Origin of the sequence: Campylobacter upsaliensis, assembly GCF_900637395.1 — a bacterium.
Taxonomy (GTDB): Bacteria; Campylobacterota; Campylobacteria; order Campylobacterales; family Campylobacteraceae; genus Campylobacter_D; species Campylobacter_D upsaliensis.
The window spans coordinates 461,374-576,716 of record NZ_LR134372.1; the positions used below are offsets into that span (position 1 = coordinate 461,374).

At 34.3% G+C, this 115,343-nt stretch carries 109 protein-coding genes and 2 pseudogenes (2 of these 111 only partly in view); 53 read left to right on the plus strand and 58 right to left on the minus strand.

The genetic code is table 11. The features are described from left to right. The 13 genes and pseudogenes from EL158_RS02335 to ruvB all read right to left on the minus strand — a co-directional run. Positions 1 to 1,002 carry the 5' portion of a proline--tRNA ligase gene (locus EL158_RS02335; RefSeq protein ID WP_027304068.1) on the minus strand. 705 nt of this gene lie to the left of the window's left edge, so only the first 1,002 of its 1,707 coding nucleotides appear in the window; its start codon is at positions 1,000 to 1,002; the stop codon falls past the left edge of the window. Continuing rightward, entirely contained in the window at positions 992 to 2,239 is a 1,248-nt protein-coding gene (gene hemA / locus EL158_RS02340) for a glutamyl-tRNA reductase (RefSeq protein ID WP_027304069.1), read from the minus strand. Before hemA ends, EL158_RS02335 begins: the two co-directional genes overlap by 11 nt. Further along, on the minus strand, positions 2,239 to 3,132 hold the full coding sequence (locus EL158_RS02345; RefSeq protein ID WP_027304070.1) for a polyprenyl synthetase family protein: 894 nt from the start codon (positions 3,130 to 3,132) through the stop codon (positions 2,239 to 2,241). The genes hemA and EL158_RS02345 overlap by 1 nt, the downstream gene beginning before the upstream one ends. Position 3,133: 1 nt before the next feature. Then, a complete protein-coding gene (locus EL158_RS02350; protein ID WP_027304071.1) occupies positions 3,134 to 3,640 on the minus strand; it encodes a hypothetical protein in 507 nt (168 codons plus the stop codon). Then, on the minus strand, positions 3,641 to 3,904 hold the full coding sequence (locus EL158_RS02355; RefSeq protein ID WP_004274923.1) for a DUF2018 family protein: 264 nt from the start codon (positions 3,902 to 3,904) through the stop codon (positions 3,641 to 3,643). Positions 3,905 to 3,965: 61 nt separating this feature from the next. Then, on the minus strand, positions 3,966 to 5,399 hold the full coding sequence (locus EL158_RS02360; protein ID WP_027304072.1) for a Mur ligase family protein: 1,434 nt from the start codon (positions 5,397 to 5,399) through the stop codon (positions 3,966 to 3,968). Continuing rightward, positions 5,389 to 6,126, minus strand: coding sequence for an EstV family lipase (gene estV / locus EL158_RS02365; protein WP_027304073.1), 738 nt, complete (start codon positions 6,124 to 6,126; stop codon positions 5,389 to 5,391). Before estV ends, EL158_RS02360 begins: the two co-directional genes overlap by 11 nt. Position 6,127: 1 nt before the next feature. After that, complete coding sequence (locus EL158_RS02370) at positions 6,128 to 6,343, minus strand: type II toxin-antitoxin system Phd/YefM family antitoxin (RefSeq protein ID WP_027304074.1); 216 nt, start codon at positions 6,341 to 6,343, stop codon at positions 6,128 to 6,130. Then, complete coding sequence (locus tag EL158_RS02375; protein ID WP_027304075.1) at positions 6,340 to 7,380, minus strand: D-alanine--D-alanine ligase; 1,041 nt, start codon at positions 7,378 to 7,380, stop codon at positions 6,340 to 6,342. Before EL158_RS02375 ends, EL158_RS02370 begins: the two co-directional genes overlap by 4 nt. A 10-nt stretch (positions 7,381 to 7,390) precedes the next feature. After that, complete coding sequence (gene ruvA, locus EL158_RS02380) at positions 7,391 to 7,942, minus strand: Holliday junction branch migration protein RuvA (RefSeq protein WP_027304076.1); 552 nt, start codon at positions 7,940 to 7,942, stop codon at positions 7,391 to 7,393. Further along, positions 7,918 to 9,778 (minus strand): annotated as a pseudogene (locus EL158_RS02385) (flagellar assembly protein A). Before EL158_RS02385 ends, ruvA begins: the two are co-directional and overlap by 25 nt. 41 nt (positions 9,779 to 9,819) lie before the next feature. Further along, positions 9,820 to 10,863 (minus strand): AI-2E family transporter, encoded by a 1,044-nt coding sequence (locus EL158_RS02390; RefSeq protein WP_027304078.1) that lies wholly within the window; start codon positions 10,861 to 10,863, stop codon positions 9,820 to 9,822. Positions 10,864 to 10,865: 2 nt separating this feature from the next. Beyond that, complete coding sequence (gene ruvB / locus EL158_RS02395; RefSeq protein WP_027304079.1) at positions 10,866 to 11,873, minus strand: Holliday junction branch migration DNA helicase RuvB; 1,008 nt, start codon at positions 11,871 to 11,873, stop codon at positions 10,866 to 10,868. 132 nt (positions 11,874 to 12,005) lie between these two features. Here ruvB and EL158_RS02400 point away from each other — a divergent pair, with 132 nt between their 5' ends. Genes EL158_RS02400 through EL158_RS02460 form a run of 13 tightly spaced genes read left to right on the plus strand, consistent with a single transcriptional unit; the run spans position 12,006 to position 24,872 of the window. Continuing rightward, on the plus strand, positions 12,006 to 13,301 hold the full coding sequence (locus tag EL158_RS02400) for a sigma-54-dependent transcriptional regulator (protein ID WP_027304080.1): 1,296 nt from the start codon (positions 12,006 to 12,008) through the stop codon (positions 13,299 to 13,301). 5 nt (positions 13,302 to 13,306) lie between these two features. Beyond that, complete coding sequence (locus EL158_RS02405; protein WP_027304081.1) at positions 13,307 to 14,335, plus strand: aspartate-semialdehyde dehydrogenase; 1,029 nt, start codon at positions 13,307 to 13,309, stop codon at positions 14,333 to 14,335. Continuing rightward, on the plus strand, positions 14,335 to 14,841 hold the full coding sequence (locus EL158_RS02410) for a YqhA family protein (RefSeq protein WP_027304082.1): 507 nt from the start codon (positions 14,335 to 14,337) through the stop codon (positions 14,839 to 14,841). The genes EL158_RS02405 and EL158_RS02410 overlap by 1 nt, the downstream gene beginning before the upstream one ends. A gap of 53 nt (positions 14,842 to 14,894) precedes the next feature. Next, a complete protein-coding gene (locus EL158_RS02415; protein ID WP_027304083.1) occupies positions 14,895 to 15,092 on the plus strand; it encodes a mini-MOMP protein in 198 nt (65 codons plus the stop codon). A gap of 11 nt (positions 15,093 to 15,103) precedes the next feature. Then, positions 15,104 to 15,523, plus strand: coding sequence for a c-type cytochrome (locus tag EL158_RS02420; RefSeq protein WP_027304084.1), 420 nt, complete (start codon positions 15,104 to 15,106; stop codon positions 15,521 to 15,523). Between the two features lie 22 nt (positions 15,524 to 15,545). Further along, positions 15,546 to 16,661, plus strand: coding sequence for an ABC transporter substrate-binding protein (locus EL158_RS02425; protein ID WP_027304085.1), 1,116 nt, complete (start codon positions 15,546 to 15,548; stop codon positions 16,659 to 16,661). Positions 16,662 to 16,671: 10 nt separating this feature from the next. Next, entirely contained in the window at positions 16,672 to 17,781 is a 1,110-nt protein-coding gene (locus EL158_RS02430; RefSeq protein ID WP_027304086.1) for an ABC transporter substrate-binding protein, read from the plus strand. A gap of 16 nt (positions 17,782 to 17,797) precedes the next feature. Continuing rightward, positions 17,798 to 18,694, plus strand: coding sequence for a branched-chain amino acid ABC transporter permease (locus tag EL158_RS02435; RefSeq protein WP_027304087.1), 897 nt, complete (start codon positions 17,798 to 17,800; stop codon positions 18,692 to 18,694). Continuing rightward, positions 18,694 to 19,746 carry a branched-chain amino acid ABC transporter permease gene (locus tag EL158_RS02440; RefSeq protein ID WP_027304088.1) on the plus strand — a complete coding sequence of 351 codons (1,053 nt, stop codon included), beginning with the start codon at positions 18,694 to 18,696 and terminating at the stop codon, positions 19,744 to 19,746. Before EL158_RS02435 ends, EL158_RS02440 begins: the two co-directional genes overlap by 1 nt. Then, on the plus strand, positions 19,743 to 20,513 hold the full coding sequence (locus tag EL158_RS02445; RefSeq protein ID WP_027304089.1) for an ABC transporter ATP-binding protein: 771 nt from the start codon (positions 19,743 to 19,745) through the stop codon (positions 20,511 to 20,513). Before EL158_RS02440 ends, EL158_RS02445 begins: the two co-directional genes overlap by 4 nt. Continuing rightward, complete coding sequence (locus EL158_RS02450) at positions 20,500 to 21,195, plus strand: ABC transporter ATP-binding protein (protein ID WP_004274904.1); 696 nt, start codon at positions 20,500 to 20,502, stop codon at positions 21,193 to 21,195. The genes EL158_RS02445 and EL158_RS02450 overlap by 14 nt, the downstream gene beginning before the upstream one ends. Continuing rightward, the gene (locus EL158_RS02455; RefSeq protein ID WP_027304090.1) at positions 21,196 to 24,426 is read left to right on the plus strand and encodes a cytochrome c biogenesis protein; all 3,231 of its coding nucleotides are present in this window, start codon (positions 21,196 to 21,198) and stop codon (positions 24,424 to 24,426) included. It abuts the gene before it with no gap. Continuing rightward, complete coding sequence (locus EL158_RS02460; RefSeq protein WP_027304091.1) at positions 24,426 to 24,872, plus strand: hypothetical protein; 447 nt, start codon at positions 24,426 to 24,428, stop codon at positions 24,870 to 24,872. The genes EL158_RS02455 and EL158_RS02460 overlap by 1 nt, the downstream gene beginning before the upstream one ends. Here the strand turns inward: EL158_RS02460 and murG are convergent. Then, positions 24,859 to 25,875 (minus strand): undecaprenyldiphospho-muramoylpentapeptide beta-N-acetylglucosaminyltransferase, encoded by a 1,017-nt coding sequence (murG, locus tag EL158_RS02465; RefSeq protein ID WP_027304092.1) that lies wholly within the window; start codon positions 25,873 to 25,875, stop codon positions 24,859 to 24,861. The genes EL158_RS02460 and murG overlap by 14 nt on opposite strands. Then, positions 25,869 to 27,032, minus strand: coding sequence for a putative lipid II flippase FtsW (ftsW, locus tag EL158_RS02470; RefSeq protein ID WP_027304093.1), 1,164 nt, complete (start codon positions 27,030 to 27,032; stop codon positions 25,869 to 25,871). Before ftsW ends, murG begins: the two co-directional genes overlap by 7 nt. A gap of 90 nt (positions 27,033 to 27,122) precedes the next feature. Here ftsW and EL158_RS02475 point away from each other — a divergent pair, with 90 nt between their 5' ends. From EL158_RS02475 to EL158_RS02490, 4 genes are read left to right on the plus strand one after another with little or no spacing between them, the layout of a single operon-like run. Beyond that, positions 27,123 to 28,568 (plus strand): acetyl-CoA carboxylase subunit A, encoded by a 1,446-nt coding sequence (locus EL158_RS02475; protein ID WP_027304094.1) that lies wholly within the window; start codon positions 27,123 to 27,125, stop codon positions 28,566 to 28,568. Next, positions 28,568 to 28,795 carry a hypothetical protein gene (locus EL158_RS02480; protein ID WP_027304095.1) on the plus strand — a complete coding sequence of 76 codons (228 nt, stop codon included), beginning with the start codon at positions 28,568 to 28,570 and terminating at the stop codon, positions 28,793 to 28,795. Before EL158_RS02475 ends, EL158_RS02480 begins: the two co-directional genes overlap by 1 nt. Next, positions 28,795 to 29,547 (plus strand): arginyltransferase, encoded by a 753-nt coding sequence (locus EL158_RS02485; protein ID WP_027304096.1) that lies wholly within the window; start codon positions 28,795 to 28,797, stop codon positions 29,545 to 29,547. The genes EL158_RS02480 and EL158_RS02485 overlap by 1 nt, the downstream gene beginning before the upstream one ends. Continuing rightward, positions 29,516 to 30,319 (plus strand): adenylosuccinate lyase, encoded by an 804-nt coding sequence (locus EL158_RS02490; RefSeq protein WP_027304097.1) that lies wholly within the window; start codon positions 29,516 to 29,518, stop codon positions 30,317 to 30,319. The genes EL158_RS02485 and EL158_RS02490 overlap by 32 nt, the downstream gene beginning before the upstream one ends. Positions 30,320 to 30,342: 23 nt before the next feature. Here EL158_RS02490 and ftsZ read toward each other — a convergent pair whose 3' ends face one another. The 20 genes from ftsZ to EL158_RS02595 all read right to left on the minus strand — a co-directional run bounded on the left by ftsZ (position 30,343) and on the right by EL158_RS02595 (position 47,574). Next, complete coding sequence (gene ftsZ / locus EL158_RS02495; RefSeq protein ID WP_027304098.1) at positions 30,343 to 31,452, minus strand: cell division protein FtsZ; 1,110 nt, start codon at positions 31,450 to 31,452, stop codon at positions 30,343 to 30,345. 164 nt (positions 31,453 to 31,616) lie between these two features. After that, entirely contained in the window at positions 31,617 to 32,336 is a 720-nt protein-coding gene (gene kdsB, locus EL158_RS02505) for a 3-deoxy-manno-octulosonate cytidylyltransferase (RefSeq protein WP_027304099.1), read from the minus strand. After that, positions 32,333 to 33,727 carry a threonine synthase gene (thrC, locus tag EL158_RS02510; RefSeq protein ID WP_027304100.1) on the minus strand — a complete coding sequence of 465 codons (1,395 nt, stop codon included), beginning with the start codon at positions 33,725 to 33,727 and terminating at the stop codon, positions 32,333 to 32,335. The genes kdsB and thrC overlap by 4 nt, the downstream gene beginning before the upstream one ends. Continuing rightward, positions 33,714 to 34,625, minus strand: a complete 912-nt coding sequence (locus tag EL158_RS02515) for a tetraacyldisaccharide 4'-kinase (RefSeq protein WP_027304101.1) — start codon at positions 34,623 to 34,625, stop codon at positions 33,714 to 33,716. The genes thrC and EL158_RS02515 overlap by 14 nt, the downstream gene beginning before the upstream one ends. Then, positions 34,625 to 35,374: an NAD+ synthase gene (locus EL158_RS02520; protein WP_027304102.1), complete on the minus strand. Its 750-nt coding sequence runs from the start codon at positions 35,372 to 35,374 to the stop codon at positions 34,625 to 34,627. The genes EL158_RS02515 and EL158_RS02520 overlap by 1 nt, the downstream gene beginning before the upstream one ends. A gap of 1 nt (position 35,375) precedes the next feature. Continuing rightward, a complete protein-coding gene (locus tag EL158_RS02525; protein WP_027304103.1) occupies positions 35,376 to 36,305 on the minus strand; it encodes a ribose-phosphate pyrophosphokinase in 930 nt (309 codons plus the stop codon). 76 nt (positions 36,306 to 36,381) lie between these two features. After that, entirely contained in the window at positions 36,382 to 37,041 is a 660-nt protein-coding gene (locus EL158_RS02530) for an amino acid ABC transporter permease (RefSeq protein ID WP_004274889.1), read from the minus strand. Between the two features lie 2 nt (positions 37,042 to 37,043). Continuing rightward, positions 37,044 to 37,796 (minus strand): amino acid ABC transporter permease, encoded by a 753-nt coding sequence (locus tag EL158_RS02535; RefSeq protein ID WP_004276970.1) that lies wholly within the window; start codon positions 37,794 to 37,796, stop codon positions 37,044 to 37,046. A 1-nt stretch (position 37,797) separates the two neighbouring features. After that, positions 37,798 to 38,571 (minus strand): transporter substrate-binding domain-containing protein, encoded by a 774-nt coding sequence (locus tag EL158_RS02540; protein ID WP_027304104.1) that lies wholly within the window; start codon positions 38,569 to 38,571, stop codon positions 37,798 to 37,800. Positions 38,572 to 38,593: 22 nt separating this feature from the next. Continuing rightward, the gene (locus EL158_RS02545) at positions 38,594 to 39,322 is read right to left on the minus strand and encodes an amino acid ABC transporter ATP-binding protein (RefSeq protein ID WP_027304105.1); all 729 of its coding nucleotides are present in this window, start codon (positions 39,320 to 39,322) and stop codon (positions 38,594 to 38,596) included. Positions 39,323 to 39,436: 114 nt separating this feature from the next. Then, positions 39,437 to 40,234 (minus strand): CheR family methyltransferase, encoded by a 798-nt coding sequence (locus EL158_RS02550; protein WP_027304106.1) that lies wholly within the window; start codon positions 40,232 to 40,234, stop codon positions 39,437 to 39,439. Beyond that, on the minus strand, positions 40,234 to 40,788 hold the full coding sequence (locus EL158_RS02555; RefSeq protein WP_027304107.1) for a CheB methylesterase domain-containing protein: 555 nt from the start codon (positions 40,786 to 40,788) through the stop codon (positions 40,234 to 40,236). The genes EL158_RS02550 and EL158_RS02555 overlap by 1 nt, the downstream gene beginning before the upstream one ends. A gap of 88 nt (positions 40,789 to 40,876) precedes the next feature. Next, a complete protein-coding gene (gene dnaK / locus EL158_RS02560; RefSeq protein ID WP_004276975.1) occupies positions 40,877 to 42,739 on the minus strand; it encodes a molecular chaperone DnaK in 1,863 nt (620 codons plus the stop codon). Positions 42,740 to 42,758: 19 nt separating this feature from the next. Continuing rightward, positions 42,759 to 43,256, minus strand: a complete 498-nt coding sequence (gene grpE, locus EL158_RS02565; protein WP_027304108.1) for a nucleotide exchange factor GrpE — start codon at positions 43,254 to 43,256, stop codon at positions 42,759 to 42,761. Next, positions 43,253 to 44,038: an HrcA family transcriptional regulator gene (locus tag EL158_RS02570; RefSeq protein WP_027304109.1), complete on the minus strand. Its 786-nt coding sequence runs from the start codon at positions 44,036 to 44,038 to the stop codon at positions 43,253 to 43,255. Before EL158_RS02570 ends, grpE begins: the two co-directional genes overlap by 4 nt. A 160-nt stretch (positions 44,039 to 44,198) precedes the next feature. Beyond that, a complete protein-coding gene (gene aat / locus EL158_RS02575) occupies positions 44,199 to 44,831 on the minus strand; it encodes a leucyl/phenylalanyl-tRNA--protein transferase (protein WP_027304110.1) in 633 nt (210 codons plus the stop codon). Between the two features lie 9 nt (positions 44,832 to 44,840). Continuing rightward, a complete protein-coding gene (locus tag EL158_RS02580; protein ID WP_034955958.1) occupies positions 44,841 to 46,679 on the minus strand; it encodes a primosomal protein N' in 1,839 nt (612 codons plus the stop codon). Continuing rightward, a complete protein-coding gene (locus EL158_RS02585) occupies positions 46,676 to 47,104 on the minus strand; it encodes a type II secretion system protein (protein WP_027304112.1) in 429 nt (142 codons plus the stop codon). Before EL158_RS02585 ends, EL158_RS02580 begins: the two co-directional genes overlap by 4 nt. After that, positions 47,082 to 47,354 (minus strand): hypothetical protein, encoded by a 273-nt coding sequence (locus tag EL158_RS02590; protein WP_004276981.1) that lies wholly within the window; start codon positions 47,352 to 47,354, stop codon positions 47,082 to 47,084. Before EL158_RS02590 ends, EL158_RS02585 begins: the two co-directional genes overlap by 23 nt. Further along, positions 47,344 to 47,574 (minus strand): hypothetical protein, encoded by a 231-nt coding sequence (locus EL158_RS02595; RefSeq protein ID WP_027304113.1) that lies wholly within the window; start codon positions 47,572 to 47,574, stop codon positions 47,344 to 47,346. Before EL158_RS02595 ends, EL158_RS02590 begins: the two co-directional genes overlap by 11 nt. A 117-nt stretch (positions 47,575 to 47,691) precedes the next feature. Between EL158_RS02595 and uvrB the strand changes: the two genes are divergently transcribed. Genes uvrB through EL158_RS02615 form a run of 4 tightly spaced genes read left to right on the plus strand, consistent with a single transcriptional unit; the run spans position 47,692 to position 53,492 of the window. Next, positions 47,692 to 49,662: an excinuclease ABC subunit UvrB gene (gene uvrB / locus EL158_RS02600; protein WP_027304114.1), complete on the plus strand. Its 1,971-nt coding sequence runs from the start codon at positions 47,692 to 47,694 to the stop codon at positions 49,660 to 49,662. A 50-nt stretch (positions 49,663 to 49,712) separates the two neighbouring features. Beyond that, on the plus strand, positions 49,713 to 51,659 hold the full coding sequence (locus EL158_RS02605; protein WP_126361468.1) for an LTA synthase family protein: 1,947 nt from the start codon (positions 49,713 to 49,715) through the stop codon (positions 51,657 to 51,659). A 48-nt stretch (positions 51,660 to 51,707) separates the two neighbouring features. Next, the gene (locus EL158_RS02610) at positions 51,708 to 53,135 is read left to right on the plus strand and encodes an anaerobic C4-dicarboxylate transporter (RefSeq protein WP_034955960.1); all 1,428 of its coding nucleotides are present in this window, start codon (positions 51,708 to 51,710) and stop codon (positions 53,133 to 53,135) included. 9 nt (positions 53,136 to 53,144) lie between these two features. Then, complete coding sequence (locus EL158_RS02615) at positions 53,145 to 53,492, plus strand: histidine triad nucleotide-binding protein (protein ID WP_027304118.1); 348 nt, start codon at positions 53,145 to 53,147, stop codon at positions 53,490 to 53,492. Here EL158_RS02615 and argH read toward each other — a convergent pair. The 7 genes from argH to EL158_RS02650 all read right to left on the minus strand — a co-directional run bounded on the left by argH (position 53,489) and on the right by EL158_RS02650 (position 61,589). Beyond that, the gene (argH, locus tag EL158_RS02620; RefSeq protein ID WP_027304119.1) at positions 53,489 to 54,877 is read right to left on the minus strand and encodes an argininosuccinate lyase; all 1,389 of its coding nucleotides are present in this window, start codon (positions 54,875 to 54,877) and stop codon (positions 53,489 to 53,491) included. The two genes, EL158_RS02615 and argH, sit on opposite strands and share 4 nt — an antisense overlap. Then, positions 54,874 to 56,451, minus strand: a complete 1,578-nt coding sequence (gene pckA, locus EL158_RS02625; RefSeq protein WP_027304120.1) for a phosphoenolpyruvate carboxykinase (ATP) — start codon at positions 56,449 to 56,451, stop codon at positions 54,874 to 54,876. The genes argH and pckA overlap by 4 nt, the downstream gene beginning before the upstream one ends. A 10-nt stretch (positions 56,452 to 56,461) precedes the next feature. Next, a complete protein-coding gene (locus EL158_RS02630; RefSeq protein ID WP_027304121.1) occupies positions 56,462 to 58,228 on the minus strand; it encodes a biotin/lipoyl-containing protein in 1,767 nt (588 codons plus the stop codon). A 77-nt stretch (positions 58,229 to 58,305) separates the two neighbouring features. Next, entirely contained in the window at positions 58,306 to 59,637 is a 1,332-nt protein-coding gene (locus tag EL158_RS02635) for a sodium-dependent transporter (protein WP_027304122.1), read from the minus strand. A gap of 87 nt (positions 59,638 to 59,724) precedes the next feature. Beyond that, on the minus strand, positions 59,725 to 60,378 hold the full coding sequence (locus EL158_RS02640; RefSeq protein WP_027304123.1) for a tRNA threonylcarbamoyladenosine dehydratase: 654 nt from the start codon (positions 60,376 to 60,378) through the stop codon (positions 59,725 to 59,727). 1 nt (position 60,379) lies between these two features. Then, complete coding sequence (gene surE / locus EL158_RS02645) at positions 60,380 to 61,150, minus strand: 5'/3'-nucleotidase SurE (RefSeq protein ID WP_027304124.1); 771 nt, start codon at positions 61,148 to 61,150, stop codon at positions 60,380 to 60,382. Positions 61,151 to 61,259: 109 nt separating this feature from the next. Beyond that, positions 61,260 to 61,589 (minus strand): hypothetical protein, encoded by a 330-nt coding sequence (locus tag EL158_RS02650; protein ID WP_027304125.1) that lies wholly within the window; start codon positions 61,587 to 61,589, stop codon positions 61,260 to 61,262. 385 nt (positions 61,590 to 61,974) lie between these two features. Between EL158_RS02650 and EL158_RS02660 the strand changes: the two genes are divergently transcribed. From EL158_RS02660 to lysA, 16 genes are read left to right on the plus strand one after another with little or no spacing between them, the layout of a single operon-like run. After that, a complete protein-coding gene (locus EL158_RS02660; protein ID WP_027304126.1) occupies positions 61,975 to 64,575 on the plus strand; it encodes a site-specific DNA-methyltransferase in 2,601 nt (866 codons plus the stop codon). Continuing rightward, positions 64,575 to 66,341, plus strand: a complete 1,767-nt coding sequence (locus tag EL158_RS02665) for an ATP-binding protein (RefSeq protein ID WP_027304127.1) — start codon at positions 64,575 to 64,577, stop codon at positions 66,339 to 66,341. The genes EL158_RS02660 and EL158_RS02665 overlap by 1 nt, the downstream gene beginning before the upstream one ends. An 8-nt stretch (positions 66,342 to 66,349) precedes the next feature. Next, entirely contained in the window at positions 66,350 to 67,351 is a 1,002-nt protein-coding gene (locus EL158_RS02670) for a virulence RhuM family protein (RefSeq protein ID WP_027304128.1), read from the plus strand. Beyond that, entirely contained in the window at positions 67,348 to 70,149 is a 2,802-nt protein-coding gene (locus EL158_RS02675) for a DEAD/DEAH box helicase family protein (RefSeq protein WP_027304129.1), read from the plus strand. The genes EL158_RS02670 and EL158_RS02675 overlap by 4 nt, the downstream gene beginning before the upstream one ends. Beyond that, the gene (lpxB, locus tag EL158_RS02680; protein ID WP_027304130.1) at positions 70,146 to 71,255 is read left to right on the plus strand and encodes a lipid-A-disaccharide synthase; all 1,110 of its coding nucleotides are present in this window, start codon (positions 70,146 to 70,148) and stop codon (positions 71,253 to 71,255) included. The genes EL158_RS02675 and lpxB overlap by 4 nt, the downstream gene beginning before the upstream one ends. Before the next feature lie 11 nt (positions 71,256 to 71,266). After that, a complete protein-coding gene (gene greA, locus EL158_RS02685) occupies positions 71,267 to 71,752 on the plus strand; it encodes a transcription elongation factor GreA (protein WP_027304131.1) in 486 nt (161 codons plus the stop codon). Further along, the gene (locus EL158_RS02690) at positions 71,752 to 72,471 is read left to right on the plus strand and encodes a UDP-2,3-diacylglucosamine diphosphatase (RefSeq protein WP_034955962.1); all 720 of its coding nucleotides are present in this window, start codon (positions 71,752 to 71,754) and stop codon (positions 72,469 to 72,471) included. The genes greA and EL158_RS02690 overlap by 1 nt, the downstream gene beginning before the upstream one ends. A 13-nt stretch (positions 72,472 to 72,484) precedes the next feature. Then, the gene (locus EL158_RS02695) at positions 72,485 to 73,435 is read left to right on the plus strand and encodes a chemotaxis protein (protein WP_027304133.1); all 951 of its coding nucleotides are present in this window, start codon (positions 72,485 to 72,487) and stop codon (positions 73,433 to 73,435) included. 3 nt (positions 73,436 to 73,438) lie between these two features. Continuing rightward, positions 73,439 to 75,733, plus strand: a complete 2,295-nt coding sequence (locus EL158_RS02700; protein WP_027304134.1) for a hybrid sensor histidine kinase/response regulator — start codon at positions 73,439 to 73,441, stop codon at positions 75,731 to 75,733. Positions 75,734 to 75,736: 3 nt separating this feature from the next. Then, positions 75,737 to 76,258, plus strand: coding sequence for a chemotaxis protein CheW (locus EL158_RS02705; RefSeq protein WP_004277002.1), 522 nt, complete (start codon positions 75,737 to 75,739; stop codon positions 76,256 to 76,258). Further along, entirely contained in the window at positions 76,258 to 76,881 is a 624-nt protein-coding gene (gene serB / locus EL158_RS02710; protein ID WP_004277003.1) for a phosphoserine phosphatase SerB, read from the plus strand. Before EL158_RS02705 ends, serB begins: the two co-directional genes overlap by 1 nt. Next, positions 76,881 to 77,852 (plus strand): transaldolase, encoded by a 972-nt coding sequence (locus EL158_RS02715; RefSeq protein WP_027304135.1) that lies wholly within the window; start codon positions 76,881 to 76,883, stop codon positions 77,850 to 77,852. Before serB ends, EL158_RS02715 begins: the two co-directional genes overlap by 1 nt. A gap of 57 nt (positions 77,853 to 77,909) precedes the next feature. Beyond that, positions 77,910 to 78,446, plus strand: coding sequence for a 50S ribosomal protein L25/general stress protein Ctc (locus EL158_RS02720; RefSeq protein WP_004274849.1), 537 nt, complete (start codon positions 77,910 to 77,912; stop codon positions 78,444 to 78,446). After that, positions 78,443 to 78,988 carry an aminoacyl-tRNA hydrolase gene (pth, locus tag EL158_RS02725; protein ID WP_027304136.1) on the plus strand — a complete coding sequence of 182 codons (546 nt, stop codon included), beginning with the start codon at positions 78,443 to 78,445 and terminating at the stop codon, positions 78,986 to 78,988. The genes EL158_RS02720 and pth overlap by 4 nt, the downstream gene beginning before the upstream one ends. A gap of 2 nt (positions 78,989 to 78,990) precedes the next feature. Continuing rightward, positions 78,991 to 80,043 (plus strand): LptF/LptG family permease, encoded by a 1,053-nt coding sequence (locus EL158_RS02730; RefSeq protein WP_027304137.1) that lies wholly within the window; start codon positions 78,991 to 78,993, stop codon positions 80,041 to 80,043. Between the two features lie 11 nt (positions 80,044 to 80,054). Further along, complete coding sequence (gene lysA, locus EL158_RS02735; protein ID WP_027304138.1) at positions 80,055 to 81,263, plus strand: diaminopimelate decarboxylase; 1,209 nt, start codon at positions 80,055 to 80,057, stop codon at positions 81,261 to 81,263. Positions 81,264 to 81,290: 27 nt separating this feature from the next. Here the strand turns inward: lysA and ftsA are convergent, their stop codons facing one another. Both ftsA and EL158_RS02745 read right to left on the minus strand, forming a co-directional pair. Continuing rightward, positions 81,291 to 82,670 carry a cell division protein FtsA gene (gene ftsA / locus EL158_RS02740; protein ID WP_027304139.1) on the minus strand — a complete coding sequence of 460 codons (1,380 nt, stop codon included), beginning with the start codon at positions 82,668 to 82,670 and terminating at the stop codon, positions 81,291 to 81,293. A gap of 10 nt (positions 82,671 to 82,680) precedes the next feature. Beyond that, positions 82,681 to 84,186: a peptidylprolyl isomerase gene (locus EL158_RS02745; RefSeq protein WP_027304140.1), complete on the minus strand. Its 1,506-nt coding sequence runs from the start codon at positions 84,184 to 84,186 to the stop codon at positions 82,681 to 82,683. A gap of 244 nt (positions 84,187 to 84,430) precedes the next feature. Between EL158_RS02745 and rsmH the strand changes: the two genes are divergently transcribed. Both rsmH and EL158_RS02755 read left to right on the plus strand, forming a co-directional pair. After that, a complete protein-coding gene (rsmH, locus tag EL158_RS02750; RefSeq protein ID WP_027304141.1) occupies positions 84,431 to 85,345 on the plus strand; it encodes a 16S rRNA (cytosine(1402)-N(4))-methyltransferase RsmH in 915 nt (304 codons plus the stop codon). Between the two features lie 6 nt (positions 85,346 to 85,351). Beyond that, positions 85,352 to 86,239, plus strand: coding sequence for a hypothetical protein (locus tag EL158_RS02755; RefSeq protein ID WP_027304142.1), 888 nt, complete (start codon positions 85,352 to 85,354; stop codon positions 86,237 to 86,239). Here the strand turns inward: EL158_RS02755 and EL158_RS02760 are convergent. Further along, positions 86,227 to 86,724 carry a hypothetical protein gene (locus EL158_RS02760; protein WP_004277012.1) on the minus strand — a complete coding sequence of 166 codons (498 nt, stop codon included), beginning with the start codon at positions 86,722 to 86,724 and terminating at the stop codon, positions 86,227 to 86,229. The two genes, EL158_RS02755 and EL158_RS02760, sit on opposite strands and share 13 nt — an antisense overlap. Positions 86,725 to 86,800: 76 nt before the next feature. On the opposite strand from EL158_RS02760, the gene EL158_RS02765 reads away from it, so the two are divergent. Continuing rightward, entirely contained in the window at positions 86,801 to 87,664 is an 864-nt protein-coding gene (locus tag EL158_RS02765) for a D-amino-acid transaminase (protein ID WP_027304143.1), read from the plus strand. Here the strand turns inward: EL158_RS02765 and EL158_RS02770 are convergent. Next, positions 87,639 to 88,976 carry an SH3 domain-containing C40 family peptidase gene (locus tag EL158_RS02770; protein WP_027304144.1) on the minus strand — a complete coding sequence of 446 codons (1,338 nt, stop codon included), beginning with the start codon at positions 88,974 to 88,976 and terminating at the stop codon, positions 87,639 to 87,641. The genes EL158_RS02765 and EL158_RS02770 overlap by 26 nt on opposite strands. 49 nt (positions 88,977 to 89,025) lie before the next feature. On the opposite strand from EL158_RS02770, the gene EL158_RS02775 reads away from it, so the two are divergent. Together EL158_RS02775 and EL158_RS02780 are read left to right on the plus strand one after the other, a co-directional pair. Beyond that, a complete protein-coding gene (locus tag EL158_RS02775; RefSeq protein WP_027304145.1) occupies positions 89,026 to 90,348 on the plus strand; it encodes an ATP-dependent DNA helicase in 1,323 nt (440 codons plus the stop codon). A gap of 12 nt (positions 90,349 to 90,360) precedes the next feature. Then, positions 90,361 to 91,047 carry a hypothetical protein gene (locus tag EL158_RS02780; RefSeq protein WP_027304146.1) on the plus strand — a complete coding sequence of 229 codons (687 nt, stop codon included), beginning with the start codon at positions 90,361 to 90,363 and terminating at the stop codon, positions 91,045 to 91,047. Here EL158_RS02780 and lolA read toward each other — a convergent pair. Further along, the gene (gene lolA, locus EL158_RS02785) at positions 91,044 to 91,550 is read right to left on the minus strand and encodes a LolA-like outer membrane lipoprotein chaperone (RefSeq protein ID WP_034955963.1); all 507 of its coding nucleotides are present in this window, start codon (positions 91,548 to 91,550) and stop codon (positions 91,044 to 91,046) included. The genes EL158_RS02780 and lolA overlap by 4 nt on opposite strands. Positions 91,551 to 91,710: 160 nt before the next feature. Here lolA and secA point away from each other — a divergent pair, with 160 nt between their 5' ends. Genes secA through EL158_RS02815 form a run of 6 tightly spaced genes read left to right on the plus strand, consistent with a single transcriptional unit; the run spans position 91,711 to position 100,295 of the window. Further along, the gene (gene secA / locus EL158_RS02790; protein ID WP_027304148.1) at positions 91,711 to 94,308 is read left to right on the plus strand and encodes a preprotein translocase subunit SecA; all 2,598 of its coding nucleotides are present in this window, start codon (positions 91,711 to 91,713) and stop codon (positions 94,306 to 94,308) included. 31 nt (positions 94,309 to 94,339) lie between these two features. Continuing rightward, positions 94,340 to 96,253 (plus strand): HsdM family class I SAM-dependent methyltransferase, encoded by a 1,914-nt coding sequence (locus tag EL158_RS02795; RefSeq protein WP_027304149.1) that lies wholly within the window; start codon positions 94,340 to 94,342, stop codon positions 96,251 to 96,253. Next, positions 96,240 to 97,184, plus strand: coding sequence for a restriction endonuclease subunit S (locus EL158_RS02800; RefSeq protein WP_027304150.1), 945 nt, complete (start codon positions 96,240 to 96,242; stop codon positions 97,182 to 97,184). Before EL158_RS02795 ends, EL158_RS02800 begins: the two co-directional genes overlap by 14 nt. After that, the gene (locus EL158_RS02805) at positions 97,181 to 98,368 is read left to right on the plus strand and encodes an ABC transporter permease (RefSeq protein ID WP_027304151.1); all 1,188 of its coding nucleotides are present in this window, start codon (positions 97,181 to 97,183) and stop codon (positions 98,366 to 98,368) included. The genes EL158_RS02800 and EL158_RS02805 overlap by 4 nt, the downstream gene beginning before the upstream one ends. Before the next feature lie 17 nt (positions 98,369 to 98,385). After that, positions 98,386 to 99,408 (plus strand): uroporphyrinogen decarboxylase, encoded by a 1,023-nt coding sequence (gene hemE, locus EL158_RS02810; protein ID WP_027304152.1) that lies wholly within the window; start codon positions 98,386 to 98,388, stop codon positions 99,406 to 99,408. Continuing rightward, complete coding sequence (locus tag EL158_RS02815; protein ID WP_027304153.1) at positions 99,405 to 100,295, plus strand: radical SAM protein; 891 nt, start codon at positions 99,405 to 99,407, stop codon at positions 100,293 to 100,295. Before hemE ends, EL158_RS02815 begins: the two co-directional genes overlap by 4 nt. On the opposite strand, the gene EL158_RS02820 is transcribed toward EL158_RS02815, so the two are convergent. From EL158_RS02820 to EL158_RS02865, 11 genes and pseudogenes are all read right to left on the minus strand, one after another. After that, complete coding sequence (locus tag EL158_RS02820) at positions 100,261 to 100,905, minus strand: uroporphyrinogen-III synthase (protein ID WP_027304154.1); 645 nt, start codon at positions 100,903 to 100,905, stop codon at positions 100,261 to 100,263. The two genes, EL158_RS02815 and EL158_RS02820, sit on opposite strands and share 35 nt — an antisense overlap. Next, positions 100,883 to 101,506, minus strand: coding sequence for a thiamine phosphate synthase (gene thiE, locus EL158_RS02825; protein WP_027304155.1), 624 nt, complete (start codon positions 101,504 to 101,506; stop codon positions 100,883 to 100,885). Before thiE ends, EL158_RS02820 begins: the two co-directional genes overlap by 23 nt. Then, entirely contained in the window at positions 101,499 to 102,305 is an 807-nt protein-coding gene (thiD, locus tag EL158_RS02830) for a bifunctional hydroxymethylpyrimidine kinase/phosphomethylpyrimidine kinase (protein WP_027304156.1), read from the minus strand. The genes thiE and thiD overlap by 8 nt, the downstream gene beginning before the upstream one ends. Positions 102,306 to 102,315: 10 nt before the next feature. Further along, complete coding sequence (locus EL158_RS02835; RefSeq protein WP_027304157.1) at positions 102,316 to 103,908, minus strand: AAA family ATPase; 1,593 nt, start codon at positions 103,906 to 103,908, stop codon at positions 102,316 to 102,318. Continuing rightward, positions 103,908 to 105,149, minus strand: a complete 1,242-nt coding sequence (gene mtaB, locus EL158_RS02840; RefSeq protein WP_027304158.1) for a tRNA (N(6)-L-threonylcarbamoyladenosine(37)-C(2))-methylthiotransferase MtaB — start codon at positions 105,147 to 105,149, stop codon at positions 103,908 to 103,910. Before mtaB ends, EL158_RS02835 begins: the two co-directional genes overlap by 1 nt. After that, on the minus strand, positions 105,142 to 106,698 hold the full coding sequence (locus EL158_RS02845; RefSeq protein WP_027304159.1) for a mechanosensitive ion channel domain-containing protein: 1,557 nt from the start codon (positions 106,696 to 106,698) through the stop codon (positions 105,142 to 105,144). Before EL158_RS02845 ends, mtaB begins: the two co-directional genes overlap by 8 nt. Further along, positions 106,695 to 107,747: a 3-dehydroquinate synthase gene (gene aroB / locus EL158_RS02850; RefSeq protein WP_027304160.1), complete on the minus strand. Its 1,053-nt coding sequence runs from the start codon at positions 107,745 to 107,747 to the stop codon at positions 106,695 to 106,697. Before aroB ends, EL158_RS02845 begins: the two co-directional genes overlap by 4 nt. A gap of 36 nt (positions 107,748 to 107,783) precedes the next feature. Further along, a complete protein-coding gene (locus EL158_RS02855) occupies positions 107,784 to 108,656 on the minus strand; it encodes a DMT family transporter (protein WP_027304161.1) in 873 nt (290 codons plus the stop codon). A gap of 37 nt (positions 108,657 to 108,693) precedes the next feature. Then, complete coding sequence (locus EL158_RS02860; protein WP_126361474.1) at positions 108,694 to 110,013, minus strand: DUF2972 domain-containing protein; 1,320 nt, start codon at positions 110,011 to 110,013, stop codon at positions 108,694 to 108,696. 150 nt (positions 110,014 to 110,163) lie between these two features. Further along, positions 110,164 to 110,373, minus strand: a pseudogene (locus EL158_RS09000) (DUF8374 domain-containing protein); the annotation flags it as partial. Further along, a complete protein-coding gene (locus EL158_RS02865; protein WP_232008202.1) occupies positions 110,330 to 110,452 on the minus strand; it encodes a sugar transferase in 123 nt (40 codons plus the stop codon). The gene EL158_RS02865 and the pseudogene EL158_RS09000, both read right to left, overlap by 44 nt. 294 nt (positions 110,453 to 110,746) lie before the next feature. Between EL158_RS02865 and EL158_RS02870 the strand changes: the two genes are divergently transcribed. The 5 genes in view from EL158_RS02870 to EL158_RS02890 are tightly spaced (at most 23 nt apart) and all read left to right on the plus strand, a layout consistent with a single transcriptional unit that may run on beyond the window. Then, positions 110,747 to 111,247 (plus strand): ferritin, encoded by a 501-nt coding sequence (locus EL158_RS02870; RefSeq protein WP_027304776.1) that lies wholly within the window; start codon positions 110,747 to 110,749, stop codon positions 111,245 to 111,247. 23 nt (positions 111,248 to 111,270) lie between these two features. Next, the gene (locus EL158_RS02875) at positions 111,271 to 112,644 is read left to right on the plus strand and encodes an MBOAT family O-acyltransferase (protein ID WP_027304775.1); all 1,374 of its coding nucleotides are present in this window, start codon (positions 111,271 to 111,273) and stop codon (positions 112,642 to 112,644) included. Beyond that, positions 112,644 to 113,615, plus strand: a complete 972-nt coding sequence (locus EL158_RS02880) for an SGNH/GDSL hydrolase family protein (protein ID WP_027304774.1) — start codon at positions 112,644 to 112,646, stop codon at positions 113,613 to 113,615. The genes EL158_RS02875 and EL158_RS02880 overlap by 1 nt, the downstream gene beginning before the upstream one ends. After that, entirely contained in the window at positions 113,596 to 114,759 is a 1,164-nt protein-coding gene (locus EL158_RS02885) for a GDSL-type esterase/lipase family protein (protein WP_027304773.1), read from the plus strand. Before EL158_RS02880 ends, EL158_RS02885 begins: the two co-directional genes overlap by 20 nt. Before the next feature lie 23 nt (positions 114,760 to 114,782). Beyond that, a protein-coding gene (locus EL158_RS02890) for a M48 family metallopeptidase (protein WP_027304772.1) crosses the window boundary here: on the plus strand, positions 114,783 to 115,343 show its beginning. It continues 627 nt past the right edge of the window; 561 of the gene's 1,188 nt are visible here — the first part of the coding sequence; its start codon is at positions 114,783 to 114,785; its stop codon lies off the right edge, out of view.

Here is a 115,343-nt window from a genome sequence, read left to right on the forward strand (position 1 = left end):
GGGCTTAAGTCCAGCTTCTTTAAGCTCTTCTTCGTCTGCATCGACTAGCTCTAAAGCCTTGCAGGCATTTTGTGCCTTTGTTTCTTGCAAATCATCACAGCCTCTTACAAAAAAGGCGACAAGCCTAGTCTCATCTTCATAAAGAGCTTTTTTAATCACCGCCTTAATGGTATAAAAGGAGTCAATTTTAAAAAATTCTGCCAAGCCCTTAATGGTCTTAACATCTGGCGTATGAAATTTACTTGTAAAATTTGCCTCGGGGCGTTCTTTCTCGCAAGTTTTTTTCGCTCTTTTTGCCGCTTCTATATTTGCAGCGTAATCGCAATGAGAACAGAGCAAAATATCATCTTCGCCATTTTGTGCTAGCACCATAAATTCCTTACTGCCACTTCCTCCTATGGCTCCACTATCTGCCTCAACGACTCTAAAATCAAGCTCAAGTCTTTTTAAAATTTTGCTATAAGTTCCTTGCATATTTTCAAATTCACGCGTTAAGTCCTCTTCGTCTTTATGGAAACTATAAGCATCTTTCATAACAAATTCGCGGCATCTTAAAAGTCCAAATCTAGGTCTAGCTTCATCACGAAATTTAAGCCCTACTTGATACAAATTAAGCGGAAGTTGCTTGTAGCTTGTGATTTTATTTTTAACGACATTAAGCATAGCTTCTTCGTGCGTAGGTCCTAAGATAAAATCATTTTCTTTTCTATCTTTAAAGCGTAAAAGCTCTTTTCCAAAGACATTGTAACGCCCACTTTCTCGCCAAAAAGAAGCTGGTGTAGTGAAGCTAAGACTTGTTTCTAACGCTCCTGCTTTATCCATCTCTTCCTTGATAATGCTTTCTATCTTATTATAAACCATTTTACCAAGCGGTAAGAAATTATAAAGCCCACTGCCATTTTGCTCGATAAAACCTGCCCTTGTTAAAAAAATATGACTAGGTAAAGTCGCATCTTTTGGAGCTTCCTTAAAGGTCGGGGCATAAAATTGACTAAATTTCATTGTGTTCTCCTAAATTGAAAAGATAGTTTAAAGACTGGATAAGAACTTCACTTTTTTTACCTTGCAAATGCCTTAAATTTAGCGTTGGCTCGTGCAAAAAGGCTTTGAAAACTTGGTGGATTAATTTTCTTGCTTCTTCTTCATCTGATTTTTTTAAATAGCCTTTTGAAAGGGCGATTTGAAGTTGTTGATTGGCACAAGCTTTAGCTTTTAATCTTAAGGCTTTTATGGTGGGCGTTAGTGCCAAATCACTTAGAATTTTAAAAAATTCACTCGTCATCGCTCCTATAATGCCATAAGCTATGCTAGCTTCACACTCTCTTAAGGCTAAATTTTTTCGCACCACTTCCTCTAAGTCATCGACTGCAAAAACTTTGATTTTATCATTTTCGTTTAATTCAATATCTCTTGGCACGGCAATGTCGAAAAAATAGCGTTTAAATTCCACGCTTTTAAGCATATTATTTGTAATAAGAGCGTTTTTAGCATTGGTCGCGGAGAAAAAAAGTGAATAAGCGTTAAGATAATTTTCTAAATTTTCAAGTCTATCAAATTCGCAACCTAATTCTTCGCTTAATTTTTGAGCTTTGCTTAAATCGCGATTTAAGATGATGATCTTTGCTCCTGTTTGCAGAAGGTGCTTACAAGTAAGTTGTGCCATTTCTCCAGCACCGATGACAACGGCTTTTGCTTGACTTAAATCAAGTAATTCTTTAGCCTTAGCCACAGCAACTGAGGCGATTGAAATGGGATTTTTAGAAATTTGAGTTTGATTTCTTACCTTAGCGGCACATTTAAAAGCGTGATGTAGGGCAAATTCTAAATGTTCTGCGCAAAAATTCAAATTTTTAGCAAAATGAAAAGCTTCTTTAATTTGTCCTGTGATTTGCGTTTCGCCTATGACAAGGCTATCAAGTGAGCTAGCGACTGAAAAAAGATGATGAATTGCCCCACTATCTTCGAAAAAATCTGCCCTTTTTTCCAAATCATTTTTATCCACTTCGCAAAGTAGGGCAAGGCTTGTGATGATGTGTTTGCCCACTTCTTTTAAGTCCTTCACAAAGGCTAGAATTTCAACGCGGTTGCAAGTGCTTATCACAAGGCTTTCTACAATATCTTCTTTAGAAAGAACGAGTTTTAAGAATTCCTTTTTTTTCTTTTCATCATTAAGTGAAAGTTTTTCCCTTAAGCTTAAGTCCGTGTTTTTATGCGTAAAACTAATGCAAAAATAGTGCATTAAAAATCCCTATCTATCAAGGTTTTAATGATAGCTTCTAGCTTTTCATTTTTGTCATTTTCTATGGCTTTAAGACTTAAATTTCCATATTCTTTAGCCTTTTTAATGCTTTGCTCTATGATGTTTTTTTCTTTAAATTTTTGCTTTAGCCATAATCTTTCTTCTTTATTTAAATCTTTTTTAAACAAATTTTTTAATATTTTTTTATCATTTTCATTTAAGCTTTCATATAAATATATATAAGCTAGTGTCGTTTTACCTTCTTTAAAGTCGCTTAGTGCCGGCTTTCCAAGTGTGGCTTCATCACCTGTGATGTCAAGGATATCATCAACGATTTGAAAGGCAAGTCCTAAATTTTTACCATACTTGGCAAAGGCATTTTCATCAAGTTTTGCAAGTAAAGCCCCACATCTTGCACTTGCTTCGATTAAAACAGCCGTTTTATGATAAATCATCGTTAGATACGCTTCCTTGTCTGGATTAAATTTCTTGCTTAAATTGACATCCATAAGCTCACCTATGGCAAGTTTGCAAACGGCATTTGAGAGAATTTGGGAGATTTTTGTTTCTTGTTTGGAAAGCTCATAAAAGGCTTTAGAATATAAAATGTCGCCAAGCATTAGGGCATTTTTAGCCCCAAATTCGGCATTGATAGACCTTGCTCCACGCCTTAATTCGCTCTCATCGATAATATCATCGTGAAGAAGACTAGCTAAGTGGATAAGCTCTATAATGGCACATAAAATATAAGCTTTTTGACTCTCTCCTGCTATGCTTAAAAGAAGTTTTGAGCGAAGTTTCTTGCCCGTGTTTGTTTTGGCAAGCATTGTTAAAATAGGCTCGTAAGCAAGTTCTAAAAGATAGTTTTGTATGATTTTGTCTATTTCTTGCACTTTAGTTCCTTGTTAGTGGCGTAGTTTGCGGTTGATTTAGGTCTATCATTGGCACGATTTGATTATTTTGCGGCGGGTTTTTTAGAGACATTTTTCGCGGGTCTAAAAACTCTACCATAAGCCTAGAGTCCTTATCCTCAATGTAAATCGTAAAGGTGGCAATACCCTTTTTATAATCGCTAAATTCTAAAATAAGCCTTGCCCTGTCAATGTGAGGATTTTGATAATCGGGGATTAAGGTTTGCGAAGCCCAGTCTAAATTCCTACGCAAAGAAAGCACAAATTGACGCGGAAATTTTCTAAATTTAGAATGCACGATAATGTTGGTATTATCAAAAAGAGTCCAGTAAAAATCGAAATTTTGCACCTTATCTTCATAGCCTAGTTCTTTAATTTGCACACTAGCTCTTTCATCTTTTTTAAGCTCAAATTTATAAATATGCTCAAAAATAGGTGCCGAAGCAAAGGTGCTTATTGTTAAAAAAACTAGCGTAAAAAAAACCTTCATTTAGCCCTCGTGTCCTAAAATTTTTGCTCCAAGCTCTATGAAGATATCATTTTGCCTTTGCTCTATTAATTCGTTATTTTCCAAGATGAAATTTTTAAGGTCGTTTTCATTTAAGCCCTGTTTTTCTAAAAGCTCAATCATAGCAATGTATTCTGCAAAAAAATTTTCAAAGGTTTTTTCTAAGGCGCCTAAATTTCCATTTTGAATAATTTCTAGGAATTTTTCTTTAGGGCTTTTATTTAACATAGCATCGAGTAAATCCATTTTTTCCCTTTAATTTTAAATTTTTGATTATAGAATTTTAAGTGTTAAAAAGAGTTTAAGGTTATAAATAACTCGGCGCATCATTTGAAAAGAGGATTAAGTCCCCATTTTTAGTATGTTTGGCTAGAATTTCCACAAGCTTTGCTTTTTCTTTTAAAATGATTTTGTTGATTTTGAGCTCTTTTTCAAAAAGTGCGGCATTAATGTGAGCGGAGATGATGACTAAATCGAAGCTTTCGTTAATGATTTTAGCAAGTTTTTTGTTATCTTCTTCGCTTCCCTCGATAATGCCTGGAGTTACTAAAACCCTGCGTCCTTGATAGCTTTTTGCTAAATGATAGCTTTCACTCATACCCTTAAAATTTCCATTAAAACCATCATCAATGATGAATTTTGGCTCTTTTGATATGATTTGTAAGCGATGTTCTACGGCTTTTAAATTGGCAATTTGCTTTTTAATTGTTTCCAGCTTTACGCCTAAATAATTCGCACAGCACACACAAGCACATAAATTTTCTGCATTAAAAGCACCCAAAATGGAGCTTTGAAAAAACTCTTCTTTGTCATTTAAACGCAGCGAAAAATCAATTCCATTAAGATTTGCATTAAAATTAAGAAGTAAGTTATCATAAATTATCATATTACTTTCATCTTTTTTAAGAGTGCTTGAGTGTAAAAAGGCTTGTTTGAGGCGTTTTGATTGCAGGGCTTCAAGCTTTGTTTCCCTTGTATTTTCTATATTTTTAAAATATTCCAAATGCGCCCCGCCTATCTCGCCTATAATGCAAATTTGTGGCTCTAAAAATGAGCTTAATTCTAAAATGTCCCCCTTAAGCCTAGCTCCCGCTTCAGCAATGTAAATTTGAGTATTTTCTTGTAGATTTTCATTAATATCTTTAACAATTCCCATTAGGGTATTAACACTTCTTGGGCTTTTATGCGTGATAAAATCGTCTTTTAAAAGCTCGTAAAGAAAATTTTTAATGCTAGTTTTTCCAAAACTTGCTGTGATGAGTATGATGGTCAAATGATTATTTTTTAAGATTTTATGTTTAGCTTTTTTGAGAAAATAGCGTGCTTGTAAAAGGTCTAAAATTTTAAGAGAGATTAAAGCGCAAGGTAGGCTTAAAAGATTAAAAAGAAAAGAAAAACGCAAGGAAAGTATGGAAAAAAGCACATTAAAGGCAAAAACAAAGCAAAAGAACCATTTTACTTTAGTGGTAAAAACGAGCTTTTTGTCAATGCCTTTATGCCAAAAATATAAAAGAGGCGTGTGGATTAGCGTAAAATACGCTAAAGAAAACCACGAAAAGCCTAAAGATGTGATAAAAATAACATAAGGTAGGGCTAGAAAATAAAGATGTAATAAGGGCTTATGATAATGAAAAACAAGGCGTTTAAGCTTATAAGAATACCACTGAAGTGCCAAAATAAGATAAAAAGCGACACAAAAATTAAATAAAAGAGTATTTAAAAAATAGATACTATGAAGCATTTTTAGCCTTTTTTATGGTGTCAGCGATGAATTTAGCATTTTGTAAAAAGAAAAAATGATCACCTTTTAAGGGGTAAAATGTGCTTTTTTTTATTAGAGTATTAATAAGCTCTCCGCTTTTAAGCGGTGTGGCTTGATCCTCTTCCCCCCAAAAAATAAGACTTTGATTTTCAAGGCTTTTAAAAATTGCACTAAAATCTTCATCAACTACTTTTTTGAAGGTTTCATACATTAAAGGGCTTAAATTTGCTCCGTCCTTACTTGCAAAAAAGCGGTAAAAAGAGCCAAAACCAAGCTTTTTGAGGAATTTAAAAAGAGCGATTTTAAAACGCACTTTAAAAGATTTGGGGGCGATAATGCCTGCACTTGAAAGTAAAATTAAGAAAGCGTTTGGAGTTTTTCTAGCAAGAAGGGCGCAAATTTTCCCTCCAAAAGAATGCCCCATAAAATAGGCGATTTCCCAGCCCTTCATCTTTAAAAATTCCCCCACAATCAAAGCATAATCCTCACTTTCAAGCACCTCTTCTACACTTGAGCGACCAAAGCCCGGTAAATCTACATAAATTTGACAAAAGTCTTTTAAGTGATGTGAAAAGGTATTTATCATTAATTCTTTATTTGCTCCCCAGCCGTGTAAGATGAGAATTTTTTCTTCTTTTTCAAGACCTATGACTTCATAGCTAAGGGCGTAATTTTGATGTTTATAAACGACTATACTTTGTGCCATTTTAGCCCTTTTGATTTTTATAGATATTTTCTAAAAGTTTCACCGCTTCTTCCAAACGCTCATATTCTTTAACGCTTAACATTACAGCCTCAAATTTGTTATTTTTAAGAATAACGATTTTACCGGAAGGATCTGCTTTAAGCTTTTCTAAAATGGGGCTAAAATTTCTAACCACTTCAGTCGCTGTGTAAATTTCATCTTGCTTGCAAAGCATTATAATTTACCCTTTTGTCCATTGATGCTATGTAAAAAACTATAATTGATCTTAATTTTAGGCTCGTTTTTGACGCTATTGGCAAGATTTTTCAGCGTAGAATTGAAATCTTTAAAGAGATAATTTGCCAAAGAGCCAGGATTTGGGTTAATTTCATTTAAATACACTTCATTATCAAGGATGAAAAAATCACATCTTATCAAAGCACCCTTAAAAAGAGGATTGTAAATTTTACTAAAGGATTCTTTTAATTTTTCTTTTAATTCTTCGCTTAAATCCGCTTCTATCAATTCACTATGCCCTGAAAAGCTAAGGTATTTTTGCTCAAAGTCCAAAAATTCCTTTTTCTTAGGCTCTTCTATGATGGAGAAAATGAGCTCATCTTTTATCATACAGCCTGCTAGATTATATTCTTTAATATCTTTTTTAAAATCTTCTACGAGCAAAGTGTCGTCAAATTCAAAACCAACATCTTTACCATAGTTTAACTCTTCTTCATTGTTAGCTATGCTAATGCCTATACTGCTTCCTAAACGCACAGGTTTTAAAATGCAAGGAAAATTCGGCTTAAAGCTAGTTTGAAGCCCTTTTTTAAGCGTGAAGTAATCAAGAGTTTTCACGCCTACGCTTTTAGCATAAAGCTTGGTAAGTTCTTTATTAAAAGACAGCACACTAGCTTCTAAACGCGGACCAATGAAATTGATATTAAAAAATTCAAATAAGGCGGCGATTTTCCCATCCTCGCCATCTCTTCCGTGGATAAGATTAATCACACATTTGATTTCAAGCTTTTTCTCTCCCAAAAAGCCCTCAAGATAAAAGCCTCCTTGTTTTAAAATAAGCTTTTTCTCTTTTTTGTAGGCTTTTGAGCTAAAGGTTTTTGCATTTAAATTAGAAGCTTTAATGAGATAAAACTCCCTTTCTTCATCACAAAATATAAAATAAGGCTCTTCATCAAGCACCTTTTTAAGCACCACAGCACTCACTATGCTAATCTCGTGTTCATAAGAATTTCCACCAAAAAGTATAGCCAAATTCATCATTGTCCTTTTATGCAAGTTTTTTTAAAGCTTCTTTGATAAGCTCATTCGTATCCTTAGCCTCGCAAGTGGCTAAAACGCTTAGAATTTTATCTTGTTTAAAGCCCAAAGAAAGTAGGGCGGCTAGAGCCTGAGCTTTATCATCGCTGACATTATTAAACGCCATTTTAGAATCGCTTAATTCAACAATAATGCGTTTGGCACTTTTTGCACCAATTCCTGGCACCTTTTTAAAGACGCTTTCATCATTTAAGCTTAAGGCTTTATAAAAGGCGTTACTATCGAGGCTTGAGCATATAGCCATAGCCGTTGTTGCACCTATGCCATTGACCTTTAAAAGCATTTCAAAAATTTTTTGCTCATCTTTTTCCAAAAAGCCATAAAGCTTATGAGAGTCTTCCTTGATGATTTGCGTGATTAAAAGCTCACACTTGGTGTGAAGTTCTAATTTTGCCGCACAAAAAAGCGAGATATAAATTCCATAACTTACGCCATTTTGCGTTTTTAGCACGGCAAAAGTAGGTTCTTTTTTAGTGATTATTCCTTCGATGGCGACAACCATTGCGTATCCTTTTCATCATAATCGATTCTTTTTTCTATCTCTATTATTTCTTGGTTATTTTGTATATTTTTTTTAAGTCCTATATGTCTTGCGACCTCATTAATATTTGAGGCGAAAAAAAGCTCACTTTTAGGAGAGAGAAGAAAAAATCTCACCTCGTTCATATCGCTCCATTTTCCACCCCTATTGATGAAAGTAGTTTTTAAAAGTGCGTCTTGTAACTTTAATAATTCTTCATTTAAATGAGCCTTTTTATCTAAAAGCTCTTTTTGAATTTTGAGTGATTTTTGCAATTCTTCATTGAGTTTTGCATAGTCTTGAAGCATTTTTGTGAATTTATCTGGGATTTTTTGCCCACTTTCTTTTAATTTTTGAATTTGTGCCTCTAGTGTATCTATGGCAGTTTTTCCTGCGGATAGGCTTTGTTTGAGAGTGTGAATTTTATTATGTAAGGCAAAAAGCTCATCATCTATATTTTTAAATTCTTCATCGTAATTTTTATCTAGGGTTTTAACTTTGGCAAAAAATTTGTTATTATCACCCTCAAAACGCTCTACTATAATATTTTCAAAAAAAGTGCAAGTATTATTTGTCACAAGAGCTTCTATGTAAATTTTATCAGCTTCAATAATCCCTCCCAAGCTTTTTTTAACTCGCACTTCCTTAGCCTTAATGCTTCCTCCCTCAAGTAAATCTACGCTAATGTTCTCTCCACTTACCACACCTCTGTGCGTTTTAATATAGCCATTTTTAGCATAAATTTTTGCCTTGCTGTGTGTTGCACCTTCTATTTTAAGTCTAGTGGCTTTAAGATTTGTATTTCCCGCTACACTGCCGATGATATTAAGCTCTTCGCACTCTATCCCTACGCCAGAATTTACAGCATCTTGCATATCAGATGCAAATTTGATGTTAATCTTGACATTTTTATCTAAGCTTGCATTGATATTACCAATGCTTTTAAAATCAACCGCTCCAAATTCAAGCTCATTTGCGATGTCATAATTATTAGCATTTTCTACAACAAAGCCTTTTTTAAGAGCGATATACTCGACTATATTTTCCTTTTCTTCGCTTTTAAAGGCATTAGAGCAAGAAAAATTAATCTTATTTTCTTTAGGTTCTAAAACTTCTAAATTGTGCAAATTTAAATCTTTGCCCTCTGCACCGACTTTAGCCTTTATGTGCTTTAACACGATTTCATTTTCATCGACCACGATGATATTAGCCCTTTGCTCGTCTAAGGTGTAGTTTTTAGCCTTTTCTTTATAGCATAAAATTAACTCTTCATCTTGACTAGGGGTCGGCTCTACGCCTTTTGCTATGGTAATGGAAACGACTTGTTTTATAGCTGAGGCTTTATGTTTGGCTAAAAGATTTAATAAATCTTTTTTAAAGTCAAAAATGCGAATTCCTATGAGAAATTTGAGTTTTAACATTTTTTTATAGATATTTTGCAGAATTTTAATGGCGATTTTATCTTCATAAGCTAGAGCTTTAAGGTCGATTTGTGCGATGATTTTGGTAAGATTTTTATTTGCGACTAATTTAATGGCATTTGCATAAATATCATTTTCTATATTTTGGTAAATTTCGATTTTATATTCTTGCTTAATTTGTAAATCTTTTTTCAAAAAAATTTGATCATCATCAAATTTAACGAGATCTTTTTTCGGCGATTTTTTCCCATTGCCCCTCCCCAAAGCGAAATTGAGTCGAAAAGGCTAAAAGTTTAAAGTCGAGTTCTTGCACACTAAGACCCGTCCTTGAGGCAACACTTAGCATTTCTTTGTAAGGATTCTCTGTATAGGTAACGACATTATCAAAATTCGCCAAAACAAACTCCTTAATTAAAAATATAATTGTAACGCATAACCTTAAATCAAATTCTTATCTTTTAAAATATTATAAAGCCTTAGTGTGGAAATGAAAAAGGTTAAAATGGCAGGTCCTAAAATAATCCCCCAAAAGCCAAAGCTTGAAATTCCAGCTATCATCGCAAGAAAGATAAGAAGCTCATTGATATTTGTCGGGGTTTTAACGAGCTTTTCATTAATCCACTTTATAATAAGTGGTTTAATGAGTGTATCAGCAACAAAAGAAATCATTATAAAAGAATAAACAAGTATCACAATCGCACTACTTAAATTCCCAGAAGCAAAGGTATAAAGGCTCACAGGCACATAAACCAAAGCCCCACCCACAGCAGGGATTAAAGAGCTAACCGCAAAAATCACACCCATTAAAAGTCCATCATAGCCATAAAAAAACATTATGATTCCAAAAAGTGCGCCTTGGAAAATCGCCACGATAATCATAGAGTAAAGCACCACAGCCATAACATTACCCACTTCGCCTAAAATTTCATCAAGCTCGGTTTTGTTAATGGGAACTATGGACTTTAAGTAGATGACAAGTTCTGTGCCGTAAAGATTTGCAAAGAAATAAAACACGCAAATTAAAGCCATATCCATAAGAAATTTGGCTCCTGATTTTGTAAAGCTTGAAGCGTAAGTAAGAGCTTGTCTATAAAGCGAATTTAAATCAAGTTCAGCGATAAATTCTTTAATCTTAGGCTCTAAAAACTCCAAAGAAGAGGGCAGAGAAAATTCGTAATGTTTAATGTAATCAAGAGTTTGGGTGATGAGGTTAATATCGAAATTTTTCAAAGCCTTTGCAAGCTCTATGCTTGTATAGATAAAAGGTGCGAAAAAAAGTAAAATCATAAAGGAGGTTGTAAGTGTGGAGGCTAAAAGCTTTCTTTGCTTAGTAAGGCTTAAGAATTTAGCGTGTAAATTTGAAGTCGCCACAGCCATAAGAGCTGCTATTGCCATCACAAGCAAAAAGCTTTTAAAAAGATAAAACAAAAGACTTAAAATAACCAAAATAAAACAAATTAAAAATATTTTCCCACTTTTCAAATTTAGTCCTCAAATAAAGTTTTTTCATAATTTAGCTTAAGCGTAGCATAGCTTTTTGCACTAGCGATGCGTCCCTTAGCGGTGCGTTCGATGTAGCCATTTGCAAGTAAATAAGGCTCAATCACATCTTCAACCGTATTTTCATCTTCGCTTAAAGCCGCTGCAATGCTTGCAAGCCCCATAGCTTTACCTTTAGCGGAGGTTAAAAGCTCTAAATATCTTAAATCCATACTATCAAAGCCCAGCTCATTAACCCCTAGTGAATTTAAGGCTTCATAGGCTCTTACGAGGCTAATATTTTCTTCATCATTGACATCGGCAAAATCACGCACTCTCTTTAAAAGTCTTAGGGCGATTCTAGGAGTGGAACGCGAACGCTTGGCGATTTCTAAAGCGGCTTTTTCTTCGCAATTTTTATTAAGCTTAAGGGCGGCTTTTTGCAAGATGAGAGCAAGTTCTTCATTTTTGTAAAATTCAAGGCGAAATTGCATACCAAAGCGGTCTCTTAGAGGATTGCTAAGCATTCCAGCTCTTGTGGTCGCACCGATGAGTGTGAATTTGGGAAGGTCGATTTTAATCGTTTGAGCCGCAGGTCCGCTTCCTATGATAATATCAAGCCTAAAATCCTCCATAGCAGGATAAAGCACTTCTTCAATCGCAGGGCTAAGACGATGAATCTCATCGATAAAAAGCACATCACCTTCGCTTAAATTTGTCAAAATGGCTGCTAAATCTCCGCTTTTTTCTATCATTGGAGCGGCTGTGGTTTTGATATTTGCTCCCATTTCTGTGGCGATAATGTTGGCTAAGGTCGTTTTGCCAAGTCCAGCAGGTCCGCTAAAAAGGATATGATCTAGGCATTCACCCCGTTTTTTGGCTGCGTTGATGAAAATATGAAGATTTTTTTTAATATTATCTTGTCCTATATAACCATCGAAATTTGAAGGTCGCAAAGAACTTTCATAAGTTTCATCTGGGGAGAATTTTTCAATTTCTACTATCCTATCCATAATCGCTTTCTTTAAAATGTGATAAAAATTGCGAATTCTAGCAAAAGGCTTTTTAAAAAAAGATGAAATGAGCTTAATTTGTTTAAAAGCTTGTTTTTGCTAAAGTATGGGCTTTAAATTTAAAGGGAAATGATGAATTTGGTTATAGTTGAAGATGATATTAATATGCGAAAATCTTTAGAAATCGCTCTAGGCGAATATGAGGAATTTAAAATCAAGTCTTATAAATCTGCCACTGAAGCTTTAAAAAAACTTAGCGATGATACGGATTTAATTATTACAGATATTAATATGCCCGGACTTGACGGACTTGAATTTGTAAAAGCCTGTGAGAATAAGTATGATTTTATCATCATCACGGGCAATGCCACGCTTAACCGTGCCATTGAAGCAGTGCGTTTAGGTGTAAAAGACTTTTTAACCAAGCCTTTTGATGTGAATACCTTAGTTCAGGCGATTAAAAGAGCGAAAATCATACGCGAAAAAACAAGCGATAAAAAGGGCGTTAAAAAGGATCATTTAACACAAAATGACTTTTTTGCAACTTCAGCCAAATTAGAAGCGACTTTAAAATTGAGCGAAAAGGCGGCAAAAACAGATGCTGCGGTGATGTTTTTTGGTGAAAGTGGGGTGGGAAAGGAGCTTTTTTCAAGGCATATCCACAAAAATAGCAAAAGAGCCTCAAAACCTTTCGTGGCTATCAATATGGCGGCAATTCCTACAAACCTAATAGAAAGTGAGCTTTTTGGCTTTGAAAAAGGAGCTTTTACAGATGCAAATGCGACAAAAATAGGACTTTTTGAAATGGCAAATGAGGGCACACTTTTCTTAGATGAAATTGGCGAAATGCCCTATGAAATTCAAGCAAAATTATTAAGAGCCTTGCAGGAGAAAGAAATCACGCGTCTTGGAAGCACAAAAGCCATCAAAATCGATGTAAGAATCATCAGTGCGACAAATGCAAATTTAGAGCAAAAGATTAAAAATGGAGAATTTAGAGCCGATCTTTACTACCGCTTAAATACTCTACCTATACAAATTCCTCCTTTAAGGGAGCGTAGGGAAGAAATTTTAGACATTGCTAAAAAAGTTTTAGAGAACACTTGCAAAGAATATGAACTTGAGAGTAAAGAGCTAGGCAAAGAAGCACAAAATGCCCTGCTAGATTATGAATTCCCGGGCAATATAAGAGAGCTTATCTCCATAGTGCAAAGAGCTTGCATTTTAAGTGAGCAAGATGTAATTTCTAAAGAAGATTTATTTTTAGAAGCAAGAAGCACAAAAAAAGAGCTAAAAAATTTAGAAAAAGAGCTTTTAGAAGAAGGTCTTAAAAATATGAACTATGATGTAGAGAAAACGGCGGAATTTTTAGGTATGGAACTTAAAATTTTAAAAGAAAAAATGAAAAAATATCACATCAAAGGATAAAGAAAATGAAAAAACAAAAAATAGCCATAGTGGGAGCGACAGGAGCTGTTGGTGAGGAGCTTTTAAATGTCTTAGATGAGCTTGATTTTCCTGTTGAAAGCATTTTGCCTTTAGCAAGTGCGAAGAGTGCAGGAAGCGAAGTGGAATTTAGGGGGAAATTTTATAAGGTCAAGGAGCTAACTGAAGAGGTTTTTAAGCAAAATCCTGTCGATATAGCCTTTTTTAGCGCGGGAGGAAGTATCTCTGCAAAATATGCTAAATTTGCTGTGGAGGCTGGTGCTGTCGTGATTGATAATACAAGTCATTTTAGAATGAATCAAGATGTGCCTTTAGTTGTCCCTGAGTGTAATGCTGAAGATATAAAGCTTTGGGAAAAAACAGGTATCATTGCAAATCCTAATTGCTCAACCATACAAATGGTGCATATTTTAAAGCCTTTAGATGAAGTTTTTAAGCTTAAAAGAGTCGATGTGGCGACTTATCAGGCGGCAAGTGGGGCTGGCAAAGAGGGTATGGCGGAGCTTGTGGAAGGACTTCAAAGCTTTTTTGCCTTTAAGCTTGATGAATTTAAGGCTAATACCTTTCCTTACACTTTAGCGCTTAATTTAATCCCGCAAATCGATGAATTTAGCGATAATGGCTACACAAAAGAAGAGCTTAAAATGGTCAATGAAACGCAAAAAATTTTACACAAAAACCTAGAAATTTCGGCTACTTGTGTGCGTGTGGGAGTGCTTAGAAGTCATAGTGAGGCTTTGAGTTTGCATTTTGAAAAAGAAGTTGATGTGAAAAAGGCTAGAGAAATTCTTAAAAAAGCTCCAAGTGTCGTAGTTATTGATGATGTGGCTAATAAAAAATATCCTATGCCACTTTTTACTAGTGATACAAATGAAACCTATGTGGGGAGAATTCGTAAAGATATTAGTCGTGATAATGTTTTACACTTATGGTGTGTGGCGGATCAAATTCGCGTAGGAGCAGCGACAAATGCTGTAAGAATCGCACAAAAATGGCTTGAGTTAAGGGGAAAATGATGTTGGAAAAGATGTTTGAAGGCTTGTTGGTAAAAAGTCGCTTTGTTACAATTTTACCTGTTATTTTTGGACTTGTGGGAGCTTTTGTTCTATTTTTTATCGCAAGTTATGATGTTTTGAAAGTGATTTTTTTCACTTATCAATATTTCTTTACTTCTGGTGTTGAGATTGATTTACACGAAGATGTTGTAGGGCTGATTATCGGGGCTGTGGATTTATATTTGATGGCTTTGGTTTTATTTATTTTTTCTTTTGGAGTATATGAGCTTTTTATCAGCGAGATAGAGGAATTTAAGCAAACTAAGCAAAGTAAAGTCTTGGAGGTGCATAGCTTAGACCAGCTTAAGGACAAGCTTGCAAAAGTGATTATTATGGTTTTGGTGGTGAATTTTTTTCAGCGTGTTTTACAGATGAAATTTGCGACTCCTGTAGATATGGCTTATTTGGCTGGGTCCATTTTGGCACTTTGTGTAGGACTTTATTTTTTACATAAGGGTGGGCATTGAGTTTAACTTTTTTTGCTATAATTCTTCATTTTATAAAAATTTAAGGAGAAACAATGAGGAAATTTGCTATTATTTGTGTATTTTTAAGCTCAAATATTTTAGTTTCTAGTGCAGCTCCTCTTGATGAAGTCTTTAAAGATATGGAAGTTTCAGGCACGGTGCGTTATAGATATGAAAGCTCAAGCGCAAAGCTAAAGAGTAAAAATTCAAAGTCTAGCACCAAAACACGCACAGATATTACGATCCAATAAGGTTTTTTTATATGGTGAAATTTGTATTTTTAGTTTCTATTTTTATTGTCGGTCTTTTTGGGGTTAATTTAAAATCTTTTTTTACCTATACCTTTGATGCGGGTAAAACTTATGATATGCAAAAAGCTAAAGATTTATATTTTCAAAAGAAATGTCAAACTTGCCACGGTGATGCTGGTGAAAGAAAAATTTCAGGGAAGGCTTTAAAAGATATGAAGCCAGAGGATATTAAATCTTCTTTAATTAACTTCACCTTAGAGGGAGGAAATTCTGTCAATATGGCTGTGCATTCTAGAAATCTAAGCCATGCTGAAATTGATGAAATTATTGCTTATATCAAAGGCGAAGATTTTGCGGTGGAGTTGCAAGTGAAAGATTTACTCGAGGAAGAGCCGCCTCAAAAAACTAAGCACGGAATTTTTATTAAGTAAATTTATTTTAAAAGGAGAAAAAATGAAAAAAAGTATTGTAGCTTTGACGAGTTTAGCTCTAACGAGCTTTTTGTATGCAAAAGATGTTAATGTTGGGGTTGTTTTACCTTTAACAGGCACAATTGCAGCTTATGGTCAGGATGTTTTTGCTGGAGTAGAATTGGCAAATAAATTAAATCCAACTCTTTCAAATGGCGATAAAGTAAATCTTATTGTGATTGATAATAAGGGCGATAAGCTAGAAACTTCAAGTGGGGTTAATCGTCTCATTTCTCAAAATGGTGTTTTGGGGATTATAGGAGCGGCTACAACGCCTAATACAATTCAAGCTATCTCCATAGCAGAAGATAAAAAAGTCCCACTTATTGCACCTGTAGCGTCTGCAGATAGACTTTTAGATAGGAAAAAATATGCTAGTAGGGTTTGCTTTAAAGATAGTTTTCAAGGCGATAAATTTGCCAATTATGTAGCGAAAGATTTAAAGCTTTCAAATGCTGTTCTTATCGTGGATCAAGGTAATGTTTATTCTTTAGGTCTTGCTAAGGCTTTTGAAAAGAGTTTTGCGGCAAATGGTGGTAAAGTGCTTAAAAAATTGATGATAAATTCTGGCGATAAGGACTTTAGAGCGGTTATTTCTCAAGTTAAGGCTTTAAATGCGGATTTTGTCTATATGCCAATCTATCATCCAGAAGCTGCCCTTATAGCAAGACAAGCTAGACAAATGGGCTTTGATAAGCTTTTAGCAGCAGGAGATGGGGTAAATAATCAAGCCTTTATCGAGCTTGGCGGTAATGCTGTAGAGGGTGTGATTTTCACAGATAGTTTTGATTCTAATAATCCTAGCACAAAATTGGGTAAAGACTTCATTGTTAGTTACGAAAAGGCTAAGGGCGTAAAGGAGCTTCCAGCTTTTTCTGCTATGGGTGCAGACGCATATTATGTAATGCTTAATGCAATGAATGCTTGCGTTAATAATCTAAATGCTGAATGTGTCAATGATAAAATTCATCAAACGACTAATTTTGAGGGCGTTGGAGGATTAATTACCATAGATGCTAGTGGCAATACTACGCGTTCTGTGGTAATAAAAGAAATTAAAAACCAAAAACAAGTTTATAAAACAGTAATTAATCCATAGGGGTAAAGTGATGAAGAAAAGTTTAGTTTTAATAACTTGCTTAGTAGCTGCTTTAAGTGCTAAGGAAATTCGAATAGGTGTTGTTTTGCCATTAACGGGCGCAACGGCAGCTTATGGGCAAAGTGCTTTAGAGGGGATTAGATTGGCTAATTCTTTACAAACAACCTTACAAAATGGCGATAAGGTTAATCTTGTTGTAGTTGATACTAAGGGCGATAAATTAGAATCTTCAAGTGCAACCAATCGTCTTGTTTCGCAAGATAAAGTTTTTGGTTTAATAGGCGAAATGACAACGGCAAATACCTTGCAAGTGATGCGTGTAGCCGAGGATAACAAAATTCCTCTCATTGCTCCAGCAGCCACAGGAGATAGACTTTTGGATAAAAAAAGTTATTCTTCTAGAGTATGTTTTATGGATAGTTTTCAAGGTGCTTCTTTGGCAAAATATGCTTTTGAAAATTTAAATTATAAAAATGCCGTGTTAGTTTTAGATCAAAGCACAGATTATTCTTTGGGTTTGGCTAGGGCTTTTGAAAAAGAATTTAGTGCTAAGGGCGGTAAGATTTTAAAAAGCTTGAGAGTTAATTCGGGCGATAAGGATTTTAAAGCTATCATTGCACAAATAAAAGGCTTAAAGCCAGAATTTATCTTTTTGCCACTTTATTATAGTGAAGCGTCTTTATTTGTGCGTCAAGCAAGAAATGCCGGTTTATCAACACCTATGGCTTCGGCTGATGGAGTGGCTGATCAAAGCTTTATAGAATTGGCAGGTGGTGCAAGTGAGGGTTATATCTTTACTGATAGTTTTGACTCTCATAATCCTACAACAAAGCTTAGCAAAGATTTCATTGCCAATTATGAAAAAATAAAAGGCACTAAAGAAGTGTCGAATTTCACGGCTATGGGTGCAGATGCTTATTTTGTGATGTTTAATGCCCTTAATGCTTGCGTGGATAATCTAACTCCAATTTGCGTTAATGAAAAAATTCATCAAACGACCAATTTTGAAGGAGTTTCTGGAATAATTAGTATTGATGAAACAGGAAATGCTACGCGTTCGGTTGTGCTTAAAGAGATTAAAAATCAAAAGCAAGTTTTTAAAGATATTATTAACCCTTAAGGGAAATTTGTAATTTATGGATTCAACTTTATTTTTACAGCAGCTTGTTAATGGCTTTAGTCTCGGCAGTATGTATGCGCTCATTGCTGTGGGTTATACTATGGTCTATGGAGTTTTAAGACTGATTAATTTTGCCCATGGAGACATTATGATGGTGAGTGCGTATGCTGCACTTTTTTGCATTACTAGTCTTAATGTGCCTTTTTTGGGCGCACTTTCTTTGGCTATGATTTTCGCTATGGTTGTGGGGATAGCTACGGATAAGATAGCTTATAAACCTTTGCGAAAAGCTCCTAGAATTTCTTTGCTTATTACAGCTATAGGCATTAGCTTTTTCTTGCAAAATCTTTTCAATATGCTTTTTACCTCCACTCCAAAGGCTTTTTTACCACCGGCTTATTTTGAAGAATTGATTAATATGGGTGGAGTAAGCGTTATTTTTGGTAGTTTGCTTGTGCCTTTGATTACTTTTATTATCGTTGTGATTGTGCTTTTGATTTTATATAAAAGCAAATATGGTATCGCAATTCGTGCTTTAGCTTTTGATGTGCAAACTGTGAATGTAATGGGAATTGACGCAAATCGTATCATTGCTATGGTTTTTGCATTAGGTTCTGCTTTGGCGGCTGTGGGAGGAGTGTTTTGGGCGAGTATGTATTATTCTATTACCCCGACTATGGGCACACTCATAGGACTTAAAGCCTTTGCTGCTGCGGTTTTAGGAGGTATAGGCTCTGTGGTGGGAGCTGTGATAGGAGGATTGATTATAGGATTAACAGAAGTTATTGCCGTGGCATTTTTCCCTGAGCTTTCTGGTTTTAAAGATGCTTTTGCTTTTATATTTTTAGTTTTTATTTTATTATTTAAGCCTACTGGAATTTTAGGCATTAATTTTGAAAAAAGTAGGTTTTGATGATGAGTAGAGCAAAAATTTCACATTTGACATTTTTATTTTTAGCACTTGCTTTCATCTTTATTTCGCCTAGAATTTTTAGTGATTATGGTATGAGCATAGTTAATCAAATCGCCATTTTTATCATCTTAGCTGTAAGTTATAATTTAATTAATGGCGTTACGGGACAATTTTCTTTAGAGCCAAATGGCTTTGTGGCTGTGGGTGCTTATGTCGCAGCTTTGGTGCTTTTAAGCACGGAGGCGAAGGAGGAGCAATTTTTTTATGATGGGATCAATCCTTTCATTTTAGCCCTACACTCTCCAAGCTTTATTGTAGCTTTACTTGCGGCTGGTTTGTGTGCTTGTTTGCTTTCTTTTATCCTTTCTTTTGCGGTTTTTCGTGTGAGAGGAGATTATTTAGCTATTGTAACGCTAGGATTTGGCATTATTATCAAGCTTTTAGCCCTTAGTTTTCCTACTTTTACAAATGGCTCAAGAGGAATTAATGAAATTCCAGCTTATTCTAATATTTATTGGACAGGTGGCATAGCCATTATCGCTGTTATGTTAATTTTAAACATAGTCTATTCCAAATATGGACGCGCGATGAAAGCCATAAGGGATGATGAGGACGCGGCAAGTGCTATGGGGATTAATACCTTTTGGATTAAGACTCTTGCTTTTGGCACTTCAGCATTTTTAGAGGGCGTTGGAGGAGGGCTTTTGGCTTGTCTTTTAACGACAGTTTCGCCAGAGCAATTTGACTTTTTATTAACCTTTCAGCTTCTCATCATTATTGTTTTGGGAGGACTTGGTTCGACTACTGGGGCGATTTTAGGCTCTGTTTTGATTATAGGCGGAGCAGAATGGCTAAGATTTTTAGATGAATTTAAAATTCAAATGAATCTTTTTGGAGCAGAAATTCAAACCGGACATGGACTTAGAATGGTCGTTTTTTCTCTTATACTTATACTTGTTATGCTTTTTGCTAGAAGGGGCATTATGGGCGATAAAGAATTGGTAGAAATTTTCAAAGCCTTTCAAAAGCGTTTTAGAGGGAGTGAAAAATGATTTTGGAATTAAAAAAAATTTCTAAAAGTTTTGGCGGAGTAAAGGCGATTAATGAAACCTCTTTTAGTGTGAGTGAGGGTGAAATTTTCGCTCTCATTGGTCCAAATGGTGCGGGTAAGACGACGCTTTTTAATATTATTACAGGAAATTATAAGCCAACAAGCGGAGAGGTTTTATTTAAAGGGCAAAGAATCGATACGCTTAAGCCTCATAAAATTGTGCATTGTGGTATAGCTAGAACTTTTCAAAACATTAGACTTTTTTCTAGTATGAATGTGCTTGAAAATGTATTGATAGGTTTTAATAATCAAATGAAATATAGCATTTTAGAAGCCTTTTTACATTTAGGGCGTTTTTCTAGAGTGGAGAGCGAATTTAAAGATAGAGCCTATACGCTTTTAAAAGAGCTTGAGCTTGACAATGTGGCTTATCATAAGGCGACAAGTTTGAGTTATGGACAGCAAAGAAAGGTCGAGATTGCAAGAGCTATGGCGACAAATCCTAGCCTTCTTTTGCTCGATGAGCCAGCTGCTGGAATGAATGGTGCAGAAAGTGGGGCTTTAGCAGATCTTATTTTCAAATTAAGAAAAGATTATAAAATGGGTATTTTGCTGATAGAGCACGATATGAAATTTGTCAATAAGCTTTGTGATAGGGTTTTGGTTTTAGATTATGGAAAAACGATATTTGAAGGTAAATTAAGCGATGCGATTAATCATAAAGAGGTTATAGCGGCTTATTTGGGGGATTTTGATGCTGATTGTTAAAAATTTACATGTTTATTATGGTTTGATTGAGGCTTTAAAGGGGATTAGTTTTGAAGTTAAGACAGGGCAAATTGTCTCACTCATAGGTTCAAATGGAGCGGGTAAAACTTCGACTCTAAATGCCTTATTAAATTCTGTCAAAAGAACAGGAGAAATTAATTTTTTAGGTTATGAAACAAAGAGACATTTAACGCATACTTTAGTGCAAAAAGGCATAGCTTTAGTTCCTGAGGGGCGTAGAGTTTTTATCAATTTAACCGTTGAAGAAAATCTAAAAATAGGTGCTTATAATAATAGTGAAAATTACGAGCATTTAAGAGAGCAAATGTATAAACTCTTCCCACGCCTTGTAAGTAAAAAGCACACTTTGGCTGGGAATTTAAGCGGAGGCGAGGCACAGATGTTAGCCATTTCTAGAGCTTTAATGAGTGAGCCTAAGCTTTTAATGCTTGATGAGCCATCTTTGGGGCTTGCACCAAAGATTGTGGGCGAGGTTTTTGATATTATTGTGCGTTTAAAGGAGGAGGGCATTACCATACTTTTGGTCGAGCAAAATGCCTTTTCAGCTCTTAAGATAAGCGACTATGCTTATGTTTTAGAAAATGGACATATAGTAATGCAAGATGAGGCACAAAATTTGATTCATAATGATGATATTAAAAAGAAATATTTGGGATTATAAATGAAGAATTTCTTAAAAAGCGTGGGAGATTTGCGAATTTCCATTGCTTTATTTTTGCTTTTTGCATTTTTTTGCGCTTTGGCAACCTTTATTGAAAGTGCTTATGGGACGCCTACTGCTTGGGCTATGATTTATGGCACTGCTTGGTTTGGTTATATTCAACTTTTACTTGGCATTAATTTGCTTTGTGCAATGTTTGCCTATAAGATGTTTAGACTTAAAAAACTACCATTAATGATTTTTCATTTTTCTTTTTTATTCATTCTTTTGGGTAGTGCGATGACGCGATATGGTGGCTTTGAAGGTATGCTCCATATAAGAGAAAAGGATGAAAATTCTATTATGCAAAGTGCAAAAAGCACTATACGCTTTTCAGCAGTGGAAAATGGTGCGATTTATAGTAGTGTCAATACCGAACACATAGGCGTTTTGCCCTTTGTAAATTCTTTTAATATGCAGCTTAATATGAGTGAAAAGGCGAATTTGATTTATAAAGATCTGCTTTTAGATGCCAAATATGTCTTTGAGGAAAATAATGCTTCTTCTCCCTTACTTGTCCTAATGCTTTCTTCGCAGGGTATGCAAGGAAGTGAGATTGTCTTTAAAAAGGGAGAGATTAAAAATTTAAGCGGAGTTAATTTTGCTTTCTTAAATGATGCAGTTCAAGCACCTTTTGTCAAAATTGACGAAAATTTAGAGCTTAGTTCTAGTGAAGATTTGAAATTTTTGAATATGGGCGATGGCACAAGTGCTATTTTAAAAGCAAAAACTAAGGAAAGTGTGAAAGAAAGAAGACTCTATGAATTAAATGATGTTAATTTTGTAGTTAAATTTGCTTCTTTGAGTGCAAAGGAGAGCATTGGGGGAGTTAATAGGGAGCAAGATTCTAGTTTTTGGGCGTGGTTTAAGAGTGCTTGGCTAGAAGTGGGACGCACCCTTTTAGTCTCTTCTTTTGGTGAGCCGCAAACTTGGAAGACTTCTTGGCTTTTGGGATTGAAAGATTTTGCGATGAGTAAGGACTATCAAGCACTTAAATTAACGGGACGCAATGCTTTAAAACTTGAGCTAAATTATAAGGGACAAAATAAAGAAGTTGTAGTGTTTGAGTATGATAATCCCATATCCGTAGAACTTGCTGGGCGTAAATTTTTTATCTCTTGGACTTATAGTTATGAAGAGCTTCCCTTTACGCTTTATCTTAAAGACTTCGTAATGGATCGCTATCCAGGGTCAAATTCTCCAGCATCTTATGCGAGTGAAGTGATTGTGAAAGATAAAGATAGGGAATTTGATTATAGGATTTTTATGAATAATGTTTTAGATTATAAAGGCTACCGCTTTTATCAAAGCTCATATGATCAAGATGAACTAGGCACTATCCTTTCAGTCAATCAGGACCCAGGCAAAATTCCTACTTATATAGGTTATTTTTTACTTTCTCTTGGTATGTTTTTAAATTTGCTTAATCCACATTCAAGATTTAGAACTCTAGCCAAGCTCATTAACAAAGAAGCTATGAAAAATTCTGCCGCCTTTCTTTTGGTTTTCTTTTTTTGTTTTGGAGCGAGTAAGGCTCTAGCACAAAATAATTTGCCTGTCATAGATAAGGAGCATGCTAAAACGCTTAATTTTTTAGTGGTGCAAAAATTTGATGGAAGAATGAGTCCTTTTGATACTTTAGCAAAAGAGGTTTTGGAAAAAATTCGAAAAAGTGATCACTATCAAAATCAAGAAGCAAGTGCCATTGTGCTTTCTATGATGATGAATCCTAATGAGTGGCAAAAAGAACCTTTTATCATTATGCCTAAAAATGAAGCTGTAAGAGATGAAATCGCTAAAATTTTAGATATAAAAAGTGCTAAATATATAGCTTATAAGGATTTTTTCACTAAAGATGGACTTTATAAGCTCCAACGCTATGTTGAAAATGCTAATCGCAAAAATCCAAATGCTAGAGGTGTTTTTGATAAAGAAATCATCGCTTTAGATGAAAGGGCAAATATTGTTAATTATGTTTTTGGTGGAGTTTTGTTTAAGATTATTCCTAAGCAAAATGATGAAAATAATCTTTGGCTTCCGCCTTTTTCTGCCTTAAAAGACTTGCAGGGCAGGGAGCAAGAGCTTGTTTGGGCTTTGATTAAGAATTATTTTAGCTCTGTTGATGAGGCTTTGGTAAGTGGCGATTGGTCTAAGGCAAATGAGGGGTTAAATTTAATTAAGCAATATCAGCTTAAATTTGGCTCTAGCGTTATGCCAAATGAAAGAAAAATCGCTACGGAAATTTTCATTAATGAGGTGCAAATTTTTGTCAAGCTTATCCCCGTGTATCTTTTGGCTGGCTTCTTACTTTTACTTTTAGTTTTGGCTAAAATGATTAATCATAAGCTTAAAATTAATTTTATTTTTAAACTTGTGTATTATTTAAATATTTTTGTTTTTGCGATACACACGGCAGGGCTTGGCATTAGAGCTTATTTAGCTGAGAGAGCTCCTTGGAGTAATGCTTATGAAAGTATGGTTTATATCGCTTGGGCTTTGGCACTTTCTGGCATATTTTTCTCAAAAAGAAGCCCCATTTCTCTTTCTTTGACATCTATTTTAGCGGGTATCGTATTGGCTGTGGCTCACTTAAATGAAATGAATCCGCAAATTACACCTCTAATGCCCGTTTTACACTCTTACTGGCTTAGTATCCATGTGTCCGTGATTACGGCGAGTTACGGATTTTTTGGCTTAAGTGCTTTGCTTGGAATTTTCACCTTAATTTTGATGTGTTTTCTTAAAAAAGATGGAAATTTACAAAGTGGACTTTTGCGAAATATCACAGAAGCGACTAGAATCAACGAAATGGCGATGATTTTGGGACTTTGTTTGCTTACGGTGGGAAATTTTTTGGGTGCTATTTGGGCTAATGAAAGTTGGGGGAGATATTGGAGCTGGGATAGTAAAGAAACTTGGTCGCTTGTAAGCATACTTGTTTATGCGGCAATTTTGCACCTTAGAATGATTCCTAAATATGCGAATCAGTTTATTTTTGCACTTTGGAGTATGTTTGCTTATTGGGTGATTATTATGACTTATTTCGGAGTCAATTATTTCTTGGTTGGTATGCACTCTTACGCTGCTGGTGAGGCAACGCAAATTCCAAATTATGTTTATTGGGGTTTTTGCTTAATGGTCATTTTGGGAATTTTAGCTTATAGAAAGCGAAAATTTATCAGTAGGCTTTAATGTCTCACATTACACTTATTGTTCTTTGTGCGGCTGGAGTGCTGCTTTTTATTTTTGCCTTGATAACCTTTTTGATTCTTGGTGGTAGAGAAAAAATTTCTAAAAAGATAGAAAAGGCGGTTGTTTTTAAGAAAAAAATTAGCACAGATTTAGAAGCGATGATTGTTAAGGCGGCGGATACTAGTCTAAGCGATAGCGAATTAAAGGAGCTTGCCATTCTTTTTATCGCTACACATAAATTAGGCTCTAAGACTTCTAAAGATTTAGATGAGGCGACTAAGAAAAAGCTTGAATTTGTTTCAAGCTTTGCTTCAAATGCTAATGCGAGTGCTACAAATGTAAGTTTTTTAAATAGAGAATTAAAAAAGCTCTCCAACTCCTATAAAAAGGAAATTGACGCCTATGAGCAAATGGGACTTGCTAAACGCAAGATTAAAGAGAGTTAAGCACCCTTTCTAGCATTAAATCTGCTCCATTTTTTTGCGTAACGCCTTGTAATTTTTGACTGATATATTTTAAATTCATTGTAAAAATTGAATTTAAAAAAGTCATTTCGTTTTGGCATTGTTCTTGGGTAAAAATTTGACATAAAGCCCTATCTTGTAGAAATTTAGCATTAAAAAATTGATGATTTTTAGCGGCATAAGGATAAGGGATAAAAATAGTTGGTAAAGTATTTGCACAAAGTTCAAATAAGGTGCTAGCTCCAGCCCTTGAAATAGCTAAATCTGCCTCTTTCATTTTTGAGGCTAAATCATTATGAAAGGCAAATAAATCGACATTTACATTAAGCTCTTTATAAGCTTTTTCACAAAGCTCATAATCTTCTCTTCCGCATTGATGAATTATTTTTACTCCCTTTTCTTTAAGCATTGGTGCTAGTTTTATGGCAAGATTGTTGATAAATTTAGCACCTTGAGAGCCTCCTAGAAAAATGATTGTTTTTAATTCTTTTCTTTCTCTTGCAAGAGTGAAAAAATTTTCTCCCACAGGGTAGGGGATAACTTCTTTCTCAAAAGCACTAAAAAAGCTTTTAGAAAAAGGTTTAAGAAAGGAATTTAAACTTCCGCTTTTTGAATTTTGCTCGTGGATAAAAAGTGGAATTCTTGCAAAAATCGCTCCAAAAGAAGCAGGTGCAGCACTATATCCACCCACGCTAATGACAGCTTTTATACTATGTTCTTTAAAAATTTTTTGGCACTTAAAGGAAAGCTTTAAAATCTGTTTTAAGGCTTTTAATTTTTTCAATTTGCTTTGATTAACCACTCCTGTTGAGCTTAGAAAATACTTAGTTTTAAAACGCTCTTCATTTGCAAACCACGCTTTATCTTGCCCATTTTCACTTCCTATATAAATGCAGTCTAAATTTTTTTTTACCGCACTTTCAAGTAGGCATTTAACGATATTTAAATGCCCTCCCGTGCCTCCACCTGTTAAAACTATCATAATTTAACCTTTTTTGAAATCATTAAAACATAGCCAATCCCCACGCAAATTGCCCACATTGAGCTTCCGCCATAACTTAAAAGAGGCACGGCAACACCTTTTAGTGGGGTAAGTGAGATGATACCAAAAGCATTCATAAAAAATGAAAAAAGTAAAAGTAAAGCTATGCCAGAGCAAAAGATAAAATGCTCTTTTTTATCACATCGTCCAGCGATTCTAAAAATTCTTAGTATCATCCAAAGATAAAGAAAACAAATAAAAGCTAATCCTAAAAGCCCTATTTCTTCCGTAATGCCTGAAAGAACGAAGTCTGTATGCACTTCACTCAAAAAGCCCAGCTTAAAAATTCCAAGTCCCAAACCCTCTCCAAAAAAGCCTCCGTGTGCTATGGCATTAAGTGAGTGTGAAATTTGATAAGGTTCGCTATTTTCACTCACGCGAATAGCTGAAGCAATCCACTCGGGAAGTAGAGGCAAAAAGGCGTCTTGAATGTTTCCCCACCAATTTGCAATGCGTTGAATTCTTCTTTGATTACTAAAAATGACGGCTATGCCTATCATCATCACAATTAAAATTCCAAAAGCAAAAAGCCTTTTACTAGCACCAGCAAAAAAGGCAAGAGCAAGGATAAGAAAAAAGCTAATAACACTTTGACCTAAATCATTTTGCGTGATATAAATATAGCCTATGACTAGAGTCGCTACAATACAATAAGGCAAAAGTATAAGAATTTCGTGCTTAATCGCCTTTTTTTCATCATTAATACGCCTTGTGTAAGACCAAGCTAAAAAATAAATTAAACCGATTTTAAAAAATTCAACAGGGGAGATAGAAACAGGACCAAGCCTAATCCACCTTTTTGCACCTCCACTTTCAGTCGCTAAATTTGTCGGCAAAAAAGGCAAGATGATAATGGCAAAAAAGGAAAAGATAAGGATAGCAAGTATGATTTTATAGGAATTTGGATTATCTGGATTAAGTTTTGAGAGAAAAAACATCATTAAAATTCCACTAACACCAAAAAAAAGTTGGCGTATAAAAAAATGGAATTCATTATAATCAAAATATAAAATGGTAAAAGTGGTTAAAGAATAGGAAAAAATGATACCTATGGTGATTAAAACACAGCTTAAATAAAATAATTTTTTGTCCGCTACCATTACTTCCCTTATAAAATAACAAAGCTCCATTATAACACGAATTTTTAAACTTATTTTGCTAGAATTAGTAAATTTATTTGAGGGGTTTTGATGATTAAGATAAGAAAAATTCTCATTGCAAATCGTGCAGAAATAGCGGTGCGTGTGATTCGTGCTTGTAGAGATTTGTATATTAAAAGTGTGGCTGTTTTTACAGAGCCTGATAGAGAATGTTTGCATGTGAAAATCGCTGACGAGGCTTATAGGATAGGCACGGATGCGATACGGGGGTATTTAGACATTGCTAGAATTATTGAAATTGCTAAGGCTTGTGGGGCGGATGCGATTCACCCAGGCTATGGCTTTTTGAGTGAAAATTATGAATTTGCTAAGGCTTGTGAAGAGGCTAATATCATTTTCATAGGTCCAAAATCTGAAGTGATTTACAAAATGGGTAATAAAAATATCGCTAGAAATTTAATGGCGAAAAATGGCATTCCTGTCGTGCCGGGGACAGAAAAATTAAATCATCTTTCTTTAGAAGAGCTTAAAGAACAGGCTGAGAGGATAGGCTATCCCGTTATTTTAAAGGCTTCAGGAGGTGGCGGAGGTAGGGGAATTCGCGTGGTGCATCAAGAAGAAGAGCTTGAAAACGCTTTTGAATCTTGCAAAAGAGAGGCTTTGGCGTATTTTAATAATGATGAAGTTTTTATGGAAAAGTATATTGTCAATCCGCGTCATATTGAATTCCAAGTTTTGGGCGATAATTATGGCAATATTATCCACCTTTGCGAAAGAGACTGCTCGATACAAAGAAGACATCAAAAGGTTGTGGAGATTGCACCTTGTCCAGGGATATCTGAAAATTTGCGTAAAACTATGGGCGTTACTGCTGTGGCGGCGGCTAAGGCTGTGGGTTATACAAATGCTGGGACGATTGAGTTTTTGCTAGATGATTATAATCAGTTCTATTTTATGGAGATGAATACAAGAATTCAAGTTGAGCATCCTGTAACGGAAGAAGTTACGGGTGTGGATTTAATCGTGCGTCAAATTCGCATTGCCGATGGGGAAATTTTGGATTTGGAGCAAAGCGATATTAAGCCAAGAGGTTTTGCCATAGAGGTGAGAATCACAGCTGAAAATGTGTGGAAAAATTTTATCCCAAGTCCGGGTAAAATAGGCGAATATTACCCAGCCTTAGGACCATCTGTGAGGGTGGATAGTCATATTTATAAAGATTATGTTGTGCCGCCTTTTTATGATTCTATGCTTGCAAAGTTGATTATTAAAGCGACCAGCTATGATTTAGCTGTAAATAAGCTTGAGCGTGCTTTGAAGGAATTTGTGATTGATGGGATAAGAACGACCATACCTTTTTTAATCGCCATTACCAAAACGCGTGAATTTAGAAGAGGGTATTTTGATACTTCTTTTATAGAAACGCATTTAGATGAGCTTTTGGCAAATACGGAAGATAGACAGCAAGAAAACAAAGAAGAGGTTGTGGCTGCCATAGCGGCGACTTTAAAGAAGATTAGAGAAAGTAGGAAATGATGGATTTTTTAGAAAGTCTTAAAGATATCAAAAAGCAAATGCAAGAGCAAAAAAGCGTGAAAAATAAAATGCAAAAAGGTGGAGTTAGTCTTAAAAATAGCGAATTAGAAAGTATGGCTAAAGAAAAAAGCGAAGAAGAGGAATTAAGGGCTATTTTTCTAAAAGAAGAAAAGCTTTGTGATGAGTTTGATAAGTGGTTTAAAAACGCCGATATTAAGAAAATTTAATGCGAGAAATAGGTTTTTGCACTTTAGAGGAAACTTGCCCCTATCTTAAAGATAGAAAGATAAAAACGGAGTATAAATTTATAGAGCATTGTCCAAAGTCCTTAAATGAAGAGCTTGTTTATAGAGGGTGGAGGCGTTTTGGTTGCTATTTTTCGCGTCCTATTTGCGAGGGGTGTGAAGAATGCTTGAGTGTAAGAATTTTGGTAAATGATTTTAAATTTAGCAAGAGTCAAAGAAGGGTAATCCGTAAAAATCAAAATACAAAAATCGTTTTAAAAGCTCCGCAAATTAGCAACGAGCATCTTTTTTTATATGATAAATATCATCGCTTTATGGAGAAAAAAAGGGCTTGGAAAAGATATGATTTAAATTTTCATAAATATTTTAATTTGTATATTGATGGAGCTATGGACTTTGGTTATGAGCTTGATTTTTATATTGACGAAAAATTAGTTTGTGTGGATTTAATTGACATTTTTGACGGAGGAATTTCTAGCATTTATTGCTTTTATGATCCTAATTATAAGGAATTTTCTTTGGGAAAATTTTCTTTATTAAGTGAAATAAAACTTGCAAAAAAAAGAAATTTAAAATACATTTATTTAGGATATTTTGTAAAAAAGTGTCAATCTTTATCTTACAAAGCCGATTATACACCTAGAGAAATTTTAAGAGGCACGAGTATGCCTTGTGAAAAATTGCCTTTATGGGAGTATGATGATGCAAGTAGTGCAGACTTTAGAGACGATTAATGTAAATACGGACGATATTTCCATTTTCTATTATTTTAAAGATTTGATTACAAAAAATTTTACTAAGGTTATAGGAAGGAAAAATAAAATTTTTTCTTTTTTTGAGGAAAATGAAATTCCCCAAAGACGCTATTTTTTAAAGCTTCTTGATCAAAAATATCGCAAAAGTCATAATGAGAGCATAGATTTAAAAGATGCACATTTTAAGACTTTTAGGTTAAATTTCGAGCAGAGAAATACTTTAAGACCTATGCTTCATATAAAAGTTAGTTTTTGTGGGAAAAGCATTTTAATGCAATTTAACTCTAACGAAAAACTTTTTATCACTTATATGAAAAATTATTTTAAACAATATTTTAAAGAATATGATGAATCCCTACACATTGTGAGTTTGGAATATCAAAATGAAAACACTTTGGAGCTTTTTGAAGCTTTTGCTGATGAGAGTGAGCATTTAAAATATTGTGTTGATTTTAACATCGACAAAGAAGAATATAAAAATTTTCGTCAAAATATCCACAAGGCTGAAAATATGAAGTGGAAATTTAACGCCTTAGCTAAACTTTTTAATAATTATTTTTCCACATTAGAATGCACCCCACAAAACGATTTAAGTGAAATTCGTCAAAAATATCTTGTGTTGGTGAAGCTTTATCATCCTGACTTTCAGCAAAATAAAAGTGCGATAGAAAGGGCGTATTGTAGAGAGCAGTTTGAAAAAATTCAAATTGCTTATGATAATCTTAAGGCTTTATATAAAAATAATACTTGATAAGAGATTGATGAGTTAGTTCATCAATCCATTTGCCTACGATGCCAAGTAGGAATTTCCAACTGATTCATTATTTCCTCATCGTAACCACCGCTGACTTTTTTAAGATTTAGATAAGGATTCTTTTTAGGAGCGTTTTCGTTGTGTGTTTTTTCATTTTCTTGAGTTTTATCTTCAAAGCCTGTTGCGATAATGGTAACTTCCACTCTATCTTCCATACTATCATCAGTCGTTGTACCAAAGATGATTTTAGCATTTTCATCAACCACTTCTTGTATGCTGTTTGCAGCAGCTGAAATTTCAAATAAAGAGCAATTTGAGCTTGTTTTAAAATGCAAAATAACACCTTTAGCACCCTTAATATCCATACCATCAAGTAACGGAGACTCCATAGCATTACTAAGAGCTTCTTCTATGGCATTTTCACCACTTGCACTTCCAACGCCCATTAATGCCAAGCCTCTATGCCCCATAATGGTTCTTACATCGGCAAAATCCACATTAATATCGCCATTATCTAAAAGTATAGATGTCATACCCTTGACAGCACGCGCTAAAATGTCATCGACAAGTTTAAAAGCGTCTTTAATGCCTGCTTTTTTATCAATAATGCTAAGGAGTTTTTCATTTTGAATAACAAGGATAGAATCGCTTTCTTTTTTGAGCTCCAAGAGTCCTGCCTCGGCTAGTTTTTTTCTTTGCTTACCTTCGAAAGTAAAAGGCATAGTTACAACAGAAACCGTCAAAGCGCCTATTTCCTTGGCTGCTTGTGCGATGACAGGAGTTGCACCCGTGCCTGTACCTCCACCAAAACCTGAAGCGATGAAAACGATATCGCTTTGACTTAAAGAGGCTTTGACCTCCTCAAAGCTTTCTCTGGCACTTTCTGCACCTACTTCGGGTAACATTCCAGCACCTAAACCTTTCGTTTTTTTCTCGCCTAATTGAATTTTTGTTTTAGCTAAAGAATTAGAAATCGCTTGTGCGTCAGTGTTGGCTACGATAAGATCTAAATCATTAAGTCCCATTTTTACCATATGATTAATCATATTACCGCCACCGCCACCACAGCCTATGACTTTGATTTTTGCACCTTTATTGTGCTGTGCTTCTTCGACAGAAAATTCGCTCATATCCACTCCTACTTAGATTTTCAAAACCCTTTTTATATCGCAAAATGCAATTTTTACATCACTTATAAAACAAGGATTATACTCAATAAACTTTAAAAAGATTTTAACAAATATTTGTTTCTTATCGTTAAATTTAAAGGCAAAAAATGAATTTTTTTCCACTCCTAATTGTTTGCATAAAATTGAAGTGCTTTTTCGTAATCTTCTTTTGTATCTATGCCCATACTTTGCGTTGAAATTTCAAGCATTTTGATTTTTTTGCCATTTTCTAAAGCTCTTAGTTGTTCTAATTTTTCAGCTTTTTCTAAGTTTGAGTTTTCAAAGGTGCAAAATTCCCTTAAAGCCTTTACGCTATAAGCATAAATTCCTAAATGCCCCTTAAAATCCTCTTTATAACTTTCCCTCTCAAAAGGAATTTTTGCTCTTGAAAAATAGAGTGCAAAGCCAAATTTATCACATAAAACTTTCACTAAATTGGGGTCTTTTGCTTGTTCTTGGCTAATTTTCTTAAAGCAGCTTGTCATAAAAGCTTCTTTGTCTAAATAAGTTTCGCTAAATTCTTTAAATTGTTTTAAATTTTCTATCTCAATGAAAGGTTCATCTGCTTGGACATTGATGATAATTGCTTCATCTTTGAGCTTTAAAATTTGACAAGCTTCATTGATTCTATCTGTTCCACTTTTGTGATTTTGGTTTGTTAAAACTGCTTTAAAGCCGTGATTTTGAGCGATTTTAAGCACTTTTTCATCATCGAGCGCTATGCAAACTTCATCGACCAAAGAAGCTCTTTTTGCCGTAGCGATAAACATAGGCACACCGCCTATATCACAAAGAATTTTTTCCTTAAAGCGCGTTGATTTTAATCTCGCTGGTATTATGATCATTGTTTTATCCACCTTAAAATTTCTTGTTCGATTTCTTGACTTTCTATGCCTTGCACTTTTTCTTCTCGGTGCTTAAAAAGTTCTAAAATTTCCGGTTTTATTTCCACTTTAAATTCTTTAGCGATATATTTCATATCTTCTTTTTCATCACTACATTGTCTTTTGTAAAGTGCCTTTATCATACTTGGGGTAAATTTGCTCCACTCAGCCGTTGAGACAATGATTTGCGTTTTATTTTGATTTAAGAGTTTAAAACAAGTTGCCGTGTGAGGGTCGATGAGAGTTTTTGAATTTTTGATAAATTTCATACACTCTTCATCTGTGCAAAAATCCGCCTCAAAATCTTCCCTCAAGCTTTCAAGTTCATTTTGTTTTAATTTAAAATAATGTTGATTTTTAAGTGAAGTTATCAATTCTTTTGTTCTTTTATCTTTAAATTTGTCAAAAAGTAGGCGTTCTATATTTGAAGAGATTAAAATATCCATAGCGGGAGAAATGGTTTTTATAAGCTTTTTGCCCCTTAAGTCATAAATTCCTTCATTAAAAAATTCGCTCAAAATTTTGTTTTCATTAGAGGCGATTTTGATTTTATCAATTTTTGCACCCATTTTTTTGGCAAAATATGCTCCTAAAGCATTACCGAAATTTCCACTAGGCACGATGATGTCAAGCTCTTTATTAATTTGAACGGCAGCATAGTAATGATAAATGATTTGAAATAAAATGCGTCCAAAATTAACAGAATTTGCAGCACAAAGCTGATAGTCTTTTAAATTCTTTTTAAAATCTTGCTTTACAAGTAAATTTTTAAGTGTTTTTTGTGCTTCGTCAAAATCTCCATTGAGGGCAAAAACCTTCAAGTTTTTAGCCTCCATCGTTCTCATTTGTAAAGCTTGAACTAGGCTCGTTCCATCTTTTGGATACATACAAGCGACCTTAATGTTTGGGGCATTTTCGAAGCTTTTTAGAGTCGCTGGACCCGTATCGCCACTTGTCGCACATAAAATTAAAATTTTTTCATCTTTGCAAAATTCACTAAGAAGCACTCCAAAAGGTTGTAAAGCCATATCCTTAAAAGCGCGTGTAGGTCCGTGGTAAAGCTCGTTAATATAGAGTTTTTCGTTTATTTTTCGCAGAGTAATAGGGCAGTTTTTATCGTCAAATTTATCATAGCTTTTTAAGGCTTTTTTAAAAATTTCTTCGTAGCCAAATTCAAAGCTTTTAATAAGCTCTAAGGCAAAATCTTTATAGGATAAATTTTTATAAGCATAGCCATTAAAGTTTGGCAAAGAAGCAGGAGTATAAAGCCCACCTTGCGGGGTGCTTGGGTGCATTAAAGCTTCTTTAAAATTGACACTAAAATTTGCATTTTGACTTTCAATTAATTGCATTAAAACTCCTCACATAAGCTTTTAAATGTTCTTTAAAATTTTGGCTTAATTCTACATTTAATTCTATAATTTCACACTTAAAGCCAAAATCTTTGACTTTAACATAATCTTTAAGAGTTAGCATTAATGTGTGGCAATGATGTTTTTTAAGTAAATTTTCAAGCTCCTCTTTTGTAAAATGATGATGATCGTTAAAAAAATAGCAAGCTCTAGCCTTATCAAAATGCTCATTGAGTCTATAAGGCTTGGCAATCGCTGTAACCAAAATGGCTTTAACATTTTCTTTTACAAAAGAATAGCGGTAAAATTCCTCTCCCTCTCTCGCTATAAAATCTGCCTTTTTTTTAAAATAAAGAGGCAGTCTATAAGCTCCACTTGGTAGGGTAAAATTAAAATAAGGCAGGGGCTTACCTTCGACTAAAATGTCAAATTTTTTAATGTGAAATTTAGAAAAAGCATCATCAAGTAAAATAACTTTCGCACCAAGTTTTAAAGCTTCTTTAATGCCCTTAATTCTATCTTCGCTAACAATCACCCCTTCAATACTCTCACAAAAGGCATATTCCATAGCTTCATCTCCGCTTTGAGCGACTTCGCAAAAGATGTTATTTTGATGTTTGACAAGCATTAAGCCTTTGCTTTTTCTCTTATAGCCTCTAAGCACGATGAAAACGCCTTTAAATTCTCTCGAAATAGCTTTACAAAGTGGTGTTTTGCCATTGCCCCCAAAGCTTAAATTTCCTACGCTAATAATAGGTATGTTAAAGTCGATTTTAGAGCGGAATTTTGAATTTAAAGTGGCTATAAAAGCATAGAGAAAACTTAAAGGTAAAAGTGCAAAAGCAAGGCATTTTTGAAATAAAGAGGGGCTAAAAAAATAACGCTCAAGCCAATTCATCAAAACTCATCTAAGTATAAAATAGGAGGCATCACTCTTTTAAAGGCATTTTGCTTAGTGCGTTTTTGTAGCATAGAAATTAGGCGAGGGTTTAGTTTGGAAATTTGCAAGGTGTCATTTTTTTCTAAAGCTCTTAATCCCTCATCGATTAAAGCGTAAGAAAAGCCCAAATCCTCTTCATCGCTTTGATTTTCCCACAAGTCAGCTGAAGGGGCTTTTTGTAAAAAATTTGCATCTAAGTTAAGATATTTTGCAAGAGTATAAATTTCGCTTTTATAAAGCCCACCTATGGGATTAAACGCACAGGCTAAATCTCCATAAATAGTGCCATATCCAAGCATTAATTCGCTTTTGTTTGAAGTGCCAACGACAAGATAATTTTTAAGAGCAGAATAATCATAAAGCAAACTCATTCTTATCCTTGCGGCGTAGTTTCCTGTGCGAATTTGATTTGTCATTTCGCTTTCTTTTAAAAAGGCTTGTAGAATTGTTTCTATATTAATGATTTTATATCTTAAATTTAAGTCTTCGCAAAGCTTTAAGGCGTCTTTTAAATTTGCCTTGTTTGAGTGTTGTGTTGGCATTAAAAGGGCGAAAACTTCATCTTTTAATGCCTTTTTGCATAGGGTCGCTACTAAGGCAGAGTCTATACCTCCACTAAGTCCTAAAATAACGCCTTTTGCTTTTGCATTTGCGACTCTTTCTTGGATAAAATGCTGGATTTTAGTTAAAATTTTTTCGCAATCCATCTTAAATAAATAGAGAATTTACGCTTTCATTATGATAAACGCGGCGTATTACTTCTGCAAAAATGGGTGCTACGCTTAAGACTTTAATTTTTTCGTGTTCTTTTTTTAAGGGAATGGTATCTGTGATGACAAGCTCATCTAGGTCGCCTTTAGCGATTCTCTCATAAGCTTCACCGCTTAAAACAGCGTGAGTGCAACAAGCCATAACAGAATTTGCTCCTTTTTCTTTTAAGGCTTTTGCAGCTTTGACTATGGTGCCAGCTGTGTCGATAATATCATCAACCAAAACAACATCTTTGCCATTAACATCACCTATGATATTCATCACTTCGCTTTCATTTGCCTTTTCGCGTCTTTTATCTACGATGATGATGTCAAGCCCTAGTTTTTTAGCCACACTTCTAGCTCTTGCGATACCGCCTATATCAGGGCTTCCTACTACGGCATTTTTAAAATGCTTAGATTTAATATAATCGTTAAAAACTATGCTTCCATAAAGATTATCTACGGGGATATTGAAAAAGCCTTGAATTTGTCCAGCGTGTAGGTCGATAGTGGCAACTCTATCAATCCCGGCAGTTTCGATTAAATCCGCCACAAGTTTAGCACTTATAGGCACTCTAGGATTTGCTTTTCTATCTTGTCTTGCATAGCCAAAATAAGGAATAATCGCCGTAATAGAATTTGCACTTGAGCGGCGTAGAGCGTCTGTTAAAATGAGAAGTTCCATTAAATTATCATTTGCTGGAGCACAGGTGCTTTGTATGATAAAAACATCTTTTCCACGCACACTTTCATCGATTTGAACGCTAATTTCTCCATCGCTAAAACGCTTTACACCCGCATCACTTAAAGGTAGGGATAAATACTTAGAAATTTGCTTGGCAAATTCCAAATTTGCTGAACCTGAAAAAATTTTATAACCACGCATAATTAACCTTATTGAAATATTTAGGGCTTAATTTTATATTAATAAGTTTAAAATTTAGCTAAAAAGCCCATAAAATTTAATGGGCGTAAGCAGTTTTCTTTGCATAATAACGCACAAGCATAGAGAGGGAAAAGCAAATGACAAAATAAATTCCCGCCACAAAGCCTATGATGGCTAAAATTTCTTCAAAGCTTTTAAGATTAGCTAAAATGGTTTTAGATTTATAGGTAAGCTCTGCTATGCCAAGCCCTGCTAGATAAGCTGTATCTTTTATGGTTGTGATGATTTGGGAGAGCATTGAGGGGACGACGCGTCTAAAGGTTTGAGGTAAAATAATGTAAAAAAGCGTAAAAAATTTACCAAATCCTTGAGAATATGCCGCCTCAAACTGCCCTTTTGGTATAGAATTTAAGCCCCCGCGTATAATCTCAGCCATAACCGAGCTAGTATAGAGTGAAAAGCCTATAGTTCCCCAAAAAGCTTGAGGAAATTGCCCAAAAAATACAGGCAAAACAAAACAAGCCGCCAACATCCAAAGCAAAAGAGGGGTATTTCTAAAAATGTCAATATAGGCACTTGCTAAAAAGCGACTAAAACGATCGCCATAATTTTTTGTGATAGCTAAAAAAGTGCCAAAAAGTATAGAAATCACACAAGTCGCAAGGGCAATTTTAAGCGTAAGAGCTAAGCCCTGCATTAAAAAATTGATATTTTGAGCGTTAAAAACTTCGTTCATTTTTACCTCGCTAGATGAGCTTTTTTAAGCTTTTCTTCATAAAATTTTGCAAAATATGCCAAAGGATAACATACAATAAAATATAAAAATGCCGCAAAAATATACGCGGGTGCATAGTTTCCATAATCAGCCGCATAGCTATCTGCTGTGCTCATAAGCTCCACACCACCCACAATCAAAAGCACGGAAGTGTTTTTGATGAGATTTATCATTTGATTACTCATAGGAGGAAGAATAATTTTGATTGTCTGTGGCACGATGATATAACGCATTTGCTGCGTGTAAGTAAAGCCTTGTGAGGCGGAGGCTTCAAATTGCCCTTTTGGAACGGCTAAAATTCCACTTCTTACAACTTCGCTTACATAAGCACCGTGGTAAGCTCCTATACCCAAAACACCTATTGTAAAAAGATCTAAATTTATTCCTAAATGTGGCAAACCATAATATAAAAAGAAAATTTGTATAACTAAAGGAGTATTTTGAAAAATTTCTACATAAATTCTAGTGTAAGCCCTAAGCACGGCTATTTTGCTTGTCGCCATAACGCCACCTATGGTGCCAAAAACAACTGCTATCAATAAAGCCAAAACACTTACTTGTAGCGTATAGATAAAACCATCCATAAAAGTTTGTGTTTGCTCTAGTGTGTCTAGGAATTTCCATAGGGCAAAAGGGCTTATGCTTTCCTCATCATAAAGTCCAAGGGAGTTAAAAAACTCCCTTAGCCAAGCTACAAAGCCTACACTATCATTCATCTTATAAGCCCCATTTTTTCGCTAAGTCGTCTATTTGTGCTTTGTTTTGTCCTACAAATTTGTCAATAAAAGCGGCAAATTCTACATCATCTTTTTTGCTCACAATACCATAATCTTGCGGTTCGAAAGAATCTGGCAAAATTTCGCTTTTTTCATCAACATAACCTAGCAAAATAGACTTATCCACAGAGAATACATCAACTCTTTTAGCATCAAGAGCTGCTTTTATGCTGGGATAATCTGGGAATTCACTAAAACTTACACTTACTCCGGCTTTTTTTGCTGCTTCGCCTATGACTCTTTTGGTTGTGGCAGCTTGTGCTACTCCTATTTTAGCACCTTTCATATCAGCTAGAGATTTATAGCCCTTTTCTTTTAAAACTAGCAAACCGATAGCATCTTGGTAATAAGGCTGAGAAAAATTATAAATTTTCTTTCTTTCAGGCGTGATTGTAAAAGTGGCAATGACTACATCTAAAGTGCCATTGTCAAGTAGAGGTCCTCTTGTTTTGGCACTAACAGCGACAAGTTTGATTTTGTTTTCATCGCCTAAAATTTCCTTAGCTAATTTTTTAGCAACATCGACTTCAAAGCCTTTAATTTCGCCTGTTTTTTGGTCAAGTAAAGCATAATGTGGGACATCATTTTTAACACCCACGACTAAAGTGCCTTTAGCCTTAATGTCTTCTAATTTTCCAGCATTTGCTGAAGTGAAAGCAAGAGCTGCTCCTAAGGCAAGAGTTGCCAACTTAAGTAAAGAATTTCTTAAAACCATTTTTTCTCCTTTCAAATTTGGTTTAATGTTGCAAAATTTTCCCTAAAAAGAGTTTGGCTCTTTCTGTTTTGGGATTTTTAAAAAATTCGGCAGGGATATTTTCCTCGACTATGGCACCATCTTCCATAAAGATAATGCGATCTGCCACTTCCCTCGCAAAGCCCATTTCGTGGGTTACCACAACCATAGTTGTATTACTTTGATGAGAAATTTCTTTCATTACATCTAAAACTTCTTGTATGGTTTCAGGATCAAGTGCTGAGGTTGGCTCGTCAAATAAAATATAAGGCTTTTTCGTGCAAAGACTTCTTGCTATGGCAACTCTTTGCTGCTGTCCTCCTGAAAGTGTGGCAGGATAAACCTTAGCCTTATCGACAAGTCCTACTACTTTAAGATAATGATATGCTGTTTCTTCTGCTTCTTTTCTGCTCTTTTTTTGCAATTTCATCGGAGCAAGGGTTAAATTTTCTAAAACGCTCATATGTGGATAAAGGTTAAAATGCTGAAAAACCATAGCACAATATTTTCTGCAAATCTCAGTTTTATTTTTGTGCGTTAAAACGAGATTATTAACAATGACTTCGCCAGAGCTTACCTCTTCAAGTCCGTTCATACAGCGTATCGTTGTGCTTTTGCCACTTCCACTTGGTCCTATAATGACAAGTTTTTCGCCCTCTTTTATGGTAAGATTAATATCTTTTAAAACATGATGTTTGCCATAATATTTATTAACATTTTTTAATTCAATCAAGTTTTTCCTTTTTGAAACATTTACTTAAGAAATTCTAATATTTTTCTTTACAAAAAAAGCTGAATTTGGTAACTTTAAATTTTACAATGTAACTTTTTGAAACAAATTTAAAAATTAAATTTTTTCATAATAAGTCCCTCTAGCAGAAAAGACTTTTTTAAAATAAACATTTTCTGGGATCAAATCCGCACTTCCCACATAAAGCCTACCTTCATCGCTTAAGAGACTATAAAAGCGTTCTAAAAGCTTAAGTTTGGAGTCGTAATCAAAATAAATAATCATATTTCTTGATATGATAATGTCAAATTTTCCAAGCTGCATAAAAGCATTATCAAAAACATTGCAAAGAGTGAATTTGCAGGGGCAAAGCTCACTTTTGTTGATGGTATAAATTCCATTGTCTTCTTTGAAAAATTTTCTTTTTTCGTGCTCACTTAAATTTTGCAAGGTTCTGCCTTGATATTTTCCAAGCTTTGCTTTTTCTATCACTTTAGAATTAATATCCACGCCCACCACATACATATCTTTAATGCAATGTTGCGCTCCTAGCATCGCTATAGAATACACTTCCTCCCCACTGCTACAAGGCACACTTAAAACGCTCGTTCTTTTATCTAAACTTTTAATGTAAAAAGCGATGTCTTTAAGTTGTGCCAATTCCCTATGAAAATATGTTTCTCCTATGGTAACAAAGTCTAAGGTTTCTTGCCTTAGAATTCTATTGACTTTAATTTTTGCTAAAAATTCAGCAAAATTTTTAATTTTCATAGTTTGAAGAAAGCTTGGGAGTTTTAATGATATGGTTGTTTTTTTATCTTGTATATCCATACCGCTAAGTTCATTGATGATTTTGATAAATTCATTAAGCTCTAGGTCGCTAAAGTGTATTTTTTCTTCTTTGTTTGTTTGCATTAATCTTCCTCTATGAAGCGAGTAATTTCGCTTTTGATTTCTTTTAAGCTCATCGGTCTTAGGTTAGGATTTAAATCCTTTGCTCTTTTTGGCATACCATAGACGACACTATCAGTCTCATTTTCGCATAGGCATTTCACTCCAGCCTTATAAAGCTCAAGTAATCCTTTAGCGCCGTCATCGCCCATTCCAGTGAGGATAACGGCTAGAATTTTATTTGTTTTGGCTAGTTCCACAGCGGAATGAAAAAGTAAATCAACGCTAGGCTTAAAGCTACTTTGAACATCTTGCCATAAAGCCATTAGAGAAAGGTTTCCTGTTAATATGGTATTTTTAGCACAAATGTAAATTTTATGACTTAAAAGCTCTTTATCTTCAAGCAGACGCACTTCATTGACACTTTCCTCGTTAAATTTATTGACAAAAGAGGAGAGATAATTGCTACTCATATGCTGAGCGATCACAACGCAAGTGTTTTTAATGTGCAGGTCTTTGAGTAAAAATTTAAGTTGATTGGGTCCTCCTGTAGAAGAGCCTATGAGAAGAAGTTTCATCGTTTTCCTTAAGTTTTTTAAGGAGAGATTGTAACACAAAAAGTTTAAAATTTGGTAGAAAAGCCCTAATCATTTTAGGGCTTTAAGCTTACTCGACTTCAGCATCTATGACATCGTCATCTTTTTTCTTTTTATCATTAGCTTCATCTTTTTTATACATTGTTTCGGCTAGTTTGTGAGAAACTTCGCTTAAAGTTTTCATTTTAGCTTCGATTTCCTCTTTGCTTGCGTTTTCGTTTTTAAGCGTTTCGCGTAAGTCGTCAAGGGCTTTTTGTATGTTGGCTTTATCATCTTCTGCGACTTTTTCGCCAAGTTCATTTAAAGATTTTTCCACTTGATGAGCGAGAGAATCGGCTTGATTTCTCATTTCTACCGCTTCTTTACGCTTTTTATCTTCCTCTTTGTGAAGCTCTGCGTCTTTAACCATATTATTTATTTCTTCTTCGCTTAAGCCACTTGAGCCTGTGATTTTGATCTCTTGTGCCTTGCCTGTGGCTTTATCTTTGGCTGAAACGGTTAAAATTCCATTAGCGTCAATGTCAAAGGTAACTTCGATTTGAGGCATACCTCGTGGAGCTGGTGGAATTCCTTCAAGATTGAAATTTCCTAAGCTTTTATTATCACGACTAAATTCTCTTTCTCCTTGTAAAACATTGATAGTTACGGCATTTTGATTATCCTCTGCTGTGGAGAAAACCTGTTCTTTTTTAGTTGGTATGGTTGTTCCTTTTTCGATGATTTTAGTCATCACACCACCAAGTGTTTCTATGCCTAAAGAAAGAGGCGTTACATCAAGCAAAAGCACATCTTTAACATCACCCTTAATAACAGCTCCTTGAATCGCTGCTCCTATGGCTACGACTTCATCGGGATTGACTGATTTATTTAAGTCTTTATTAAAGGCTTTCTTAACTTCTTCTTGCACCAAAGGCACACGCGTAGAGCCACCGACCATAACGATTTCTTTGATTTCATCTTTTTTAAGCCCTGCATCGCTAACGACTTCATTAATTTTAGTGATGGTTTCGCTAACGAGTTTTTCTATCATACTTTCAAATTTGGCTCTTGTGATTTTTTTCACTAAATGCTTAGGACCTGAGGCGTCTGCTGTGATGAAAGGAAGATTAATTTCCGTTTCATTAGCCGAGCTTAGTTCTTTTTTAGCGTTTTCTGCGGCTTCTTTAAGGCGTTGTAAAGCCATCACATCGTTTTTAAGATCAATGCCTGTTTCACTTTTAAATTCCTCCGCTAAAAAATCGATAAGTTTATTATCAAAATCATCGCCACCCAAAAAGGCATTTCCGCCTGTGGCTAAAACTTCGACTACATTATCGCCTGTTTCAAGCACGGTAACATCAAAAGTCCCTCCACCTAAATCATACACAACGATTTTTTCACTATCTTTTTTATCAAGTCCATACGCTAAAGCTGCTGAGGTAGGCTCGTTAATAATTCTTAAAACATTAAGTCCAGCTATTGTCCCTGCTTCTTTAGTGGCTTTTCTTTGTGCATCGTTAAAATACGCAGGCACGGTAATAACAGCATCGACCACACTTTCACCCAAAAAGGCTTCCGCATCTTCTTTAAGCTTCATCAAAACTTTGGCTGAAATTTCTTGAGGAGTGTAAATTTTACCTGCAATTTCAATCGCACACGCACCATTTCTTTCTGTGATGTGATAAGGCAGACGATTTTTAGCCTCTTTAGCGGCATCTTCGTTAATCATAAGCCCCATAATTCTTTTAATAGAATAAATTGTTTTTTCAGGGTTTGTTACCGCTTGACGCTTAGCACTATCACCGACTAAAACTTCGCCTTTATCGGTAAAGGCAACGACCGAAGGAGTAGTATTTTTACCCTCTTTATTAGGGATAACCTTACTTTCTCCCCTTTCATACACAGCGACACAAGAATTTGTCGTTCCTAAATCTATACCTATAACTTTTGCCATTTTTTATCCTTTATTAAATTTATTTTGCAACACTAACTTTTGTAGGTCTAATCACTCTTTCACCGAGTTTATAGCCCTTTTGAAGCACTTGCACCACAGCTCCGCTTTGATGCTCATCGCTTTCCATATGAAACATAGCTTCGTGTAAATTTGGATCAAACTCACAAGCCGCCTCTATCTCTTTAACTCCGTGCTTTTCAAGCTTCTTTAAAAATAAATCTAAAGTATTTTGCACTCCTTCTTTGATTTTTAAACTTACTTCATCATTTGCTTCGACTTTAACCGCCGCTTCTAAAGCATCTAAAACATCAAGCAAATCTTTAGCAAAGCCTTCGTTTGCATAAGCCATAGCGTTGATTTTTTCTTTTTCAAGACGCTTTTTGATGTTTTCAAATTCGGCATTTGCTCTTAGATATTGGTCTTTTAAAGCGTTGTATTCTGCTTCATAGTCTTTTTCTTCTGTTTCGTTTTCAAGCTCTTCTTTTGCTTGTTCTTCTATTTTTTCTTCTTCGCTCACGCTACCTCCTTGATTTGTTTTAGGATTTTTTTATAATTTGTATAAACACTACCAGCAAAGATAAGATTAACCTGCTTACCTAAAAAATCCGCATTGATTCTAAGCCCCATAAAACCTTCTTTAAATAAAGGCTCAAACTGCAAATTTTCACTAAAATAGCGATGAATCTCGCAGTCTAAAAGCTTAACAAATTCATCGTTTTGATAAATTTGATAAGCTTTTTTTTCGTTTGTTCTATAACAAGTTAAGCTTTTTTTAAGAGTGGAAATTTTTTCTACCAATTCATAAAAATGCACCTTTATGGCTATATTTTCTATATCAAAAATATTAAGCCCTACAAGACTTTTAAGAAAACCATAGCTTTCATTTTGATACTTTAAAGCTAACTCATTTGCTCCAAAATCTAAAACAATAAAGCGGTCATTTAAGTTACAAATTTCTTTTAAAATCAATTCACGCCCCTCATAAGCAAGGCAATAAATTTCAAATTCCTCACTCAAAGTGCGTAAAAAATCCGCATTTTTTATTTGCAATTCCTCGCTAATATTTAGCTCATTTTGCCAATAAGTTTGCATTGTTTTTACAGCTGGAATGCGACCGCTACTGATATGAATTTGAGTGATTAAGCCCTCATCACTTAGTCTTTTAAGATAAACTCTTATTGTCGAAGCGGGAATGCAAAGATTTGAATTGAGTTCGTTTGAACCTATGGGCGTATTATCTAACAAATAGGCTTCAATAATGGACTCAAGTATCAAGTTTCTTTTACTTTGGCTTCTCATCGCTTTTATCCTTTAAATTAGCACTCTTATTTTTGATTGCTAAGAGTATTATATAACATTTAGTGTTATTTTGTCAAGTATAATATAAAAAAAATTATTTAATTTAATTTAGTCTATAAGACTAAAGATTAGTTAGTCAAAATATATAAAGATTTAAAATTTAAGTAAGCAAATCTTTAAAAGCATTAAAGCCACTGGGATTGTGGCATTTTTCATCGAGTATATTTAAAAATTCTTTTCTGCTGATATTTTTTGCTCCCATAAATTCTAAGTGCTTATTATGCACTTGGCAGTCGATTAAAAAATCATAAGGCTCCAAAAGCTGACAAAGTTTTATCATAGCGATTTTAGAAGCGTTTTTTCTAAGACTTACCATACTCTCCCCAAAAAACATTTTGCCGATAATTAGCCCATAAATACCGCCAACAAGCTCATTTCCTTCATAAAGTTCGAGGCTGTGTGCATAGCCTCTTTTAAAAAGATTATGATAAATTTGTATAAATTCCTCATCGATCCAGCTTCTAACTCTTGCATTTTTACAAAGTGTGATTAAGCTTAAAAAATCGAAATCCAGTCTTATCTCATAAAGATTTAGAGCTTTTTTCATATTTTTTTGAATATGAATTTGGTAAGGTTCTAACACACATCTAGGATCGGGACACCACCAATTAACAGGCTTAGTCGTCCAAGGAAAAAGCCCTGCCATATAAGCTTTTAGGAGAAATTCTTCTTCAAGCTTAGGACTTAAAAAAACAGGAGCGTCTTTGGGAGCATTTAAAAGTTCGTTAAGCAAATTGGTCCTTTAGGAAAAGTCTATGGAGTCAATATCGGCACTTATAGTAGGAAAATTTAGAGCGTATTCTTGGATTTTAATAAGATTTTTATGCGTATGGCTCCTTAAAAGGATATAAAAGCGGAATTTAAGATGAAGCATTTCAATCGCACAAGCGCCGTAACCCACAAGCTCCACGCTTTTAAGCTCTTTAAATTCTAAGGCGAGACTTTCGCAAAGCCTTCTTGCTTTTGTCTCACTTTCATCTTCTATAATGAGTCTTAAAAGCCTTTTAAATGGTGGGTAAAGCTCCTTTCTAAATTCTAGTTCATCTTGCAAAAAGGCATCGTAATTATCAATGTATCTTTCAAAAAAAGCCTTATTTTTACTTTGAAGTAAAACCCTAGCTTCACCCTTTCTACCAGCTCTTCCAGCCACTTGCATCGCTAAAGCTAAACACTCTTCCCTCGCTCTAAAGCTAGGTCGCATTAAAAATTCATCTAAGCCCATAATGACGCTTAAATCCACACTATGATAATCGTGTCCCTTCGCAAGCATAGAAGTGCCGACTAAGATGTCGATTTGATGGTCATTAAAGTCTTTTAAAAGGGCGTTGAGTTTTTTAACGCTTGTAATTTCATCTCTATCAAATTTGGCTATTTTTGCTTCGCTAAAAGTATTTTGTAAAAGCTCACATAGCTCGCTTGTGCCCATTTTTTTAGCTTCTAGCATAGTGCCATTGCAGTTTGGGCAGGAGAAATTGATGATGGTGCTAAAATTACAATAATGACATTTAAGCATTTTTTTCTTTTTATGCAAACTCATTGCTATAGAGCAAAAAGGACACCTTATGCTAGAACCACAATCTTTACAAAGAATTTGCCTAAAATTTGCACGATTAGGCAGAAAGATAATGGCTTGTTTGTGATTGTTTAAACTTTTTTCAAGCTCATTTAAAAGCATAGGCGTAAGGCTTAAATCGCTTTCATCATATAAAAAATGCTTCTTGCTTTCAAAAAAAGTGCCTTTAAGTCTAAAATGCTTTTGTTTGTAAAAGCTTGTAAGACTTGGTGTAGCAGAGCCTAAGACGACTTTGATGTTTAGTTTTGCTCCTAAAAAAAGAGCTAAATCTCTAGCATTATAATAGGGCTTATTAGATGCTTTATAAGAGTGGTCATGCTCTTCATCGACAATGATAAGTCCCAAATTCCTAAAAGGTAAAAAAAGAGCCGAGCGTGCCCCAGCGATTAAAAGAGCTTTGCCTTCGTTAAATTTTTCAAGGCTTTCCTTCTTTTTTTTCTTAGAAATTTTAGAATGCCACATAAAAAAATCTTCACCAAAATAAAGACTAAGGCGTTTTTGCATTTGCGGAGTGAGTGAAATTTCTGGCATTAAAAGTAAAACTTGCTGTCCTTTTTCTAAACTCTCTTTGATGAGAGTGATGTAAATTTCTGTTTTACCGCTACCTGTATCGGCAAAGAGTAGAACATTTTGCTCTTGTTTTAAAAAATTTAAAGCTTTTTCTTGTTTGGGGCTTAAAATGGGTGCATTTTGAGTTTTAAAAATTTCACATTGATAGGGCTTAGAGCTTTCAAAAAGAGAAAGAGTAAAGCCTAGTTTTGTGGAGTGATAATAGCTTATAAACTCAGCTAAAATAAATTGCTCTTTGCTTAAACTAAGGGGCGTGATTTCTTTAATGTCTTTTGTGGTAAAGTTTGGTTTTTCGCATTGTTTTAGCACTATGGCTTTGCAATTTTTACGCGTTTTTAAATCAACAATAACCTCACTTAAAGGAGAAATTTCACTTTCACTTTGAAAGATAAGATTATCTAAATATAAGCCCTTAATGGCTAATTCATAGTATTTCATAAAAGCTCTTTGCAATTTTTAAGGCATTTTAAAAGCCCATTTTCATAGCGAAATTCCACGCTTTTTTGAGGGTTTAAAAAAAAGCTATATTGATTGACTCCATTTTTAATCCAGCCCATTTTACTAGAATAAATAGGAGTGCTTAAAAGGCTAAAAGAGCAGTTTTGGCAGTAAAATAAGGCTTCATTTTCTTTTAAAATCGCCGCCTGATCCAGCTCATTAATATAAGCTAAATTTTTTAAATCCGCTTCATTTCGCATTAGACTTAGGGCGGAATTTAGCATTTCGTAGTCCATTTTAAGTTTTAAAAGCTTGGCTTCTTCTTTATTTTGCTTAAGAAATGGCAGGGCAATGCCCGTTAAAATAGCGATGATGAGAATCACAAAAACAAGTTCAAGGAGACTAAAGGCTTTTTTGAGGCTCATTGTTTGTGGAATTTGTGTTTATATTTTCGTTCATTGTTTTGATGAGTTTTTGTAGTTTTTTTTGTAAAGTATAATTTTGATAGCTTTTTTTCACAAAGGCATCAACAAAGCTTTTAAGCTCCATTTTTTTTGTGCCATTAGAAAGTAGGGCGATATCATCTTCTAAAAAATCCGCAAATTCTTCACTGCATTTAATGACAAAGTCCTTTGCGGAGATATTGATGATAACTTGCTTGAGATTATTTGCCAAGAACAGCCTCTATTTTTTTGTAAATATCTTCGCTTTCTATATTGCGAGATTTAAGCTCTTCTTCTAGGCGTAGAATTTGATTACTTTTGGCTTCATTTTGCGCTTTGACACTAACAAGCTCATTTCTTAAATTTTCATTGATTTCGCAGACTTCGTTGTATTTTTCGATTAACTCATTAACCTTGTCTGTCATTGTGTTAATAATTTTATCATCAAACATAATTTTGCCTTCTTGTGAATTTTTAAACGATTTTGCCATTTTAGCAAATTAAATTTAATGATTTATTTTTATTTTAGTTTTTTTTTCTACAATTTTGCTTTATTTTTAGGGTGTGAGATGTTTCAACTGCAAAGCGAATTTAAGCCAAGTTTTGACCAAAAAGAAGCGATTGAAGGTATAATTAAAAGTATTAAAGCCGGGCATAAATATCAAACTTTACTAGGCGTTACCGGTAGTGGTAAGACCTTTACAATGGCAAATGTTATTAAAGAACTTGCTATGCCTACTTTAATTATGAGTCATAATAAAAGCCTTTGCGCTCAACTTTATAGCGAATTTAAGGGCTTTTTTCCGCATAATCATATTGAATATTTTATCTCCTATTATGATTATTATCAGCCAGAAGCTTATATCCCACGCACTGATGTTTTTATAGAAAAAGACAGCTCGACTAATGAAGACTTAGAGCGTTTAAGGCTAAGTGCTACCGCCTCACTTTTAAGCTATGAAGATGTAGTTTGTATCGCTTCTGTTTCGGCAAATTATGGTTTGGGAAATCCTAGTGAATATGAGGGTATGGTTTTGATTTTTGAGGAAAATATGCAAATTTCTCAAAAAGACCTACTTAAAAAGCTTGTAGATATGGGCTATAAACGCAATGATAATTTTTTTGATCGTGCAGATTTTCGTGTTAATGGCGACTTGGTGGATATTTATCCAGCTTATTATGAAGATGAAGTGGTAAGGCTTGAGTTTTTCGGTGATGATTTGGAGAGAATTTATCATTATAATATTTTAGAAAATAAAAAAACAAAGGATTTAAAACGCTTTATTTTATATCCTACAAGCCAGTTTAGCGTGGGTGAGGTAAGGCTTAAAGAAGCGATAAAAGAGATAAAAGAGGAGCTAAATTCTCGCCTTGCTTATTTTGAAAATGAAAACAAGCTTGTGGAGTATCAACGCCTTAAGCAAAGGGTAGAATTTGACCTTGAGATGTTGCAAAGCACAGGTATGTGTAAGGGCGTGGAAAATTATGCGAGGCATTTAACAGGGCTTAAAGAGGGGCAAACGCCTTACACGCTTTTTGATTATTATGCCATTAAAAAGCGTCCTTTTTTAGTCATCGTTGATGAAAGTCATGTGTCTTTGCCCCAGTTTCGCGGAATGTTTGCTGGGGATAGAAGTAGAAAGCAAACTTTGGTTGATTATGGTTTTCGTTTGCCCTCCGCCCTTGATAATCGTCCCTTAATGTTTGATGAATTTATCCACAAAAATTGTCAATTTCTTTTCGTCTCTGCCACTCCAGCACCTTTAGAGCTTGAGCTAAGCGGGAAAAATATCTTTCATCAAATTATGCGTCCTACGGGTTTGCTCGACCCTATCATTGAGTTAAAAGATAGTGCAAATCAGGTCGAAATTCTTTATGATGAGGCTAAAAAAGTCATAGCAAGAAATGAGCGAATTTTAGTTACCGTGCTGACTAAAAAGTTAGCTGAAGAGCTAAGTCGCTATTATTTAGAGCTTGGACTTAGGGTCAAATATATGCACTCAGACATTGATGCGATTGAGCGTAATGAGCTTATCCGTGGGCTTAGGAGCGGGGAATTTGATATGCTTATAGGCATTAATTTACTAAGAGAGGGGCTTGACCTGCCTGAAGTTTCACTTATAGCCATTATGGATGCGGATAAAGAGGGCTTTTTGCGTAGCACGACAAGCCTGATACAAACGATGGGAAGAGCTGCTAGAAATGTCAATGGCAAGGTTTTGCTTTTTTGTCAAAAAATCACAAAATCAATGCAAGAAGCCATAGATACAACAAATGAACGCCGCAAACTCCAAGAAGAATATAATAAAAAGCATAAAATCACACCAACTTCAGTGAAGAGAAATTTAGAAGAAAGCCTTAAAAATGAAGATATGGGTGAGATTTACCGAAAAAGTGCGAAGCTAGAAAAAATGCCAGCAAGTGAAAGAGCAAAAATAGTAAAAGAACTGCGTAAAGAAATGCTTGAAGCGGCTAAAAATTTGGAATTTGAGAAGGCTGCAGCTTTAAGAGATGAGATTAAAAAGCTTAAGGATTTGTAATTTAGTTTTTTGCTATACTGCGAATCTTATTTTCATTATGAGGAAAGCAAATGAGAAAAGTTTTACTTCAAATTCTTATTTTTAGTGCAATTTTTATTGTCATTTCTAATCTTACGCGTGTTTTAATGCATCTTGCTTTTATCCCACAAAGTGCCGATAAAATAGAACTTTTAAAAATGTATCTTTTTGGAAGCTATCACGATGTGCGTTTTTTAAGTGCGGCGTTTTTACCCTTACTTTTGTGCGGATTTTTGAGCTATTTTGCCCCATTATTAAAAATTAAGGGGGGGGGGGGGGTAAGGGTTCAAATTGTTAAATTTTACTCCATCTTTTCTTCATTTTATATCGCTTTGATAGCTTTGCTTTGCGTGGCTTTTTCTTTTATAAAGTATTATTATTATGAAATGTATAAAAGTAAGATTGATCTTTTTATCTTTAGTGTTTTAAATGAGAATTTAGGAACAATTTTTAGCATCATTTATAAGGATTATCCGCTTTTTAGTGGAATTTTTGCTTTGATTTTGATAAGTATTTTTTGCTTTTTACTTAATAATCGAATTCTTAAAAGTCCTTTTAAACCCCTAAAATTAAAACCTATAAGTTTTATTTTTGTTAATTTGCTTTTAATAGGTATTTACATTATAGCTTTAAGAGGAGTTAATCATCATGTTTTTATGAACGAAAGAAATTATCGTTTTGCAAATCTTGAAATGATTAATGATATCGCACTTAATCCTATTATGGCTTTTTCTTGGGCAAGAAAAGCCTCAAAAGAGCTTCAAAAACTTCCTTATATTAGCGATGAGGAGGGGCAAGTTTTACAAAAAGAGCTTTTTTCTCTTTTTGCCACAACGCCTTATAATCCCCAAAATAAACCGCATATTTTTGTTAATCTTATGGAAAGTTTTGCGAATAATGCTTTAGAATTTCATAGCTTAGAGCTTAATCTTTTAGGAGAGCTTGAGAAGCATTTTAAGGAGGATTTTGTTTTTGAGCGTTTTTTAAGCAGTGGAAATTGGACTGCACCATCATTTTTTTATCTCTATTTTAATAGTCCTATCATTTTAACAAAAAGTAAATATTTTAAAACAAATTTAACGCAAAATCCAACCGAGCCTTTTACAAAGCAGGGCTATGAGGTCATTTTTCTTACTTCAGGGAATAGAACTTGGTATGAATTTGGTGCCTTTTTAGAAAAGCAAGATATTGAAGTCATTGACGCTATCAGTCTTCTTAAAGACTATCCAAACGCCCAAAAAACAGCTTATGGAATTTTAGATGAGTATATGTATTATAAGGCTTATGAGCTTTTTAAAACAGCGCAAAAACCTTTACTTATCATCGCCCTTAGCACGAGTAATCACCCTCCTTACCCTAAAGTTTATGAAAGCATTTCTAAGGCAAATTTAAGCGGAAAAATTAATGAAAAACTTCCTAAAAATACCTATGAAAATCTTAATAATTATGCTTACGCTAATAGTGAATTTGGCAAATTTGTAAGTAAAATAAAAGCAAGTGATTTAAAAGATAAAATCATCATCGCCGCTACTGGAGACCACAGAGTAAGAGATATGAAAATAGACTTTGAGAAAGAAAAAGCCTTTGCTTATAGTGTTCCATTTTATCTTTATGTGCCTCAAAATTATCAAAAAAATCTTTATTATGATAAATACCGCCTTGCCTCTCACAAGGACATTTTTCCTACGCTTTATGAGTTAAGTTTAAGCGAGGCGACTTATTATAGTTTAGGTGGTCGAAATTTATTAGCCGCTCCTAGCGATGAAAAACTTGAATTTGCTTTCAATGAAGTCGTTTGGGCGGATAATTTTGGCGTGTATCCTTTAGAAAATACTAAGGGTTATTTTTATGAAAATAATACAACGCTAAAAGATACAAATGAAGCTTTTGAGCTTGATGATTATCATAAAAAATTCGCAAATTCCTACCGTTCTTTGATGTTTTATCAGCTTGGTTTAAGATTAAAAGATGATATTTAATAAAAATTTAGATATAATTAAAAGTTTATTTCATTAAAAGGAGTTTTTATGGACTTTTTAACAAGTCTTAATGAGAGCACTCAGTTTCTCATACAAATCATCGTTGTATTGATTTGTCTATTTTACGGAGCAAAAAAAGGCGGCATCGCTCTTGGTTTGCTCGGTGGCATAGGTATTTTAATGCTAGTTTTTGCTTTTCACATTAAGCCGGGAAAACCTGCCATTGATGTAATGCTAACCATTTTAGCCGTAGTTGTAGCAAGTGCAACCTTGCAAGCAAGTGGTGGGCTTGATGTTATGCTTCAAATTGCTGAACGCATTTTAAGGCGTAATCCTAAATTCCTAACGATTTTAGCACCTTTTGTAACTTGCTTTTTAACCATACTTTGCGGAACGGGACATGTCGTTTATACTATAATGCCTATTATTTATGACATTGCTATTAAAAATGGAATTCGCCCAGAACGCCCTATGGCAGCTGCTTCTATAAGTTCTCAAATGGGTATCATCGCTTCGCCTGTGAGTGTGGCTGTTGTGAGTTTAACTGCTTTACTTTTAAATGCGGACAATAAACTAGTCGGCTTTGATGGCTATATCAATCTTCTTCAAATCACTATCCCTAGCACCTTAGCTGGAGTTTTGTGTATAGGAATTTTTTCTTGGTTTAGGGGTAAGGATTTGGACAAAGATGAGGAATTTCAAAACAAACTTAAAGACCCTGAATTTAAACAATATGTCTATGGAGATAGCAGAACTCTACTAGGCGTTAAACTTGCTAACAGCCAGTGGGTAGCGATGTGGATCTTTTTAGGTGCTATTGCTTTAGTGGCTTTGCTTGGCGTGTTTGATAATCTAAGACCAAATTGGGGTCAAGTGGTAAAAAATGGCGTCCCACAAACAGACGCTTTGGGTAATCCTAAGCTTGACACGCTTTCAATGGTTGCCGTGATTCAAATGTTTATGCTAATTGCCGGTTCTTTGATTATCATCTTTACTAAAACAGAGGCGAAGAAAATTGCGTCAAATGAAATTTTTAAATCGGGTATGATAGCGCTTGTGGCGGTATTTGGAATTTCTTGGATGGCGGATACTATGTTTGCCGTGCATACGCCGATGATGAAGGCTGCACTTGGCGATGTGGTAAAAGAGCATCCTTGGACTTATGCAATTATGCTTTTATTAATCTCTAAATTTGTTAATTCTCAAGCTGCGGCAATCGCTGCTTTTGTGCCTTTGGCTTTAGGTATTGGCGTGGAGCCTGGTATTATTGTCGCCTTTGCGGCTGCTTGTTATGGTTATTATATTTTACCAACTTATCCAAGCGATTTGGCAACCATACAATTTGACCGCTCAGGGACAACTAGAATAGGCAAATTTGTTATTAACCATAGCTTTATTATACCGGGGCTTATCGGCGTTTCTAGCTCTTGTGTGTTTGGCTATCTTTTAGTTTTAGTCGCTGGTTATATTAAATAAGGAGTTTATATGCGAGAAAAGAGTGTTTTTGAACTTATTGTTGAAGGTAAGGTGCCTTGTAATAAAGTCCTAGAGGATAATGATTTTCTCGCTTTTGAGGATATCAATCCACGAGCACCTATTCATATTTTAGTAATCCCTAAAAAGCATTTTAGGGATTTTCAAGAATTTGAGCCCGAGCTTATGGCTAAAATGACGCGTTTTATTCAAGAATTAGCCGTGCTTTTGGGGCTGGATAAAAAGGGCTATCGTTTAGTGAGTAATTGCGGTAAAAATAGCGGTCAAGAAGTTTTTCATTTGCATTTTCACATTTTAAGCGGTTTTGAAAAAACTAGCAAAACTTCAACACTTTTTTAAAGGCTTTTTGCCTTTAAAAAATCTTCTAAATTTTGAATTTGTTTCTCTACGCTTGAAATGGAGCTTGAGCCTTGACTTTGTTTAGCGTTGAGCGAGTGTTTAAAGTCTAAAATTTGCATCGCTTCTTCGTCAAAAATGCTATCAATTTGAGCCAAATTTGAAATTTCGCTAAGATCAATGCCCTCATTTTCGGCATAAGCGACAACCTTACCCACGATAAAATGTGCCTCTCTAAAAGGGATATTTTTCTTTCTCACTAAATAATCTGCCAAATCAGTCGCTAACAAATGACCATTTTTACAAGCTTTAAGCATATTTTCTTTTTTGATTTTAATTTCTTTAAGCATAGCATTGAGGATAATGAGTGAATTTTGAGCTGTTTTAACGCTATCAAAAACGCCTTCTTTATCTTCTTGCATATCTTTATTATAGGCTAGAGGCAAAGCTTTCATCGTAGTAAAAAGGGCGATTAAATTTCCATACACGCGTCCTGTTTTACCGCGTATAAGCTCACATACATCAGGATTTTTCTTTTGAGGCATAATGGAGCTTCCCGTAGAAAAACTATCGCTTATAGAGATAAAATTAAATTCCGCACTTGAAAAAAGAATAAGCTCCTCACAAAGTCTTGAAGTATGAGTAAAAATCACACTGATATTATAAAGTAAATCTAGAGCAAAGTCCCTATCACTCACCCCGTCCATAGCATTTTGCATAGGATTTTTAAAACCAAGCATTTTGGCACTTAAAGCCCTATTTGTAGGATAGCTAGTCCCAGCACAAGCACAACTTCCAAGCGGACATTCATCGGCTAATTCAAGGGCATTTTCAAGCCTTAAAATATCTCTTTTAAACATAAAAGCATAGCTTAAAATCCAAAAAGAAAAGCTTATAGGCTGGGCGTGTTGAAGGTGCGTAAAAGAAGGCATAATGCTTTCTTTATGTTCTTTAGCGTGTGCGATGAGAGTTATGATGAGCTCTTTAAGTAAAAGCATAAGTTCCCCTGTTTTTTCTTTGACAAAGAGTTTAAAGTCTGTCGCAACTTGATCGTTTCTACTTCTTGCCGTGTGAAGTTTGCCGCCTATTTCTTTGCCTATAATTTCACTTAAGCGTTTTTCTACAGCCATATGAATATCTTCATCGTCAATGTTAAAAATAAAATCGTTATTTTGAATTTCGCTTTCTATCTGTTTTAAGCCTTTTAAAATAGCATCAAGCTCGTCTTTTTTTAAAATTCCACAACGCTCAAGCATAGTTGCGTGTGCTATGGAACCTCTTATATCTTGCTTGAAAAGCTCTTTATCGACATTTAAGCTAGCATTAAATTCCTTTAAAAGCGTATCACTAGCAGTGCTAAAACGCCCAGACCACATTTGATTTTTCATAAAAGTTCAGGTCCAAATTTGCTAAATTCAACGCCTTCTTTAACATCTTCATAACGCTTGAAATTTTCTATAAACATTTTAGCTAGTTTATCGCGTGTGCTTAGATAAGCGTTTTGATCTTCCCAAGTATTGATAGGATTTAAAAGTTTTGTTTCTACGCCTTCTAAGGATTTTGGCACGGCAAGATTGAAAATCTCTAAATTTTCAAATTCACATTGTTCTATACTGCCACTTAAAATCGCATCGATACAAGCCCTAGTCGCTTTAATGCTCATTCTCTTTCCCACCCCATAGCTTCCGCCACTCCAGCCTGTATTGACAAGATAGACATTAACTTGATGTTTTTGAATTTTCTCACCCAACAAACGCGCATAAATCGTAGGATGTAAAGGCATAAAAGGCTCTCCAAAACACGCCGAAAAAGTCGCTTGAGGCTCTGTGATACCACGCTCTGTCCCAGCGACTTTAGCCGTGTAGCCACTTAGAAAATAATACATCGCTTGTCCAGCATTTAATTTGCTTACAGGAGGTAATACTCCAAAAGCATCCGCACTTAAAAAGATGATGTTTTGTGGATGTCCGGCTTTTAGGCTTGGCTCGTGATTAATAATATGCTCAATAGGATAAGAAACTCTTGTATTTTCAGTCTTAGAAGCATCATTATAATCGACACTTTTATCCGCCCTTAAAACGACATTTTCTAAAAGGGCATTTTTCTTAATGGCTGCGTAAATTTCAGGCTCGTTATTAGGGTCTAAATTGATGGTTTTAGCATAACAACCACCCTCAAAATTAAACACGCCCTCATCGTCCCAGCCGTGCTCATCATCGCCAATAAGTTTGCGTTTAGGGTCCGTTGAAAGGGTTGTTTTACCTGTCCCACTTAAGCCGAAAAATAAAGCCACATCGCCCTTTTCGCCGACATTAGCACTGCAATGCATCGAAAGTTTATTTTCTAAAGGTAGCCAATAATTCATCATAGAAAAAATTCCCTTTTTCATCTCACCACCATACCAAGTGCCTCCAATTACGGCGATATTTTCTTCTATATTAAAAATCACAAAAACTTCTGAATTTAATCCGTCTTTTTTATAATCATCATTAACGCATTTGCAAGCATTATAAACGATAAAATCGGGCTTAAAATTTGCCAATTCTTCTTGCTTGGGTCTTATAAACATATTTTTGACAAAATGGGCTTGCCACGCTATTTCCGTTACGAAACGCACCGCCTTACGACTCTGTAAGCTTGCCCCACAATAAGCATCTTGAATGTAGATATTTTTCCCACTTAGTGTTTTTTGAGCCTTAGCTAAAAGCTTGTCAAAAAGCTCTTTGCTAATGGGCTGATTGATTTTGCCCCAAGCAAGATATTTTTGCGAAGGGTCTTGCTTGACAAAATATTTATCCTTAGGACTTCTACCTGTGAAAATTCCTGTATCAACACTAAAAGTTCCATTTTGTGTGCATTCGCCTTCTTGATTTTGCATTTCGTGCTTAAAAAGCTCTTCATAGCTTAGATTATAAAACACTTCTTTGACATTTTCTAAGCCTAAATTTTCTATATTTTTCATTGTTTTTCCTTTATTCTTTATAAATAGCAAGAGCATCACTCTCACTTACCGCATCGCCCACCCCCACACAAATTTGCTCTATAATGCCATCTTTTTGGGCTTGCACTTCTATTTCCATTTTCATAGCTTCTAAAATCATTATGGTTTGCCCCTTTTTAATCTCATCATTTTCTTTAATGAGAATTTTAAAGACATTGCCTGAAATTCCGGCTTGAATAGCATTTTCACTTACGCTTTCATTGTGCGGAATTTTTTGGACATTTTTAACATTGACATCTTTATCAAATCCTGCGTGAAGCTCGACATGATATTTGTTACCATTGACAGAGACGGTAAATTTGTTTTCTTCAGCACTTATGGGCTTTGGCATAGTGCTAAGTTTGCGGACATTGACCTTAGCTTCGCCTTTTAAAAAGGCTATGCCTTTTTCCTTACAAGCTCCAGCGATGAAAAGATTTTCCTCACTTGTTTCTAAGCCCTCTTTTTCTAAAAGAGTTTTGATGTAAGCTAGGCTTTTGCTTTCATCTTTATCGGCTAAATCTATGGCTAATTCCGTAGTAGGTTCTAAATTTAACTGCTCTGCGGCTAGTTTAACGATAGCTTCATCAGGTGCGACAGGGGTTTTTCCAAAATAGCCTAAAACCATTTTTCCATACCCATCGGCTATTTTTTTCCATTTTCCAAACATCACATTATTAAAAGCTTGTTGGAAATAAAATTGCGAAACAGGCGTTACTGAAGTGCCGTAACCTCCCTTTTCTACGACTTCACGCATAGCTTTAATCACTTCTGGGAATTTATCTAAGATATTGTTATCTCTCATCATTTGAGTATTTGCCGTTAATGCTCCTCCGGGCATAGGAGAAAATGGTATGAGAGGGCTTACCATAGTCGATTCTGGTGGTAAAAAATAATCCGCCATACACTCCCTAAACACTTCTTCATATTTTAAAATCTTTTCTAAATCTAAGCCAAAATCGTAATTTTTACCCTTAATGGCGTGCATCATTGTTAAAATATCAGGTTGCGAAGTGCCACCACTTACAGGCGAAGCGGCTAAATCTATCCCATCAGCCCCAGCTTCTAAAGCTGCTAAATAGCACGCTATACTAACGCCAGCACTCTCGTGGGTGTGAAGTCTTATGTGGGTTTCACTTGGCAAAATGCTTCTTGCCATTTTGATAGTTTGATAAATTTTTTCAGGATTTGAAGTGCCACTTGCATCCTTAAAACAAAAGCTTGAGAAAGGAATTTCAGCACTCAAAATTTCTCTTAGAATTTTTTCATAAAAAGCCACATCGTGTGCGCCAGAACAATTTGGCGGTAAGTCCATAAGCGTGATGACTATCTCGTGCTTTAAGCCGTGCTTTGTGATACACTCTCCACTGAATTTAAGATTATTCACATCATTGAGTGCGTCAAAATTTCTTATGGTTGTTGTTCCGTGTTTGGCAAAAAGCTTCGCGTGTAGGTCGATAAGCTCACGACTTCCTGTGTCTAGGGTTACGGTATTAACCCCTCTTGAAAGGGTTTGTAAATTTGCTTCTTTGCCTACGATTTCTCTAAATTTATCCATCATCAAAAAAGCATCTTCGTTAAGATAAAAATAAAGACTTTGAAAACGCGCTCCGCCACCAAATTCAAAATGTCTAATCCCCGCCTCTTTTGCCGCTTCAAGGGCTGGGATAAAATCGTCCATTAAAACCCTTGCTCCATAAACGGACTGAAAGCCGTCTCTAAAGCTTGTATCCATCACATCTATGAATTTTTTTGCCATAATCGTCCTTCAAAATTCAAATTTACAAGAATTTTACAATTTAATTTTTAATACTAGGAATTTCATAGCATTTTTCATTAAAAAGCATTGACGGCGATGATAATGATAGCTAAAGGTGCGATAAATCTTAAAAAGAAATACCACACTTTAAAAAATACTCCGCTCATATAAGGCTCAAATAAGATTTCTAAAGCTTTTCTTTTCATAACAAAGCCCACAAAAATCGCTGCTAAAATTCCACCCAAAGGCATAATAATTTTACCAGAAATATAATCAAGCACATCAAAAAAGCTCATATCATAAATCATAAATGCAGTCGCACTCAAACTTGATAAAATACACAAATTTCCTAAAATATAAACAATAATGCCGATGAAAATTAAAGCTTTTTTACGGCTCATATTAAAGCTATTAATAAGATAAAAAGCAAAAGGCTCTATCATAGAAATAGCAGAGGTAATCCCCGCAAAAATCAAAGATAAGAAAAAGGTCGCTCCAAGTATGTATCCTACAACACCAAGTTTAGCAAAAAGCGTTGTAAGAGAGATGAATATAAGTCCCGGTCCTGCTTGGTTAGGATTAGCTCCAAATTCAAAGATAAAGGTAAAGACAATAAGTCCCATCATAAGCCCGATAAGCACATTGATAAATATAATATTAAGTGTGCTTGTGATGAAATTTGTGCGATCAGGTAAAGAAGCGGAGTAGGTAATAATCGTCCCCACACCTAAAGAAAGGCTAAAAAAGGCAAGGGCTAAGGCTTCTAAAATAGAAGAGCCTGTGATTTTTGAAAAATCAGGCACGAAAAGAAATTGCAAAGCTTCACTAAAACCATTTGTATGACTTAAAGCGTAAAAAAGCATTAAGATAAGTAAGATAAATAGAGTTGGCATCATCCATACATTAAGCTTTTCAATGCCATTTTTAACGCCTTTTGAAACCACATAAAAAACAATGAGAAAAATAATGCTAAAGCAGACAAATTGACCTATAAAATCATAATGTAAAAGTTGATTAAATTGCTTTTCGCTTTCTTCTAAAGTTTGACTTAAATTCCCTGTGGCGCTAAAATACATATATTTAACAACCCAACCTATCACAAGACTATAAAATGAGACAATTAAAATCGCTCCAAGCATAGTAAAACCAGCCATAGACCATATTTTTTTATTATTAGGAGCGAGAGCTTTATAGCCATTGACAGGGTCTTTTTCGCTTAATTTTCCTATGCTAAGTTCTGCTAAGAAGACCACAAAAGCAACTCCCAAAGTAAGCACTAAATATAAAAGCACGAAAGCAGAGCCTCCATTTTGACCGACTAAGGTAGGAAATTTCCACGCATTTCCAAGCCCCACAGCAGAGCCAGCTACGGCTAAAACAAAGCCTATTTTTGAGAATTTAGAACCCATTTATAAACCTTAAATTTAAAATAAAGTCTTATTAAAACAAAAAAAGTTTTAAGATTTACTAAAAAAGCGTTTTTTAAACGAAATGAGTTAAAATTTGTCCGTATTTAACACCTTTTTTAAGGCTAAACTTGCCAAAGCCAAGCCAAAAGACGCCGTTACTCCCATAAAAGAACCTAAATTTTTACATTTTGCCTCTTCGTTAGAAAACACCACTTCAAAATCACCCTTAAAGCCTGATTTTCTAAGCTCATAGCGGAATTTTTTCGCTAAAGCATCGCCATAAGTTTTAAAAATGCTTGTTGTTTTGATGAGAGTGGGGTCAAGCTTTCTAGCTCCTCCTGTGCTTGAGATAAAGATTTGCTTTTTAAAATCAATTTTATTTGCTAAAGCCACTTTAGCGGGTATATCATCAATAGCATCGATGATTAAATCAAATTTGCTTAAGTCAAATGTGCTTAAAAACTCTTCATCGACTTTAGCCACCACGCCTTTTACTTTATAAATTTTTGCAAAAACTTCTGCCTTATTTTCGCCTATGTGCTCGCTGTGAAGTTGGCGGTTTTGATTTGTGATTTCAAAGCTATCTGCGTCTATGAGGGTTAGCTTTGTAAAACCTGTGCGAAAAAGCGCGTCCGTGCAAATTCCACCCACTCCACCTAGCCCAAAAATAAGCACTCTCGTCCTAGAAATCTTTTCATAATTTTCATCGCCAACAAGCCATTTTACTCTTGTGTATCGCATTTTAGTCCTTTAGCCATTTTTTAAGATTTTGCATTTTTTTATAAGCGGTAAGATCTAGCATTATGGGCGTTATGGTCGCATAGCCTTGCTTTAAAAGAGCGATATCTGAATTTTTTTCATCCTCAAAATCTAAATTCGCACTTGCTAACCAAAAATATTCCATACCTCTTGGATTAGTATTGGCGTGGGCTTTGAAATTATAAACCCTCTTGCCTGCTTTACAAATTTTAACGCCTTTAAATTTGCTTTTAGGGCTTGGGAAATTGACATTTAAAAACTCTTTTTTATCAAGCGGAAAGCCTTGATTAAAGATTTTTTCAACTAATTCTTTTGTGATGTTTAGGGCGTTTTTAAAATTAAGTTCTTTTTCGTTTGTTTTGTAAAACTGCGAAAGTGCAAGAGCGGGAATTCCTTGTAAAACCGCCTCCATAGCCCCCGCACAAGTGCCTGAATAAGTGATGTCCTCTCCCACATTTGCCCCCATATTTATCCCACTTATGACAAGATCAGGAAGCCTATTTTTATAAAGTGCGGCTAGGGCTAGATATACGCAGTCTGCTGGTGTGCCGTCATCAAGTTTGTAAAAGCGTTTGCCTACCTTGACAAAACGCAAGGGTTTCGTAAGGGTGATAGAGTGTGAACAGGCGGATTTTTCAGTCGCTGGAGCGACTACTGTGATTTTTGCTTTAAATTCTTTTTTAAGCATTTTAACAAGCTTTTTAAGCCCCTCACTTTCGAAGCCGTCATCATTTGTGATTAAAATTTCTTTCATTAAAAGCCTTTCAAAAACGAGATTTTAGCAAAATTTTTATAAATAGATTAATGCAAGTGCTAGAAGAAATGATGACTAAAGTGGATAAAAAATTTATTTTAATGAAAAATTAGTCATCGTTTCCACAATTTGAGCGACCCTTGTCTTTGAAGTATTGGATAAAACGACCTTGTGGATCAAAATGAAAGATGATGCTTCCACTACCTGTGCTGCCGAAATTGTTTCCATTAAAGTTGTTGCGTTTTGACAAATCGTAAGCCCACATTTCATACCATGGCTCTTTACTTTCTAATATATAAGTTGTAGTGCAATTAGGCTCACCAAGGATGGCTCTTACATCATTTTTTGTGCTTTTGCGAGGCTCTAAACTTTCTAAACTTGTATGATAGGCACAAGCACTAATGAATAAGGTTATCACTAAGGCTAAGACATATTTCATTATTTTAATCCTTAAATATTGTTTTAAAATCAAAGAGGCATTATAATACTTTTAAATTAATACCTTGTCGTTTTGGTTTCTTTATTAGGGCGTGTTTGCATTTTATGAAAGTAAGAATCCTAAGCATTTTTAAAAACAAAAGGCTTAAGTGCGAAGAGGGTAGAAATTTATCTTAAAGATAAGCAAAAATTTGTCATCGGTGAGCTTGTTTTTAGGGATAGCAAATCCGCCTATGTGCGTTTTATAGATACCGCACAAGGTTTAAATGATGAAAAAAATATTAGCAAAATCGTTTCAATCGAAAATATTTCTATTATTAAAGCCTTTTAGAGCCTATTAAACTTAGCTTAGTAAAATACCCTTTTTAAAACAAGGGGTAAAGATGATAAGCTATCAACAAGCATTTTTTTCAAAGCCAAAAGAGTGTTATTTAGGTGTTAGAATTGAGGAGGAGGGGGAGAGAGGCTTATTTAAGCAAAGTGGTTTTACAAATCTTCTTCACATCAAGCAAAAGTATTTTGAAAACATTAGGGATTATTTAGAAAAAGAGGAGCTAAGATATTTAGATTATAGTAAGCTTTACGATTTTTTCAGCACTTATTTAAATGAGACAGGCACGCCCTTTTTTGATGAGAAAGAAATTTACAGCTTTCATTTCTTAACCGATGACTTCATACAAAATGCGGATAATAATAAAAATAAAATTATTTTCTATCTACAAAGCATAGAGGATAATGAGCTAAATATCAAGGTCATAAATGACAAAAATCTTAATTTAGTCAAGGTTTTTAAGCAAAACTCAAGCGAATTTAGCGAGGATTTTTTAAAAGCCTTAAGGAAAAATAAGATTGACATTAAAGAAGAGGAGCTTAAAAGCATTTTTAAAAGCTATAAAAAGCAAAATGAAATCGACTTTTTTATCCATAAAAACGCTAAAGCCTTTTTAAAAGAGCAGTTTGACCTGCGGTTTTGTGCTTATGTGCTTGACGGCGTTACGCAGTGGAATGAAGTGAGGATAAAGAGTTTAAATAAGGTTAAAAAAATAGCCCATACTCTTATCGATAAAATAGCAGCCTTTGAGGACGAGCTAAAGGCTGTGTGGTTAAAGCCCAAATTTGTCAAAGTGGTAAATTATGTCTTTAGTCTTGATTTAATCTTAAAGCATTCAGTATTGAGCGATAAATCGGCGATTCTGCGTTCGCCAACTGCGGCACTTACGACTAGTAAGCTTCTTGTTGGCTCGCTTGAAAACGCCGATTTCTCATCTCAATCCTTAGAATGCCAAGATTCTAATAAAACTCAATTGCAAAATACCGCACTTTTAGATTCTATATGCAAAGACAAAGGCTTTGAAAAGCAAATCAAAGAATGGCAGGATTTAAAGTTTATTGATGAGAGTTTTCAAGCACAAAATATAAGCGAAAAAATATTGAGTGATGACAAATATAAATTTCTACCTCTTGATACAAAGCATTTTAGCAAAGAGACACAATACAAGATTCTAAGCGTGTTTGATGATATAGAATCTATCCTTAATGGTGAGCTAATAAAAGCGGATAATTTTCAAGCCCTAAACTCCCTAATGCCAAAGTATCAAAACAAAGTGGATTTAATCTATATTGATCCGCCTTACAATACAGGCAATGACGGCTTTATTTATAGTGATAAATTTAATCACTCATCGTGGCTTTCAATGATAGCTAATCGCTTGGAATTAGCAAGGGAATTTTTAAAGGATAGTGGAAGCATTTTTATAAGCATAGATGATAACGAACAAGCAAGACTTAAAATTTTATGCGATGAGATATTTGGGGAAGGGAATTTTATGGCAAATATAATATGGGAAAAAGTTTTTTCTGCTGTTAATTTAAGGAAGGATTTTTCTCCCAACCACGATTTTATTAGCGTCTATTCAAAAAATATTGATAAAACATTGTTAAACCCATTACCACGAACAGAGGAAGCAAACGCAAGATACAAAAACCCCGATAACGACCCAAGAGGTATTTGGACAAGTGGTGATATGAGTGTAGGACCTGCAGTAGAAGCGAATATTTATGAAATTACTCTGCCTAGTGGTAGAAAAATTTTACCGCCAAAAGGTTATTCTTGGAGACTTTCAAAAGAAACATTTGAGGAATATTTAAAGGATAATAGAATTTATTTTAATGGTGGAGATTCTGTGCCTAGAATTAAAAGATTTTTAAGTGAAGTGAAAGATGGCATTACACCGCTTACGATTTGGAAACATAAAGAAGTAGGACACAATCAAGACGCCGCAAAAGAAATTTTAGCCCTATTTGATGACAAGATTTTTGATACCCCAAAACCCGAAAGGCTATTAAAAAGAATTTGTGAAATAGCTAGCAATCAAGATTCTATAATTTTAGACTTCTTTGCAGGAAGTGGGACAAGTGTAGCTGCAGCACAAAAGCTAGGGCGTAAATGGCTTGGCATTGAAATGGGAGAGCATTTTTATAAAGTCATACTCCCACGCCTTAAAAAAGTCATAGGGGGATTTCAAAGTGGGATTAGCAAAGAATGCGACTATCAAGGCAGCGGAGCATTTAGATACTACGAGTTAGAATCCTATGAAGAAGCATTAAAAGAATGTGAATATGTGCTTACAGATTGTCAATGTGAGAATAAGACAGGTAAAGAAATAGGCAATAACGCTGAAGTGATTTACCCTGCTAAAGATTATCAAAAAGCACAAAAAATCATTGATTACAGAAAATCCCGCAAACTCATTAAAAAGCTGAATAAGGGTGAAACAATCACGCTAGATATGAGCGGATATAGAAAGGAATTTGATTTATTCCACACTTTAGCAAATTTGCAAGGGCTAAAAATCAAGCGATTATTTTTAGATTCTAAAGGTATAGAATCTTGTGAGTTTGACAATGGCGATATTGTATCATTAGAGCAAATTGACTTACATACATACCCAAAACTTAAAAATCTTTTGTGGTGGGAGAAATTGTGATGAAAATAAATATACCAGAGGTTGTAGATCAATTAAAAAATGTCAAGCTTGAGAATGTGATATTTGAATTAATAGTAAATGCAATGCAAGCAAATGCCACATATATTGAGCTTAAAATTATAGCCCCCAGCTTAGACAATAAAAACATAACTCCCTATGTAGATAAAATTGAAGTGATTGATAATGGTGATGGTTTTAATGAGGAAAATTTGAAGTCTTTTGGAGAATATCGTAGTAATTATAAAAAATCATTAGGCTGTAAGGGTATAGGAAGATTTATATATCTTAAACTTTTTAAAAGCGTAAAGGTTGTAAGTAAAAATAAAGAATTTGATTTTACCTATAATGGTATGACGGAGCCTAATGAGCAAGGTTTTTTTGATAAAACTAAAGTGATTTTATCAAATCCAAAAGATAATTTTTCGGTTGATTTTTCTAAGATTAAAAAACAAATTAAAGAGCATTTTCTGGCTTATTTTAAGATAGAAAACAAGGATATTAAAATAGATATTTATAGAAACGATGAATGTGTAGATAGTGTTAAGAGTATTGAAATACCAGATTTTGAAAAGAAAGAATTTAAAATTAAAAATTATTCTTTTAGCATATCATATATTTTTGGGGAAAGTGATTTTAGAAATGAAGGATTTTATGTTGCAAATAATAGGGTTGTTATAAAAAATTCAGATTTAAACCAAGAAAGTAAATATAATTTGCCAAAAGAAAAAGATTTAAGAATATTTTATATTTTAGAATCCGATTTTTTTGATAAAAATGTTAATGATGAAAGAAATGAATTGCAAATTTATCCCAAACGAAAAAATTCGCTTGAATTTGAGGATTTGAGTTGGAATGATATACACGATGAATTAGAAAATCAACTCAAAGCAATTTATGTGGAACATAATTTTGATGTAGAAAATACAATTAAAGAAAATAGAAAAAAATCAATTAAAGAATCACCTTATCTCGGAGTATATTTTGAAAATAGGAATGAATTAAATGTAAATGATATGTTAGAAAATGCAAAAAAAGAATTTAATGATGATAAGGATTTTTTAAGAGATGATAATAATAAGGTAAAAACAAATTATGAAGCTAAATTAGCTAAAGTAACACAAACGGAATTGGCTGAATATGTGTTTGATAGGGATAAATTAATCCAAAAATTAAAAAACTCTGTTGATAAAGGGAGTGTAGAAGCTGAAATCCATAATTTGTTTATGCCTAAGAAAACATCCGATGATAAGCAAGATTATAGGAGCAATAATGTTTGGCTATTCGATGATAGGTTTATGTGCTATGATAAAATTTTTAGCGATATGCAGATTAAGGATATTTTTCCAGAGTTACACAAGAATATAGAAAGACCTGATTTGTTAAGCATTATTTCTAATACTTATGAAAAAGATAAGATAACTGATATTTTGCTTATAGAATTTAAAAAACCTGAAGCAAAGAAAGAATATTTTGCATTAGCACACCAACAAATTCTTAGCTATGCTGCAATGATCAATGAAGTTTATTCTCAAAAAAAAGTAAGAATTTGGGCTTATGGATTTTTAAAATTTAATGATGAGGTTTTGCAAAGTATCATTAGAGACGATTATAATCAAATATATACAAATAGTAATTTTCCAATTTGTTATAAATATAATCAGGCTAATAATACGATAGTTAATTTTATGGATTATAGTTCTTTAATTCACGATGCGGAAAATAGAAATCAGTTATTTTTAGATATTTTAAGAGGAAAATATTTATGACAACTAATATGCCAAATATCTTTCTCTACACCACACAAGATAAAAAAATAAAAGTAGAGCTATATGAGCTTGGGGAGAGTGTATTTTTAGCCCAAGATTCTATGGCAAAACTTTTTGACACCTCAAAACAAAATATAAGTTTGCATATAAGAAATATCTTGCAGGAAGGGGAATTGCAAGAGGATTCAGTTGTCAAGGAATACTTGACAACTGCTAGTGATGGCAAATCATACAAAGTGAAATTTTATGCCTTAGAGATGATTTTGGCTGTGGGCTTTCGTGTGCGTAGTAAAAGGGGAGTGCAGTTTAGAATCTGGGCAAATGAGCATTTAAAAACCTATTTGCAAAAGGGCTTTTTAATAGATAGCGATAGACTTAAAAATCCAAATGGCAGAAGCGATTACTTTGATGAGCTGTTAGAGCAGATTAGAGATATAAGAGCGAGTGAAAAAAGGTTTTATCAAAAAGTGCGAGAGCTTTTTGCTTTGAGTGTAGATTATGATTCTAGCGATAAAGCAACGCAAATGTTTTTCGCACAGACGCAAAACAAGCTTTTATACGCTATCACGCACAAAACTGCTGCGGAGCTGATTTGCGAGAGAGCAAACGCAAAAAAGCTGAATATGGGGCTTACAAGCTGGAAAGGTAGCGTTGTGCGTAAAGGCGATGTGATTGTGGCGAAAAATTATCTAAAAAAAGAGGAGCTAGATAGTTTAAATCGTTTGGTTAATGTGTTTTTAGAATCCGCAGAACTTAGAGTGAAAGATAAGCAAACTTTGACTATGGACTTTTGGAGACAAAATGTGGATTCTTTGCTGACCTTTCAAGGAATGCAAATTTTAAAAGATAATGGCAGTATCTCTAACGCACAAATGGAGCAAATCGCTTATAAACAATATGAGTTATTTGCTACACAACGCAAAAAGGAAGCATTGCTAAAGGCAGAACAAGAAGATGAAGAGATATTAGAATCTACCTATAAAACACTTAACACGAGAGCAGGAAAATGACCAAAAAACAATCACTGATTTTAAAGGACATTACAGACAAAAAGATTCAATCTTTCAGCGATCTTTTTGAAAGCCTTGATTTAATAAGCTTTAATGGCAGTATTAGTCTGCAAGAATATCAAGTAGCGGCATTGCAAAAGGCATTATGTAGTTTAAAACTATATAGAGATGATACAAAAGAGCTATGCTATGAATACAAACAGGCTTTTAAATACAACGCTATAAAATTAGATTCTAAAAAAGGCTTAGATATAAAAGAGTTTTGCAATATGGCAAGCTTTTGGATGGCAACAGGCAGTGGCAAAAGTATTGTGATGATAAAGCTTATAAGCCTTATGCAAAAACTTATGAAAAATGGCGAGATAGAATCTAAGCCCATAATGCTACTTGTGCCAAATGATAAGATTTTAGATCAGTTTAAAACGCATATACAAAGCTTTAATGCGTATCAGCCGATACAAATCACTTGCAAAGAGATAAAAGCTTATGATAATCAAAGTTTGCTAGGCTTTGAAAATGTCGTGTTTCTTGGTAGAAGTGATTTGCTAGATATAAAGGAAAATGTCGGCAAAGATTCTAAGGCTAAAAGACTAAATTATGATGATTTAATGCGTGAAAAGGGCTGGTATATCTTGCTTGATGAAGCACATAAGGGTGATAGCAAAGATTCTATAAGAAAAAGCTATATAAGAGACTTAGCAAAAGGGCGAGAAAGGCAGGAGTATCCACACGGATTTATCTTTAACTTTTCTGCGACTTTTGATAATGATATAGAGCTTTTTACTTGTGCTTTTAACTACAATTTAGAGAAGTTTAATAATGATGGCTATGGGAAAAATATCGTGGTGCTAGATAGTAATCTCAAAGCCTTTAAAGATTCTAAGGTGGATTCTAGTGATGAAAAACTAGAGCGGATACTAGAGAGTTTTATCCTTTTTGTGGGGATAAAGCAGGAATTAAAAAGCTTAAAAGCAAGGTTTGAAAACTTGCATTATCATAATCCTTTAATCATCGCTGTGGCGGATAAAGTCAATACCAAAGATGCGGGAATTAAGCTGTATTTTGAAGCGATTATGAAAATCTTACAAGATTCTAAAGATATAAGCGAGATTGCAAAAAACTTAGCAAAAAAACTAGAATCTAGCAATATATATTTTGCTGAAAAAGAGATGAATAAAGACTTTTTAGAGCGACTTGCAAAAGTGGATTCTAAAGACTTAAGAGAGCAAATCTTTTATGCTAAAGAGACTTCAAGCCTAGAGTGCTGTAAGATTAAGGGGAATAATAAAGAGCTTGCCTTTAAAAGTAAAAATGCGACAAAGCCCTTTTTGCTTTTAAATATCGGTAGCATTAAAGAGTGGGAGAAAAGCTATCTTGATGGGCTAGGCATTGAGAGTGGGGAGGATATGGCAAAGGGGTATTTTGAAGAGCTAAACCACAAAGAATCGCCCATACAAATTATGATGGGAAGCAAGGTGTTTAGCGAGGGGTGGGATAGTAATCGTGTGAATTTCATTAACTTTATCAATATCGGTAGCAAAAAGGCAAAAAAATATGTCCTACAAACCATAGGGCGAGGGGTGAGAATTGAGCCTTTTTTAAACAAAAGAAAGCGTTTAAGTGCCTTAAAAGAGAAAATGGACTTTAAGGAGGCTTGTTTAAAATACGCTCCTGCTTTGGAGACGCTTTTTATAATGGCGAGTGATAATAAGGCGATTAGTAGCATTATCGAGGGTTTAAATGTGGTAATGAGAACAAAGCCCCTTCAAGGCTTTAAAAAAACAAAAATTTTAAGCCCTCTACCTGTGCCAAAATATAAAAATAAAGCAACCTTACATCAGCAGTATAAAATCTCTGCAAAAGAGGCGGAGGATTTAAGGGAATTTATGCAAGATTATGATGAAGATGTATTGATGGTAAAGCAGTGTTTATATGAGGGGTTTAAATACTCTACTTTTGAGGAAATTAAGAAATTTAATGAGGGAGAAAAATCTCAAATTCAAAAATCAGGCGGAAATGAAGATAAATTTGACGCAAAAAGAACACTTAAAATCATCAATGCTAGTTTAAATGCGAAATTAAAGGAATTTAATAAATTTGAAGATTTAAAAGATGAAGTTAAGCATTATAAAGAAATGCAAACTAATTTTAGCGAGGAGAAAGTAAGGAAAATCAATGAGGTGATAAAAAGCGTTGTAAGGGCAAAAAGTGAGGTGGAATTAAAAGAAGATTTTAATAGCGGTAAAATAGATATTGATGAATATACAAGGCAAATTAAACAAGGATTAAACGAAGTTCAATTTAAAGAAAACTACACCTGTAAGCCCTTGGTGATTTATCATAAAGATGACGGAAAAAGCGAGATTAATTTCGCCATTACGCATAAAAGTGAGAGGAAATTTTTACAAGATTTGGAAAAAAATTTGCAAAATGAGGCTTTTTTAAAAGGTTATAAATGGTGTTTTTCAAAACTTGTGGAAAAAAAAGATGAAATTTATATTCCTTATTTTGATGAAAGGGAGCAAAAAGAAAGGAAATTTTACCTCGATTTTATTTTTTGGCTAAAGAAAAATAAGTATTTTAAAATCTTTTTCATCGACCCAAAAGGCTTAAATTATGAGGAAAATGCTAAATTTAAAATCAATGCTTTCGAGGAGCTTTTTTTTCAAACTTTAACTTATAATAATGAAAAAATCGAAGTTATCTTACACTACTATAATAAAAATGCACAAAGCGATGCCAAGCTTAAAAAATATACAAAATCAAGTGTAAAAGAGCTTTTTGAGGAAATTTTGTGAAAAGCTTTATTGTTTGTGCGCTTGAGCCTTCAGCAAATTTACATTTAAAAGAAGTGTTAAGGGCTTATCAAAAAGAGTATGGAAAATTTGAACTTTGTGGGATATATGATGAAAATTTATGTAAGGAGCTAAATTTAAGCTCTAAGCCTCTTTATAGCTCACACGAGTTTAGTGCTATGGGTTTTGTGGAGGTTTTACCGCTTATTTTTAAGGCTAAAAGGGCGATTAAAGAGCTTGTCAATTTGACTTTAGAAAGGGAAAAGGAGGGCGGAGGCTTTAATGCTGTGCTTTGCATAGATTCACCCGCCTTTAATATCCCTTTTGCTAAGGCTTTAAAAAAGGCAAATTTAAAAACGAAGAGAATTTATTATATTTTACCGCAGGTTTGGGCGTGGAAAAGGGGTCGCATCCCTGTGGTGGAGGAGCATTTTGATGTTTTAGCTTCTATTTTGCCTTTTGATAGGGAATTTTTTACAAAAAGCATTTATGTGGGGCATCCTTTGCTTGATGAAATTTGCGAATTTAAAGATAACTTTAATATGCAAAAAATCCTCACAAAAAAAGAGGAGGAAAAAACCATAGCTTTTTTGCCTGGGTCAAGAAAAAGTGAGATTATAAGATTAATGCCTATTTTTAGGGAGTTAGCTACGCATTTTAAAGGCGAAAAGGTGCTTTGTGTGCCGCCCTTTAATTTAGAAAAAATGCACCTTTATGGCGATGTGGAGGGCTTTAAAATAGAAAGCAATACGCCAAATTTGCTTAAAAGAGCTGATTTTGCTTTTATTTGCAGTGGGACGGCGACTTTAGAAGCGGCTTTGGTGGGAACGCCCTTTATTTTAGCCTATAAGGCAAAGGCGATTGACATTTTCATAGCCCGTCTTTTTGTAAAGCTTAAACACATAGGACTTGCAAATATTTTTTGCGACTTTGCAGGGAAAGAGCCACTAAATCCTGAATTTTTACAAGATGAAGTGAGTGTGGAAAATCTTTTAAGTGCTTATAATAAATTTGCTTATAAGCCATTTTTTGCTAAAGTGGGCTTTTTAAAAGAGTATTTAGGCTTTGGCAGTGCGAAAAATATGGCAAAAATACTTTATGAAATTTAAAGGAAAATAGTATGGAAAAAGAAGCGATGAGTAGCTTTGGCTTTGAAAAATTAAGTGCGGAATTAAAGGACCTAAAAGATAATCAACGCCCAGCCGTTGTCGTAGAAATCGATGTAGCAAGAAGTCATGGCGACTTAAAAGAAAATGCCGAATACCACGCCGCAAGAGAAAAACAAGCTCTTATAGAAAGCCGTATAGCAGAGCTTGGAGGCATACTTTCAAGAGCGCAAGTGATAGACCCCGCAAGTTATCCCCACGATAGTGTGAAATTTGGCTCAAGTGTTGTCATTATGGACTTAGAAAGCGAAAAAGAGAGTAAATACACCCTTGTAGGCACTTGTGAGAGCGACTTAGAAAAGGGCTATATCTCCATAGCTTCGCCACTTGCTAGGGCTATGCTAGGGAAAAAAGAGGGCGATGAATTTAAGGTGCGTTTGCCTAAGGGGGAGAGCGAATTTGAGATTATTAGTATAGCTTATGAGCCTTTGAAATTTTGATGCTTACACTTAAAGAGGGGGCATTTTTTATAGCCGATGCGCACGAAAATGAGGACAGGAGGGGTTTTTGGGATTTTTTACAAGCCTTAGAAAGGGGCGAAATTCACACGCCCCAGCTTTTTTTAATGGGGGATATTTTTGATCTTTTGGTTTGGGAAGTAAGTGCTAGCCATTCCTTTGCTATGCCCTATATCGTTTTGCTTGAAAAATTATGCGAAAAAATGGAAATTTATTATTTAGAGGGCAATCACGATTTTAATTTAAGTCGTTTTTTTCAAAAAGTGCGTGTGATACCCCTGCAAAATCAACCTTTAATTTTGCATACAAGTAAAGGTAAAAATGAGAAATTTTTTTTAGCGCACGGCGATATTTTTTTAAATCCTTTTTTACAATTTTTACTTAAAAGCTTGAGAAATAGATTTTTACTTCGCTTTTTAAATGTGCTAAATTTCTTAACTTTTTCTAGTATAAGTAAGCAAATTTTGGCAAGACAAAAGAGAAAAAATCTTTTTTATAAAATTGAAAATTTCAAAAATTTAGCCTATAAAAGATATGAGAAATATCAAGCTAAAGGCGCTTGGGTGATAGAGGGGCATTATCATCAAAATTTGTTTTTGAAGGAGGAGAGAGTGAAATATTTTAATTTGCCAAGTTTTGCATATAAGAGAAGTTTTTTTGTAGTAAAATTTTCGCCAGAAGTCAAATTCGAAAAACAATAATTGAGAGGTCAAAATGTTTGATGAAAATATTGTGAAAACAGGCTCAAATGAAATGGAGCTTGTCGATTTCCGTATCTTCAAGCAAGGACACGAGAAAATTTATGAGGGAATTTATGGCGTCAATGTTTCTAAGGTTAAGGAAATTATCAAAATCCCTAACCTTACAGAATTGCCCGGCGTTCCTGATTATATTGAGGGGATTTTCGACCTTCGTGGTGTGGTGATTCCTGTGGTTAATCTTGCTAAATGGATGCAAATTGTTGAGCCAGAAAGTGCTTTGTTAAAGCCTAGGGTTATTATTACGGAGTTTTCTAATATACTTATTGGATTTATAGTTCATGAAGCTAAAAGAATTCGTCGTATTAATTGGAAAGATATAGAGCCAGCAAGTTTTTCCTCGGGTTCTGGAGCTTTGGATAAGGGAAAAATTACGGGTGTTACGCGCATAGAAAATGATGAAGTTTTATTAATACTTGACCTTGAAAGCGTGGTTGAGGATTTGGGAATTTATGCACCTAAGACTGAGCTTGAGATAGGAGAGGCGGAGAAATTTAGCGGAATTGCACTTATTTTAGATGATAGTATGACAGCTAGAAGGCGTGTAAAAGATATGATGCAACAAATGGGCTTTACTGTGATTGAGGCAAAAGACGGCGTTGAAGGACTTAATAAACTTGAAGAAATTGCTCAAGTTTATGGAGATAATTTAGCTGACCATCTTAAAATCATCGTTAGCGATGTTGAAATGCCACAAATGGACGGCTTCCGTTTTGCCGCACGCGTAAAAGAAGATGAGAGATTTGGAAAAATTCCATTGATATTTAACTCTTCTTTATCTAATGAATTTATGAACGAAAAAGGCGTAAAAGAAGCCGGCGGAGAGGGTTATTTGGTGAAATTTAATGCAAGTGATTTCTTCTCTGAGGTAACACGCGTTTTGAAGAAAGCACAAGGAGAGGAGTAAGATATGGAAGATATGCAAGAAATACTTGAAGACTTTTTAGTTGAGGCTTTTGAGCTTGTCGAGCAAATCGACCATGATTTAGTAGAGCTTGAGTCAAATCCTGAAGATTTGGAATTACTTAATAGAATTTTTCGCGTTGCTCATACCATAAAAGGCTCATCAAGCTTTTTAAATTTTGATGTTTTGACAAAATTAACACATCATATGGAAGATGTGTTAAATAAGGCAAGACACGGTGAGCTTAAGATCACCCCTGATATTATGGATGTGGTTTTGGAGTCTATCGATAGAATGAAAACTTTGTTAAATTCCATTCGTGATAATGGCAATGATTCTGCCATAGGTATGGATATAGAACCTATTTGTGCTAGACTTACAGCTATTTCGGAGGGCGATGTTTCAGCAGTTGCGTCTGCAAGCGAAGAGCCTAAAGTGGAACCTAAGGAGGAAGTCGTCCCAGCTACACCTGAGCCAAGTGTTGAGCCTGATGTTGATGTGAATCAGCTTAGCGATTCTGAAGTTGAAGCGGAGATTGAAAGATTGCTTAAAGTGCGTAAGGCGGAAGATCAAGCAAGACGCGCTCAAAAAAAGAAAAGTGCAGCTCCAACTACATCTAAACCTGCAACTGAAACAGGCGGAGAAAAGAAGGTCCCAGCTTCAGGTGGAGGCAGTGGAGGTATGGACCAAACTATACGCGTTGAGGTTAAGAGACTTGATCATTTGATGAATTTAATTGGTGAGCTTGTTTTGGGTAAAAACCGCTTGTTAAAAATTTATGATGATGTTGAAGAGCGTTATGAGGGTGAAAAATTCCTTGAGGAATTAAATCAGGTCGTTTCTCAACTGAGCATTATTACAACTGATGTGCAACTTGCTGTGATGAAAACAAGAATGCAGCCTATTGCTAAAGTTTTCAATAAATTCCCGCGTGTTGTTAGGGATCTAAGTCGTGAGCTTGGAAAACAAATTGAGCTTGAGATTACAGGCGAGGAAACTGAACTTGATAAATCCATAGTTGAAGAAATAGGCGATCCTATTATGCATATGATTAGGAATTCGTGCGACCACGGCGTTGAAGATCCTGCTACGCGTAAGGCAAATGGTAAGCCAGAAAGAGGTGTGGTTCAACTTAAAGCGTATAATGAGGGTAATCATATCGTTATTGAAATTACCGATGATGGTAAAGGTCTTGATGCTGCTGGACTTAAAATGAAGGCTTTGGAGAAAAATCTCATTACAGAAAAAGAAGCCGAGCAAATGACAGATAAAGAAGCTTTTGCTTTGATTTTCAAGCCGGGCTTTTCAACTGCTGCTAAGGTTACAAATGTATCAGGTCGTGGCGTGGGTATGGATGTCGTTAAGACTAACATAGAAAAACTCAATGGTGTAATAGAGATAGATAGCGAACTTGGAAAAGGAAGCACTTTTAAGCTTAAAATTCCGCTTACCTTAGCGATTATCCAGTCTTTACTTGTGGGAACACAAGAAGAATTTTACGCTATCCCACTTGCTTCGGTGCTCGAAACGGTGAGAGTGCCTATTGATAATATTTACACGATAGAGGGTAAAAATGTCTTGCGTTTGCGTGAAGAAGTGCTTTCTTTAGTGAGGCTTTCGGATGTCTTTGGCGTTAAGCAAGTGCTTGAAAGTGGGGACCAGACTTATGTTGTTATTATAGGTGTGGCTGAATCTAAGCTCGGCATCATCGTGGATACTCTTGTAGGACAAGAGGAGATAGTTATCAAATCTATGGGCGATTACTTGCAAAACATACAAGGTATAGCGGGTGCAACCATAAGGGGCGATGGTAGGGTAACACTTATCATCGATGTGGGTGCTATGATGGATATGGCGAAAGAAATTAAAGTCGATATTAAAGCCCAGCTTGAATCAAGCGTTAAAAAGCCTAAGGAGCAACCAAGCGATTATAAGGTTTTAATCGTTGATGATTCTAAAATGGATAGAACTTTAATGCAAAAAGCCCTTGAGCCACTAGGCATAAGCTTACTTGAAGCAACTAATGGGGTGGAAGCACTTAATATTGTAAAATCGGGCGAACACGAGATTGACGCTATGTTAATTGACATTGAGATGCCAAGAATGGATGGTTATACTTTAGCAGGTGAGATTCGTAAATATTCTAAATACCGCCAACTTCCTCTTATAGCCGTCACTTCAAGGACAAGTAAGACGGACCGCTTAAGAGGCGTGGAAGTCGGTATGACTGAGTATATTACTAAGCCTTATTCTCCTGAATATTTGGAAAATGTGGTGCGTAAAAATTTGAAACTAGGATAAGAAATGAGTAATGAAAAATTAAATCAGGTCTTACAAAGACAACAATCTCAAATGGTAGATCGCGATGAAATTAGGAAAGAAGATGACATTATCCAGCTTGTTGGTTTCGTGGTTGGAGATGAGGAATATGCTATTCCCATTTTAAATATCCAAGAAATTATTAAGCCTATAGAATTTACTAGGGTGCCTAGTGTGCCTGATTATGTTTTGGGTGTATTTAATATGAGGGGTAATGTAATGCCACTTATCGACCTTGCCCAGCGTTTTAATTTGGGGAGTTCTAAAATGACCCCACAAACGCGTTATATCGTGCTTCGTGGTGATATAAATGGCAGTGGGGTTAGTAGTAATGCTGGCTTTGTTATTGATAGACTTACAGAAGCGATTAAAATTCATAGAAATAAAATCGATCCACCACCTGAAACTTTAGCTAAGGAAAAGGGTATGATCTATGGTATAGGAAAGAGAGATGAAAATATCCTTACGATTTTAAAGGTTGAAGCCCTATTAAAGCGTGAATTTTAATGATAAAACTTTGTGTTTTTGATTTTGATTCCACTTTGATGGATGGAGAAACCATAGATATTTTAGCAAATGCTTATGGCGTGGGTGATGAGGTAAAGATCATCACCCAAAAAGCTATGAACGGAGAGCTTGATTTTTTCGAAAGTTTGCATCAAAGAGTGGCTTTGCTTAAGGGTATGTCTTGCGATGATGTTTTAAGAGTTAGTCAAAATTTACCTTTAATGAAAGGCAGTTTTGAATTGATTGAATTTTTAAATTCTAAAAATATTATTTGTGTAGTTTTTAGCGGAGGCTTTCACGAGGGGGTAGATTATGCTATGGAAAAGCTTAATTTTAAACTCGGCTTTGCAAATTATCTTCATCATAAAAATGGCAAACTCACAGGACTTGTGGGTGGAGAGATGATGTTTTCAAATTCCAAAGGTTTAATGCTAGAAAGACTTAAGCAATTTTTAAATTTAAGTCAAGAAGAAGTGATGTGCGTTGGAGATGGAGCAAATGACTTGGCGATGTTTGAGCATAGTGGCTTTAAAATCGCTTTTTGTGCTAAGGAAATTCTAAGGGCAAATGCTAGTGTGTGTATTGATGTGAAAGATTTGAGAGAAATTATAAAGGTAATGTGATGAAACAATTTTCTTTATGGTGTGATTTTGTTGAGGATAATTTTTTGGATAATGAATTTGTCGAGTTGTTGCACTCTAAAATTAATGGTGCGACTTCAAACCCTCTTATTTTAAAAAATGTGATTTTAACTCCAGCTTATAAAAATAAAATTGCAAATTTAAAAGGAAAAAAGCCTAAGGAAATTTATGAAAATATAGCAATAAGCGACATTTGTAAGGCGGCAGATAGACTTGCTTATAAATTTGAAAGAGGAGATGACGGCTTTATTAGCCTTGAGATCGATCCTAGAATTTACGATAATGCTAGTCTTAGCATAGGCGAAGCGAAAAGATTGCATAGTGCTATGGGGCGACAAAATATTATGATGAAAATTCCAGCCACTAAGGCTTCTTATGAGGTTATGTATGAATTGATGAAAAGTGGTATTAGTGTCAATGCAACTCTTGTTTTTTCTGGAGAACAAAATAAAAAATGTTTTGAAGCTTTAAATGAGGGCTTGAAAGCTTTTCGCAAGATGCAAATTTATTCTAAAGCGAAAGAGCCGCAAGCTGTGATTAGCGTTTTTGTCAGTCGTTTGGATAGAATTTTAAATGAAAGAGTAAATGAGCCAAATCAAATCGGCGTTTTAAATGCGAAATTAGCCTACAATTACATTATGGCACAAAATGAGCCAAATATCCGTGCCTTATTTGCCAGCACGGGTGTAAAAGGCGATGATTTGGCGAAAGATTATTATATTAGAGAGCTTTATTTAGATAGAGCCTTAAATACTGCTCCTTTGGATGCTATTAGGGCTTTTAATGGAGAGTGTGAATTTAAGCAAACTTTAAGCGATGAAGAGCTTCAAAAAAGACTTGACAAACTAGTCTCCAAAGAACTTTTAGATGAAACTTGCAGCTATTTAATTGACGGAGCTTTGAAGAATTTTTGTTTTGAATTTGATGATTTGTTGGCAAAATTATCAAATTAAGCGTTTTTAAATGATTTTAAGCTATAATTTCGCTTTATTTTTTTAGAAAGGAAAGAGATGTTAGAAGGTATTATTAGAGAGAGTATCGGTAGAAAAGCGGCTAAGGCTTTAAAAAGAGATGGTTATCTAATTGCAAACATCTATGGAAAGGGTTTGGAGAACATCCACGCAGCTTTTAAGGTGAATGATTTTATTAAAGAGGTGCGTAAAAAGACCACTCTTATTTTTGATGTTAAAGTTGGTGCTAAGACTTTGAGTGTTGTGGTGGTGGATTATCAAAAGGACCCTGTTACAAGTGATTTAAAACATGTGGATTTAAAGGTCGCACAAAAGGGTGTAGTTTCTAAATATATGGTGCCAGTGAAAGTTGTCGGCACTGCTATAGGTCTTAAAAATAAGGGCGTTTTAATCCAGTCTAAAAGACGCTTAAAGGTCAAATGTGCGGCTGAAAATTTACCAAATTTCTTTGAGCTTGATGTCAGTAAGCTTGATGTTGGCGATGCTTTGCTTGTTAAAGACATTGTTGTGCCACAGGGAGTGAGCATTATTGAAGCAGATAGGGTGGCGGTTGTCGGCGTAGAAAAAGCACGATGACCTTAGTCGTAGGACTTGGAAATATAGGGCGAGAGTATGAAAATACCCGTCATAATGTAGGCTTTATGCTTATCGATATGATTTTGAGTGAGGAAAACCAAGCTAAGATTTTATCTCACTCGAAATTTAAGGGGGAGCTTTATAAGATAGACTCCTCCCTACTTCTTAAACCTCATACTTATATGAATCATTCTGGGATTAGCGTTAAGGCTGTTTGTGATTTTTACAAATGTGAGCGTTTGATTGTCATTCACGATGATATAGACTTAAATTTGGGAACTTTGCGTTTTAAAAAAGGAGGTTCTAGTGGCGGACATAATGGACTTAAAAGCATAGATCATTTGTGTGGAAATAATTATGAAAGAGTGCGTATAGGTGTAGGAAGAAGTAAAGATACTATATCGCATGTTTTAGGTCAATTTACAAGCGAGGAGAGTGCGGTTTTAGATACGATTTTACCAAGGGCTAAGGAGGCTTTGCTTGAGCTTATGCAAGGCGATGATTTGTCAAAAATTTCTTCACTTTATAGCTTTAGGACTTGATAATGAGCATATTTTTTCATTTTATTTCTTCCATTTATCTTAAAAATTTTTTCATTTTATTTTTTGCCTTGATTGGATTTTATTGCGGTATAGATTTGCTTTTAAATTTTAAAGATTTACCCGCATCTGCAAATTTAATTTTACTTTATATTTTATTTGTTGGTTTTAGTGCTGTTACTTATATTTTACCCATTTCTTTGATATTTGCACTCGTTTTATCTTTTTTAACTATGATAAGAAATAATGAATTTGTTAGCCTCTATGCTTTAGGACTTAGTAAAAATAGGGTTATTATTTATCCTTTTTTGTGGGCTTTATTATTTTGCTTTATTTATGTTGGACTGAATTTTACATCTTTTGCGTATGCAAATGAATATAAAAGAAGCATACTTAAAAATGGTGTTTTAAACAAAAAAAGTAGTGATATTTTTTTGAAATTTAATGAAGAATTTGTTTATGTCAAAAGCTTAGATGAAGGGTTGGCTAAGGAGCTTAAAATTTTTTCTTTAAAAGATGGAAATTTGAGCCATTTGATTCAAGCAAAGCGTGCTTTATTTAATGAAAATTCTTGGCTTTTAGAGGAGGGAAATATCACTTACATACCGAAAGAATTTGCTTTAGGGGAAAATGGCTATAAGAGTGAGAATTTTGCTAATTTAGAGACACTGGAGGGTTTTAAGCCAAAGCTTGCTAAAAGTGTGGCAAGTGGCAAGGAATATTCCATATATGATGCTTATCAAAGTTTGATTTTGTTTGACTCTCAAGGGCTTAATACAAGAAATGTAAAAATCGCTCTATACAAGCTCATTTTTGCACCCTTTTTTGCACCCTTTTTGATGCTTATAATGTATTATTATTTTCCAGTGATTGCGCGTTTTTTTAATTTAGCCTTTGTAGCCTTTGTAGCCTTTGTAGTTACTTTGGTGGTTTGGGGAGGATTATTTGTATTTTTAAGACTGAGTGAAAATGGCGTTATAAGTGGAGAATTTGGCATTATTTTACCGAATTTACTTTTGGCTTTTTTTGCCTTATTTATATCATATAAAAAGTGTTAAGGAGAGATTTTGTGGATTATATAAAATTAAAAGAAGAATTTAAAACCCCTTTTTATCTTTATGATTTTGATTTGATAAAAAGTCGTTTTTTGCAGCTTAAAAACGCCTTTAAGGCAAGGAAATCTCAAATTTTTTATGCTATGAAGGCAAATTCAAATTTAAGCTTATTGCAAATGTTAACAAGACTTGATAGTGGCTTTGATTGTGTTAGCATAGGTGAGGTTAAAAGAGCGTTGAGGGTAGGAGTAAAACCCTATAAAATCATATTTAGTGGAGTTGGAAAAAGCGAAGAAGAGCTAGAGCAGGCTTTAAAATTTGATATTTTGTATATTAATTTAGAAAGTGAAGAAGAAATGCTACTTTTAGAAAATGTAGCGAAAAGACTTGATTTAAAGGCTAGAATTTCCATAAGAGTCAATCCTAATGTCGATGCCAAAACGCATCCTTACATCTCCACAGGGCTTAATGAAAATAAATTTGGTGTAGAGCTTGAAGTGGCGAGAAAGATGTATTTATATGCTGCAAAAAGCGAATTTTTAGAGCCTGTGGGGGTGCATTTTCATATAGGCTCACAATTACTTGACATTAGCCCTATCCACGATGCAGCTTTGATTGTGGCAAAATTATTAAGAGAACTGAAGGCTTTGAAAATCGAGCTTAAATTCTTTGATGTGGGTGGGGGATTAGGTGTAGGCTATGAGGGGGAAGAAGAGCCTTGTTTGTATCATTATGCACAAGGAATTTTGGCAAATTTGAGCGGACTTGATGTAACAATAGGCTTAGAGCCGGGACGCTTTTTGGTGGCACAAAGTGGAGTGCTTGTGTGTAGTGTTTTGTATGAAAAGATAACGCCTAAAAAACGCTTTATGATTGTTGATGCGGCGATGAACGATTTGATTCGCCCAAGTTTGTATGATGCTTACCACGAGATTGTTTTACCTTACACAAAAGGAGAGGTAAGCCCTTGTGATGTTGTTGGGGGAATTTGTGAAAGTGGGGATTTTTTTGCTAAAGATCGTAGGCTTGCAAAAAGTAAGAGCGGGGATATCGTTTTGATTAAAGAAGCTGGGGCGTATGGCTTTAGTATGAGTAGTAATTATAATACCCGTCCTAGAATTTGTGAGCTTGCTTTGGAAAATGGAGCTGTTAAAATGGTGCGTAAAAGAGAAAAATTTGAAGATTTAATTGCCTTAGAAGAAGAATTTTTAGAAAATTTATAGCTTCTTGGGTGAAGCTATAAATTGATTTTAGAATTGATTCATAATTTTATGCCAAATATTACTAAGGACACTTGGCTTTTTTTCTTTTCGCTCTTTAAAATTTAACTGCTCTTGTATGCTTATTGTGTCGTTTTCTTGCAAATCTTCATTAAAAATTTCATTTTGAATTTCCTCTTCTTCTTTTTGAGGAGTTAAATCTTGCTTGATTTGACGATTGAAATTTTCAATTTCACCCTTATATCTTAATTTTTCATTAGAGTCTAGTTCATAAGGCGTGAAATGTCCAGCACCATAGAGACAAAGACCTATTGCGCAAGTATTTTCTGGATCGCTAAAGATCTCACTAAAGCCACTAATTAAATCTTTTCTAGCACTTGCAAAGCGAACGGATTTATTATCAAAAATGGTAGATGCTAACTCATCAAGTCCTGCAAGTTTTGTCATACCTCCCGTTAGCACAACGCCTCCACCTACGCTATTAGCATGGCGATTATCACTTAAAATTTTAGCTAAAATCATTAAGGTTTCTTCTACTCTTGCATAAATTATATTAGAAATAACATCAGGCGAGTATTCGGTAAATTTCTTTTCATCGCCTATATTTGGAATTTGTATGAGGGTATTAGGCTGCATAGAAAAGGCAGCATAATTAAGCTTAACTTTTTCCGCTTCTTTTAGTGGGGTATGCAAAGCCATAGATAAATCTTGAGTAATATTAATTGAGCCGATTTGTAAGCAATCATTGTAGCGAATTGAATTTCCCATATGCATCACAATATCACAAATCGCTCCCCCCATATCAATCAAAACAGCCCCCAACTCTTTTTCGCTATCATCTAAACAAGCTATGGAAGAAGCATAGCCAGAAAGGACAATATTATCCACGCGTAAATCGGCTAATTCTACGGCTTTTTTTAAATTTTTAATGTGCGATTCTTGTGAAATGACAATGTGTGTTGAGACTTCAAGACGGTTCCCACTCATTCCCAAAGGGTCGTCAATATGCTCTAAGTCATTGACCTTAAAATTATAAGGTAAAACATGGATAATCTCATATCCACTCGGTAAATTCGCGGTGTGTTTTGCTGTGCTAACGGCTCTATGAATTTCTTTAATGCCTATTTCGTGGTTAGGGATATTGACAACGCCTACACTATCTACACTCTTAGTATAAGCACCAGAAATGGACACAACAACCTTATCATAATGCACCCCACTCATCATTTCAGCACTGCTAACCGCTTCTTCTATGGATTTAGAGGCAAGCTCTATATTTGTAATGGCACCCTTTTTAACTCCGCTTGTTTTTGTTTTGGCAAAGCCTATGATTTTTAGTCCATCTTCATCTTTTTGAGCGATAATAGCACAAGTTTGCGTTGAGCCTAAGTCGATTCCTAGTATATTCACAATTTTCCTTTTAGTGATAAATTTTAATCTTATATGTTTTTTTCAATTCTTCTAAAAGCTCCTGTTTTATTTCACTGCTTTTAAGAGTTTTTAGACTCGATTCTAGCATAGTTTGATATTGATTAAAATCTTGCTTGTTTGGATTTAATTTTTGCTTTTTAATACGATAAAGTATAGCTTTTGAGTCATTGATTAAAACATAAGAGCTATTTTGGTCTGTGTTAAAAACCTGCGAGAGGAAAAAGCTAAATTCAGCATTATTTAAAATTTCATCACTAACTTTTTTGGCGTCTTTGATGGAATTTCTATCGACAAATTCTAATTCTATACCTTTAAAAGTCGGTAGGGCTTTTTGCGCTTTTTCTTCAAGGGCTTTTTGCGCTACTTCACTATAATACATCGGCAAAACTTCCGCTCTTGCTTCTTCGAAATTTTTAACACGCACAGGATTTGTTTGATTTAAACGCAAGATTATAAAGCCATCTTTGCAAATTTTATTTTCACATTTTTGCCAAATGATAGGCTTTAAAATATCCTTATTTTTAGCCTTTGCTAAGAGTTCGAGAGGGTAATTTTGATCTTCTTCGCTAATGTTAAAATCTTTTTGAAAATCATCTTTTTGATTTCTTAAAGCGACAAATTTTTCATTAGCTAAATTTTTTGTCTTTTCAAGGCTAAGATCTTTTATGACCATTTCTTTAGCTAATTCAAAGTCTAAAATTTTACCATCTTGGGCTTTATATTTAAATTTATTGTTTTCATTTTGGTAAAAAGCTCTAAGCTCATCTTGGGAAAAATTTGACTTTTTCGCTTCGATAAAGTAGCTAGAAAGCTCGTAACTTTTTTGTGTTTTAAAGTCGTTTTTGTGTGCTTCCCAAAGTTGTTTAAGAGCGTTTTCATCGACAGCTAAGTCTTTTTTATCAAAAGTGATTTTAGCAATTTCTAGGGCATCTTGCATAAAATAACTTGCCGCTAACATTTGCAATTCATTTTCCTTAGCAGGGAATTCAAAAATTTTATTAAGTTTATTAAGAATAATTCTATCACCTAAAATCTGCTCATAATTTTTGGAAAGTATATTATTTTGCTTTAAAATGGCGTAGTAAATATTTTTATCAAAAATTCCATTGACATTTTGAAATTCCTCTGCCGCAGAAAGCTCCTGTATCACTTCATTTTCATTAGCCCAAAGTCCCAAATTTTTTGCAAAATTAAGTAAAAGTTTATCTTCGATAAGCGAATTAAGGGCTATATCTTTAAGACCTAATTTTTCTGCATTTTCTTCACTTAAGGCACCATTGCTGATTTGATTGTAGTAGCCATAAATTTGATTATATCTTAGATTAAATTCCACAAAAGAGATTTTTTCATTACCTACGATAGCAACGGAACTATTTCTATTTTGATTATAATCATAAGCCCCCCAGCCCACAACACCTGCTCCAACAAAGGCAATAACGCTAATCCATATCGTTACGACTAAATACTTTTTATGGTGTTGCATCCAAGTAAGCATATTTTTCCTTATCATTTTTTTAAAACCTTTATTCTATCAAGTTAAGTTTTAAATAGGCTTTAATTGTAGAATATTTTGATATTTTTTATTAAATATTTAAAATTGAATTTAAAGCATAATTGAGAGAATTTTTAAGAAAAATCAATTAAAAAGCTTTTAGTTTTTTGTTAAATTTTTGCTTGCAATTAAGATTTTATTTTGAATAGAATATTAAAATTAGGACAAAAAACCTTAAGGATAAAATTTGCAAATTCCACATATTCCCGTTTTACCCAAAGAAGTTAATCATCTTTTTGAAAAGCTCAATGAAGGACTTTTTTTAGACTGCACTTTGGGTTATGGTGGTCATAGTGAAAATTTGCTTAAAATGCATCCTAATTTGCATTTAATCGCCTGCGATCAAGATGAGGAGGCATTACAATTTTCTAAAGAGCGTTTAAGAGAATTTGACACGAGAATAAAGTTGTATCACTCAAATTTTTCGCAAATTTTAGAGCGGATTGATTTGAAAAATTTAAGAGGAATTTTAGCGGACATAGGTGTTTCTTCTTTGCATTTAGATAAAGATGAAAGAGGCTTTTCATTGCGTTCAAATTTTTTAGATATGAGAATGGATAAAAGCCAATCTTTAAGTGCTTTTGATGTGATTAACACCTACTCAAAAGAAAAACTTGCAGATATTTTTAAGATTTATGGAGAGCTAAAAGATGGAGCTTTTTTAGCGGAGAAAATCATTAAGGCTAGGGTAAAAAAGCAAATTATAAGTGCTAAGGAGCTTTGTGAAATTTTAGGTGAAACAAGGCTTAAAAATCGAAAAATTTCTCGTGCGATTTTAGCCTTTCAAGCTTTAAGAATAGAGGTTAATAAAGAGCTTGAAGTTTTGGAACTTTTTTTACAAAAGCTTGAAAAAGCACATTTGAGAGATTGTATTTTAGCTATAATTTGCTTTCATTCTTTAGAGGATAGGATAGTAAAAAATTATTTTAAAAAATGGGCTAAAGCTTGTATTTGTGATGAAAGGGCGATTCGTTGCGAGTGCGGAGCAAATCATAATTTAGGCGAAATTTTAAGCAAAAAGCCCATTATGCCAGATAAAGAGGAGATAAAAGCTAATCCGCGTTCATCTTGTGCAAAAATGCGAGCCTTTTATTTTAAGTGAGTTAGGATGCTAGAGGAAGATTTTTTAAAAGAAAAGCAAAATATACGCCAAAAAATGCTTAAATATTCACGAGCTATGACTCGGGGAATTCCTATGGATGAGGAGCTTAAAAAAGAAATTTCTAGTGATGATATTTTAAGAAGGCGTGTGAAAAATAAGTGTCAAAATTTATTTGATGATGAATTGTTTGAGACAAATTCATCGAAAAAATCAAATATCTATCTTAAAGAAGACTTAATTAATGTAAGATTAGAGGAAAAACAGCCTTTAAGCTCGCGATTTTTTGTCTATTTTAAGCAAAAAAAGAAGCAAAAAAATGAAAGCAAAAAAGAAAAGCCCGAAAAAAAGAAAAGCCTTATTTTTAATTTTAAAAAATTTAAAAAAGCGGAGAAAGAGCTTAAAAAAAAGCCTTTAGAGCAAGTTGTTACCACAAAAACTTCCACTTTAAATTCAAGTCAAAATCCTCTCCTTAAAGACAAAAAGCCCCAGTCAAAAATACCACTTGAAAAAGAAAATCCTCCCAAAAAGCTAGAAATTAAAGAGGAAAAAAAGCCCTTAGATATTAAAACCTTTCAGCCACAAACAGAGCCTTTAAAAGAGCCACAAAATGAAAGCATAGAGGCTAAAGATACTCTACTTGAAGGCTTTAGCAAGGCTACAAAAGAGGAGAGAAATTTAAATGCAAATCATTTGCTTTTTGCGAGTTTATTTTTAAGTTTTGCTTTATTTTTGTTTGTTCCGCAAATTTATATACGCAATCAAATTTATTATTTAAGCAGGGAAATCGCTACATTAAAAGCGGAAGAAAGTGTGTTAAATGAAGAAAATAAAGAGCTTAAAAGACGCTTAGAAAATCGGCGTTTTCAAAATCAAATTTTAGATTATTTAGAGTGATAATGGACGATTTTTTCAAGCACATATTGCTCAAGGGCGTTTTTAGAGACTTCTTCTTCTAGGGCTTGTTTATAAATTTCTTCTACGATTTTGGAATATTTTTCATAGCTAAAGCAGGGGAAGTGATTTTGCCACGCTTTTAAAATGAGCTTTTTTGACATTATTTTTCTTATGTAAAGTTTAAAAATGTCAAAGCCTATAAAGACAAAAGCTGTTACTAAAACCGCACTAATAATGCTGATATGAAAGTCTAAAAGCGTGAAAAAATAATGCGTTATTACAAGTAGAGGCAGTAAAATCACAAGGCATAAAATTCCATAATAAAAATAAGCATTGAGTGTTTTAATTTTAAAATTGAGTTTGGCAGGGTCTATAAGCATACCTTCATTAAATAAAACATTTGCTTCTAGTAAATCTCTCAAAAGCACAGGATGTTTAGAAATTTTAAAAAGAAAATTGAGACTAAAATTTTTAAATTTTTTCATTTTTGCTTCTTTTTGATATTAAATTTGGCGTATTTTAGCATAAATTTGGAGTATAATTTAGCAAAAAAGGCTTTGAATGATGCAAGAAAAAGAGATTGTTTTTTTAAATGGAGAATTTTTACACAAAGATCAGGCTAAAATTAGCATTTTTGATAGGGGTTTTATTTTTGGCGATGGGATTTATGAAGTTGTGCCTATTGTTTTTTCTAAAATGGTCGATAAGGAGGAATTTTGGCAGAGATTTGAGAGAAGCTTGGGGGCGATTAAGCTTAGTTTGCCTTACAAAAAAGAGGAATTTGAAGATATTTTAAAAGATTTGATTGCTAAAAATTCCTTAAAAGAAGGCGGAGTTTATATGCAAATAACCAGAGGCGTGGCGTCTAGGGAATTTAGCTTTGTGAAAAATCTTAAGCCTACTATTATGGCTTTTGCTTTTGAGTGCAGTGTTTTAAAGAGCGAATTTGAAGAGGGGGTGAGTGTGATTAGTGTGCCTGATTTGCGTTGGAAGAGGCGTGATATAAAAGCCATATCCCTTTTAGCACAGTGCTATGCTAAAGAACAAGCCGTTGAGGCTGGGGCATTTGAGGCTTTTATGATAGAAGATGGTAAGGTTAATGAAGCTTCAAGTGCTTCTGCTTTTATCATTAAAGATCAAACTCTCATTACTAAACCTTTTTCAAACGCTATTTTGCCGGGTATTAGACGATTAAATATCCTCAAATTTGCTAAAGAGCTTGGCTTAAAAATCGAACAAAGAGCCTTTAGTATGCAAGAAGTCTATGAGGCTGATGAAGTCTTTATCTCAGCAGCCACACTTTTGCTTCTTAGCGTGGTAAAAGCGGATGGAAAGCTTATAAATGGCGGAAAGGTGGGCAAATATGTCCCAAAACTTAGAGCTAAATATATCGAAAAAATCACAAAGGAGGCTTTAGCCCAGTAAGATAATCGCTAAGCTCTAAAGCTTCATAATCGCTAAGTTCTAAAAAGCTAAGGTGTGAGAGTTTGCTAAGGAGTAAATTTTCTTTTGGAATTTGATTTTTGCCTATTTCTAGGCTTGTGAAGACGCTTTGTCCTATTAAAAGTCTTTGCTTTTCATCTAAACGCAAGCCCCAAATGCTATGTAATGCTACGCTTTTATGGTCGATTTCTCCTGCATAAAGCATAATGTGTCCTCTCATATAAAGAAGCGTTGCATAAGGCTTTGCGAAGCGTTTTAAAACCGCCTTTTTTTCTTCATTGCTTAAAAAACTAATATCGAAATTTTTAAAGCTTTTATTTTGAGCTAAAGAATTTCGCGGTAAATAAATTCCAAAAGCCGCGAAAATATCTCTTAAAAATAAGGAGCAATCACGCTCATAATCATACCCGCCCCAGCCATAAGGTAAAGCCAAAAGCTCGGCGACTTGGTTTTTTAAATTGACTTCATTTAATTTTAGCGGAAAAGGCGAAGCGATTTTTTTGGCGATTTTATATTTTCTAGCGCCTATTTTTCCATAATAATGTGTCGCATCGCTTTTGTAATAAGGATACAATGCTCCCATTCTCGTTTCAAAAAAGAATTGTCCTCTTTCATCTAAAATAGGCATTTTTTCTTTAAGTGGGGTGATGAAATTGAGCTTTTCATAAATTTTAGCTCTTCTATCGTCAAAAAGTTCTAAATTTTTTCTCTCCACAAAGCCAAAGCCACTTTCACTCATCACAAAAGCATAGCGTTTATCTAAACTCAAATGCGAGATCAAAACGGCACTTCCAGCATTTAAAACAGAATCGCTTGCATAATCAAAGGGAATTCCCTCCCCTTGTAAAAAAGGATTTTTCAAAATCGCTTTTTGAGTGGGGAAATTTTTTAAAATGCTATTTTGCACGACTAGGGCTTTTTGATTGAGTGAATTTAGGGCTTTGATGTTGGCATTTTTGATTTGAGTGTTGAACCACGAAAGGGGGATTTTTTGTTTATTGAAAAAATAATAATTTCCGCTTTTATATCCGCTAAAAGACCAAAATAAATTCGTATTTTTAAATTGTTTAAAATGACTATGCCAAGGGGCAAAAAAGGCTGTTTTGAATTTTTGCGGATTAGTTTTTATGGTGCTATTTAGAGCGGGAAGCATACTTAAATTTTGTTCAAATTCTAGGGTAGCATAAGGGGAATTGACTTTTTGTAAGCTTTGATTTTCTAAAGGTTTTTGAGGGGCTTTGTGAGTGGAGCAAGCCATAAATAAAAAAGCTACAAAACACAAAATATAACGCATAATAAACCTTTTACAAAAAATAGTTATAATTATACTTTAAGGAAATATAATGCTTGATAAATTAGAAAAAATTTTACAAGATCGTAATGTTTTTTTAAGTGGTGGGGCTGGTGTTGGCAAGAGTTTTTTAACAAATCAACTCAAATTTTCTTATAGAAAACAAAATAAAAAACTCGTAGCTTTAGGCTCTAGTGCTTTGAGTGCTTTTAATGTAGGCGGAGTTACTTTGCATAGCTTTTTTTGTTTAGGGCGAATGGAAAATTTTGAGGATTTGAAAAATTATGATAGATTGCAAAAAAATAAGCTAAAAAAGCTTGAAAAAGTGCTTTCTAAACTCGATTTAATTATTGTTGATGAAATCTCTATGGTAAGTGCGACTATTTTTGATATGGTAGCGTTAAGGCTTAAAAATTCAGGCTTTTCTGGGAAAATTTTGCTTGTGGGCGATTTTTTCCAGTTGCCCCCTGTGGTTAAAGAAAAGCAAAATTCTCTATTTGTCAATACTTACTACGCTTTTGCTTCGCTTTTTTGGGAGGAATTAAGGCTTAAAAATGTCAAACTTTCCGTGCCAAAACGAACAGATAATGCCGAATTTTATGAGCATTTATCGCTCTTGCGTGAGGGTTATTTAAGCGAACAAACGCTTGATTATTTTGAAAAAATGCTTATTAAAACTTGGGATTTAGAAACTTTAGATGATGGTTTTACTTTGCTTTGCGGGATTAATAAGAGGGTTAATGCAATCAATGAGCAAAAATTAGCCAAAATCAACGCACCCCTATTAAATTTCAAGGCTAAATTTGAAAAAAAAGATGAAAATTTAAGCGATGGACAATTTATGGCGTGGGTGAGTGGGCTTGGGATTTTGGAGGAGCTTAAGATAAAAGTGGGTGCTAGAATTATTTTTTGTATGAATAATTTTGAGCAAAATTATTATAATGGCGAGCAAGGAATTATCGAAGATATTGTGGAAGATGAGCGAGGAATTTTATTGCAAATTATGAAAAATAACGGACAAATGATACTTTTAGAGCCTTATATTTTTGAGCTTAGCGAATTTAAAGAGGAGGGCGAGGATCTTGATTTAAACATTAGAGCTAGTGTGGTGCAGTATCCCATAAAATTAGCTTATGCGATTACAATTCACAAATCGCAAGGAATGAGTATAGAAAAGCTTGTGTGTGATATTGACCATATTTTTGAAAATGGACAGCTTTATGTGGCACTTTCAAGAGCGACTAATCCTCAAAGTCTTAAAATTTTATATTCTAAAAATTGGGATTTTAGAAGCTATTTTGAAAAAGCGTTAAAATTTGATGAAAATGTAAGTTGTTTTTATAAAGAAAATGATTTTATTGATTTGGAATTGTAAAGAGGAGTTAAAATGAAAAAATTCATATTGCTTTTAATTTCATTTTTATTTTTAAAGGCTGAAGTGGTAGAACTTGAGAAATTAAGAACAGAACTTTACTCAAAAAGTGGGGCAAATGTGCTTAAAAAAATAGAAATAAGCCTAGAATTTGAGGGGAAAAATCTTAAGGCAAATGAAAAAAAACTTATCGATAGTGTTAATACGGTCATTTCCGGCTTTTTTTACGAAGATATTTTCACGGAACTTGGTAAGAATAATTTTAAAAAAACTTTAAGTAAATTTGCGGATAAAAAATATAAAATTAAACTTAATGACATTTATATTTTATCTTTGAGTGGGGTGGAGAAATTTGACATTGAAGAATTTAAGCGTTTTTTAGAAAGCACAGATACAAAGAATTTAAAAGAAGAGGTTAAGGAAAGTGTGAAAGATTTGCAAAATGCACCAAAGCTTGAAATTCCTAAGGTGCAAGTGCCACAAATTGAAACAAATTTGAGTCAGCAAAATGATAATTTATCTCTGCCAAAACTCTTTGAAAATTTAAATGAAGATGAAGAAAAGCAAGAAGATGAAAGGATTGACCCTAAGCTTTTTGAGCTTTCTAAAAGCATCGAGGAAGAGATAAAAAAAGGCTTAAGCCTTGATAATAATACGACAGGTTTTGAGCTAAAACTCGATGAAAATACTACGCAAAATTAGCGTAAGATATCGTAATTTTGCGGAAATTTTGGTTTGAAAATTTGAGAATTGATTTTGGTATTTTTTTGAGGCTTATGAAGTGTGATAAGCACTTTATTTTCAAATTCATCGGTGTATTGTATGCTTTTGACTTCATCATTAAAAAGCGTGATAAAATAATCGACATTTTCATAATTAGCCTTAAGTTTATTAGGCGTTATTTCTTTGGCTTGTTTAAAAATGGCATTTAAATTTGGGATTTTTTCAAGTCTTGCAAAGCTCACTTGCTCCAAATCGTGCTCGACTATGACAATTTCATTTTTATTAATATAAATTTCTTTTTTACTTGGACTTTCATACGACCAAAAGGCTCTATCCTTTTCTAAAACAAAATGTCCCTTATAGTCAAATTGACTATTTTTAGAACTCACACTTTGAGTAAATTTGCTTGTGTAATTTTCATAATTTAAATCATAAGCAAAAACGAAACCGCAAATTAGACTTAAAAGGATAAAAAATTTCATCTTACCTCCTTAATTTTTAGGCGATTTTAATGAAACTTGGTTAATAAAAGCCTTTGGCAATTATTTAAAATATGCTTTAAGTTTGCCTTATGATGTGCGTTAAATTTAACAATTAATCGTTATAATTACGCTTTAAAATAAAATAATAAAAAGGTTTCAAATGCTTTTAAATACCCTAAAAAATATCTTTGGCACGAAAAATGAGCGTGAGGTTAAAAAATATCTTAAAAGAGTAACGCAAATCAATGCTCTAGAGAGTGTTTATGAAAATTTGAGTGATGAGGAATTAAAGGCTAAATTTGCGAGTTTTAAAGAGGAGCTTTTGAGCGAAAAGAAAAGCTTAGATGAGCTTTTAAACGATGTATTTGCCATAGTAAGAGAGGTGGGAAAGAGAACGCTTAATATGCGTCATTTTGATGTGCAACTCATCGGTGGTATGGTGCTTTGTGAGGGTAAAATAGCCGAGATGAAAACGGGCGAAGGTAAAACTTTAGTGGCGACTTTACCTGTGGTTTTAAATGCGATGAGTGGCAAGGGTGTGCATGTAGTAACGGTAAATGATTATCTTGCTAAAAGAGATGCTGAGCAAATGAGTGCAATTTATCATTTTTTAGGCTTTAGCGTAGGGGTGGTGCTGTCTTCACAAAATAGCGATTTAGAACATAAAAAAGCCTATGAATGCGATATTACTTACGGCACAAATAATGAATTTGGCTTTGATTATTTACGCGATAATATGAAATTTTCTAAAGCAGAAAAGGTGCAAAGGGGACATCATTTTGTTATTGTCGATGAGGTCGATAGCATTTTGATTGATGAGGCGAGGACGCCTTTGATTATCTCAGGTCCTACGAACCGCACACTTGATGGCTATATTAAAGCAAATGAAGTGGCAAAAACCCTTAAAAGAGGCGAGTCATTAGAGGCTAAAGATTTGGCTAAGGGCGTTAAGGCTAGTGGCGATTTTATAGTCGATGAGAAAAATCGTAATATTTTAATCACAGAGGAGGGTATAGCAAAGGCGGAAAAGCTTTTTGGCGTGGAGAATTTATACAGCCTTGATAATGCGATTTTAGCACATCAGCTTGATCAAGCCTTAAAGGCACATAATCTTTTTGAAAAAGATGTGCATTATGTTTTAAGGGGTAATGAAGTTGTTATTGTCGATGAATTTACGGGCAGACTTAGTGAGGGGAGGCGTTTTAGCGAGGGGCTTCATCAGGCTTTAGAAGCGAAAGAGGGCGTGAAAATCCAAGAAGAAAGTCAAACTTTAGCTGACATTACCTTTCAAAATTATTTTAGAATGTATGATAAATTAGCAGGTATGACAGGCACAGCTCAAACAGAAGCGACAGAATTTTCACAAATTTATAATTTAGATGTTGTTTCTATCCCCACAAATATCCCTATTAAAAGGCAGGATAGGGACGATTTAATTTATAAAACTCAAGAGGAAAAATTTAAAGCCGTGATTGATGAGATTAAAAAAGCAAATGCTAAGGGACAGCCTGTGCTTGTGGGGACGGCAAGTATAGAAAGAAGTGAAGTTTTTCACTCTATGTTGGCAAAAGAAAAAATCCCCCATTATGTTTTAAATGCTAAAAATCACGAGCAAGAAGCCCTAATCATCGCCGATGCAGGTAAAAAAGGTGCGGTTACCATAGCGACTAATATGGCAGGGCGTGGAGTGGATATAAAAATCAATGATGAGGTTAGAGAGCTTGGGGGGCTTTACATCATCGGCACGGAAAGGCACGAGAGCCGTAGGATAGACAATCAACTTCGTGGGCGTTCTGGTCGTCAAGGGGACCCTGGGACGAGTCGTTTTTATTTAAGCCTTGAGGATAATCTTTTGCGAATTTTTGGGGGCGATAAGATTAAGAGCATTATGGAAAGACTTGGCATTAAAGAGGGCGAGAGTATTGAAAGTCGCATTGTTACAAGGGCGGTGGAAAATGCACAAAAAAAGGTGGAAAGTTTGCATTTTGAAAGCCGTAAGCACTTATTAGAATATGATGATGTGGCAAATGAGCAAAGAAAGACGATTTATCGTTACCGCAATGAGCTTTTAGATGAAAATTATGACATTAGGGCAAAAATCTCGCAAAATATTAAAGAATACGCACAAAATACCCTAAATTCCATGATGATGGGTGAGAGTTTGGACGATTTTGAAGCCTTAAAGCAAAAAATAGCTCACGATTTTGCGACTGAGATTAATGAGGCGGATTTTAAGGAGCTTGATTTGGTCGCTTTGGAGGAGAAATTAAGCGAAATTTTGGAACGCTCTTATGAAGAAAAAATGGCACAAGTTGCGAAGGAGCAGTTGAGAAATATCGAGAGAATTTTGTATTTGCAAGTTTTGGATAATGCTTGGAGAGAGCATTTATATCAAATGGATATTTTAAAAACGGGCATAGGACTTAGAGGGTATAATCAAAAGGATCCTTTGGTGGAATATAAAAAAGAAAGCTACAATCTTTTCTTAGAGCTTGTTGAGCGCATTAAATTTGATAGCATTAAGCTACTTTTTAGTGTGCAGTTTTCACAAAAAGAGGTGGAAAATTTAGAGCAAAAGGTAAGCAAGGAAAATGAGGAATTTTTGGAAAATACCGCACAAATAGGTGCGAGTGAGGATAATTTAGGCGAAGCGGAATTTAAAAAAGTGCCTAGAAATGCTCCTTGCCCTTGCGGAAGCGGAAAGAAATTTAAAGAATGCCACGGAAAAAGTGGTCCTAAGAGGGGGTTTTTAGCTTAAACTTCTTTAAGATTTCGAAAGGTTAAACAAAATGGCAAATGAAAAACATACGGAAAATTTAATACTTAATGCTTTTGAGGCAAAGCTTGGTAAAAATGAAGATTTTTCGCTTTTTATGCAAAGTGTAGATAAAGAAATTTCAGCTCTTATAAAGGCTTTTAAGGAAGCGGGTGGTAAGCCTGATCTTTGTGATATAGAGGATTTTTCAAAAGGTGGAAATGGTATAGCACAGCCTGATTTTATAGCGCTTTTTGATAGGGATAAGGATACAATTTTTATTTGTGAGTGTAAAAAGGGAGCAAATTTTCATAGGAGTGCGAATTTGAATAAACCCAAATCTTACGCACTTGATGGGGTGATTTACTATGCTAAGTTTTTACAAAAGTATTTTAATGTTATAGCCCTAGCTGTCAGCGGAACGAAAGAGCTTAAAAGCACGGCTTTATATTTTCCCAAAAGTGCTAATTTAAGCTATGATGAAAAGGTATTTTTAAAGACAGAAAATATCATTTTAAATCCCTTAAACTATCTAAAGCTTTTAAAAGGCGAGAGATTAAGCAGGGAATTTTCTCTTTCTAAGGTGAGCTTGTTAGCTTTGGAATTTCACGATACTTTAAGAGAGATTAAGATTAGCGAAAGACATAAGCCTATTTTTATTGCAGGACTTTTACTTGCTTTAGAAAATGATGATTTTAGGAGGGATTATTATGCTTTTAATTCTTTTAATACGCTTTATTCTAGCCTTAGACTTGCTTTAAATGAAGTGTTAAATAAGGCAGATTTGACAAATAAAAAAATAAAAAATATAGAAAACGCCATTAATGAAGTGGAAAATAATGTCAAGCTTAAAGAAAAGCATTTGATTGAAAAAGGCTCTATTTTTTGGTATCTTAAAGAGCTTGATATGAAAATTAGACCTATGATTAATCACGCGAATTCAAATTTAGACGCACTAGGTATTTTTTATCACGAATTTATCAAATACACAGGTGGCGATGGTAAGGGGCTTGGCATAGTGCTAACCCCTGCGCATTTGAGTGAATTTATGTGTGAAATAGCTGGGGTCAATAAGAAAAGTAAAGTTTTAGATATTTGTTGCGGTTCGGCTTCTTTTCTTGTTTCGGCTATGGTTTTGATGATAAAACAAGCAAACGAAAAAGAAGCTTCGCAGATAAAAAAAGAGCAAATTTATGGCATAGAGCTTGACCCTGATCTTTATACTTTGGCTAATACCAATATGATTATGCGGCGTGATGGTAAGAGTAATATTTATCAAGGCGATTGCTTTAATGAGGAATTTGACAAGCTAAAGGGCGTTTGTAATGTGGGGATTTTAAATCCTCCTTATTCTCAAAAAGATAAAAGCGAGCTGGAATTTGTGGAGAGGCTTTGCGAGTTGATTGTTCCTGGGGGGTTGGTTTGCGTTGTTGTGCCTTTATCTTGTGCTATTGGGAATAAATTTAAACTTGAAAGGGAAAGACTTTTTAAAAAGCATTCTCTTTTAGCGGTGTTTTCAATGCCAGATGATATTTTTTATTCTAATAATGCCAACACAAATACCTGCGTTATGCTTTGGCAAGCCCACACGCCTCATTATATCAATGTTAATTTAAGAGAAAAAGAGCTTTTGGACGAGGAAAATATAAGAAATTTTACCTATTTTGGTTTTTATAAAGACGATGGTTTTGTGAAGGCTAAAAAGCTGGGAAGGATTGATAAATATAATAGATGGCAAAAAATTAAAAAAGAGTGGATAGAAAATTATCAACTTAAAAAGCAAATTGACGGCTTAAGCATAATTAAAAAAGTAACGCATTTAGATGAGTGGTTAGCTGAGGCTTATATTAAAACGGATTATTCTAAGCTTACTAGGGAAGATTTTGAAAAGACCGTGAGGGATTATTTGGCACATCTTATAAAATGGAATTTAAATGATAAAGGTTAAAGATTTATTTGATATTAAAACGGGTGGGGATTTGTGGATTGAAAAGGAAACAAAGGGAGAAATTCCTGTTGTAGCACTTGGTTTTGAGGATAATGGCATTGTTGGTTTTATAAAAAAAAATACAAAGCACAAGCTCTACCCAAAAGGCTCTATTACAGTGGCTGGTTGGGCTGGCGGTTTAAAAGCGTTTGTGCAAGAAAGGGATTTTTATGTGAGGGGCAGAGTTAAAATTTTAATCCCTAAAAATTCAAATATGCTTCTAAGTGAAAAGCTATTTTATTGCACTTGCTTAAATCAAAATTCATTCCGTTTTGCTTATGGGCGTAAGTCGTCTGCTGATAAATTGGCGGATTTATTACTGCCAAGTAAAATTCCTCTGTGGGTTTATAATTTAAATATTAGTGATTTGAAGAAAAAATTTATTTCAAAAACTAGAACACAATTTGATTTAGAGCTTTCCACTTGGCGTGAATTTAAAATGGTAGATATTTTTGAAAAAATCATAAGAGGCAAGAGGCTTAAAAGCGAGGACAGAGAACACGATTTAAATGAAAAACAAACGCTTTATTTTTCGGCATCAGAGCTTGATAATGGCTTGACAGATAAAATTACAAATCCCGTTTTTGTGGAGAAAAACGCTTTAATCTATACGACCTTTGGAGATTGTTTTTATGTGGAAGGTGAATTTAGTGCTAGTGATGAGATTAATATCTTTAAACATTCTAAAATGGATAAATACTCAGCTCTTTTTATTGCTACAATCATTTCTCAAAACAAATATCGTTACCGCTTTGGCAGAAAAGCTTTTTTTAACAAATTTGAAAATGAGTTTATTAAATTGCCCGCCCTTAAAGAAAAAGGCGAGATGAAGCCTGACTTTGCTTTTATGAGTGCGTATATCAAAACTTTAAAATATAGTGAGTTTATATGACGCGTTATCTACTTTTTAAATACCTTCGTTTTGATAAAGAGCAACCTTTTATCAATCTTTCTATGCTTTTGGCGTTTTTGGGTGTGTGCGTGGGGCTTTGTGTGCTTTTGGTCGCTATGGCGATAATGAACGGCTTTGATAAGGAATTTCAAAAACGCTTTTTTGTGATGAATTATCCCATTACCATAATGCCGAAATTTTACGCACCCGTTGATGATGAATTTGTAGCGGAGTTAAGGCGTGAATTTCCACATTTGCTTTTTAGTCCCTATCTTAGCACTCAAGTCATCGCTAAGGGGGATAATCGTTTTGAGGGTGGGGTTGTTTTTGGTGTGAATTTTGAAGAGGAGAAGAAGATTAATGAGGTTGTTAAAGATGCCCTCAAAGATACGAATTTAAGCTCCTATGACATACTCATAGGTGGGGCTTTAGCGGAGGAATTTCGCCTTAAAAAAAATGATAAACTTTCCTTAATCTTTTCAAATTTAAATCCTAGTGGCTTTTCTCTCACTCCTACGACTAAGCGTTTTGATGTGAAGGCTAAGTTTAATTCCGGGCTTATTTTTTACGATAAGGCTTATATGTATGTTAAGGCAGAGGCGCTTAGAAAGGTTTTAGGCGTGAAAGAGGGCTATGATGGTGTGCATATTTATAGTGAAAATGCTTTTGAAGATATAGAAAAACTTAGGGCTTATTTGGGGCAGGATTATGCCACCATAGGCTGGTGGGAGCAAAATCAAAATTTCTTCTCCGCCCTAGAGCTTGAAAAAAGGGCTTTATTTATCGTTTTAATGCTCATTATCCTTGTTGCTGGGCTTAATATAGTAAGTTCGCTTTTAATGATAGTGATGAACCGCCGCAGTGAAATAGCCCTTTTACTCGCACTTGGTGCAAGTAAAAAGGAGATTAAAAAAAGCTTTTTTGCTCTTGGTATGCTAATAGGGGGTAGTGGTATGGTGTGTGGGGTGATTTTAGCCTTTGTAGCTTTGTGGCTTTTGGGGAATTTTGACCTTGTGTCCTTACCTGCTGATGTATATGGCACTTCAAAATTACCGCTTGATTTATCTATTTTAGATTTTATTTTAACCTTAATGGGAGCTTTATTTATCATTGCTCTTTCTTCATTTTACCCTGCAAAAAAGGCGACTGAAGTGAATATTTTAGATACTTTAAGAAATGAATAATTTAAAAAGGACGAAAAATGATTTTTATCGATGCGTGTTTTAAGAGACAAACGCCCTATACTCCTGTGTGGATGATGCGTCAAGCAGGAAGATATTTAAGCGAATATATGGCAGTTAGAAAGAGTGCGGGGGATTTTCTTTCGCTTTGTAAGGATTATAAAAAGGCTAGTGAGGTAAGTTTGCAGCCTGTGGATATTTTGGGCGTGGATGCGGCAATTATTTTTTCTGATATTTTGGTCGTGCCTTTAGAAATGGGGCTTGAGCTGCGTTTTGAAAAAGGCGAGGGACCCGTTTTTAGCACTCCACTCCAAAATAAAGAAGATTTAGATAAACTTGATGATTTAAGTGCGGTTAAAAAGCTTCATTATGTCTATGACGCTCTTTCTTTGACAAGGGAAAAACTCCCAAAAGATAAAGCTTTGATAGGATTTTGCGGGAGTGCTTGGACTATCGCTACTTATATGATAGAGGGTAGGGGGAGTAAAAATTATGCAAAATGCAAAAAAATGCTTTATCAAAATCCTGAGCTTTTACATCAAATTTTAAGAAAATTAAACGAAGTATTGAAATTATATTTGGAGGAGCAAATTAAAGCTGGAGCAAATGCAGTGCAAATTTTTGACAGCTGGGCTGGGGCTTTAGAGGAGGGGGCGTTTTTTGAATTTTCTTTTTCTTATATGTGTGAGCTTAGTGCGTATCTTAAACGAAAATATCCGCATATCCCTGTGATAGTTTTTCCAAAGGGTGTGAGTGGGTATTTGGATAAAATTGAGGGGGAATTTGATGTATTTGGGGTGGATTGGAGCACTCCGCTTGATTTAGCAAGGGATAAACTTTCTCATAAATTTACTTTGCAAGGCAATATGGAGCCTTGTAGGCTTTATGATAAAAATGCCATAAAAAAGGGCGTAGAGCAAATTTTGCAAATAATGCAGGGCAAGGCGCATATTTTTAATTTAGGTCATGGAATTCTCCCTGATATCCCTGTGGAAAATGCGAAATACTTCATTAAACTTGTGCAAGAAAGCTCTAAAAAATGATGATTTTTGGTCCTGTGAATTCAAGGCGTTTTGGACTTTCTTTGGGGGTGGATTTAAGCGGAGCGAAAAAGCAGTGTAATTTTGACTGCGTGTATTGTGAGCTTGAAGCGGCAAAGCCTATGAAAGAGCAAGAGAGTGTTTTGAGTGTGGAGGAAATTCTAACAGAACTTAAAGCTGTTTTAAAAAAAGATGTGAAATTTGATGTTTTGACCCTGACTGCTAATGGCGAACCTAGTCTTTATCCGTATTTAAAAGAGTTAATTTTAGAGCTTAAAAAGCTTATTAAAGATAAGAAAATTCTCATCTTAAGCAATGGCACGGCGGTTTTAGATGAGGAAAAAATACAAGCTTTAGTGCTATGCGACATTGTTAAATTTAGCTTAGATAGTGCAAATGAAAAAACTTTTTATAAGATAGATAGAGCTTTAAAAGGGATTGATTTAAGCAAGATGATAGAAAAAATGGCGGAATTTAGGGCTAAGTTTAGCGGTGCTTTGGTAATGGAAATTTTGATAGTTAAGGGCTTTAATGATAATGAGGAGGAATTTATCTTGCTTAACGATGCTCTAACTAAAATCGCACCTATGAGAGTGGATTTAAGTAGCATAGATAGACCTCCTGCTTATGCGGTGAGTGGGGTCGATGAAATGAGGCTTTTGGAGCTTAGTGAGCTTATTAGCTCTGTGCCTGTTTTTATAGCAAAAAGACATAAAGCCATTTTAAGCTTTAGTGAGGAAGAGCTTTTAAAAACTTTGCGTTTGCGTCCTCAAAGTGAGCTTGATGTGGAGTGTTTTGATACAAAGAGTAAGAGAAATTTGCAAACTTTGCTTGAAAAAGGACAAATAAAAAGCGTTAATCTTGCTGGAGTGAAGTTTTATAAAGCCTAGCTAAATCAACACAAGCTTTTATCGTTGCTTCTTTGGCTAGACTAAATTGCAAGCCTTTAAGATTTTTCGCTGTGCTTTGTCCTATGGCGATGAAGTGATCTTTTGGGTGTGCTTTGTAAGTTTTTAAAAAATTTAAGACACTATGTGGAGAGGTTAAGATAAAAATAGCGGGTTGTTTTAGCTCTATTTTGCAGGCTTTAAAGACATTTTCATAAACAATTACTTCTTTTAGCTTTACGCCGTAGTTTTGTAAATCTTCGTTGAGCTTTGAGGCGATATTTTTGCCCCTAAGATAAAGACATTTTTGTCCTTTTAATTCGTCCTTAAATTCGTCAAAGAGTGTTTTTCCATAAGCAAGTGATGGAATTTTTATCTTTGTGAAGCCGAGTTTTTTTGCTTCTTTTGCCGTTTTTTCTCCCACGGCATAAATTTGTAAGGTAAAATTAAGCTTTATTTTTGCTCTTTCTAAGGCTTTGACGGCGTTTTTTGATGTTAAAATAAGAGCATTAAAATCTTTTAAATTGACATTAAAATCGAAAAAATTTATCTCATTTAAGATAAGATTTTCCACGCCCTTAAATTTCGCTTCATTTAAGAGATAAATTTTCACACACAGCCTTTTTTAAAGTTTTTGCGGCTTGATAAGGATTTTTAGCGTTCATAATCGCCCTTACCACCGCCACCCCACCAAGCTTAATGCCTCTTAAATCCTTAATAACCGCCTCATCAATACCACCGATTGCCACGACACTTATGGGTGAGTTTTCACAAATTTCACGCAAATTTTGAAGACTTAAAACGCTACTTTCTTTAGTCGGCGTTTTCTTAATCGCCCCACAGCCTAAATAATCCGCCCCCTCAATGCTTTCAAGTTTCTTTAAGCTTTTAAGACTTAAGCCTATGATTTTATCTTTTCCTAGAATTTTTCTTGCGATTTGTAGGGGTAAATCCTCTTGTCCCAAATGCACTCCATCAGCATCTAAGGCTAGAGCAAGGTCGATTCTATCGTTGATGATGAGAGGAATTTGGTATTTTTGGCAGAGTTTTTGAGCTTTTAAACCTAGAGTAAAAAAATCTCTTGCATTAAGATTTTTTTCTCTAAGTTGTATAAGGCTAACCCCTCCTTTTATCGCACTTTCAAGCACATTTAAAAATTTTTCATCGCTTAAATTTCCACGGCTTGCGACAAGATATAAGCTTAAATCAAGCATTAAAAGCCCAAAAATGATTTGTCGGTCCGCAACCCTTACCCAAATTCAAACTATAATCAATCGCCCCCCTCACATAGTTCTTAGCCTCTCTTACACTCTCAAGCTCTGTTTTACCAAGTGCTAGATTTGAAGCTATGGCAGAGCTTAGTGTGCAGCCTGTGCCGTGCGTATTTTTGGTTTCTATGCGTTCGCCTTTTAAAATGTGAATTTGCTCTCCGTCAAAAAAAACATCGTTGGCATTTGTTTCACTATGTCCGCCCTTGATTAAAACGGCTTTAGCACCCTTAGTGTGAAGATATTTAGCCGCTTTTATCATCTCTTCTTCATTTTGGATTTTAAAGCCACTTAAAAACTGCGCTTCTGGGATATTTGGCGTGAGTATATCGGCAAATTGCAGGATATTTTCTTTAAAAAATTCGCAGCACTCACTAGGCATTAAGGCAAAGCCATTTTTAGCAAACATCACAGGGTCAATCACGACATTTTCAGGCTTAAAACGCTCTAAATTTTCCCTTACGCAAAGCATTAGCTCCTTGCTCCCTATCATACCGATTTTAACAGCCTTAGGAGGGATATCCTCAAACACTGCTAAAAATTGCTCTTCAACGCATTTAATAGGCACATTATGCACGCTAATCACTCTTGCGGTATTTTCCGCTACTACGCTTAAAATCACACTCATACCAAAAAGCTTATACGCACTAAAGGTTTTTAAATCTGCTTGCACACCAGCCCCTCCGCTACAATCGCTTCCTGCTATGGTTAAAATAGGGATTAACTCACTTCCTTTTGCTTTCATTATATATCCTTTATAAACTTATTTGTTTGACATCTTCGTAAGTTAAACTTTCTTTTTCTAGTAAAAGTTTAGCTAAATTTGCAATGAGTTCTTTTCGTGTTTTTAGAAATTCCTTCACTTCACTTTTTTCTTTTTCTAAATTTTTCTCTTCTATCATATTAAAGCTTAACATAAATTCGACAAGTTCTTTGATTTTCATAAAGTCTTGTTGTGAATTTGTGTAGCTTTCATTATATAAAAGTTTCATCGCCATAAAGCCTGCAAGGTGTGTTTTGATTTTATTTAAAAGCTCGGATTTTGATTTGATGTTGGATTCATATTCTTTAAAGCGGTCCTCAATGAGCGTGATTTTATCAAATTTCACATCAAAATAATACGCACATAAGGCTTTTGCCGCTTGGTAATGGGCTTGAATTTGTTTTTCTTTTTCGCTTAAATTTAGAATTTTTCTCTTGCCTAAAAGCACCTTATTTAAAACCGCGTAAAAATCATTATCCTCGACTAAATCGCTCCCCCGTCTTAACGCATTAATAGCGGCTTCATTGACAAGGGTTTCAAGTCCTGCACCACTAAAGCCTACGCTTAATTTAGCTATTTTTTCTAAATCAACTTGATTTTTCTTATTTTTCATATAAATTTCTAAAATTTTAAAGCGGTCTTTAAAGTCTGGTAAAGAAAGAAAAATGCGTCTATCAAAGCGTCCTGAACGCAGCAGTGCTTCGTCCATTAGTTCGATTTTATTTGTCGCGGCGATGACGATGACGCCGCTATTGTCCTCAAAGCCGTCCATTTGGGTTAAGAGTTGATTAAGCGTGCTATCTCTTTCGCCGTTTGAAAGCTCATTTCTAGCCTTACCCACTGCGTCAATCTCATCGATAAAAATGATGCTTGGCGCCATCATCTTAGCACGAGAGAAAAGTTCTCTCACCCTTTTTGCACCCATTCCTACATAAATTTCGACAAAACTTGAGCCTGATTGATAAAAAAAGGGCACTCCAGCCTCACCAGCCACAGCTTTTGCGATGAGTGTTTTACCAACTCCTGGTGGACCTATCATTAAAACGCCTTTTGGCATTTTGACGCCAAATTCTTTGTATTTTTGAGGATTTTTAAGAAAATCGACAAGCTCATTAAGTTCCATTTTGACTTCATTAACTCCTGCGACATCATTAAAGGTAACGCCTGAAATGACGGGCTTTATGGAGTTAAGTGGTTCTTGTAAAGAGGAAGTTTGGGTAGGATTTATGGGAAATTTTTGCATTTCTTTTTTGCGGCGAAAAAGATTAAAGCTTATTAACAAGGCTAATAAAAACACTAAAAAGATGAATAGTATCCAAGCGCTATAATCTCTTTTCACCTCCACAGGCACATTTGCTAAAAGCTCTTTAAGATCTACGCCGTCTTTTATGATGACATAATGATCTCCTGCGGCTTTGAGTAAAATTTCATCTCCATCAATAATGGCTTTTTGGATAAGCTTTTGCTCCAAAAGGCTTTGATATAGAGCTTTATCTATGAATTTGGGCTCATTTTTAAAATACACTATGGCTAAAAGCACACATAAAATCCCAAAAGAAAAAAGTATGATTTTGTTATTTTTCATTATATCCTCGTTTCGTTAAATTCCTCTTTGACTTCGTAATTTTCGATATTTAGCCACATTTTGCTTAATTCTTTTTCACTTTTGATTTTGATTTTATTAAAAAATTGATCATAGCCTTCATAAAAGCCGTTTTTTTCGCTTTCTATTAGCACTTCAAGTTTGACTTTATTTGCCTTTCTAAATTCAAAATTATTTTTTTGCACTATGGCTTTAAGGGTGTTAAGCCTTTCTTTAGCAAGGTCGCCTTTTATGGTATTTTTAAGGGTGGCGGAGTGGGTATTATTACGCGGAGAAAAGATAAAAGCGTGAAGATGAGTGAGCTTAAATTCTGTAAAATTTCTCAAAGCTTCTTGCCAAAGCTCCTCGCTTTCTCCGGGATGCCCTACGATAAAATCCGTCCCCAAAGCAAAGCCCTTAAAAGCAAGGGTTTGAAAAAGCTTTAAGTCATCTTTTGTATGACTTCTACGCCGCATAATGCGTAACATCGTCTCGCTTGTGTGTTGCAAAGCTATATGAAGATGTCTTTCAAGCAATTTTTCATCTAAAATTTCCATAAAACTTTCGTCAATTTGTGCAGGCTCTAAGCTCCCTAAACGAATGCGTTTTAGCCCTGAAATTTGCATCATTTTTTGTAAAAGTTTGCCTAAGCTTGTGCCGTCTTTTAAGCCGTAAGAGCCTATATTTGTGCCTGTTAGGACGATTTCTGTGTAGCCATTTTGAATTAAAATTTTAATTTGTTCTAATAAATCGCTTTCTTTGACGCTTCTTGACCTGCCGCGAACACTAGGTATTATGCAATAAGAGCAGTTAAAATCGCAGCCTTCTTGAATTTTCACAAAGGCTTTTGTGTGATTTTCATAATCTTTAACAATGTCCTTATCGATGAAATTTAAATTGCCAAGTTCATAAAAACGCTTTTTTTCTTTTAAAAATTCATTGATTTTAGCTTTATTTGACGCACCCAAAACACCAAAAATCGCCCCACCATCTAAAAGTTCCTTCCCCTTGCTAACTGCCGCACAGCCTGTTAAAATTACTTTAATATTGTTTTTCTTAAGATGATTGATATAAGTTTTTAAGCCGCTATCAGCACCATTTGTTACCGTGCAAGAATTAATAAGGACAATGTCGGCTTCTTTTTCATCATTTGTCAGCTCAAAGTCTTTAATATAGCCCTTTATTAGCTCACTATCATAAATATTTGTCCTGCAACCAAAGGTTTTTAAAAAAATTTTAGACATCAAAATCCTTTAAAAGCTCTTTTGGCATAGCATTTTGCCTTTTGTCTAAATAGAGATTTTGACTTGGATAGGCGATTTTAATATCCTCGTGTTTGACTAGTTCGGTAATTAATTCTTTGCTTATCACGCTTCTTAAATTTAATGCGGCATAAGAATTTGTCATATACCAAGCAGAAAGCCTTATCCCCCAGTGTTCGAAAAAAATGTAAATTTTAGGCTCGACTTTGGGATTTTTAATGCTATATTCATTTTGTAATCTATACATCGCTTTTTTGGCAAGTTCGGTATAGGGTTTGGCTTGTTTGGTAACGATTTGCTCCATAATGTCCTTAGCCTTTTCTAAATTTGAGTCAAAACTTATGGTAATATCAATGCCATCTAGCACGGTTTTCATTCCGTGATGGGTATAATTTGCGATTAATTGCGTAAAAACATAATTGTTTGGGATAAAGATAATCCGCCCACTGCGGCGATTTTTCATATAAGTTTCTAAGGTCAGGGTCTCATAAATGGTAATTCTTAAAAAAGAAATGTCAATAATATCGCCTATATAAGTGATGTCATTTTGTATCACTTTAATGCGGTCTCCCACTCTCATACTTCCGCCAAAAATAATCACGCACCACCCGAGCATAGACATAAACATATCCTTCATAGCGATGGCAAGTCCAGCCGATGCAAAGCCTAGTATAGTAACAAGATAAGTGATATTTTCTATATAAGCAAAAAGGAGAATTAAAAAGATGATGTTGATATTAATGAAATTAATCACCTTTGTAGCAGTGTAATAACGCTCATTGTCCTTAATGTATTTTTTAGCGATGAATTTTAAAGAAAAAGAGGCGATGATAACTAGGATAATGGCGATGAGGATATTGACCGCTCTTAGCGTTTGCACCTTAATTTCAGCATTAACGCGTGCAATCTCATCTTCGATCTTCTTCTCATACACAGAAAAAGACACTTGCGTAAATTGTAAAGCATTTTCAAATTCGCTTAATTTTTTGTTTGATTCTTTAAGAGCGTTTAAATTTGCTTTATTATTATCAAGCTTGAGTAGTTCCTTAAGCTCGATATTTTTTTCTTTAATTTTTAAAACTAAATTTTCAAATTCTTGGATCTTTAAAATATGTTCATCTCTTTCATCTTTTAATTTTTTAATGTGAGAAAAAGCACCGATGATGGCGAGTGGATTTGTGAGCTTGGGGAGAATTTCTATATTTTCATTAATGCTTAGACTTTGGGTAAAATTGAGATTTTTATAATCTTTTAAAAGTTTGAGTTGTTCTTCTAAATTTGCTATTTTACTCTGCGTAGCGTCTTTTTGTTCGTAGCTTAAATGCTCTTTGTCTAGCTCCTCTCTTAAAATGATAAGCTCATCACTGATTTGCTGATATTTGATGAAATTGTTATAGCGTATATTATAAATACTAGCATCGATAATGGTATTAAGCGTATTGATTTTAGTTTTGCTTTCTAAAATTAAGCTTGTATTAAGCTCAGCAAAGCAAAGCGTGGCTAAAAAAGCTAAGAAAATGATTTTTTTCATATAAAATGCTCCAAGCTTTTTAAAAGTATTGCTTTTGGTATATCTTCTTTTATAACGCCCCTGCCAAGTGGTGCGGCTAAGATGAAGCGAATTTTGTGATTTGCACTTTTTTTATCCAAAAAGAAGGCATTATAAAATTCGTGTATGTTTTGAATTTTATAATGTGTAGGTAGGGCGAATTTTTGCAGAATTTGCTCTATTCTTTCACACTCTTTTTGACTTAAAAGACCAAGTTCATAGCTTAAATGATTAGCCATATTTATACCTATGGCTACGGCTTCTCCGTGAAGATAGCTTTTATAATATGTCTCATTTTCTATGATATGAGCGAAAGTGTGTCCGTAATTAAGTAGCATTCTAACTCCACCTTCTTTTTCATCTTCGGCGACTATTTTGGATTTTAATTCTATGCTTTTTGCGATGATTTTGACTAAAATCGCATCAGCACATTTTGCTTGTAAAAATTCTTGTGCGTCAATTTTTTCTATAAAATCGAGCAAATCTGCCTCAAACATAATTGCCATTTTGATAAATTCTGCCAAACCAGCACTAAGCTCCCTTTGCCCTAAAGTCCTTAAAAACGCACTTTCACAATATACAGCCTTAGGTTGATAAAAAGTGCCGATGAGATTTTTACCAAAATGATTATTAACTCCCGTTTTACCGCCCACAGCCGCATCTACGCAAGCTAAAAGAGTGGTAGGGATATTTATAAATTCAATGCCCCTTTGATAAATGCTAGCTGCAAAACCCCCCATATCGCTTATCACGCCCCCACCAAAGCTAATTAAAAGGCTTTTTCTATCAAGCTTAATATTACACATTTGATTTAAAATTTCTTCAATGGTGCTTAAATTTTTATACTCTTCGCCGTCTTTAACACTGATGATAAAAAGCTCTTCGCACTTGATTTTTTCAAGCAAACTTTTAAGATGAAGTCCTGCGATTTTTGGATTAGTTAAAATGGCAACTTTACCTTTAAAATTTAAATTCAAACCCTCATCAATGAAGACTTTATAAGGATTTTTGACTTTTACTTCTACTTGCATTTTTTTCCTTGTCTAAAAAGCAAATTATAACAAGCTTTAGTCAATTTTTGGTTTTACTTTCATCGCATTTAAAAAGACACTAACGATAATGAGGCTAAAAGCGAAAAGCTCTAGAAAGCTATATTGTGTTTTAAGAAAGAAATACGACATAAAAGCCGCCGCTACTGGCTCAATACACGCTATCATACTAGCCCTTAATGCACCGATATACTCAACTCCCTTTAAATAAAGACAAAATGCTCCTATCGTGCCTATAAAAATGATCCCAGCCAAGGCTAAATAGCCCTTTAAATCAAAGTCATAAGAAGGAATTTTACCAAGCAGTAAAATGAGTAAAATTCCACTAGCAATTAAACTTGCCCAACCCATAAGTAAAAAAATGCCATATTTTTCTATGATATTTCTCGCACAAAGTGAGTAAAATGCTATCCCCAAAGCAGCACCCAAAGCCCAAAAAAGTCCCCAAAAGCTTATTTTAAATTCACTTAAATTCCCTCCTGTGGCGATTAAAAAAAGTGCGCTTAAGATGAGAATAAGGGCAAATATTTCAAGTGTTTTAGGCAAGATTTTGTTTTTAAAGCAAAGAAAAAGCATAATCATTAGAGGTGCGCTATATTGTATCATCGTAGCTGTGCCAGCATCCGTGTAGAAAATAGCCTTAAAATAGCCATATTGCGTTAGCAAAAGTCCAAAAAAAGCGTAGATTAAAAGAGAGAGTAAATGGCTTTTTTGCGTGAAAATTTGCCACTCAAAACGCTTTAAACTTACGATAATCAGCAAAATTCCTGTGCAAAAAAGGCGGTAAAAACTTACCCACTCAACACTATAATGATTTTCAAAAAGATATTCCGCTAACACCCCACTTACAGCCCAAAAAATCCCTCCCAAAACGACAAGAAAAACGCCCATTTTTGTCCTAAATTTAATGTATTTTTGCAATTATACACTAATTTTGGTTTTCAAACTCCTCACACATTTTTTCAAATTCCTTATAATACTTCCACGAATCTACGATGTCAGGACGCGTGGCTTTTAAATCTTTACTTTCATAATCAAGCACTCCTTTTAACTCTTTGCAACACGCTTCATTTTTTTTCAAATGCTCTAAAATATCCTCTGGTTTTAGCATTAGCTCATCTTCTAGCTTAATTCTTTCAAGCAATTTTTCATAAAAATTTTGGATATAATGAAAGGTTTTTTCATAAAGCTTATGATTCTTTAAAAGCTTTTTATAATCGCTCTTTAAAATATAAATGCCTAATTGATTTTGACTTTCTTTTAGTTCGAATTCTTTGCGAAGATCAAGCAAATTTTCATCTTTTTTTAAAATACTAAATTCTATTTTAATCTTACCAATTTTCAAAGTTAGAGGCAGTAAAAAGTGTAAATTTCCTGCAAACATATTTTTGACAAACATATTTTCTTGTTCTTCTGTTGAGAGCTTAATGTTAAAACCAAATTCTAAGGCTAATTTTTGCATAGTTTTTATGGTATTTTGACCCGTAAATTCTTTTACATCTAAGTATTTAAAATCAAGATAAGGAAAATGCTCTTTAAAGGTGTTCCATAAAAAGCATTGATTTTCTAAATGTTTATAAGTTGATGGAAAGTCATAGTTGTAAGGCTCTGGAGCTTTAATCACATCTTCAAAATTATGCTTCAAAGTAAATTCCTTAAGTTTAGCCCACGAAGTTCCCCATTTTCTACCATAGCAATGCTTAATAAGCTCAATGGGGTCTCGCACTAAAACTAAAGCTTTGACCTTTTTATCCATTAAAGACCATAATTTATTTCTATTTTCTATGCTACCATATAAAAGTTCGGAAGTATCGCTAATGCCTACTATATTATTATTTTCTTTAAGTAATCTTTGATAAAAATTATCATATCTTACTTCAGCTACCCCTCCATAAAAATATTCAATTAAATTAAATTGTGCTGACCAAAATAAAAAATGATTCATCGCTAAAGCTCCAGCTCCGTGTGAAAACATCAACACAAACTCATACCTCCTCGGCAAAGGCAAATTCATCTCCCAAGCTTTTTCAGCAGGAATTTTCTCATAATTTAAAATATAATTTTCATCATTAAGCTTGTCAGGGTTTAATAAAGGAGGATAAGGGTGATTAATATCTTCATATTTTTCTTTAAATTCTTTAGAATTAAGCCATAAAGAAACTTCATCAAAATGCTCTAATACAAAAGCCTTATTTAACACAATGACTTCATTTAAAGCCTCATAATGTGTAAGTAAATTTTCTATCAAAGCATAGTTTTTAATAAAAAAATCAAAATCTTCTTCATTTTTAAATTTCAGTTTATCTTTGAGCCTATAAACCCTACTTTCTTTTAAGGCTTTAAATTCTTTTTTAGCTTGTTTGATTTTGCCATAAAGATTAAAATAGGATGCCTTGCTTAATAGAATTTTTCCTAAACGATAGCTTAAATGTGTTTTTACCCATAAAGCTTCATTAAAATCAAAACATTGTCTAAGGGGAGGATAGGCTAGATCTGCTCTTGCAAGCTCAAGTGTTTTTCTAAATTGAGTGAGTTTATGATGAGTTTTTTTGATATGGTAGAGTTTAAAGAGTAAGGATATTATACCCCCCCCCCCCCCCCGTGTTATATTTGATTAATTCTTGACCAAGTTTATAAGAAAGATGATTTTTGATTCTTTGTATGGCTGAGTTTGGATTGGTGATCATAATGCTTCCTTGTTTTTAAGATAAATGAGAGGGGATTATATCAAAAAAAAAATGAAATCAATGCTGTTTAAGTTTAAAAAAAATCATATTTTATTCACAGGCTTTTCACGCTGTGAAAATTGCCTTAAGATACTATAAAATAGAGCTTTAAGTTTTGAAAAATATGAAAAAAAATTTATTGTTTTTTAAGTTTTATTATGAATTTGTGAAAAATCGTATTTCAATCAAGCTTTAAAACAAATTTAAATAATCTTAAAGTATCATTGCAAAATTATTTTGCATAAAGGAGAATTAATGTTATCAAGTGAAGTGGTGAAGCTTTTAAATGAGCAAATTAACAAAGAAATGTATGCTGCAAATTTGTATCTTGCTATGAGTTCTTGGTGCTATGAAAATAGTTTTGAAGGTGCGGGAGCGTTTTTGTTTGCCCACGCGAGTGAGGAGAGTGAGCATGCTAAACGCCTTATTACTTATCTTAATGAGACAGATTCTAAGGTCGAGCTTGAGGCTGTAGGAAAGCCTGAACAAAATTTTGCCTCTTTGCTTGATGTTTTTGAAAAAACTTTCGCACACGAGCAAGGTATCACTAAGTCTATCAATAATCTAGTCGACCATATGTTGGCGCACAAGGATTATGCGACTTTTAATTTCTTGCAGTGGTATGTGAGTGAGCAGCACGAGGAGGAGGCTCTTTTTCGTGGGATAGTCGATAAAATCAAGCTTATGAGTGATAATGGCAATGGACTTTACCTAGCCGATCAATACATTAAAACTTTAATAGCTGATAAGTCCTAAATTTAGGACTTATCAGATTTTTTATGATTTATTTTTCTTTAGAATTCAGCATTTTAATGATAGTGTTTTTTGCCTGCTATTGGTTTTTTAAAGATAGCTTTAGACTGCAAAATGCTATGATTTTGTGTTTTTCTTATTGTGTTTATAGTTTGATTAATCCGCTTTTTTCGCTGATTTTACTTGTTTATACCTTTTTTATTCATTATTTTGCTCTTTTAATTTTTGTGAGGCGTAAAAAATACATTTTTTTAACTTGTCTATTTTTTGTAATTTTAAATCTTTGCGTGTTTAAGTATTTCCCTAGTATTAAGGGCGATTTGGATACGCTTTTATTTTATCTTGGTTTGGATTTTATTAATTTTGATATTATTTTTCCTATCGGTATAAGTTTTTATGTGTTTAATTCTATAACCTATCTTGTCAGCGTTTATAAAAATCATAAGCTGGTAAGCTTTTTTGACCTTGCTTTTTATCTTTCTTTTTTCCCAACATTGCTTTTAGGTCCTATTATGAGGAGCGATTATTTCTTCTCTCAAGCCCATCAAACGCGTGAATTTAAAAATGCAAATCTTATCATCGTTTTGCTACTTTTTGGGATTGTTAAGAAGGTTTTGATTGCGAATTATTTGGGGATTTATGCGAAAAAAATTCTTAATGATCCAAGCTCTTATAATTTTGCCGAGCTTTTAAGTGCGATTTACGCTTATGCGGTGCAAATTTATTGTGATTTTAGCGGTTATGTGGATTTAGTTTGTGCTTTTGCTTTGATGTTAGGCTTTATTTTACCGATTAATTTTAATATGCCTTATCTTGCGAGAAATCTTAAGGATTTTTGGGCGAGGTGGCACATTAGTCTTTCGACTTTTATAAGAGATTATATTTATATTCCTTTAGGGGGTAATAAAAAGGGCTTGGTTAGGACAAATGTTAATATACTTATCGCTTTTATACTTTCTGGAATTTGGCACGGAAATACGATTAATTTTCTCATTTGGGGTATTTTGCACGGCTTTGGAGTTGTGTTTTTACATTTGGTAGCTCTCACGCCTTTTAGTCTTAAAAAATTTGCCTTTGTGGGGCGTTTTATAACCTTTCATTTTGTTTGTTTTGCGTGGATCTTTTTTTATTATAAGGACTTAAATGAAGCTCTTGATTATCTTAATTCTTGCTATGAGAATTTTTTCTTACCTTTAAAATATGAGGATATTTATATTTTAATTGCCTTTGTAGTGCTTTTCATCACCTATCCTTTGTTTATTAATTTTAAGGATTATTGTGTGAGAATTTTAAATCTTACGCCGTTTTTGCTAAAGCCTTTCATCATCGCTTTTATTTTACTTTTGGTGTTTGCTTTTATGCCAAGCGGAATGCCTGAATTTATTTATTCGAGTTTTTAATGCAAGTTATTAAATTTTTATTTATCTTGATTGTGGTTTTTGTTTTGGTCGTTTTGGTGATGAATAAAAGCATTAGTTCTTATTTAGAGCAAAAATATCACATTATTTTTTATCCACAAAATGACATTTTAAACGAAGCAAATGCCTTAAAAGTTAAGCTCGAGCAGGTGCGTATGATTTTGAGTAATGAAAGCATAAACACAGAATTTGAAACGGAAAAAGAAGAAAATTTAAATGTCAAAGAAGAGCAGAATTTAAGCCTAGCTTTAGAAAAGCCTGAAGCTATCATAGAGCCTGAAGCAAATATTAGTTTTATTGATAATACCAAATTTGAAATTAGCCTTAATGAGGAATTTTTACTCATAGGCGATTCTTTAATGCAAGGCGTTGCGGTGGCGTTAAATAAGGACTTGAAAAAATTAGGCTTAAAGGTTGTGGATTTAAGTAAGCAAAATACAGGACTTTCTTATAAGTCTTATTTTGACTGGGCTAAGGAGACGACTAAGACCTTGCAAAATAATAAAAATATTAAATATTTGGTTGTTTTGCTTGGGGCGAATGACCCTTGGGACATTAAAAAGGGCGGAATTTATCATCGTTTTAATTCTAAATCGTGGCTTGAAATTTACACCCAAAGGGTTGATGAAATTTTAAAAATCGCCACAGAACACAATATAAAAGTTTTATGGTATGAAATCCCCCCTGTAAAAAAGGAGGATTTAAATAAAAAACTTAGTATTTTAAATCAAATTTATAGCCAAGAAATCTTAAAAAATAAGGGCATTTTTATTAATACTAAGCTCTTTTTTAGTAAAAATGACGCTTATTCAGCCTATATCAAAAATGAAAATAATAAAAGCATTAAAGTAAGAAGTGATGATGGGGTGCATTTTACGCCAAGTGGAGCAAAAGAAATGTCAAAACTTCTGCTTGAATATATCAAATTAAAGGATAATAATGCGAGTTTTTAGGCTTTTGATTCTTATTTTAAGCCTTAGCTTAAGTCTTAAGGCGGATTTAAATGAAGAAATTGAAAGCATTTTAAAGCAAAGTACGGATTCTAAGGCTTTTAAAAATTATGTTGCAAAAAAAGATCTTAAAAAACTTGAGAAAAAATACAAAGCAAAAAAGGACTTTGGCATACGAATTTACGGCGATTCTCATATGGCGGCGGATTTTTTCCCTAGAGTGATAAGGGATTATTTATTACGCTCAAATGCCGTTGGTTTTGCCTATGCTTTACAGCCTAAATACCAGCAAAATCTTAATTTAACTTATGAATTTAAAAATTTTAGCCTTTTAAATTCTAAAAATGATAAGCAGCATAATTACCCCTTAGGAGGTATCATTGCAAGAGCCGATAAAAAGGGTGCCATAATTAAATTAAATACTAAGTTAGAAACAAAGGAATTTAAGGTTGGCTTTCTTTTTAAAGCTCCATTTTCTCAAAATGCTTTTAGCGTAAAAGATGCGAAAGATAAAAGCTTTATTCTACGCTCAAATGCTAAGGATAAATGGTCGTATAAAGAAGTCATTTCCACTTTTCCCTTAAAAATTACTGCCTTACAAGAAAAAGCCGAGCTTGGAGGCTATTTCATAATGGATAAAAATGAGCGTAATATCTTCTTAGATACCATAGCGATTAATGGTGCAAGAAGCGATTTGTGGAAAGACTGGAATTTAGATGTTGTGAAAAAAGAATTAGGCGTTTTAAAAAATGACTTAATTATTCTTGCTTATGGCTCAAATGATGCCTTATTAAAGGACTTTAATGCGGTGGAATTTAAGAAAAATTATAAAGATTTTTTTAAAATTTTAAGAAGGGAAAATAAAAATGCCATTTTTATACTTATATCCCCTCCAACCGTAACGCAAAAAAAGGGTAAAAACTATATCTTAAGCCCTAATTTTCACGCTGTTAAAAAGGCTATTTATGAATTAGCTAAGGAGGAAAAAACGCTTTTGTTTGATATGCACGAATTTATGCAAGAAAGTGGCACTAAAGCCCTTTGGATAGAAAAAAAACTTTCTTTAAAAGATGTGCATTTAAGCGTTAAAGGTTATGAGCTTATGGCGAAAAAAATGCTTGATGAGCTTAGAAAATTTTTTGATTAGTGAAATTATTTTAAGGAAAATAGATGTTATTAATTGCGATTTTATGTCTTTATACGGCTTTTTTTGCTTTGATTTCTTATCTACAAATTCGTTTTTTGGAGCAAGAAAGAGAGAAAAAGGCAGAAATTTTAAATGAGGAAGAGTATAAAAGGGCGGCAGATATTGCCATTGAAAATGAAAAATTTGAACTTTTTTCTAATTTTTATAGCCTTATCATCAATATAGCTTGGCTTGGCTTTGGCTTTGCCTATCTTAAAAGTCTTTTGATTAGCGAAAATTCAAAGCTTGAAAATACCTTATTTTTATTAGCTTTTTTGGTGCTAATGGCTTTATTTAATTTGCCTTTAAGCATTTATAAAGATTTTGTGAAAAATAAAGCACAAGGCTTTTCAAATATGAGCGTGAGCCTTTTTATAAAAGATAGTTTGAAATCTTTAGCCTTGCTTCTTATCTTTGGTTTTGCAATTATTTATGTTTTGCTTTTATGCTATGAATTTTTGGGAGCTTTATGGTGGCTTGGGGCTTTTGCTTTTTCTTTTTGTGTGATTTTAGTGATCAATCTTATCTATCCCACTTTAATCGCC

Coding starts and splice junctions, on each gene's coding strand:
- hemA (WP_027304069.1), bottom strand. CDS start 2,239: ATGCACTATTTTTGCATTAGTTTTACGCATAAAAACACGGACTTAAGC.
- EL158_RS02350 (WP_027304071.1), bottom strand. CDS start 3,640: ATGAAGGTTTTTTTTACGCTAGTTTTTTTAACAATAAGCACCTTTGCT.
- EL158_RS02355 (WP_004274923.1), bottom strand. CDS start 3,904: ATGGATTTACTCGATGCTATGTTAAATAAAAGCCCTAAAGAAAAATTC.
- EL158_RS02360 (WP_027304072.1), bottom strand. CDS start 5,399: ATGCTTCATAGTATCTATTTTTTAAATACTCTTTTATTTAATTTTTGT.
- estV (WP_027304073.1), bottom strand. CDS start 6,126: ATGGCACAAAGTATAGTCGTTTATAAACATCAAAATTACGCCCTTAGC.
- EL158_RS02375 (WP_027304075.1), bottom strand. CDS start 7,380: ATGAATTTGGCTATACTTTTTGGTGGAAATTCTTATGAACACGAGATT.
- ruvA (WP_027304076.1), bottom strand. CDS start 7,942: ATGGTTGTCGCCATCGAAGGAATAATCACTAAAAAAGAACCTACTTTT.
- ruvB (WP_027304079.1), bottom strand. CDS start 11,873: ATGGATAGGATAGTAGAAATTGAAAAATTCTCCCCAGATGAAACTTAT.
- EL158_RS02400 (WP_027304080.1), top strand. CDS start 12,006: ATGAATTTGGTTATAGTTGAAGATGATATTAATATGCGAAAATCTTTA.
- EL158_RS02405 (WP_027304081.1), top strand. CDS start 13,307: ATGAAAAAACAAAAAATAGCCATAGTGGGAGCGACAGGAGCTGTTGGT.
- EL158_RS02410 (WP_027304082.1), top strand. CDS start 14,335: ATGTTGGAAAAGATGTTTGAAGGCTTGTTGGTAAAAAGTCGCTTTGTT.
- EL158_RS02415 (WP_027304083.1), top strand. CDS start 14,895: ATGAGGAAATTTGCTATTATTTGTGTATTTTTAAGCTCAAATATTTTA.
- EL158_RS02420 (WP_027304084.1), top strand. CDS start 15,104: ATGGTGAAATTTGTATTTTTAGTTTCTATTTTTATTGTCGGTCTTTTT.
- EL158_RS02425 (WP_027304085.1), top strand. CDS start 15,546: ATGAAAAAAAGTATTGTAGCTTTGACGAGTTTAGCTCTAACGAGCTTT.
- EL158_RS02430 (WP_027304086.1), top strand. CDS start 16,672: ATGAAGAAAAGTTTAGTTTTAATAACTTGCTTAGTAGCTGCTTTAAGT.
- EL158_RS02435 (WP_027304087.1), top strand. CDS start 17,798: ATGGATTCAACTTTATTTTTACAGCAGCTTGTTAATGGCTTTAGTCTC.
- EL158_RS02440 (WP_027304088.1), top strand. CDS start 18,694: ATGATGAGTAGAGCAAAAATTTCACATTTGACATTTTTATTTTTAGCA.
- EL158_RS02445 (WP_027304089.1), top strand. CDS start 19,743: ATGATTTTGGAATTAAAAAAAATTTCTAAAAGTTTTGGCGGAGTAAAG.
- EL158_RS02450 (WP_004274904.1), top strand. CDS start 20,500: ATGCTGATTGTTAAAAATTTACATGTTTATTATGGTTTGATTGAGGCT.
- EL158_RS02455 (WP_027304090.1), top strand. CDS start 21,196: ATGAAGAATTTCTTAAAAAGCGTGGGAGATTTGCGAATTTCCATTGCT.
- EL158_RS02460 (WP_027304091.1), top strand. CDS start 24,426: ATGTCTCACATTACACTTATTGTTCTTTGTGCGGCTGGAGTGCTGCTT.
- ftsW (WP_027304093.1), bottom strand. CDS start 27,032: ATGGTAGCGGACAAAAAATTATTTTATTTAAGCTGTGTTTTAATCACC.
- EL158_RS02475 (WP_027304094.1), top strand. CDS start 27,123: ATGATTAAGATAAGAAAAATTCTCATTGCAAATCGTGCAGAAATAGCG.
- EL158_RS02480 (WP_027304095.1), top strand. CDS start 28,568: ATGGATTTTTTAGAAAGTCTTAAAGATATCAAAAAGCAAATGCAAGAG.
- EL158_RS02485 (WP_027304096.1), top strand. CDS start 28,795: ATGCGAGAAATAGGTTTTTGCACTTTAGAGGAAACTTGCCCCTATCTT.
- EL158_RS02490 (WP_027304097.1), top strand. CDS start 29,516: ATGCAAGTAGTGCAGACTTTAGAGACGATTAATGTAAATACGGACGAT.
- ftsZ (WP_027304098.1), bottom strand. CDS start 31,452: ATGAGCGAATTTTCTGTCGAAGAAGCACAGCACAATAAAGGTGCAAAA.
- kdsB (WP_027304099.1), bottom strand. CDS start 32,336: ATGATCATAATACCAGCGAGATTAAAATCAACGCGCTTTAAGGAAAAA.
- thrC (WP_027304100.1), bottom strand. CDS start 33,727: ATGCAATTAATTGAAAGTCAAAATGCAAATTTTAGTGTCAATTTTAAA.
- EL158_RS02515 (WP_027304101.1), bottom strand. CDS start 34,625: ATGAATTGGCTTGAGCGTTATTTTTTTAGCCCCTCTTTATTTCAAAAA.
- EL158_RS02520 (WP_027304102.1), bottom strand. CDS start 35,374: ATGGATTGCGAAAAAATTTTAACTAAAATCCAGCATTTTATCCAAGAA.
- EL158_RS02525 (WP_027304103.1), bottom strand. CDS start 36,305: ATGCGTGGTTATAAAATTTTTTCAGGTTCAGCAAATTTGGAATTTGCC.
- EL158_RS02530 (WP_004274889.1), bottom strand. CDS start 37,041: ATGAACGAAGTTTTTAACGCTCAAAATATCAATTTTTTAATGCAGGGC.
- EL158_RS02535 (WP_004276970.1), bottom strand. CDS start 37,796: ATGAATGATAGTGTAGGCTTTGTAGCTTGGCTAAGGGAGTTTTTTAAC.
- EL158_RS02540 (WP_027304104.1), bottom strand. CDS start 38,571: ATGGTTTTAAGAAATTCTTTACTTAAGTTGGCAACTCTTGCCTTAGGA.
- EL158_RS02550 (WP_027304106.1), bottom strand. CDS start 40,234: ATGCAAACAAACAAAGAAGAAAAAATACACTTTAGCGACCTAGAGCTT.
- EL158_RS02555 (WP_027304107.1), bottom strand. CDS start 40,788: ATGAAACTTCTTCTCATAGGCTCTTCTACAGGAGGACCCAATCAACTT.
- dnaK (WP_004276975.1), bottom strand. CDS start 42,739: ATGGCAAAAGTTATAGGTATAGATTTAGGAACGACAAATTCTTGTGTC.
- EL158_RS02570 (WP_027304109.1), bottom strand. CDS start 44,038: ATGAGAAGCCAAAGTAAAAGAAACTTGATACTTGAGTCCATTATTGAA.
- EL158_RS02580 (WP_034955958.1), bottom strand. CDS start 46,679: ATGAAATACTATGAATTAGCCATTAAGGGCTTATATTTAGATAATCTT.
- EL158_RS02585 (WP_027304112.1), bottom strand. CDS start 47,104: ATGAGCCTCAAAAAAGCCTTTAGTCTCCTTGAACTTGTTTTTGTGATT.
- EL158_RS02595 (WP_027304113.1), bottom strand. CDS start 47,574: ATGTTTGATGATAAAATTATTAACACAATGACAGACAAGGTTAATGAG.
- uvrB (WP_027304114.1), top strand. CDS start 47,692: ATGTTTCAACTGCAAAGCGAATTTAAGCCAAGTTTTGACCAAAAAGAA.
- EL158_RS02605 (WP_126361468.1), top strand. CDS start 49,713: ATGAGAAAAGTTTTACTTCAAATTCTTATTTTTAGTGCAATTTTTATT.
- EL158_RS02610 (WP_034955960.1), top strand. CDS start 51,708: ATGGACTTTTTAACAAGTCTTAATGAGAGCACTCAGTTTCTCATACAA.
- EL158_RS02615 (WP_027304118.1), top strand. CDS start 53,145: ATGCGAGAAAAGAGTGTTTTTGAACTTATTGTTGAAGGTAAGGTGCCT.
- argH (WP_027304119.1), bottom strand. CDS start 54,877: ATGAAAAATCAAATGTGGTCTGGGCGTTTTAGCACTGCTAGTGATACG.
- pckA (WP_027304120.1), bottom strand. CDS start 56,451: ATGAAAAATATAGAAAATTTAGGCTTAGAAAATGTCAAAGAAGTGTTT.
- EL158_RS02630 (WP_027304121.1), bottom strand. CDS start 58,228: ATGGCAAAAAAATTCATAGATGTGATGGATACAAGCTTTAGAGACGGC.
- EL158_RS02635 (WP_027304122.1), bottom strand. CDS start 59,637: ATGGGTTCTAAATTCTCAAAAATAGGCTTTGTTTTAGCCGTAGCTGGC.
- EL158_RS02640 (WP_027304123.1), bottom strand. CDS start 60,378: ATGCGATACACAAGAGTAAAATGGCTTGTTGGCGATGAAAATTATGAA.
- surE (WP_027304124.1), bottom strand. CDS start 61,150: ATGAAAGAAATTTTAATCACAAATGATGACGGCTTCGAAAGTGAGGGG.
- EL158_RS02650 (WP_027304125.1), bottom strand. CDS start 61,589: ATGAAATATGTCTTAGCCTTAGTGATAACCTTATTCATTAGTGCTTGT.
- EL158_RS02665 (WP_027304127.1), top strand. CDS start 64,575: ATGAAAATAAATATACCAGAGGTTGTAGATCAATTAAAAAATGTCAAG.
- EL158_RS02670 (WP_027304128.1), top strand. CDS start 66,350: ATGCCAAATATCTTTCTCTACACCACACAAGATAAAAAAATAAAAGTA.
- EL158_RS02675 (WP_027304129.1), top strand. CDS start 67,348: ATGACCAAAAAACAATCACTGATTTTAAAGGACATTACAGACAAAAAG.
- greA (WP_027304131.1), top strand. CDS start 71,267: ATGGAAAAAGAAGCGATGAGTAGCTTTGGCTTTGAAAAATTAAGTGCG.
- EL158_RS02690 (WP_034955962.1), top strand. CDS start 71,752: ATGCTTACACTTAAAGAGGGGGCATTTTTTATAGCCGATGCGCACGAA.
- EL158_RS02695 (WP_027304133.1), top strand. CDS start 72,485: ATGTTTGATGAAAATATTGTGAAAACAGGCTCAAATGAAATGGAGCTT.
- EL158_RS02700 (WP_027304134.1), top strand. CDS start 73,439: ATGGAAGATATGCAAGAAATACTTGAAGACTTTTTAGTTGAGGCTTTT.
- EL158_RS02705 (WP_004277002.1), top strand. CDS start 75,737: ATGAGTAATGAAAAATTAAATCAGGTCTTACAAAGACAACAATCTCAA.
- serB (WP_004277003.1), top strand. CDS start 76,258: ATGATAAAACTTTGTGTTTTTGATTTTGATTCCACTTTGATGGATGGA.
- EL158_RS02715 (WP_027304135.1), top strand. CDS start 76,881: ATGAAACAATTTTCTTTATGGTGTGATTTTGTTGAGGATAATTTTTTG.
- EL158_RS02720 (WP_004274849.1), top strand. CDS start 77,910: ATGTTAGAAGGTATTATTAGAGAGAGTATCGGTAGAAAAGCGGCTAAG.
- pth (WP_027304136.1), top strand. CDS start 78,443: ATGACCTTAGTCGTAGGACTTGGAAATATAGGGCGAGAGTATGAAAAT.
- EL158_RS02730 (WP_027304137.1), top strand. CDS start 78,991: ATGAGCATATTTTTTCATTTTATTTCTTCCATTTATCTTAAAAATTTT.
- EL158_RS02745 (WP_027304140.1), bottom strand. CDS start 84,186: ATGCTTACTTGGATGCAACACCATAAAAAGTATTTAGTCGTAACGATA.
- EL158_RS02755 (WP_027304142.1), top strand. CDS start 85,352: ATGCTAGAGGAAGATTTTTTAAAAGAAAAGCAAAATATACGCCAAAAA.
- EL158_RS02760 (WP_004277012.1), bottom strand. CDS start 86,724: ATGAAAAAATTTAAAAATTTTAGTCTCAATTTTCTTTTTAAAATTTCT.
- EL158_RS02765 (WP_027304143.1), top strand. CDS start 86,801: ATGATGCAAGAAAAAGAGATTGTTTTTTTAAATGGAGAATTTTTACAC.
- EL158_RS02770 (WP_027304144.1), bottom strand. CDS start 88,976: ATGCGTTATATTTTGTGTTTTGTAGCTTTTTTATTTATGGCTTGCTCC.
- EL158_RS02775 (WP_027304145.1), top strand. CDS start 89,026: ATGCTTGATAAATTAGAAAAAATTTTACAAGATCGTAATGTTTTTTTA.
- EL158_RS02780 (WP_027304146.1), top strand. CDS start 90,361: ATGAAAAAATTCATATTGCTTTTAATTTCATTTTTATTTTTAAAGGCT.
- lolA (WP_034955963.1), bottom strand. CDS start 91,550: ATGAAATTTTTTATCCTTTTAAGTCTAATTTGCGGTTTCGTTTTTGCT.
- secA (WP_027304148.1), top strand. CDS start 91,711: ATGCTTTTAAATACCCTAAAAAATATCTTTGGCACGAAAAATGAGCGT.
- EL158_RS02795 (WP_027304149.1), top strand. CDS start 94,340: ATGGCAAATGAAAAACATACGGAAAATTTAATACTTAATGCTTTTGAG.
- EL158_RS02800 (WP_027304150.1), top strand. CDS start 96,240: ATGATAAAGGTTAAAGATTTATTTGATATTAAAACGGGTGGGGATTTG.
- EL158_RS02805 (WP_027304151.1), top strand. CDS start 97,181: ATGACGCGTTATCTACTTTTTAAATACCTTCGTTTTGATAAAGAGCAA.
- hemE (WP_027304152.1), top strand. CDS start 98,386: ATGATTTTTATCGATGCGTGTTTTAAGAGACAAACGCCCTATACTCCT.
- EL158_RS02815 (WP_027304153.1), top strand. CDS start 99,405: ATGATGATTTTTGGTCCTGTGAATTCAAGGCGTTTTGGACTTTCTTTG.
- thiE (WP_027304155.1), bottom strand. CDS start 101,506: ATGCTTGATTTAAGCTTATATCTTGTCGCAAGCCGTGGAAATTTAAGC.
- thiD (WP_027304156.1), bottom strand. CDS start 102,305: ATGAAAGCAAAAGGAAGTGAGTTAATCCCTATTTTAACCATAGCAGGA.
- EL158_RS02835 (WP_027304157.1), bottom strand. CDS start 103,908: ATGAAAAATAACAAAATCATACTTTTTTCTTTTGGGATTTTATGTGTG.
- mtaB (WP_027304158.1), bottom strand. CDS start 105,149: ATGTCTAAAATTTTTTTAAAAACCTTTGGTTGCAGGACAAATATTTAT.
- EL158_RS02845 (WP_027304159.1), bottom strand. CDS start 106,698: ATGAAAAAAATCATTTTCTTAGCTTTTTTAGCCACGCTTTGCTTTGCT.
- aroB (WP_027304160.1), bottom strand. CDS start 107,747: ATGCAAGTAGAAGTAAAAGTCAAAAATCCTTATAAAGTCTTCATTGAT.
- EL158_RS02855 (WP_027304161.1), bottom strand. CDS start 108,656: ATGGGCGTTTTTCTTGTCGTTTTGGGAGGGATTTTTTGGGCTGTAAGT.
- EL158_RS02865 (WP_232008202.1), bottom strand. CDS start 110,452: ATGATCACCAATCCAAACTCAGCCATACAAAGAATCAAAAATCATCTT.
- EL158_RS02870 (WP_027304776.1), top strand. CDS start 110,747: ATGTTATCAAGTGAAGTGGTGAAGCTTTTAAATGAGCAAATTAACAAA.
- EL158_RS02875 (WP_027304775.1), top strand. CDS start 111,271: ATGATTTATTTTTCTTTAGAATTCAGCATTTTAATGATAGTGTTTTTT.
- EL158_RS02880 (WP_027304774.1), top strand. CDS start 112,644: ATGCAAGTTATTAAATTTTTATTTATCTTGATTGTGGTTTTTGTTTTG.